Origin of the sequence: Szabonella alba (assembly GCF_016765775.1) — a bacterium.
Lineage (GTDB): Bacteria > Pseudomonadota > Alphaproteobacteria > Rhodobacterales > Rhodobacteraceae > Szabonella > Szabonella alba.
Genome location: NZ_JAESVN010000001.1, coordinates 399,485 through 512,161 on the forward strand (window position 1 = coordinate 399,485; position 112,677 = coordinate 512,161).

A 112,677-nucleotide genomic window follows, 5' to 3' on the forward strand; every position below is an offset into this window, starting at 1 on the left:
GCCGCCTGCTGAACGCAAAAGGGGATGAACGTGAAACTGATCATCGCAGCAATCAAACCGTTCAAGCTGGAGGAGGTGCGCGAGGCGCTCACTTCTATCGGCGTGCGCGGCATGATGGTGACCGAAATCAAAGGGTTCGGTTCGCAGTCCGGCCATACGGAAATCTATCGCGGGGCGGAATATGCCGTGAATTTCGTGCCGAAGGTCCGGCTGGAAATCGTGGTGACCGACAGCCTTGCCGATCAGGTCGTCGCAACCATCGCGACCACCGCCAAGACCGACAAGATCGGTGACGGCAAGATCTTCGTGCTGGATGTGGCGCAGGCCGTGCGGGTGCGCACCGGCGAAATCAACGATGATGCGCTTTGATCGCGCTGGGGAAGGGGAAACCGTGAAAATGTCGAACTGGAAAAACCTGACGGGGCTTGCGGTCTTGACCGCCGCTCTGGCCTTTCCGGCCCATGCGCAGGAGGTGGCAGAAACCGCCGAGGCCGCCGAAGCGGCGGTCGCCGTGGCCGTGCCGACCGATATGGCCTTCATCATGAACTCGCTGATCATGCTGATCGGCGGCTTCCTTGTGTTCTGGATGGCGGCGGGCTTTGCCATGCTTGAGGCTGGTCTGGTCCGCTCCAAGAATGTGACCATGCAGCTTCTGAAGAACGTCTCGCTGTTCTCGCTGGCCTGCTTTGCCTATTACCTGATCGGCTACAACGTCATGTATCCGGGCGACAGCTGGATCATCGAGGGCGTGTTCGGATCCATCGGCACCGCGGTGCTTGAGGCCGTGGGCATCGGTGCCGACGGGGCGGATGATTACAGCTATGCCTCGACCAGTTCGGATTTCTTCTTCCAGGTCATGTTCTGCGCCGCCACCGCCTCGATCGTTTCGGGGGCACTGGCCGAGCGTATCAAGCTCTGGCCTTTCCTTGTCTTCACGGTGGTGCTGACCGGGCTGATCTATCCGATTCAGGCCTCGTGGAAATGGGGCGGCGGCTTCCTTGATGGTGCGGGCTTCCTTGACTTCGCAGGCTCGACGGTCGTCCATTCGGTCGGTGGCTGGGCAGCCCTTGTCGGTGCCATCATCCTCGGGCCGCGTCTGGGCAAATACAAGGATGGCCGCGTCAATCCGATGCCGGGTTCCAGCCTGCCGCTGGCCACGCTGGGCATGTTCATCCTGTGGATGGGCTGGTTCGGCTTCAACGGCGCGTCGCAACTGGCGCTGTCCTCGGTGGGGGATGCTGCCGATGTTGGCCGGATCTTCGCCAATACCAATGCGGCAGCGGTCGGGGGTGTGATCGCGACGCTGATCCTGACGCAGATGATCTACAAGAAGGCCGATCTGACCATGGTGCTGAATGGCGCGCTGGCCGGTCTGGTTTCGATCACCGCAGAACCGTTGACCCCTTCGCTGGGTGTAGCCACCCTGATCGGGGCCGTGGGCGGCGTGATTGTTGTCTTCTCGGTGCCGCTGCTGGACAAGTTCAAGATCGACGATGTCGTGGGCGCCATTCCGGTCCACCTGTTTGCCGGGATCTGGGGCACGATTGCGGTGGTGCTGACCAACAGCGACGCGAATATCGGCACGCAGCTTTATTCGATCATCGTGGTCGGTCTCTTTGTCTGCGTCACCTCTGCCGTTGTCTGGTTCATCCTCAAGGCCACCATGGGCCTGCGTGTGGATCAGGAGGCCGAGGTGAACGGCCTCGACAAGGCCGAACTGGGGATGGAAGCCTATCCCGAATTCAAGGTCTGAGGCGCAAGCCCCTGAAACAGATCGGCCCGGGCGGTGACGCCCGGGCCTTTCCTTTTGGAGCGACACCCTGAGGGCGCGCAGGCGTGGCCGTTCAGACCCCGATCAGACCCCGGTCGCGACAATCGCCCGGGCCAGCACGGGCACCGTCGCCGCATTCAGACCCGCAATGTTCAGCCGCGAATCGCCGACCATGTAGATGCCGTGATCGCGGCGCATGGCCTCAACCTGTTCGGGGCTCGCGCCAAGGCGCGAGAACATGCCCCGGTGATGCGCGATGAAATCGAAGCGGTCGGAATTGGTCAGGCGGCGCAACTCGTCCGCCAGTTGCCGCCGCAGGCCCAGCATCGACAGCCGCACCTCTTCCAGTTCCGCCTGCCAGTCGGCGCGCAGGGCCTCATCCGTCAGGATCATCGTCACCAGACGCGCGCCATGATCGGGCGGAAAGCTGTAATTTTGCCGGTTCAGGAAGGCCAGATTGCCCTGCAGCACCGGTTGCTTCGCGGCCCCGGACGCGATGGCCAGCAAAAGTCCGGCCCGTTCCCGGTAGATGCCGAAATTCTTGGAACAGGAGGCCGCGATCAGAACCTCGGGCAGGCGCGCCGCAATCAGCCGCGTGCCCGCCGCATCCGCCTCAAGCCCGTCGCCAAAGCCCTGATAGGCAATGTCGATAAAGGGCAGCGCGTTCTTGCGGATCAGCAAATCAGCAACCGCGCCCCATTGCGCAAGGGTCAGGTTTGCGCCTGTCGGGTTGTGGCAGCAGCCATGCAGCAGCACGACATCGCCCTCGGCCACGGCCTCCAGATCCGCCAGCATCGCGTCGAAATCCACGCCGCGCGTTGCCGCGTCGAAATAGCGGTATTCGGCCATTTCGATGCCCAGAAAGCGGATGATGGACGGGTGGTTCGGCCATGTCGGGTTCGACAGCCAGATCTTCGCCCCGGGCCGTGCCAGCCGGATCAGTTCCAGCGCCTGCCGGATCGCGCCGGTGCCGCCCGGCGTCGCGATGGCGGCAATCCGCCCGGTCTCCACCGTATCCCCAAGGATCAGACCGGACAGCGCCGCCGCATAGGCCGGATCGCCCGCCAATGTGGTATAGGTCTTGCTGTCCTCAACCTCCCACAACCGCTTTTCAGCGGCCTTGATGGCCCGCATGACCGGCGTCAGGCCGGTCGCATCCTTGTAGACGCCCACACCAAGGTCGATCTTGTCGCGGCGCGGATCCTCCTTGAAGGCCTGAATCAGGGCAAGGATCTTGTCGGCGGGCTGTGGTTTCAGGGCGTCGAACATCAGGGAACTCCGATACGTTCAGAAAAGGGGCGGGGACGGGCGGACCGGTGCCGCGGTCACGCGGCGGGGCCGGTCTCGACCTTCAGATCCTCATACATGCCCCATTCGGCCCAGGATCCGTCATAGAGCGCGTGGTTCCTGTGGCCGATCCGTTCCAGCGCCAGCGACAGGACCGCCGCTGTGACCCCCGACCCGCAGGTCGTGATCGCCGGGCGGGTCAGGTCCACCCCCGCCGCCTCGAACGCGGCGCGCAGATCGGCGGGCGGCTTCATCGTGCCATCGTCCTGCAGCAATGTGCCGAAGGGCAGGTTGCGCGATCCGGGAATATGGCCCGCGCGCAGGCCCGGGCGCGGCTCGAGCGCGTCGCCCCGGAACCGGGCGGCGGCGCGGGCGTCGATGATTTCGGCCTCACGCAGTTTCGCGGCATGGGCCACCTGCGTCACATCCTTCACCAGATGGTTCTGACGGCTGATGGTGATATGCCGATCGCGCAGCACCGGGGGCATATCCTCAATCTCGCGGCCCTCGGCGCGCCATTTCGGCAGGCCGCCATCCAGCACCGCCACATCGGTCTTGCCCATCAGGCGGAAGGTCCACCAGACGCGGGCGGCCGAAAACAGCCCCGCCCCGTCATAGATCACCACCTGATGCCCGTCGCCCACGCCCATGGCCCGCAGGCGCGAGATGAATTTCTCGGGCGGGGGGGCCATATGCGGCAGGCCGGACCGCTGATCCGAAATATCCTCGATATCGAAGAACCGCGCGCCGGGGATATGCCCCTGGGCGTATTCCGCCTTCGCATCGCGCTTCTGGTCAGGCAAATACCACGAGGCATCCAGCACCCGCAGATCGGGATCCTTCAGATGGGCGGCAAGCCAGTCAGTCGAAACCAGTGTTTTCGGGTCATCGGCGGGCGATGGGGTCATGACGGGCCTCCCTTGGCATCCCGGCCCCGGATAGCCCGTCAGGCCGTCCCAATCAAGCACAGCCAGTGTCCTTCACCTGTTTCGAAATATCCTCGGGGGTGAATTGGCCGCAAGGCCAAGAGGGGGCAGACAGCCCCCTTTCGCCGTCACGTCAGGAATTCTGCTTCAGAAGCCGCGCCTTCTGCCGGTTCCAGTCGCGTTTCGCCGAGGTTTCGCGCTTGTCGGCCAGTTTCTTGCCCTTGGCGATCCCTATCTTCAGCTTCACGATGCCCCGGTCGTTGAAATACATCCGGATCGGCACCAGCGTCATGCCTTCACGCGCCGTCGCATTCCACAGCCGCGCCAGTTCCCGCCGTGACACCAGCAGCTTGCGCCGCCGCCGTTCCTCATGCCCCCAGGTCTTGGCCTGCAGATAGGGGGCGATATAGCCGTTGATCAGCCATAATTCGCCATTCTCGACCGAGGCATAGCTTTCCCCGATATTGGATCCGCCCTGTCGCAGGCTTTTCACCTCGGACCCGAAAAGGATGATGCCCACCTCGAGATCATCCTCGATGGCGTAATCGAACCGCGCCCGGCGGTTTTCGGCGATAAGTTTGCTGTTGGGATCTGATTTCGGTACCATGACCGGCCCGAGATAAGCGCAGGCTGGCCCTCTGTCCAGTGGCCGCAGTGCAAAGCGTCAGGCAGCAGGGACGTGGCGTCATACGGGGTGGCAGGCATTGAACATGGTTCATGTCTGTGGAAAATATTTTGAACGACGTTCATAGCAAGGAGGCTGCCATGCCCGATCTCGTCAATACCGAAGATCTGGTCCGCGAAGGTGTGCTGAGCGCGGAACAGGCCCGGATCATCGCCGCGCGGTCGCGCAGCGCTATGGTCGCGCTGGGGGTCAATGCCTTGCTTTGCGCGGGCGTCCTTGCGGCGGCGCTGGGCTTTGTCTTCTGGCTGGCCGATCCCGTTGCGGTCGCGGTGCTGGGCGGGCTGTTTCTTGCACTGGGTGCCATGCTGCTGCTGCGCGGGACATCTGCGATGCCGATGATCGGTAATGCGGCGGCGTTGATCGGGGCGGTGATGCTGGGCGCGGGATCGGCGGTCGAGATTCTGGACAAGCTGCCACAGGTCGCAGGCGGCTGGGCGCTATTCGTGATGGGGGCGGTGCCGGGGCTTGCGGCCGCATGGGCGCTGCGGCGCGGACCCCCGGCCGCACGGTTCCTTGCGGGTGCGGTACTGCTGATCGCGCTCGCGCTGCATCTGCTGGGGCTGTCGCGCGCGATTGACAGTCTGGGCCTGCAGGTCCTGACCCTGCCGCTGGCAAGCCTTTATGCGGCGGTCCTGCTGGTTCTGGCGGGACTTGCAACCAATCTGCGGCCAGTGACGGCGCTGGCGATCCTGCCCTTCGCGCAGATGCTCAGTGGCGCGGCGCCCTATTGGTCGGAGATCTATGCGCTTTACTCGCCCGAACCGACGCTGACGATCCTGCAGATGGGGCTGTTGCTGGTGGCCAGTCTCTGGGCGGCCCGACACTGGTCCGAATCCCGCGACGGGCGCGTGGCGCGTCATGCGGGTCTCCTTGGCATCATGGCCTTCGTCGTGGGCAACCTGTCCTTCCTGATCGGCGCGCTGACGGGCGATGTTGTGGGGGACAGCTGGGCCGGGATAGGTCATGGCCGGTTCATCAGACCCGATGGCAGCCATGACTGGGAGGCCGCAGACGCCGCGCGCCGCGCCTATGCCGCAACGGCCCTGACGATTCCCGACTGGGTTTTCGCGCTGGTCTGGACGGCACTTCTGGCGGCAGGGGCGATCTGGACGGCGCATCGCGCGCAGCGGGGGCTGTTCAACACCATACTGACCTTTGCCGTGATCCATGGTGTCACCCAGACTTTTGACAGTTTCGGCGATCACCCGCTGGCCTATGTCATCGGTGGTCTGGCAGTGATCCCGCTGGCCTGGGGTGTCTGGCGGCTGAACCTCTGGTTCGAGGCGCGCACGCCCGCCTGATCGCGCCCGGCCTTGAAAAGCTGCCCGTAAGGCGGCATTGCAAGGGCATGAGCATGTTCCGGTCCCATATGGAGGCAGCGCTGGCCGAGGCGCGGGCCGCCGCCCTGCGCGGTGAGGTTCCGGTGGGCGCGGTCGTCGTGTCCCCCGCAGGCCGGATCATCGCCCGCGCGGGCAACCGCACGCGGGAACTGAGCGACCCCACCGCCCATGCCGAGATGCTGGCCATTCGCGCGGCTTGCAGCGCCCTTGGGACCGAACGTCTGGGCGGGCATGATCTTTACGTCACGCTGGAACCCTGTCCGATGTGCGCAGGCGCCATTTCGGCGGCCCGGATCGCGCGGCTCTACTATGGCGCGGCAGATCCGAAATCGGGCGGGGTGGCACAGGGCGCACGGGTGTTTTCACATCTGCAATGCCACCATGTGCCGGAAATCTATGACGGCATCGCGGCGGGCGCGGCCGGTGACCTGCTGACCACTTTCTTCGCCGGTCGGCGCTGAAGCATTCATCCAGCCCTTCCTCCTGCCGCCAATAGCCGCGCCGGAGGCATCCCGGCGCAGTTCTGGCCTTGTCAGAGGGCAATTGCCTCCATCACCTGCGGCTCGATGACCTGCACGCCGGGCAGGCCCGTGATCAGATCATCCGCCGATTGCGCAAGGATCGGGAATGTCCGGTAATGGCAGGGGATCACGGTCTTGAAGTCAAAAAACTTCCGCGCCGCAAAGGCCGCGCGCTTCATGTCCATCGTATAATGGCCCCCGGCACAGAGGATGCCGATATCGGGCTGGTGATATTCCGCCATCCAGCCCATATCGGCCATGATGTCGGTATCGCCCGAGACATAGATCACATGGCCCTCGCCCGCGATCATGAACCCGGCCTCGGACCCTGCGGGGATCAGACCCTTTGAGGTGAAATCGACGCTGGCGGAATGGGTGGCGTTGACCATCGTGACCGCAGCCCCGCCCAGATCAAGCGTGCCGCCCTTGCCAAACCCCATGGTCTTGACCCGGTCCTGCGCGCCCAGCCACTCGGAAAGCTCATGGATACAGGCAATCGGGATGTCCTTGTCCCGTGCGATTTCCGCCGCATCCCCTGCATGGTCGCCATGGCCATGGGTCAGCAGGATATGGGTCGCGCCCGCCAATGCCTCATCCCGCCGTCCGGCGGGAAAGACCGGATTGCCGGTCAGCCATGGATCCACCAGCAGCACGGCCTGTTCGATCTCGATCCGGAATCCGGAATGGCCCAGCCAGATGATCTTCATGATGTCTCTCCTCTATGCGGAACGGGGTCTGCGCCGTCGAAATTCCCGGCAGCGGGCGCTGGCAGGGGATCCGGCAACCCCGCCACGGCGGCGGCCAGATCCGCCTTGCAGCGGGCGATGATGAAATCGACGAACAGCCGGATCTTGGGGTCGCGCAGGCGGCGATGCTGCGTCAGGCAGGTCAGTTGCGTGGGCTGCGGCGGGGTCGCGACGGCCACGGGCAGAAGCCGCCCCTCGCGCAGATGCTGCGCCACCTCGAACAGCGGTTTCAGAACGATGCCGCGCCCGTCCAGCGCCCAGCCGGTCAGCACATCGCCGTCATCCGATTCGAACGGTCCCGCAATCTCGTATCGGCGCGGGCCGTCCTCGGTCTGCAGCGTCCACTGGAACTCCTTGGCGCCGGGAAAGCGCAGGTTCAGGCAGTCATGCTTGTCTGCCAGCAAGGCCGCGCCATCAAGGGGCATCCCGCGCCGTTCGATATAGGCGGGCGCCGCGCAGAGCACGCGCGGGCAATCGGCGACCAGCCGCATTTTCAGCGTCGAATCCTCCAGCGTGCCCAGATGGAAGGCCACATCCAGCCCTTCGGCGGTCATGTCCACATGCCGGTCCGACAGGCGCAGGCGCAGGTCTATCTGCGGATAGATATCCTTGAAGGCAGGCAGATGCGGCCCGATGAAGCGCCGCCCGACCCCCAGCGGCGCCGCGACAAAGATCGTGCCGCGCGGGTTCTGGGTGACATCCATCACCGCCGCCTCGGCCTCTTCGATCGTGTCCAGCACCTTGCGCGCGCCGTCATAAAAGATGCGACCATTCTCGGTCGGTTGCAGGCTGCGCGTTGTGCGGTTGAACAGCCGCACGCCCAGATGTTTTTCTAGTTCCGAAATCCGGGATGACGCGACCGCCGCCGAAACCCGCTGATCGCGGGCTGCCGCACTCATGCTGCCCAGTTCATAGACACGGACGAACATTTTCAGCGTCTGCACATAGGACATGGGTTTTACCCCCTCGGGATCGGGTGATTATACGGCACGGCTTGAAAGTGATCTGCTATTTGTCGAATTAACAGAAAGGTGCGCCCCGGTATAGCCTTGCATATCGGCAGGATCACGAAAGGAAAGCGGATGGAACAGGCGTTGCACTGGGCGGTGCTCTGGGACTGGGTCGAGGTCGCGGTGCGCTGGGTCCATGTGATCACGGCAATCGCCTGGATCGGCTCGTCCTTCTATTTCATCGCGCTGGATCTGGGCCTGCACCGGGACCGCAACCTTGCCTCGGGCGCAGATGGGGAGGAATGGCAGGTCCATGGCGGCGGTTTCTACCATATCCAGAAATATCTGGTCGCCCCCGCCTCGATGCCCGATCACCTTGTCTGGTTCAAATGGGAAAGCTACGCCACATGGCTGTCGGGTTTTGCCATGCTGATCCTTGTCTATTACCTCGGGGCCGAGCTCTATCTGGTCGATCCCACTGTGGCCGATCTGGCGATCTGGCAGGCGGTGGCGATCTCGCTCGGCTCACTCGCCTTTGGCTGGATCGCCTATGACACGATTTGCAAGACGCGGTTCGGCGATGACAATACCCGGCTGATGATCCTGCTTTACATCCTGCTGGTCGCGATGAGCTGGGGCTATACACAAGTCTTTTCGGGCCGGGCGGCACTGCTGCATCTGGGGGCCTTCACCGCCACGATCATGTCGGCCAATGTGTTCTTCACCATCATGCCCAATCAACGCATCGTGGTGGCGGATCTGAAGGCGGGGCGGAAGCCCGATCCGAAATACGGCAAGATCGCCAAGCAGCGCAGCACGCATAACAATTACCTGACCCTGCCGGTGCTGTTTCTGATGTTGTCGAACCATTACCCGCTGGTCTTTGCCTCGCAATACAACTGGCTGATCGCGGCGCTGGTCTTCCTGATGGGGGTGACGATCCGGCATTATTTCAACACCACTCATGCCCGCCAGGGCAACCCGACCTGGACCTGGGCCGCGACGGCAATCCTGTTCCTGATCATCGCATGGCTGTCGACCGTGCCCCGGCCCGAGGATGCCGCCGCCCGGGCCGATCTGTCGGGGGAGGCGCTGCGCTATGCCAGTGCCGAAGGCTTCGATCAGGTCAGCGATATCGTGATGGGCCGCTGTTCCATGTGCCACGCGGCCGAACCGGTCTGGGAGGGGATGCACTGGCCGCCCAAAGGTGTGGTGCTGGAAACCCCCGAACAGATCGCGACCGAGGCGCGGCGGATCTATCTGCAATCGGGGCTCAGCCATGCCATGCCGCCCGGCAACCTGAGCTATATGGAACCGCAGGAACGCGCGGCCATCGTGCGCTGGTTCACGCAGGCAGCTGAAAAAGGTTGATCCTGCGGACGGCCAATAGGCGCGGGCAAGGGGCCGTCAATCCGGGGCAGGCCCGGTTCGGCTGCTGCCCTGCTGCTTGAAGCGGCGCGCAATCCCCGCTAGGGCAGCGCCATCCCCCTTGCAGGCAGGATCATGACCCGCAACCGCGCCACCGCCATCGGTTTTACCGCCGTCCTGATGTGGGCGCTGCTGGCGCTGTTCACCGTGGGTTCGGCGCCTGTGCCGCCCTTCCTGCTGACGGCGCTTTGTTTCGGCATCGGCGGCGGGCTGGCGCTGATCTGGCTGCTGGCGGGGCGGGGGTTGTCAGTGCTGCGCGATGTGCCGCCGGGTGTCTATCTGTTCGGCACGGCGGGGCTGTTCGGCTATCACTTCCTGTATTTCAGTGCCCTGCGCATGGCCCCCGCGGCCGAGGCGGGGCTGATTGCCTATCTCTGGCCGCTGTTCATTGTTCTGTTCTCGGGCCTGCTGCCCGGAGAACGGCTGCGGGCGCTGCATCTTCTGGGGGCGGGGCTGGCCTTTGCGGGGGCGGCGCTGATCGTGCTGCGCGGCGGGGCCTCGTTTTCCCCGGCGGCATTGCCGGGTTATGGCCTTGCCTTTCTCTGTGCGCTGACATGGTCAACCTATTCGGTCGTCTCGCGCCGCTTTGGTGCGGTCCCGACCGAGGCGGTGACGGTATTCTGTCTCGCCACGGCGCTGCTCTCGGCTCTTGCGCATCTGGCGCTTGAGCAGACTGTCTGGCCCGCGGGTCCAATCGGCTGGCTGTCGGTTCTGGGGCTGGGGCTGGGGCCGGTGGGGGCCGCGTTTTTCACTTGGGATATCGGCATGAAAAGAGGCGACATCCAGTTGCTGGGTGTCGCCTCTTATGCCGCGCCGCTGTTATCGACGCTGGTTCTGGTTCTGGCCGGGATCGCACAGGCGACGCCGGTCCTGTTGCTGGCCGCGATGCTGATTGCAGGCGGCGCCCTGCTTGCAGCGCGGGCGCGTTAGCGGCCTGTTGCGGTCATCCCAGCCCGGGTCGGCCTCAGTCCGGCCCGGGGGGTGCGGCCTATTGCGCCAGCCGGGTGATTTCTTCCTTGAGGCGCAGCTTCTGCTTTTTCATTTCGGCGATCTTCAACGCGTCGGTCGCAGGGCTCCTTTGGGCCTGTTCCACCTGATCTGAGAGGGTTTCGTGCTTACGGCGCAGTTCCTGCAAGTGCGAAGCAACGGTCATTCATATCCTCCTATAACCTGGTTACGTAACAACAGTGCAACACGAAATCCGAGTCGTGTCACCTGAAACCGGATCATGGCGGCGGCTGATTGCACAGGCTTATCCGAAAAGCCGCGACAATCCGCCGGCATGGCGGAACACGGCATCGGCCTCGGGGGTGTGGTGCTCGCGGTCGCCGGGATGACAGTCGTGCTCATGGATCACGAAGGGCGCGAGCAGCCGCAGCGCCGCGCGCCCCCCCTTGCGGGCCCGGATCACCACACGGCCCGCCTCGCGCCCCCGGCGCGCGGCAAGGGGCAGGATCGCCACTGAACCCATCTTCGGGCCAAGCGCCGTCAGCCCCTCGCCCAGCCGGTCGGCCCGCAGGATCATCGTCAGCCAGCCACCCGGCCGCACCCGCCGCAAGGCGGCCCCGGTCCAGTCGGCAAGGCCCAGTTCCTCGCGCAGGGCGCGGTCTCGGCCCGGATCGCGGGCGGGGGTGCCATGGGCCGGGTAATAGGGCGGGTTGGTCATCACATGGTCGAAATCGCGGCGCAGGTCCAAAGGCATCGCCGCGATTGAACCCTCGACGATCTCACAGTCCAGCCCCGCCCGCGCGGCGTTGCGCCGGGCCAGATCGGCATAGGGGGGCTGCAGTTCCAGCCCCGCGAGCCGCAGCCCCGGCACCCGCAGGCCCAGACACAGCATCGCCGCCCCCGCGCCGCATCCCAGATCCAGCACGCTTTGCCCAGCCTGCGCATCGCAGCAGGCCGCCAGCAGGACCGGATCGGTTGCCGCACGGTAACCGTCGCGCGGTTGCCACAACCGCAGACGCCCCCCCAGAAAGGCGTCATCGGTCAGCTCGGCCGCAGCAAACATCTAGCGCCCCGTGGGAATGTCGTTATCTACCAGCACGGCATTGGCCATGAAATGGTCCTGATCGCGCACCATCAGGCGGCGCGGAATGGCCGATGTGCCGCCATGCAGCGCGCTCATATGCAGGTCGAGATCGAAAACCTCGATCCCCTCACCCTGCAAAAGGGCGGTCGCAAAGGCGATGACCGTCGGGTCCGTGCTGCGCAAAAGCTCTTTCATCCCTTTGCACATAGTGCCAGTCAGGCTATCTGTCGAGAAGGCAGAAGGCGGGAAGACAGAAAGACATCGGGGGCGGAAGTGTTGGACAAGGCAGAGGGCGGCGCAGAGGGCAGGGCAGCGGCGAATACCGGGGACAAGCCACAGGATCGCCTTGCTGCGCGACTTTCGCAGGACATGGCGGCGGTCAATGCGCTGATCCGGACGCGCATGGCCTCGGAACATGCGCCGCGCATCCCCGAGGTCACCGCCCATCTGGTCGAGGCCGGGGGCAAGCGCCTGCGCCCGCTGCTGACACTGGCCGCCGCGCGTGCCTGCGGCTATGCGGGCGCGTTTCACGTCCATCTCGCGGCCACGGTGGAATTCATCCATACCGCAACCCTTCTGCACGACGATGTGGTGGATGAAAGCACGCGCCGGCGCGGGCGGCCGACGGCGAACCTGCTTTGGGACAACAAATCCTCGGTTCTGGTCGGGGATTACCTGTTTTCCCGCAGTTTTCAGCTGATGGTCGAGACCGGCAATCTGCGGGTTCTGGACATTCTGGCCAATGCCTCGGCCACCATTGCCGAGGGGGAGGTGCTGCAACTGACCGCAGCGCAGGATCTGGCCACGACCGAGGCGATCTATCTGCAGGTCGTGCGTGGCAAGACGGCGGCGCTGTTTTCGGCGGCAACCGAGGTTGGGGGCGTCATTGCCGGGGCGCCTGAAGATCACGTCCGCGCACTGCACACCTATGGCGATGCCCTTGGGATCGCCTTCCAGATCGTCGACGACCTGCTGGATTATACCGGCAGCGCCGAGGTGATCGGCAAGAATCCCGGCGATGATTTCCGCGAACGCAAGCTGACCCTGCCGGTCATCAAGGCGGTGGCGCTGGCCGATGCTGCCGAACGTGCCTTCTGGCAGCGCACCATTGAAAAGGGGCGGCAGGAAGAGGGCGATCTTGAGACCGCGATGGACATCATGGCACGGCACGGCACGCTTGCCGCCGCACGGCAAGATGCGCTGGACTGGGCGGCGCAGGCGCGCGCCGCGCTGGAGGTTCTGCCCGAAAGCGATCTGCGCATGATGCTGCAGGACCTTTCCGATTACGTCGTGTCGCGCATCAACTGACCCGGACCCTTAGCTTGCAGGACCCGCCATGGTGAACCCGATCTTTGCCGCCGCCGGAACCTCGATCTTCGAGACCATTTCAAGGCTGGCGATTGAAACCGGCGCGATCAATCTGGGGCAGGGCTTCCCCGAGGGGATGGAGCCGCCCGAACTGGTCGAGGCGGCCATTGCCGCGTTGCGCGACGGCCCGCATCAATATCCGCCGATGCTGGGCCTTCCGGCGCTGCGGCAGGCGGTGGCGCAGAATGCCGCGCGCTTTCTGGGGGTCGATTGCGACTGGACGCAGGAGGTTCTGGTCACATCCGGCGCGACCGAGGCACTGGCCGATAGTTTTCTGGCGCTGATCGAGCCGGGGGATGAGGTCATCATTCTGGAACCGGCCTATGATGCCTATTCCCCGCTGATCCGCCGTGCGGGCGGGGTGCCGGTGCCGGTGCAGATGCTGCCCCCCCAGTGGCAGGTCCCGACCGAGGCGCTTGCGGCAGCGGTGACAGGGCGCACACGGATGATCGTGATCAACAACCCGATGAACCCCATCGGCCGCGTCTTTGACGATGCGGAACTGGCCTTTCTCGCCGATCTAGCGATCTCGCATGATCTGACCGTCGTGGCCGATGAGGTTTACGAACATCTGGTCTTTGACGACCGGCCCTTCCTGTCGCTGCTGGCGGTGCCGGGGCTGCGCGAACGGGTGGTTCATATCGGATCGGCGGGCAAGACCTTTTCGGTCACCGGTTGGAAGGTCGGTTATATCATCGCGGCGCCCGCGCTGATGGCCCCCATCGCCCGGGCGCATCAGTTTGTGACCTTCACCACGCCCCCCGCGCTGCAGGCGGCGGTGGCGATGGGGCTGGCCCTGCCGGATGCCTATTTCAACGGCCTGCGGCGTGACCTGCAGGCGCGGCGCGATCTGCTGGTCCAAGGGCTGCAAGGCGCGGGCTTTGCGGTCGATCCGGCCGATGCGACCTATTTCGTCATCACCGATGTCTCGGACCTGCAGGCGCACGACGGCTGCGGACCGGCGGATTTCGATTTCTGCCTGCGCCTGACGCGGGAGGCGGGGGTGGCGGCGGTGCCGATCTCCAGCTTTTACGGCAATCGCGACGTGACCTCGCATATCCGGTTCTGCTTTGCCAAGCGGACCGAAACATTGCAGGACGCCATCGGGCGGCTGGCGGACTGGCGCAAGGGCGCGTTGCGGGCCTGACGCAACCCGGGTTCAGGGCAGGGCGGCGGGAACGGCCGCCGCCCCGGGCACCAGCGCGCGGGAATGGTCGGGCAATACCGCATCGTCAAAGAAATCCGGATGCGCCGCCGCGATGCTGGGCAGGGCGATCAGGATCTCCCGCAGATGGCGCCGCATGGCGCGGGCCGCGCCCTCGCCATCATGCGCGGCAAGGCAGGTCAGGATGTCCTCATGCTGATGGATCAGCACATTCAGCGGTGACGCATCGGGCAGCGACAAAAGCCGCACGCGGTCAGTCTGAAACCGTGCGGTTTCAACGATGCGATGCGCGAATTCGTTCTGCACGATATCGGCCAACTCGCGGTGGAACGCCTCGTCGAAACTGTTGAATTCGGCGTAATCCCCGGCATCCGAGGCGGCGCGCTGCCCCGCGATCAGTTCCCCCAGACAGCGCAGGTTGGCGGGCGTGGCCAGTGCTGCGGCATGGCGCGCAATATCGGATTCGATGGCTTCGCGCACGAAACGGGCATTCACCACCTCACGCACAGAGATTTTCATTACATAGGTGCCCCGGCTGGGCCGGATCTCGACCAGCCCTGCCTCGGACAGTTTGATGAAGGCCTCGCGCACGGGTTGGCGTGAGATGCCGTATTGCGCTGCGATCTCTTTTTCCGACAGCGCCGATCCCGGCGGCAGGCGCAGTTCCGCAATCGCACGGCGCAGCTGGGCAACCAGTTGCGGTGCGATGGGATCGGTCATGCGTAGGGCGGGTTGCATCCGCGCTCTCCTGTCAATGCGATTCGGACTTGTCAAGTTGCCCTTGAGGTGAAACATACCGGTATGGTGGTAGGGAGCAAGCGGGAGGCTTGACCCCGGCGCCAGAGAAAGATCGGAATTGGGAGGTTCCACTGATGACTTTGCATAAGGTTCCGGCGTTTGGCCGCCGGTCTTTTCTGGCCACGGGCGCTGCCGCCCTTGCAATGCCCGCCCTTGCCACACGCGGGCTGGCGCAACAGACCTTCACCTGCCGCATCGCCCATACCGAGGGGATCGGAACGCCGATCACTAATGCGTTCGATGCCTGGACCGCGATGCTGAACGAACGGTCGGGCGGGCGGATCGAGGCACAGCATTTCCCCGCCGCACAGCTTGGCGGGTTGGCCGAGGCGCTGGAAGGCAGCCGGATCGGCACGATTCAGGCCACGACCGCCGGACCCGACAGCGAAGAGGCGATTGCGCCCGAAATCGCGGCCCTCGGCGGTGCGCCGGGTTTCATCTACAAGAACGAGGCGCATGTCGATGCGGTCCTGCAGGGCGATCTGGGCAAGAAAGCCTCAGAGATCGCGCGCGAGAAGACCGGGGTGGAATTCGTTGCATATGGCGAAACCGGTTTCCGCCATATCCTTGCCAAGCGTCCGGTGCATTCGCTGGCTGAACTTGCAGGCCTGAAGATCCGCGTGCCGCAACTGCGTATCTGGGTCGATTTCTGGACCCTGCTGGGGGCTGCCCCGACGCCGCTGCCCTATAGCGAGCAGTATTCGGCGCTGTCGACCGGGATCATCGACGCCATCGATTCGGATGTCTTCTCGATCGAAGGCTTCCGTTTCCATGAACAGGCCAAGCATCTGACGATGACGGGCCACTGGTTCCTGCCCAAGGCGGTGCGCGTCAATGCCGCTTGGCTGGACAGCCTGCCCGAGGATCTGCAGGATGTTGTGCGGTCTTCGGCGCAGGAGGCGTTCGAGGAACAGCGCCGCGTCAACCGCGCGCTGGCCGATCAGACGCTGGAGACGCTGAAGACCAACGGGGTAGAGGTTTTTGTGCTTCCGGCAGACGAACTCGCGCAGATGGAGACGGCAACCGCGCCGCTGTTCGATCAGTTCGGTTCGGTCAGCCCCGAGACCGCCGAGATGATCGCCGCCATCCGCGCACTTGGCTAAGTCAGACGGCATGGAACCCAGGAACCCTTCAGACGCCGTTCCGGCGGCGTCTGGTCCCGCAGCGGTCGCCGGCCTTCGCCGGGCCGCCGATCTGGGGCTGGAGCTTGCCGCGACCGCGATGATTCTTGTTGCGGTCGGGGTGGCCTGCCTGCAGGTCGTCATGCGCTATGTCTTCAGCGCCGCCCTGCCATGGCCCGAAGAAGTGGCGACATGGGCCTTCACCTGGGCGGTGATGCTGGGCATGGCGCTGGCCACGGGGCGCGGCGCGCATATCGCCATCGACGTTCTGCCGCGCCTTTTGCCCGAACGGGCAGGGGCGGTGCTGCAATTCCTGACCGCCTCGGTCATGGCGACGGCCAGCGTGGTGCTGCTGGTGCATGGCATGGACTATGTGCAGCGCGCGATCTCGGCCTCACCTGCCTTGCAGATGCCGATGAAATACCTGTTTCTGGCGGTGCCGGTCGGGGCTGCGTTCAATCTTTTCTTTCTGTTCTGGCCGGATGGCCGGCGCGGTTTCCTGCAAGGCGCGGGGATCGTGGCCTGCGGGGTTCTGTTCTATCTGGCCACCCGCAACGGCGCGGGGTTCCTTTACAGTGAGGCCAGCGGCCCGATGGTGCTGGTCGGTGTCGGGCTCGTGGGCATCATGATCGGCGTGCCGGTTGCTTTCGCGCTGATGCTGGCCTCGTTCACGGCCTTTGCCTCGGCCAACCCGATCCTTCTGGTGACCATCGCGCAGAATATGGGCGCCTCGCTGAATTCCTTCACCTTGCTGGCGATTCCCTTTTTCATCATGGCGGCAGCGGTGATGAACGCGGGCGGCATCACCCCGCGTCTGGTCGATCTGGCGATGATGATGGTGGGCCATCTGCGCGGCGGGCTGGCGCAGGCCAATGTGGTGACCAACACGATGCTGGCCGGGGTTTCGGGATCCTCGACCGCCGATGCCTCGACCATTGCCAAGCTTCTGGTGCCGGAAATGGCGCGGCGCGGCTATGACCGTCCTTTCGCCGCCGCCCTGACGGCTGCGGGATCGACGCTGGCAAATCTCATTCCGCCCAGTCTGGGGTTGATCATCTATGCCGCCCTTGCCTCGGTCTCGGTCGGCGCGCTGTTCGTGGCGACGCTGGTGCCGGGGTTGATGATGGCGGCGGTGCTGATGTTCGTCGTGTGGCTGCTGTCGCGCCGCCGGGGCTATGGCGGTGATATGCCCAAGGCATCCGGGGCCGCGCGTCTGCGCGCGCTGCTGCTGGCGATTCCGGCGCTGATCCTGCCGGTGATCATCGTGGGGGGCGTGCGTTTCGGCGTATTCACCGCGACCGAGGCCGGGGCCATCGCGATGATCTATGCGCTGTTCTGCGGCACCTTTCTTTATCGCAAGCTGACCGGCCGCAATCTGCTCGAGGCCGTGCGCGATGCGGTGATGGATACGGTTGTCATCGTCATCATCATTGCGGCGGCGGCGCCATTTGCATGGGTTCTGGCCTTTGAACAGGTGCCCCAGAAAATCGCGGCGGGGCTGGCGGTACTGGTGGAGCGGCCATGGCTTCTGATGCTGGCGGTCAATGTCTTTCTGCTGATCGTCGGATTGTTCATGGAGATGATCGCGGCGCTCGTCATCCTTGTGCCAATCCTTGTGCCGCTGATGGTTCTGGCGGGCTATGATCCGGTGACCTTCGGCCTTGTCATCGTGATGAACCTTGTGATCGGTGCGCTGACCCCGCCGCTGGGGGTGCTGATCTTCACCACGGCCCGGGCGGGTGGGGCGGATCAGGTGGCGACCTTCCGCGCGGTGCTGCCGTTCCTGCTGGCCATGATCTGCGTGCTGCTGCTGGTTGCCTTCGTTCCTGCGCTGACGCAACTGCCGCTGCGCTGGCTGGGCCCCTGAGCGGAACGAATTGAAAGGAAAACGAAGATGACACGAACCCGCATCGCGATCGTCGGCCTTGGCATGGCCGTGACGCCCCATGCGAAAGGTCTGGTTGATCTGGCCGACCGGGTGGAGGTGCTGCATGCCTTCGCCCCGTCGCCGGACCGGCGGGCAGAGTTTGCCGCCCGTTTCCCCTTTCCGGTCTGCGACAGTCTGGACACCATCCTTGCCGATGACCGGGTTGAGGCCGTGGCCGTGTTCAGCCCCGCCAATACCCATGCCGAGATCGGGCTGGCCTGCGCGCGGGCAGGCAAGCATGTGCTAATGGAAAAGCCGCTGGAGATCAGCACCGCCCGGGCTGAGGCGCTGGTGGAGGGATGCCGCGCTGCCGGGGTGCGGATGGGCGTCGTGCTGCAGCATCGCTTCCGCCCTGCCGGGATGCGCGCGGCCGAAATCCTGCGTTCGGGTGCGCTTGGGAGGATTGCGGGCTGTTCCACGACGATCCGTCTTTGGCGGCCGCAATCCTATTATGATGAACCGGGCCGGGGCAGCTTTGCCCGTGACGGGGGCGGGGTGCTGATCTCGCAAGGCATTCATACGCTGGATCTGATGCTGTCGCTGGCCGGTCCGGTGGAACGGGTCAGCGGCTTTGCCGTCACCACGCCGGTCCACCGGATGGAAACCGAGGATATGGTCTGCGCCGCCGCGCGCTTTGCCAATGGCGCCATCGGCACGATTGACGCCACAACCGCCGCCTTTCCCGGCTTTCATGAGGAAATCATGATCACCGGCGAAAAGGGCACGCTGGCCCTGCGCGGCGGCGAATTGCTGGTGCAGCTTCAGGATGGCGGGGTTGAGCGGATCGAGGTCGATACCGGGGCAGGCGGAACCGGGGCCGATCCGATGGCCTTTCCGCATGATTTCCACCGTGCGGTGATGGCCGATTTCATCGAGGCGGTCCGGACGGGCCGCGACCCGGCGGTGACGGGGGAGGAGGCGCTGCGCGTCCACCGCCTGATCGACGCGCTGATCGAGACAGGCCGCACGGGCGCGGCGGTTGAGGTGCGGCAATGAGCGTGCGTTTTGCGGCCATCGGGCTGGATCACCGGCATATCTATCACATGGTGGGCGAATGTCTGGCCGCAGGCGCCGTCTGTGTGGGCTATTGCCCCGAAACCAGCGACCCGCGCGTGCTGGAGGGGTTCCGCGAACGCTTTCCCGATCTGCCGCAACGCCCGCGTGAGGCGCTGTTCGACGATCCGGATGTGCAGGTCGTGCTTTGTGCCGCGATCCCCGCCGACCGGCCTGCTATCGCGATCCGCGCCATGCGGGCAGGCATGGATGTGATGCTGGACAAGCCCGGGGCGGTGTCGCTGGCGCAGGTGGATGACATGGCGCAGGTGGCGGCGGAAACCGGGCGGATCCTGTCGATCTGCTTTTCGGAACGGTTTGTGGTGCGTGCCTGTGAACTGGCGGCGAAACTGGTGGCCGACGGGGCCATCGGGCGGGTGATCCAGACCACCGGGCTGGGCCCCCATCGGCTGAACCGGGCGATCCGGCCCGAATGGTTCTTCCGGCCCGATACCTTTGGCGGAATCCTGACCGATATCGCCAGCCATCAGATCGACCAGTTCCTGTTCTTCACCGGAGCGGACAATGCCCGGATTGTCGCGGCAGCGGTGGCGAACCGCAATCTGCCGGATGTGCCGGAGTTTCAGGATTACGGCGATATCCTGCTGGACAGCGGGGCGGCGCGCGGTTTCGTGCGGGTGGACTGGTTCACGCCGGACGGGTTGCCGACATGGGGGGACGGGCGATTGTTCCTGACCGGGACGAAGGGCAGTATCGAGCTGCGCAAATATGTCGATATCGCGGGGCGGCCGGGGGCGGATCATCTGTTTCTGACCGATGCCAAGGGCACCCGCCATATCGACGCAAGCGGTGAACCCCTCAGCTATTTCACCCGCTTTCTGGCCGATATCCGCGACCGCAGCGCAACCGCAATGCCCGAGGGTCATGCTTTGACCGTCACCCGGTTGGCCATCGAGGCGCAGGCCATGGCGAACGGCGCGCGCAATACCTGATCGCATTGCACCGACATTGCATGGTTTGCAATTAACAAATCCTGCGCTGGCAACAGTTTGCAAATTTGACTGATTCTGCTTCCGATCCGGCGCGGACAGGGCTAACTTCCCCGAATTCCAGTGGAGGGTCGCCCCGTGAAAGATATCCTGCAAGAGCTTGAATCGCGTCGCGCCACTGCGCGTCAGGGCGGCGGAGAGCGCCGGGTTGCCGCGCAGCATGCCAAGGGCAAGCTGACCGCGCGGGAACGGATCGAGCTTTTGCTGGATGAGGGATCATTCGAGGAATTCGACATGTTCGTGCGCCACCGCTGCACCGATTTCGGGATGGAGGCGGACCGCCCCGCGGGCGATGGCGTGGTGACGGGCTGGGGCACGGTCAATGGCCGCATGGTCTATGTCTTTTCGCAGGATTTCACCGTCTTCGGCGGGTCGCTGTCCGAAACTCATGCGCAGAAGATCTGCAAGATCATGGATATGGCGATGCAGAACGGCGCGCCGGTCATCGGGATCAATGATTCGGGCGGTGCGCGGATTCAGGAGGGCGTGGCCTCGCTTGCGGGCTATGCCGAAGTGTTCCAGCGCAATGTCCTTGCCTCGGGCGTGGTGCCGCAGATCAGCCTTGTGATGGGGCCCTGCGCCGGGGGCGCGGTCTATTCCCCCGCGATGACTGATTTCATCTTCATGGTGAAGGATTCGTCTTACATGTTCGTGACCGGCCCCGATGTGGTCAGGACCGTCACCAATGAGATCGTGACCGCTGAGGAACTGGGGGGCGCCGCGACCCATACGAAAAAATCCTCGGTCGCCGATGGTGCCTATGAAAATGATGTCGAGGCGCTGGCCGAAACGCGGCGGCTGATCGACTTTCTGCCGCTGAACAACCGCCAGAAGGCGCCCGTGCGGCCATTTTTTGATGATCCGGCGCGGCTGGAGCCCAGCCTTGATACGTTGATCCCGGACAATCCGAACCAGCCCTATGACATGAAGGAGCTGATCCTCAAACTGGCCGATGAGGGTGATTTCTTCGAGATCCAGCGCGATTTCGCCGCCAATATCATCACCGGATTCATCCGGCTGGAAGGGCAAAGCGTCGGCGTTGTCGCCAATCAGCCGATGGTTCTGGCGGGATGTCTGGATATTGACAGCAGCCGCAAGGCGGCCCGTTTCGTACGCTTTTGCGATGCGTTCGAAATCCCGATCCTGACGCTGGTCGATGTGCCGGGGTTTCTGCCGGGCACGTCGCAGGAATTCGGTGGCGTCATCAAGCATGGGGCGAAACTGCTGTTCGCCTATGGTGAGGCAACAGTGCCCAAGGTCACGGTCATCACCCGCAAGGCCTATGGCGGGGCCTATGACGTGATGGCCTCGAAACATCTGCGGGGCGACTTCAACTATGCCTGGCCCACGGCCGAGATCGCGGTGATGGGCGCGAAGGGCGCGACCGAAATCCTGTATCGCAGCGAGTTGGGCGACAAGGACAAGATCGCCGCCCGCACCCGCGATTATGAGGACCGCTTTGCCAATCCCTTCGTCGCGGCCGAGCGCGGTTTCATTGATGAGGTCATCATGCCGCATTCCACCCGCCGTCGCATCTCTCGCGCCTTCGCCGGACTTCGCAACAAGAAGCTGTCCAATCCATGGAAGAAGCACGATAACATTCCGCTGTGATCCATATGTGTAGGAGTGGTTGATGGTTCTGAAATTCAATCTGGCGGCCGAGGCCGCGGATCCCGCCGTCGCGGGGCTGGACCTTGGTGTCCTGAGCCGGGAAGACCTGGCAAATCTTGTGCTGCAGCGATCCGAGATTCTGTTCGACGCGCCAGAGCCGGGCAAGATTATCCGGGCCTGGGAGGCGGGTGACAATGGCCCGATGGAGCGGGAAATAGATCGTCTGGGTGAAGCCCTGGCGCGGCGGGCGGCCGGGGTGATCCATGCCGAATACCGCGCCCTGCGCCCTGTGCTGCAATCGATGAAACCGACGCGCCTTGCCGATATCGGCTGCGGATATGCGTTTTTCGACCTGTTCGCAGCGCGTGATCTGGGGGTGGAGATAGTGCTGATCGATCTCGAATCGAATGAGCGTCGGCATTTCGGGTTTCAAGAGGAGGGCGCGGCCTATTCCAGCCTTGCCAAGGCACGCGCTCTGCTTGAGGCGAACGGGATCGCGCCCGGGCATATCACTACGATCAACCCGAGGGATGTGGCGCCCGAGACCATCGCGCCGGTGGATCTGGCAGTCTCGTTCCTGTCCTGTGGTTTCCACTACCCGGTCGACAGCTACCTGCCATTTCTGGACAAGGCGCTGATGCCGGGGGGGGCGGCGATTTTCGACCTTCGGGGGCGCACAGCGGGGGGCCAGTCCGCGAAACTTGCCCCCTTTGGGTCCTTGTCTGATCTGGACTCACCGCCGAAGGCGCGGCGGGTGCTGCTGCGTAAGGAGGCCGGATGACCGGTGAGGCCGCAAAGCCCGCGATTGAAGGCGACGCCCCGATCCTGCTGCCCTCAGGGCAGCAGGTGACCTTTCTGGATGCAATCTGGAATGAACCCGGCCCCGGGGGGCTGACCACCCGTTTCCGGTTCCTTGCGCCGGACATCGGCACCGGCGGCACCGTCGGGTTCGATCTGGCGGTGGAGGATATGGCCTATCTGTGCGAAAGCTATGCCCTGCCGCGCGTTGCTGACAACATTCCGCCGCCGCAGCAGATCATCATCACGCTGTTCGACAGGCCGGTGGCCTTTGGTGAGGCCGCGCCCGAGGCCACGCAGTATTTTGAGGCTTACCGCATCGAGGACGGCCTCTGCATCTGGGAGATCTATTGATGCGACCACCAAATCTTGCCGTCGCGCCCGTCACTTGGGGGGGGGCTGATGTAGGCCTGCCACAGAAGACCAACTTGACGAATGCCCAGTGTCATTCCTCTGCGCGCCGCGCTATTGTCCCCCAAGGCCGAACCCAAGCGGCCTTCACCTCGTATCGGGGGCGTCCGGCGGAAGCATTTTCCGGGCCTTCCCCCCAAGAAATTAGGAGTAGAGGATGTCAAAGAGCACCAAAGCCGTTCTGGGCCTGTGCATGGTTGCCTTCGTGGCCGCATGCGCGCCCAAGCAGGAAGAAGTCGTTTATGTCGAGCAGCCGGTCACGACCGAGCCGACCTATACCGGCAAATACAAGTAAGATTGAGGGGCGGGCCCGCGGCCCTGGCGCAGCACCCGCCCCCTTTTTCCACATCCTGCCCGCCCTTCGGCCAGCAGCGATATCCCGCCCCGGGCGCAGAATCCGCGCAGGGGGTGCATGATGATAAAGCATCGTGGCTTTCCGGGGCGGCTGCCCGGAACCGATTTCCAGTTTGTCATCCGCCGCGCCAACAAGCAGGGCGCAACCAAGATTGTCCGCCGCGAACGCTATCGCGACCGGTCGGCCGCGGACCGGGCCGCCGATGAGGGCTTTCTGCGCGCGCTGTGGGAACAGTTCGGTGAAGATCCGTTTGAACGCGGCAATCTGGATGCCGGGCGCCTTTCCTGGCTGATCGGTCGAGAGGTGGTTGCCGCCTCTGACCCGTTCGACCCCGCAAGCTATGACCAGTTGTTCCGGGTGGACCGCGCCCGGGCCGAGGCGGCCTTTCCCGCGATCTTCGCCCCTGACCCCGAGCCGATGGGCTGGGAGGATGACTGGGCCGATGACGATGACGAGGAGCGCGGCTAGGCATGTTCCCGCGCATCGCCCGTTCGGAATGGCAATCTCTTGCGCAGGGCGCGGGCAGGCGGAATTTTCGCTTTGCAAGCGGCGCCGGGGAACCGGATGATAAGGCGGACGTTGTTCAGCGCATCGTCGTTCCGACTTGCGATGACATGAGTTACCCTTCCCCGATCTGCCGGCCTGGGGATTTTTCCATCAGGCCGGCTTTTTTCGGGTTCGGATGCGAGGCGCATCCGGTCGGGGGAAGGCTGGTCGCCGCCGGAACGGTGCGGTGTGATGACAAGTTCGTGGGTAAGGTCTTTGCGGAATTTTTTCTCTGTTCCGTCGTTGGGGATAGAGTAGACTCCGACGCAACTACAACAAACGCAAGAGGCAAGGCAGCATGCGCATTCAATCCATCCTTTTCGCAACCGTGGCGGCACTGTCGCTTTCGGCCTGTGTCCAGAACGACCCCTATGGTCAGAACCGGGGCATCCAGAACAACGCGGCGGCCCGCACTGTCGGCGGTGCCGTTGCCGGTGCCGTCATCGCCGATGTCACGGGCGGCAGCCGCACCCAAGGCGCGCTTATCGGCGCGGTCGCGGGCGGCGCTTCCTGCGCCATTCCGGGTACGGCGGGCTGCTACTGACCCTTCCTGTCTGATCGGCCGCTGCGCGACCGATCGCGCAACCGGTCCTGTCATTTCTGTTGCATGGACCATCCGGGCCTTCCGCCCGGGTGGTCCTTTGCGTTTCTGTACCCGTCCCATCCAGAAGGCCCAGCCATGTTCAAGAAGATCCTGATCGCGAACCGGGGCGAAATCGCCTGCCGTGTCATCAAGACCGCCCGCAAGCTGGGCATTGCCACCGTGGCCGTCTATTCCGATGCCGACCGCAATGCGCTGCATGTGCAGATGGCCGATGAGGCCGTCCATATCGGCCCGGCCCCGGCGAACCAGTCCTATATCGTGATCGACCGGATCATGGAGGCGGTGCGCGCAACCGGGGCCGAGGCGGTGCATCCGGGCTATGGCTTTCTGTCCGAAAACATGAATTTCGCGGCGGCACTGGAAAAGGCAGGCGTCGCCTTCATCGGTCCGCCCAGCCCGGCGATCGAGGCGATGGGGGACAAGATCACCTCGAAAAAGCTGGCGCAGGAGGCGGGGGTCTCGACGGTGCCGGGCTATATGGGCCTGATCGCCGATGCCGATGAGGCGGTGAGGATCAGCGGCGAAATCGGTTATCCGGTGATGATCAAGGCCAGCGCCGGGGGCGGCGGCAAGGGCATGCGCATCGCCTGGAGTGAGGGCGAGGTGAAGGAAGGCTTCGAATCCTCGAAGAACGAGGCCGCCAGCAGTTTCGGCGATGACCGGATTTTCATCGAGAAATTCGTGACGCAACCCCGCCATATCGAAATTCAGGTTCTGGCCGACAGCCATGGCAATTGCGTCTATCTGCATGAACGCGAATGCTCGATCCAGCGCCGCAATCAGAAGGTCATCGAAGAGGCCCCCAGCCCGTTCCTGGATGAGGCCACCCGCAAGGCTATGGGCGAACAGGCCTGCGCGCTGGCCCGTGCCGTGGGCTATACCAGCGCGGGGACGGTGGAATTCATCGTCGATGGCGACCGCAATTTCTATTTCCTTGAAATGAACACCCGGCTGCAGGTGGAACATCCCGTCACCGAGCTGATCACTGGGGTGGACCTTGTGGAACAGATGATCCGCGTTGCGGCAGGTGAAAAACTGCCCTTCGCGCAAGAGGATCTGAAGATCAACGGATGGGCGATGGAAAGCCGCCTTTATGCCGAGGATCCTTACCGCAATTTCCTGCCCTCCATCGGGCGGCTGACCCGTTACCGCCCGCCGGTCGAGGGCCCGACGCCGCGCGGCGGCATCGTGCGCAACGATACCGGCGTCTATGAGGGCGGCGAGATCTCCATGTATTACGATCCGATGATCGCCAAGCTGTGCACCTGGGGCCGCGACCGCGCGCAGGCGATCGAGGAAATGCGCCTTGCCCTTGATACGTTCGAGGTGGAGGGCATCGGCCATAACCTGCCCTTCTGTTCGGCGGTGATGGATCATCCGCGTTTCGCCTCGGGCAACATCACGACCGCATTCATCGCCGAGGAATATGAGGGCGGTTTCACCGGGGCAGAACTCGACGACGATCTGATCGGACGGGTCGCGGCGGCGGCGGCGGCGATGAACCGCGTCGCCGAGATCCGCCGCGCCCGTATTTCCGGTCGGATGGACAATCACGAACGCCATGTCGGGGAAAACTGGGTGGTCAGCCTGCAGGGGCAAAGCCTGCCGGTTACAATCGCCGCGGACCGTGCGGGATCAACCGTGACCTTTGAGGATGGCAAGGCGCTGAGGGTTGAAAGTGACTGGACACCGGGCCAGCCGCTGGCCCGCCTGACCGTCGCGGGCAATCCGCTAGTGATGAAGGTCGGCAAGATACCCTCGGGCTTCCGGCTCCGGCTGCGGGGCGCCGATCTGAAGGTCCATGTCCGCACCCCGCGTCAGGCCGAACTCGCCGCGCTGATGCCCGAAAAACTGCCGCCCGACACGTCGAAATTCCTGCTGTGCCCGATGCCGGGGCTGGTGGTGAAAATCAACGTCACCGAGGGCGAGGAGGTCCATGAAGGGCAGGCGCTGGCCACGGTCGAGGCGATGAAGATGGAAAACATCCTGCGGGCTGAACGGCGTGGTGTCGTGAAAAAGATCAGCGCCGCGGCGGGGGCGAGCCTGAAGGTGGATGAAATTATCATGGAGTTCGAATAGGATGCGCCCGCAGCCGGGCGCTATTCCAGCGGGCGCCGCTGTCCGCTCTGCCGCCTCAGCGCCCGCTTGGAAACCGTTCCTGCATTTCCTGCCGGGCGATGGGGAATTTGTCGATGGCGCGGGTGATCTCGCGCACATCCCAGGGCAGGGGCTTGCGCAGCGTCGTGATGCCGTCCTTGTCCATCATCACAAGGCTGAACCCGCGCGGGCGGAACTTGCGGCGAAAGGCCGACAGGGCCGCAGGATCGGTATCGGTGATGACCACGACATCGCGTTCGATCAGCGCGCCGGGGTTTTCGCGCAGCAGTTCCATCTGGCGCAGGAAGGACGGATCGGCAGGCGTGTCTGCAAAGACCAGCACCGGGCGCTTGACCCAGTGGAATTCCTCGGGCGTCAGATCCCCGGCCTCAAGAAAGATATCCTGTTCCATTGCCTCTGCCATGGCGGCAAGCGGAATGAAACACAGCAGAAGAAGTCGGCAGATCAGGGTCATGGGTCCTCCATTCCTTTCCATATAGGACGACCTGCGCCGGAACCAAAGCGTGAAGGTGGCCTAATCTTCTGCCGCATGCCGCTTTCACCTTGGTGCAAATACCTCGGGGGGGGCACCGCGCGGCAACAGGCGGGGCGGGGGTCAGCGCCCCCCTGCCGGACGGCCCGGCCTGTTCATCCCCGTTCCGACCTACCCTGTCCCGATCTGCCCCGTCCCGCCTTGCAAGGAGCCCGCCCATGACCGATCCGCTTTCCCTCTGGCGCAGCCTTGCCGAAAAGGAACTCAAGGGCCTCGATCCCGACAGTCTGGGCTGGGACACACTGGAAGGCATCCGCGTCAAGCCGCTTTATACCAGCGCCGATACGGCGGATCTGCCGCATATGGGCGGCGTCCCGGGTGCGGCCCCCTTCACGCGCGGCGTGAAGGCCACGATGTATGCCGGCCGCCCCTGGACAATCCGGCAATATGCGGGCTTTTCCACGGCCGAGGAGTCCAACGCCTTTTACCGCAAGGCACTGGCCGCCGGGCAACAGGGCGTGTCCGTCGCCTTCGATCTGGCCACCCATCGCGGCTATGACAGTGACCATCCGCGGGTTGAGGGCGATGTCGGCAAGGCGGGCGTTGCCATCGATTCCGTCGAGGATATGAAGATCCTGTTTGACGGCATCCCGCTGGACAAGGTGTCCGTCTCGATGACGATGAATGGCGCGGTGATCCCGATCCTTGCGAATTTCATCGTCACCGGAGAGGAGCAGGGCCATCCCCGGTCGGTCCTGTCGGGCACGATCCAGAATGACATCCTCAAGGAATTCATGGTCCGCAACACCTATGTCTATCCGCCCGAACCCTCGATGCGGATCATTGCGGATATCATCGAGTATACCGCTGCCGAGATGCCGAAGTTCAATTCCATCTCGATCTCCGGCTATCACATGCAGGAGGCAGGCGCGAACCTTGTGCAGGAACTGGCCTTCACGCTGGCCGACGGGCGCGAATATGTCCGCGCCGCGATTGCGCGCGGCATGGATGTGGACGCCTTTGCCGGGCGGCTTTCGTTCTTCTTTGCCATCGGGATGAATTTCTTCATGGAGGCGGCCAAGCTGCGCGCGGCGCGTCTTTTGTGGCATCGCATCATGTCGGAATTTGAACCGAAAAAACCCGGTTCCCTGATGCTGCGCACCCATTGCCAGACTTCGGGTGTCAGCTTGCAGGAACAGGACCCCTATAACAACGTGATCCGCACCGCTTACGAGGCGATGGCGGCGGCATTGGGGGGCACGCAGTCCTTGCACACCAATGCGCTGGATGAGGCGATTGCCCTGCCGACCGAATTTTCCGCCCGTATCGCGCGCAACACGCAACTGATCCTGCAGGAAGAAACCGGCATCACCAATGTCGTCGACCCGCTAGCAGGCAGCTATTACGTCGAAAGCCTGACGGCGGAACTGGCCGAAAAGGCCTGGGCGCTGATCGAGGAGGTCGAGGCATTGGGCGGCATGACCAAGGCCGTGGCCAGTGGAATGCCGAAACTGCGCATCGAGGAAACCGCCGCCCGACGTCAGGCAATGATCGACCGGGGGCAGGAGGTGATCGTCGGCGTCAACAAATACCGCAAGGACAAGGAAGACCCGATCGACATTCTGGAGATCGACAATGTGAAGGTGCGTGACGGCCAGATCGCCCGTCTTGCGGCCATGCGCGCCAGCCGCAATCAGGCGGCCTGCGATGCCGCCTTGCTTGAACTTGGGCGGCGCACGGTTGAAGGCGGCAATCTGCTTGAGGCAGCGGTCGAATGTGCCCGGGCGCGCGCCAGTCTGGGCGAAATCTCATTGGCGATGGAGGGCACATTCGGTCGCCACAGGGCAGAGGTGAAAACATTGGCAGGGGTTTATGGCGCCGCCTATGAGGGCGATGAGGGGTTCGCGGCCATCCAGCGCGATGTCGAGGCCTTCGCCGAGGAGGAGGGCCGCCGCCCGCGCATGCTGGTCGTCAAGATGGGGCAGGACGGCCATGACCGGGGGGCCAAGGTGATCGCCACCGCCTTTGCCGATATCGGCTTCGATGTCGATGTCGGCCCCCTGTTCCAGACCCCGGAAGAGGCCGCGCAGGATGCCATCGACAATGATGTGCATGTGATCGGCATTTCCAGTCAGGCCGCCGGGCACAAGACACTGGCCCCCAAGCTGATCGCGGCGCTGAAGGCGGCGGGGGCCGGGGATATCCTCGTGATCTGCGGCGGCGTGATCCCGCAGCAGGATTACGCCTTTCTTTACGATCACGGGGTGAAGGCGATCTTCGGCCCCGGCACCAATATTCCCGATGCCGCCCGCGATATCCTGCGCCTGATCCGCGCCGCGCGCGGCTGACCACAGGGATGGGGGCCGGAACGGTCCGGCCCCGCTTTCCTTCGGCTCAGGCAGGCTCCTCCGCGCGGCGTTTCATCATCGTGACAAAGGCAGGGCGCGCCTGACAGCGCGCCAGCCATGCAGAGCTCAGCGGGAAGGGGGCCAGCAACGGCGCATGGCTTTGCCCATAGCGCAGGCATTCGGCCAGCATCAGATCGGCCACGGTGAAGCGCCCGCCCAGCAACCAGTCGCGCCCCTTCAGATGCGTCTCCAGCCGTGTCAGCGGGCGTTCCAGCGCCGCAACAGCCGCCGCCATCCGGGCCGCGCCCTCGGGCGTTTCCGCCTCGCCGCGCGCAAGGGTGAACATCAGATCCAGCCCCGGATTTTCCAGTGCCGTGGCCCCGAACAGCATCCATTGATCAGTCTCGGCCGCCTCGATCGCGTCCTTCGGGGCCAGCGCCCCGCCATGATTGCGCGCGATATGCAGCGTGATTGCCAGCGATTCCGTCAGCACCATCCCACCGTCTTCCATCACCGGGATCGTGCCTTGCGGGTTCAGCCTGCGAAACGCCGCCGTCGCGGTATGGGCGGGCGCATCCGCCGCCATCGGATCGGCCAGCCGATAGGCCTGCATCACCGGCACATGGGTGAAGGGCAGGCCCAGTTCTTCCAGCAGCCAGAGGGGGCGCGTCGCGCGTGAGCGGTAGACGCCATGGATCGTCAGCATGTCGGGGATACTCCTATTTCCGGTTCGCGCCAGATTACTGCGCTGGTGCCGCGCCGCAAGATGGCCGTTCCGCCGCCCCCGTGGTCACGATGCGGCGAGGCCGGGCCGGAAATCGCCAATGGCGCCCCCGCCCACCCTTCCGGCGGCGGCGGCAAGCCGCTAAGCTTGACCCTGGCCGGTTTCGAGGCCCCGGTTGCGACGGAGATGACATGCGTTTCTTCCAAATGGTTCTGGTTCTGGCTTTGTCTCTGGTTCCGCGGATCGGGGCGGCGCATCCGCATATCTTCATCGACACCGAGATCGAGGTGATCTTCGATGCCGAAGGCCGGGCCGAGGCGGTGCGGGTCAGCTGGATCTATGACGATTTCTTCTCGCTTCTGATGATCGAGGACCGGGGGCTGGACAGCGATGGTGACGGCCAGTTGACCGAGGCTGAACAGACCGCATTGCAGGGCTTCGACATGGCCTGGGATGCCGATTACGAGGGCGATCTGTTCGTGCTGCTGAACGAACAGCGCCTTGCCCTTGGCCGCCCGACCGATTTCACCGCCCATTATGACGGGGCGCAGATCACCTCGACCCATCTGCGCCGCTTTGAAACTGCGGTGCCCCCGGCGCAGGCCCCGCTGATCCTGCAGGTCTATGACCCGGGTTATTACACCGCCTATACGATCACCGGACAGCCGGTGCTGACCGATCCCCCCGCAGGCTGCAGCGCGCAGGTCTATGAACCGGATCGCGATGCCGCCAATGAACAGCTTGAAGCGATGCTGAAGGAGTATTCGGCGCAGCAGGATCTGGAAATGGATTTTCCCGCCGTGGGCGCGGCCTATGCCGATGAGGTGCGGGTGACATGCCCCGGGGCCTGATCCTGACCGGCGTTCTGGTGCTGGCGGCGCTTCTGGTTTTCTGGGGCCTTGGCGGCATGGACCGCCTGTCGGACTGGGCCGCCGCAGGCCAGCGTGATGCCCAGAATGCACTGGCGGGCGCCTTGCGCCGCCTGCGCGCCGGAGAGGCGGGGGCCTTTGCCGCGCTGATCGGACTGGCCTTTGCTTACGGCGTCTTCCACGCGGCGGGGCCGGGCCATGGCAAGGTGCTGATCGGCGGTTACGGCATGGCCGCGCGGGTGCGCCTTGGCCCGCTGATCGCCATCGCGCTGGCCTCCAGCCTTGCGCAGGCGACGACGGCGGTGGTGCTGGTCTATGCCGGGGTGCTGGTTCTGAACCTGACCCGTGAAACCATGGTCGGCGTGACCGAGGATATCTTCGCGCCGGTCAGCTATGCCGCGATCGGGCTGATCGGTGTCTGGCTGGCCTGGCGCGGCGCGCGCAGGCTCTGGCGGCAATCGCCGGGGCAGGGTGCCACGCGCGCTGCCGCCGCCGCGCAGGCGCATCATCATGACCACCAGCATGACCATGGCCCGGATCACCACCATGACGGGCACCATCATGCCCACAGCCATCACCACCATCATGACGAGGCCTGCGGCTGCGGCCATCGCCATGGCCCGACGATGGATGAAATCGCCGAAGTCCGAGGTTTTCGCGACGCGCTGATGCTGATCGCAGGCGTGGCGATCCGGCCCTGCACAGGGGCGCTGTTCCTGTTGATCCTGACATGGCGCATGGGCATTGACGCGGTGGGTATCGCGGGCGCCTATGCGATGGGGCTGGGCACGGCGACAATCACGATTGCGGTGGCCGTTCTGGCCGTCTGGGCGCGCGAGGGCACGATCCTTGCGCTGTCCGAGGGCCGCATGGCCCGCGCCCTGCCGCTGATCGAATTCGGGGCCGGGCTGGCCGTGGCGCTGATTTCGTTCCAGATGATGCGCGCAGCCCTTTGACAACCTGCGCCGGGTCCCCTGCTTTCATCTGTTCCTAAATATCCTCGGAGGGGGAGTCCCGGAACGGGACGGGGGAGGCAGACAGCCTCCCCCTTCGCAGTCTCAGACCAGACGGCCTCAGACCAGACGGCTTGCCTCGACCGCCGCGCGGACGAAATCGGCAAACAGCGGATGCGGCGCAAAGGGTTTCGATTTCAGTTCAGGATGGAACTGCACGCCGATGAACCAGGGGTGATCGGCGATTTCCACGATCTCGGGCAGGCGGCCATCAGGGCTCATGCCCGAAAAGATCAGGCCGCATTGCTCCAGTTGCGCGCGATAGCGGGTATCCACCTCATAGCGGTGGCGATGGCGTTCTTCGATCTCGGTCGCGCCGTAAACCCCGGCCACTTTCGACCCCGGTTTCAGCGTGGCGGTATAGGACCCCAGCCGCATCGTGCCGCCCTTGTCATCGGTCAGCTTGCGCTCGACCATGTGATTGCCCTGAACCCATTCCTTCAGGTGATAGATCACCGGGGTAAAGCGTTTCGCCCCGGCCTCATGGTCGAATTCCTCGGACCCGGCATCATCCACTCCCGCCAGATGACGCGCGCTTTCGATCACGGCCATCTGCATGCCCAGACAGATGCCCAGATAGGGCACCTTGCGGGTGCGGGCGAATTCCACGGCCTTGATCTTGCCTTCGGTCCCGCGCTCGCCAAAGCCGCCGGGCACAAGGATCGCATGGAAGCGCTGCAGATGGGGGGCAGGGTCCTCACGCTCAAAGAGTTCCGCATCCACCCATTCGACCCGTACGCGGGTGCGGTTGGCCATGCCGCCATGGGTCAGCGCCTCGGCAATGGATTTATAGGCATCTTCCAACTGGGTATATTTGCCGACGATGGCGACGCGCACCTCACCCTCGGCATTGACCTTGCGGTCCATCACATCGGTCCAGCGGTCAAGGTTGGGCTTGGGCGCGGGTGAGATGCCGAACGCGTCCAGAACCGCCTGATCCAGCCCCTCAGCGTGATAGGCCAGCGGCGCCTCATAGATGGTTTTCAGGTCATAGGCGGGGATCACATGCTCTTTGCGGACATTGCAGAACAGCGCGATCTTTTCGCGCTCCCGGTCGGGGATCGGATGTTCCGACCGGCAGACCAGCACATCCGGCGCAAGGCCGATGCTTTGCAGTTCCTTGACGCTGTGCTGGGTCGGCTTGGTCTTCAGCTCACCGCTGGCGGCCAGATAGGGCAGCAGGGTCAGATGCATCAGGATCGACTGGCCGCGCGGGCGTTCATGGATGAACTGGCGGATCGCCTCGAAAAACGGCAGGCCCTCGATATCGCCCACCGTGCCGCCGATCTCGCACAGCATGAAATCAACCTCTGATTCCCCGATCCGCAGGAAATCCTTGATCTCGTTGGTGACATGCGGAACGACCTGAATTGTCTTGCCCAGATAATCGCCCCGGCGTTCCTTCTCCAGCACATTGGTATAGATGCGGCCCGAGGAAATGCTGTCGGTCTTGCGGGCGGGCACACCGGTGAAGCGTTCGTAATGGCCAAGGTCCAGATCGGTTTCCGCGCCGTCATCGGTGACGAAGACCTCACCATGTTCGAAAGGCGACATCGTGCCGGGATCGACATTCAGATAGGGGTCCAGCTTGCGCAGCCGCACCGAATATCCCCGCGCCTGCAACAGCGCACCGAGGGCCGCTGAGGCCAGCCCTTTGCCCAGAGAGGAGACCACCCCGCCGGTGATGAAGATATAGCGTGCCATGGGGTCTCCCGTGCGGTTTTGAAAACGGCGATTCGAGCGGTCAGAATCGCCTCATCACGGGAGTCGAGACATAACCGGTATTGCGGCGCTCCGCAACCGGACCGCTAGATGATGTTTTGGACTCGGGATTGGCCCACAAAGGATTGCAGGCGGTGAAAAACCGGCCTTGCGGATCAGTTGCCTGCCGGTGCGGGGGCTGGTGCCGGATCATCCGCGCGCGGCGGGGTCAGCGGCGCCGAGGAGGAGGCGGGCGGCAGCAGATCCGAGCCCAGCGGCGTTTCGGCCGGGGCCGAGGACGGCGCGGGCAGCGAACCGCCGAACTGATCGACCACCGAGGTTCCGGTCGCACCGCGTGCGGCAAGGATCGTCAACGTCAGCGAGGTGATGATGAAGGCAATGGCAAGTGCCCATGTCACCTTGGTCATTGCCGTTGCGGCGCCCCGGGCCGACATCGACCCGCCACCACCGCCGCCAATGCCAAGGCCGCCGCCCTCCGACCGCTGCACCAGCACCACGCCGATCAGGGCGAGGGCAAGGATCAGGTGGATGGTGAGAACGACATTTTCCATCAGCGCGGCTTTCGGGTCAGGTTTGCCGCTATCTAGGCGCTCGGGCCGCCGGGGGCAAGTGCAAAGGGGGCAGGAGCAGGCCGAAGGACCGGGGCAGCGGGCAAAATCCGGAGGCCAGAGCGATCCGGCCAGCCGGTGCTGTCCCGGTCCCTGCGGTCAGCGCATGTTCTTGACGAGTTCTTTCGCCATGTCGTTCTGCGCCTTCATCATCTTGGACAGCATGTCGCTGATTTGCTTCTGATCATTCATCTTGGCCGTCGCCTTCATGATCTTTTCTGCCAGCTTTTCATTTTCTTTCATACGCTTGGCTAACTCTTCAATGTCTTTCTTCACGTCTTTGTCAAGTTCGACCTTGGGCGCCATCGTCCACTCCCTGAAAATGTTGCAAGTATCAGCGCCGGCAGTCTAGCATGAAGCGGGTCCCTGCCATAGCGTTCCATGGCACGCGGCAGGGGCGTTGCCACGCGTTGGGGAACACCGTGCTGCCATGCGGCGGCCTTGCGATGCCGGGGCGGATCTGTGCCAGCATACCACGTCCTGATCGGCTGCGACGCGAATCCGGGTTTCGCCGCGCGCGCCGGACCGCTATAGGACAGTCGGTTTCAAACCGAGGAGAACGGGCATGGCCAATGTGGTTGTCGTGGGCGCGCAATGGGGCGATGAGGGCAAGGGCAAGATCGTCGACTGGCTGTCCGAACGCGCCGATGTGATCGCGCGCTTTCAGGGCGGGCACAATGCGGGCCATACGCTGGTGATCGAGGGCAAGGTCTACAAGCTCAGCCTGCTGCCCTCGGGCATCGTGCGGGGCGGCAAGCTCAGCGTGATCGGCAATGGCGTCGTGCTGGATCCCTGGCATCTGGTGTCCGAGATCGCCAAGCTGCGCGATCAGGGGGTCGAGATTTCGCCGGATAACCTGCTGATCGCCGAAAACACGTCCCTGATCCTGCCGGTGCATGGTGAATTGGACCGCGCGCGCGAGGCGCAGAATTCGGTGGCCAAGATCGGCACCACCGGTCGCGGTATCGGCCCGGCCTATGAGGACAAGGTGGGGCGCCGCGCGATCCGCGTGGCCGATCTGGCGGATGAGGCAACGCTGGATCTGCGCATCGGGCGGCTGCTGACGCATCACAACGCGCTGCGGGCGGGTCTGGGGCTTGATCCGGTCGATGCTGTGCGGCTGAAATCCGACCTGATGGCGATTGCGCCGCAGGTGCTGCCCTATGCCGCCCCGGTCTGGAAAGTGCTGACCGAGGCGCGGCGTGCGGGCAAGCGCATCCTGTTCGAAGGCGCGCAGGGCGCCCTGCTGGATGTCGATTTCGGCACCTATCCCTATGTCACCTCATCCAACACACTGGCCGGGCAGGCCGCCACCGGCACCGGGCTGGGGCCGACCGCGATTGATTTCGTTCTGGGCATCGTCAAGGCCTATACGACCCGGGTGGGCGAAGGTCCGTTTCCGGCCGAACTGCATGATGCCGATGGCGAAAGGCTTGGCACGCGCGGCCATGAATTCGGCACGGTGACGGGGCGCAAGCGGCGCTGCGGCTGGTTTGACGCGGTGCTGGTGCGCCAGACCTGCGCGACCTCGGGCGTCACCGGTATCGCGCTGACGAAACTGGACGTTCTGGACGGGTTCGAGACGCTGAAGATCTGTGTCGGCTATGATCTTGACGGCAAGCGGCTGGATTACCTGCCGACGGCCGCCGAGGCGCAGGCCCGCTGCACGCCGATCTATGAAGAACTGGAAGGCTGGAGCGAGTCGACCGAAGGCGCGCGGTCCTGGGCCGACCTTCCCGGTGCTGCGGTCAAATATGTGCGCCGGATCGAGGAACTGATCCAATGCCCGGTTGCCCTGCTGTCGACCTCACCCGAGCGTGACGACACGATCCTCGTCACCGATCCTTTCTCGGACTGATCCCCCGGACTGATTCCCTCGACGGAGGCAAGGCGCATGGCACTCAGCTACAAGGCAAGACGGCGCTGGTCCCTGATCATCCTGCTGGTGGGCTTGCCGCTTTATATCGTGGTAGCGGTCACGCTGGTCAATCTGCTGGACCGCCCCCCGATCTGGGCGGAATTCCTGATCTATGTGGGATTGGGCTTTCTGTGGATGCTGCCCTTCAAATATGTGTTTCGCGGGGTCGGGCAGGCCGATCCCGATGCGGAGCCGGATGCAGGGCAGAAACCAAAGGAAAAGGCCGGGAACTGATCCCGGCCTTTAGCATTTCGCGGATCCCGCATCGCCTGCGGGGCAGGCGGATCACTCTGCGCTGTCCCCTTCGATCAGCTTGCGGCCCTCGGCCAGTGCCGGCGCATCGGCGTTCAGCGCGAATTGACCGCGGCCGACCTTTTCGATCCGGCCTTCCCGCAGCAGCACACCGAACACGCTCAGCATGTCCTCGCGCCGATCGGCCAGTTCGGGGCGCAGTTGCGTGACATGCCGCACGATATGCGGGCGCGTCATGCTGTCCTGTCCTTCGGCGCAATGGGCATAGGCGGCGGCGGCCTCCAGCAGTTCGGGCAGGCTGATCGCCCCCAGACCTTCGGCAAAACCGGCGAAATCCAGTTGCGGATCGAAGATCGTGCCGATTTCCGCACCGGACAGGGCCTGTTCCTCGTCCTCCTCGAAATCCTCCTTGGCCATCTGCATGGCAAGATTGCCCGCGCCCATCACACGATGTGGGCGCATCGGTGTCACCATGGGGGCGGCTGACGTGTCCTCGGCGGCGGGCCGGGATGCAGGCCGGTCGATGCGCTGCTCCGAGACCAGAACCAGCGGCGCGGGACGTTCAACAGGCGGGGCGACCGGCTGATCGCCAGGCTGTGCGGCGCGCGGGCGCATTGCCCGTTCAAGATCGGTGCGATAGGGGCTGATCCGGGATTCGTCGCTGGGGCGTCTGGTGTCCAGACCGGCCTTGCGATCCGCCACCGTGGTGGCAACCGCCGCCTTCAGATGAGCGATGGCCGAAAGGCGGCGGCGGTTCTCGGGTCCGTCCAGTTCGGTATTCGTCTGGTCGATCAGCCGCTTGACCGAGGCATCCTCATCCTGTGCTGCATCCGGGCGGGGGCGGCGCGGCATCACCGGGCGGCGGGGCTGCACCGGGGCCTGTGCGGCGCTTTCATCGCCGGCCAGCGGTTCGGCCGGTGCCGGGCTGTCGGCAACCGGCGGCAGCGCATCGGGCCGGGTCGGGGCATCGGGCCGGGCCGGGGCATCGACACGGCGGATGCGGATGACGCGCGCGCGCGCCCGCTTGGCCCGGGCCATCAGGCTTGCGGCATCCTGCGGGGCGTCGCCCGTTCCGGCATTGTCCGTGTCGGTACCGTCTCCATCTGCGTGATCGGTGCCTGCGGTATCCGGGGCCGCTTCGGCCTCGGTTGCGCGATGATCCGCTGCTTCGGTACGGGCAGTGGCCGGGGGCAGGGCGGCGGACAGATCCGCCACCGGTTCCGGCGTGTCGTCCGGTGTGGTCGTGATCTCCCCGGTTGCCTGCAGCAGCTTGGCATCGGGAGTGGCGCCATCAAGATCCTGCTCTGCCGTCTCTGCCCCGGCTGTCGCCGCGTCTTCAGCCGGTTCCATTGCGATGGTCAGCGGATCCTCGCCCTGATCGGTCGCGAAATCCTCGCCGAAGGAGGTTGGCACAAGCGCGGCTTCGGGCAGGCCGGATCCGACATCGGCGGGGCCAGCGGTCAGGTCTGCGACCAGATCGCTGTCGGCCTCCGCCTTATCCTTGATAGCGCCATCCGCCGCCTGCGCTGCGGCATCTTCCGGAGCGGGGGGGGGGCTGTCCGGGGTGTCGGTCAGGAACTGTGCCAGCAGCGCCGCCTCTTCGGCCGCGTCACTGTCAGCCTCGTCGTTGTCGGCCTCCGCCCCGGCAGAGGTCGGCAGCGACAAGGCGGGGGCGGTTGCCGGGGCGTTCTTGGCCCCGGTCGTCTCTGCGCCGTCATCGGCATCAATGGCGGCCATTCGTTCGATTTCCGCTGCGGCTTCGGCGGCCAGCCTGTCCGCCTTGGCCTGCGCTTCGGCAACCCGCGCCTTCTCGGCGGCAAGCCGTTCCGCCTCGGCCTGTTCAGTCGCGAGGCGCTCGGCTTCGGCTTTCTCGGCGGCAAGGCGGCCAGCCTCGGCCTGTTCAGCCGCGACGCGTTCCGCTTCCGCCTTCTCGGCAGCAAGGCGTTCGGCTTCAGCCTGTTCAGCCGCGATGCGTTCAGCTTCCGCCTTTTCAGCGGCAAGACGTTCTGCCTCGGCCTGTTCCGCTGCGATGCGTTCGGCTTCGGCCTTCACGGTGGCAAGGCGGTCAGCCTCATCCGGTCCGTCACTTGCGGCGGTTTCGGCTTCCTCGATCTCGGCGGCGGCCAGCATCGCGGCAAGGTTTTGCGGCGGTCGCGTGGTTTCGCCCGAGGCGCGCGACACAGTTACGGCCTGACGCAGGCGTTGCAGTTTGGCGGCCACGCTGTCGCTGACCGCCCCCGCCTGCGTGGCCGTGGGCCCTGCTTCCGTCTGCTGTCCCTGCGGCGTGGCCGGTGCGGGGTCGGCCTTCTGCCTTGCGGCAAGACTGGCCATCGGGGCAACCATCGAATCGTCTGGCGCTTGCGGCGGGGCGGGGCGGGGCGCCGGGGTGCTGCCTGCGGCCTGACCCTCAGCGCCTGCGCGCAGCACGACACCGTTTTCCTCAACCCGGGCCTCGACGCGGCGCTGCACCTCACGTTCCGCGATCCGGTGCAGCATCGCGGCATCGGGCTGCGGCGGTTCGGCCCCGAAATACCGGTCATCCGCTGCCAGATCCCGGAAATATTCCGCAATCGCCTTCATCGTGTTGAACGGATCGTCGAACCCTTCCAGAGTGCAGGAAAAGGTGCCGTAGGAAACCGTCAGGATCTTGCTCGCTCCGACCATCGGATACTCGCTTTCTATGAACATGTGCCGAGATATCGCCTCGATGCCTGTTCAATTCCGTGGACAGATAGAGGTAATTTGAAGGATTGATTGTGTCCAGCGTGACGGATTGTGCCTTAATTGGAAAACAGTATCACCATGATTCTTCCGATTGTTGAGGTCACCGGCGGGGCCACCCTGCTGGCGGGCGGTCCGGTGCGGCGCGGTGATCTGCAGGCGGGGCTGGCGCTGGCGCCCGATCTGGTCGCTGTCGATGGCGGCGCCGATCACGCGCTGCGCCTGGGCCACGAACCCCGGGCCGTCATCGGCGATATGGATTCGATCTCGGATGCGGCGCGGCAGCGGCTGGCGGGGCGGATCCATGTGATTGCCGAACAGGACAGCACCGATTTCGAAAAGGCGCTGTCACGGATCCGGGCGCGATTCGTGCTGGCGCTTGGCTGTCTGGGCGGGCGGGTCGATCATGAACTGGCGGTCTTTTCGGCGCTAGTTCAGCAGCAGGAGGCGCCGCCCTGCCTGCTGGTGGGCGCGCAGGATGTGGTCTTTGCCGCCCCTGCCGGACGCCCGATCCGGCTGCCTCTGCGTTCGGGGGACCGGGTCAGCCTGTTCCCCATGGCGCCGGTCACCGGCCTGTCCGAAGGGCTGCGCTGGCCGATCCGGGGGCTGGATCTGCGCCCGGATGGTCGGGTGGGAACCTCGAACGCAGCGACGGGTCCGGTTCATCTGCGTTTTGATGCGGCCGGAATGCTGGTGATCCTGCCGCGCAACCGGTTGAAAGCGGCGTTCAGCGCGTTGGTGTCGGGGGACTGACACGCGCGCGCATGCTGACCCGTTCACGGTGGATGACGTAAAGCCCCGAGGCGGAAATCACGATGATCCCGGCCCATGTCATCAGGTTGGGGAAATCCCCGAAAATCGCATAGCCAAGCGCCACGGCCATCACGATCTCCAGATAATGCAGCGGGGCCAGCGTTGCTGAAGGCGCGAATTTCAGCGCATAGGTCATGCACATATGGCTGATCGAGGCCCAGAAACCGACACCGAGCAGCCAGAGCCATTCAAGGCCAACCGGATCGGTCCAGCCGATGCTGGCAATGGGGCCCCCATCCAGCAGCCAGATCAGCGGCAGGATCATGACCGACCCGGCCACGGCGGTGTGCAACTGCATCGCGACCGGATGCATCCCGCGCGACATCGACCGCGTGATCAGCATGTAGAAGGCAAAGGCAAAGGCCGTGCCCAGCGGAAAGACCGCGACCCAGCCAAAGGCCGCAATCGAGGGCTGGATCACCAGAAGGGCGCCGCCGAACCCCACGGCCGAGGCCGCAATCCGGCGCGGCCCGACCTCATCGCCGAAGAGGATCGAGCCGAGGATCAGCAGGATGAACGGCTCGACAAAGGCGATGGCCAGCGCATCGGCAATCGGCATCACCGTCACGGCGGCGACAAAGCAATAGGTCGAGACGATCAGGAAGATCGCGCGCAGCACGACCAGCCCGGCCATGCGCGGGGACATGCCCCAGCCAAGCCCCATCCACCAGATGACAGGCAGCATCAGCACGGCCTGCACGACAAAACGCGCCGCGACGATCTGGCCAACCGGCAGGGTCTGCGCCGCCAGTTTCGACGAGACATCCAGAAGCGGCGCCAGCGCGCAAAAGGCAATCATCAGCGCCACACCCGGAAGGATGCGGTCGGTCGAGGGCATAAGGGCGGGCGCGCTTGTCATGACAAAATCCGTAGCCGCGCCGCCATGCCGGGTCCAGCCCGGATTTACTCTGATGAAAGATTTTCGCATCTGGTCCGGAGGCAAGCCGTCCCGCGCCCGCCTTTGCCCAGTCGTCCGGTGCTTTGCCCCGGGCTTCGCGACATTGCAGAGCGGGCAGGGTCCGACTAGGGTCTTCCCGGTCTAATGAAAGGTGCCCATGCTGATCCTGCCCGCCCAGAGACTTGTCGTGCTGGAGGTCCCCAAGACCGGCTCGCTTGCGCTGCGCGCGATGCTGGAGCCGTTCTCGGCCGAGGCTGACCTGGCCCCCAAGGCCCCGCGCCATATCCGGGCCGAGGCCTTTGACCAGCGGTTCCGCACCGATGTCGAAGCGGCGCTTGGCGGGCCGGTGGAACTTGTGGCCGTGTTGCGCGAACCGCTGCGCCGCCTGCAAAGCTGGTATCGCTATCGCCGCCGCGAACAGGTTTCCGATTCGACGGTCAGCACCCGGGCGGTCAGCTTCAACGATTTCGTCACCGAATATCTGGCCCCGAAGCGGCCTGACCGGGCAAGGCTGGGGCGGCAGGACCGTTTCGTCGGCTGGGACGGCGCGCGCGCGCTGGTCGATCACCTGTTCGATTATCGCCGCACCGATCTTCTGGTCGATTTCCTCTCACAGCGCATGGCGCAGCCCCTGCGCATGCCGCTGCGCAATATCAGCCCCGATGATGACATGGCCGATTACACGCTTGACGAAGCGGTGCTGACGCGGCTTTTGAAGCGCAACAGCGCCGAATTCGCGCTGTATTCGGCGGTGCGTGAGGCGGGCCATATGCGGTCGGCACCCGGGGAGCCGGAAAGTTCCGGGACGGCTCAGCCCCCGGATGCGGGGCGCGTGCCGTAAAGGCGATGCGCCTCGGCCACGCGCTCGGCCTCGCTGCGGTCGGGGAAATGCCGATAGCTGGGGGCGAGGATCGGAACGGCGCGCTGCACTTTCACCGACAGAAGATGCCGCACCGGATAGGCGCTGCCCGCCATGCGCAGCACTTCGGCGCCAAGATCGGCAAAGTGCGGCTCCCCGGGGGCGATCACCTCGGCCTGGCCAGTCAGTTTCCAGCCGCGCTGACGGAAAATGTCGATCAGGCTGACGCAGACCTTCGGGTTCTGGCGGATGTTGCGCAGGCTGCCGGCCGAGGCGATTTCGGCGATCATCACCCGGTCGGCGCCATGGGGGGCGAAAATCTCCTTGGGGCTGACACTGGGCTGGCCATCGGCATCCACCGTGGCCAGCCAGCACAGCACCGCCTGCGCCATATCGGCGCGGATCTCATCCGTCAGCATCTCACCCCCTCTGCGCGCCGCTCAGCAATTCGGTACATTGACGGCAAGGCCGCCAAGGCTGGTTTCCTTGTATTTCTCGTTCATGTCGCGGCCGGTCTGGCGCATGGTCTCGATACAGGCATCAAGGCTGACCAGGTGCTGCCCGTCACCGCGAAGCGCCAGCGAGGCCGCCGAAACCGCCTTGATCGCGCCCAGTCCGTTGCGCTCGATGCAAGGCACCTGCACCAGACCCTTAACCGGGTCGCAGGTCATGCCCAGATGATGTTCCAGCGCGATCTCGGCGGCGTTTTCCACCTGTTCGGGCGTACCGCCCAGCACCGCCGCCAGCCCCGCCGCCGCCATGGCCGCCGCCGAACCGACCTCGGCCTGACAGCCGCATTCCGCGCCCGAAATACTGGCATTGTGCTTGCACAGCCCCCCGATTGCGGCGGCGGTCAGCAGAAATTCCCCGACGCGGGCCTGTGAGGCCCCGGGCACATGGTCCAGCCAGTAGCGGATCACCGCAGGCACCACCCCCGCCGCGCCATTGGTGGGCGCGGTCACGACCTGTCCGCCTGCAGCGTTTTCCTCGTTCACAGCCATGGCATAAAGGCTCATCCAGTCATTGATGACATGGGGAGGCGTCATGTTCAGGCCCCGCTCGGCCATCAGCTTTTCGTGGATGCCTTTGGCGCGCCTGCGCACCTTCAGCCCGCCGGGCAGGATGCCGCTGCCTTCCATCCCCCGCGAAATGCAACCGTTCATCACCTCCCAGATCCGGGCAATGCCCTTGTCCAACTCGGCGGCGCTGCGGAATTTCAGCTCATTGGCGCGTTTCATCGCGGCGATGGACAGGCCCGAGGCGCGCGCCATCTCCAGCATCGCGGCGGCGCTGTCGAACGGATGGGGCACGGCGGCGGGGGCGGATTTGCGCGCCTCGGTCGAGGCGGCAAGGTCCTTGTCGGTCAGCACGAAGCCGCCCCCGATGGAATAATAGGTTTCCTCAAGGATCACATCGCCCTGCGCATCGGTGGCGCGCAGGACCATGCCATTGGCATGACCGGGCAGGTTGGGGCCATAGTCGAAAACCAGATCGGTCGCCGGATCGAAGGCCAGCGGCCCGATCCCCGGGGCGTCGATGGATTTGGTTGCGCGGATCGCAGCAAGGGCGGCCTCGGCGGCCTCGGGGTCATAGGTCGCGGGGGAAAACCCTGCCAGACCCAGAATCGTGGCGCGGTCGGTGGCATGACCGACCCCGGTGAAGGCGAGCGAGCCATGCAGCGTCGCGCGCAGCCCCTGCGCCCGGAACGGCGAGTTGCGCAGCCGGTCCAGAAACATCCCCCCCGCGACCATCGGCCCCATCGTATGGCTGGAGGAGGGGCCAATCCCCACCTTGAACATGTCGAATACGGACAGAAACATCTGAACCTCAGGTTGCGCTGCCCTCGGGCGGGCAGGCGGGTTGCGGGGCGGAAAACGGGGTGTCGCCCAAGCCTTCGGCAAGGGCGGCGTCCCGGACAGCGGCACGCTGCTCGGTCCGGCGGCAAAGATCAAGCAGGGTCGGGAAGTCGGCAGCGTCGAACCAGCGCGTCTGACCGGCGGGATAAAGCACCGACCAACGCATCAGCGTACACAGATAGATCGTCAGCACCGAGGGGGCTGCAAAAAGCGCCGGATGATCGGCGCAGGCGCGCTCCATCAGGGCGAAATGCTGCAAGATCCGGGCCGAGGTGATGGCGTGATGACCGGCAATCGCCCCGGGCGGCACCTGCGTTTCGGGATAGAACAACTGCCGCAGATCGGCATGCAGGCTGTTGGACAGAAAGAACAGCCATTTCAGGAAATCGCCCCGGGCGGGGCTGTCCGGGGCGGGGCCCAGCCCGGCGGCAGGGTGGCGTTCCGCCAGCCACAGCAGGATGGCCCCGGTTTCAAAAATCGGGCCCTGCGGCGTTTCCAGCACCGGGATCCGCCCGGTCGGTGCCAGCGCGCGATAGGCGGGTTCCGTCTGCGCGCGCCGACGCCGGTCAACCAGCCGCGTCGTGAACGCCGCACCCGCCTCGGACAGCGCGATCCGCACGATCAGCGAGGCATTGTCGGGGGCGTAATGCAGGACATAGGCAGTGGTCATCGGCGTTCCCTTCCCGTGCAACCCCGCCAACCGGGGCCACACGGCAGCAGTGTCTCGCGCGCAGCAGAGCCCGGCGGGGCGCGGGATGCAAGCGGCGGAAGCGACCTTTCGCCACCGGCGGCGACGCGGGCGCGTTGCAGCAGGGCCGGGCAGGTGGGCTTTCCGTCCCTTCGCCGCATTCTGCGGCTAAGCCCCGAAGATCTTTCGGCCAGGGTGAGGGGGGCAGACTTTCATCTTTGCCCAAATACCTCCGCCGGAGGCAACCGCCGTCCGGGGCCGGGCGCGCGGGCCGGAAGGGAGAGGGCAGACGCAAAGGGCAGAGGCAAATTGCCCCCTCGCGCCCCGGCGGGGCTTTGCCTATAAACACCGGGCCTGCAGATGCGGGCAAGCCCGAAGCCCGACCGAAGTCTGCCCGAAGCCTGATTGCCGGAGATCCGCCATGCCTGCCGACCTGTCCCCCATCGACAAGGCCAAGTTCGTCGCCGCGAAACGCGCGGTCGACCTGATCGAGGACCGCATGACGGTCGGATTGGGGACCGGTTCGACCGCCGCCTGGATGGTGCGCTGTCTGGCCGAGCGGGTCCGCGAGGAGGGGCTTCGCGTGACGGGCGTGCCCACATCACGCCGCACGGCGGAACTGGCGCGGCAATTGGGTGTGCCGATCACGACCCTGGACGATGCGAAATGGCTGGACATGACCATAGACGGCGCGGATGAATTCGACCCGGCGCTGAACCTGATCAAGGGCGGCGGGGCGGCGCTTTTGCAGGAAAAGATCGTCGCCACCGCGTCCGACCAGATGGTGGTGATCGCCGATGCCGCCAAGGAAGTGACGCAGCTTGGCGCCTTTCCCTTGCCGGTGGAGGTGATCCCTTTCGGTTGGCAGACGACCAAGGCGCTGGTCGAGGAAATGCTGGTCGCGATGGATGTGATGAACCGCGATGTGACGCTGCGCATGAATGGCGAGGCGCCGCTGGTGACGGATGAGGCGAATTACATCCTTGATCTGCATCTGAAGCGGATCGGCAATCCGCGCCAGTTGGCCATGGTGCTGAACCAGATCCCGGGCGTGGTGGAGAACGGGCTGTTCATCGACATCTGCGATATCGTGGTGATCGGTCATGGCGACGGGCGGGTGGTTCTGCGCGACATCAATTCCGGTGAGACCGAGGACGGGCGGGTGGACTTCGCACCCACCGACAATATCTTCACCGATCTGGGAGACTGAGCCTTGGATTTCGACTTTGATCTTTTCGTGATCGGCGGCGGCTCGGGCGGGGTGCGCGCGGCGCGGATTGCGGCGGGAACCCATGGTGCGAAAGTGGCGCTGGCCGAGGAATACCGGATGGGCGGCACCTGTGTGATCCGGGGCTGCGTGCCGAAGAAACTGATGGTCTTCGCCTCGGGCTTTGCCGATCTGGCCGAAGATGCCCGCGCCTATGGCTGGGATGCACGGATCGGCGCCTTTGACTGGCGCGCCTTCCGGGGCAGGCTTGAGGCCGAGCTTGACCGGCTTGAGGCGGCCTATCGCTCTGGTCTGACCGGGGCAGGGGTCACGATCTATGATCAGCGCGCGGTGCTGGAGGATGCTCATTCCGTGCGGCTGGCCGACGGGCGTTTGATCCGCGCGCGACACATCCTGATTGCAAGCGGCGGGCGGCCTTTCGTGCCTGCCATCGAGGGGGCGGAACTTGCCGTGACCTCGAATGAGATCTTCCGGCTGGACAGCCTGCCCGAACGGGCGCTGATCGTCGGCGGCGGCTTCATCGCCTGCGAATTTGCCTGCATCCTTCAGGGGTTGGGGGTGCAGGTCAGCCTTTACTACCGGGGCGACCAGATTCTGCGCGGCTTTGATGCCGAGGCGCGTGACCATGTGGCATCGGCGATGCGGGACCGGGGCATCACGATCCGTTGCGAAACGGATGTGACGCGGCTGGACCGGGCGGGCCGCGCCATCCGCGCCACGGCGGCGGATGGTGGCGCGGCGGAATTCGATCTGGTGCTATATGCAACGGGCCGCCTGCCCAATACCGGCGATATGGGGCTGGAGGCAACCGGGGTCGGACTGGGCCGCAAGGGCGAGATCCTTGTTGATGACTTCAGCCAGACCGCCGTGCCCTCGGTCTTTGCCGTGGGCGATGTGACGGACCGGATCAACCTGACGCCGGTGGCGATCCGCGAAGGTCATGCCTTTGCCGATACAGTCTTTGGCGGTCAGCGCCGCCGCATGGATCACAGCCTGGTCGCCTCGGCGGTCTTCACCCAGCCCGAGCTTGGGGCGATCGGCCTGACCGAGGAAGAGGCTGCGGCCAGAGGTCCGATCGAGATCTATGCGACCGCGTTCCGGCCGATGCGGACGGCGTTTGCCGGGCGTCCGGACAAGGTGATGATGAAACTTGTCGTCTGCGCCGACAGCCGCAAGGTTCTGGGTTGTCACATCGTGGCGGAAAACGCAGGGGAGTTGATCCAGCTTGCGGCCATCGCGGTGACGATGGGAGCGACGAAAGAGGATTTCGACCGCACGGTTGCGGTGCATCCGACCATGGCCGAAGAACTGGTCACCCTGCGCAATCCCGTGCGGCGGATCGGTTAACGGCTTGAAAATCGGCTGGCGATGACCAGTTTGAACGCAAAGACTACAGGAAGGGAAACCCATGTCTGGAAACGGAGGCCCCTGGGGGGGCGGTGGTGGCGGCGGCGGCAATCGCGGCGATGACAATCGCGGCGGCGAGGATCGCCCCGGAAACGGCCGCAAGCCCGGCAGTGAAGGCCCCCAGATCCGCGAGATCGACGAGATCATGAAAAAGGGTCAGGAACAATTGCGCGTCCTGATGGGCGGGCGCGGTGGCCGTGGCCCGAACGGTCCGGGGGGCGGTGGCGCTCCGGGCGGGCGCGGACCGGGGCCGATGCTGACGAAACAGGGCATCGGACTGGGTGTTCTGGTGGCGCTGGGCCTTTGGTCCTTTGCGTCCTTTTACACCGTACGGCCCGAAGAGCGGGCGGTGGAACTGTTCCTGGGTGAATTCAGCGCGGTCGGCAATCCGGGTCTGAATTTCGCACCCTGGCCGGTGGTGACGGCGGAAATCGTGCAGGTCACGGGCGAACGCCAGACCGATATCGGAACCGGGCGCAGTGGCGCGATGGACAGCGGGCTGATGCTGACGCGCGACCAGAACATCGTCGATATCGAATTCCAGATCGTCTGGAACGTCTCGGATCCGGCGGCCTTTCTGTTCAATCTTGCCGATCCGTCGGACACGATCCGCGCGGTTGCGGAATCCGCGATGCGCGACATCATCGCGCGGTCGGAACTCGCACCGGTCCTGAACCGCGACCGAGGCCTGATCGCGTCAGATCTGTTGGCCGCGGTGCAGGGAACGCTGGACAGCTATGAGGCGGGGATCAATGTTGTCCGGGTCAACTTCGACAAGGCCGACCCCCCGCGTGAGGTGATCGACAGTTTCCGCGAGGTGCAGGCCGCACAGCAGGAACGCGACCGCCTTGAGAAAGAGGCCGACGCCTATGCCAACCGCGTCACTGCCGCCGCGCGCGGTGAATCCGCGCGGCTGCTGGAGGAATCCGAAGCCTATCGCGCGCAGGTCGTCAACAACGCCGAGGGTGAGGCAAGCCGCTTCCTGTCGGTCTATGAGGAATATGTGAAGGCACCCGATGTCACCCGCCGCCGCATGTATCTTGAGACGATGGAAACTGTGCTGGGCTCGATGAACAAGGTGATCCTTGACGGGGTTTCGGGCGAGGCCGGCAATGGTCAGGGCGTCGTGCCTTATCTGCCGCTCAATGAACTGACGCCGCGCCCCGGCGCATCCGCCACCGGAGGGACCAACTGATGAAAGCTGCAATGATCCTTCCCGCGATCGGTGTCGTCGCGGCTGTGGCCCTGTCATCGATGTTCATCGTGGACGAACGGGAAAAGGTGCTGGTGCTGCAATTCGGTCAGGTGAAGCAGATCAAGGAGGATCCGGGCCTTGGCTTCAAGATCCCCTTGATTCAGGAAGTCGTGCGCTATGACGGGCGGATTCTGGGCTTTCTGACCCAGCCTCTGGAGGTCACGCCGCTGGATGACCGCCGTCTTGTGGTCGATGCCTTTGCGCGCTGGCGTATCGTCGATCTGGTCAATTTCCGCGAATCCGTCGGGACCGAGGGCGTTCGCGCCGCGCAAGTCCGGCTTGAACGGATCCTGAATGCCGCGATCCGTGAGGTTCTGGGTTCCGTGCCGTCGAACCGGGTGCTGTCCGAGGACCGGACCAGCCTGATGAACCAGATCCGGGACCGGGCAAGGCGGGAATCCTCGGCGCTGGGGATCGAGGTGGTCGATGTGCGTCTGACGCGCACCGATCTTCCGGAACAGAACCTTGCCGCGACCTTTGCGCGGATGCGGGCGGAACGTGAACGCGAGGCTGCCGATGAGATCGCCCGCGGGAACGAGGCGGCGCAGCGCGTGCGGGCGACCGCAGACCGGACGGTGGTCGAACTGACCTCGGGCGCGCGGCGGGACGCCGAGGTGATCCGGGGTGAGGCCGATGCGCAACGAAACGGCATCTATGCCGAGGCGTTCGGGCGCGATCCCGAATTCTTCGCCTTCACGCGGTCGATGACCAGCTATGAGCGGGCGCTGCGCGGTGAGAATTCGTCGATCGTGATGCAGCCCGACAGCCAGTTCTTCGAATATCTGCGCAGCGACAGCGTCGCGCCGGCGCCGGGGCAGGTTGATCCGGGGCAAGGCGCGCCACAGGCCGCGACGCAGACCGCCCCTGTTGCCGAATAGGGGCACAGGGCCGCGATCCGATGCCGGGCCGGAACCGTTCGATCCGGCCCGATTGACCCGGAAGGGGCCGCCTGCATCTGATGCGGCGGCCCCTTTCCTGTTGCGGCCTGTCATGCAAGGATGGATCATCACATCCTGTTGAGACATCGCGACGGGCTTTGTATTGCATCGGATGCTTCCTAGATGAAGGATGCGCCATGCCGAGGCCGGTGGCCCCATGGCCCGCCCGGCCCGAGATTTGAAAAGGAGTTTCGAGTGCGTCCCAGAAGCAACTCTCACACCAACGGCGCGATGGCGATCCGTAAACCGGCCGCTGTCTCAGCCCTCAGCCGGGGTTTTCTGGCCCTTGTCCTCGGCCTTGCGCTTGCGCTGTCGCAGGTCATCGCTGCCGAAGCGCGCGGCGTGCCCGGCAGCTTTGCCGATCTGGCCGAGAATATCAGCCCCTCGGTCGTCAATATCACCACCTCCACCACCGTCGCTGCCAGCACCGGCGCCACGCCGCAGGTTCCCGAAGGATCTCCTTTCGAGGAGTTCTTCCGTGAATTCATGGACCGCAACGGTGGCGGCGAACAGGGCCGACCGCGCCGGTCCGAGGCGCTTGGCTCGGGCTTCGTGATTTCCGAGGACGGGTTCATCGTCACCAACAACCACGTCATCGAAAAAGCCGATGATATCGAGATCGAGTTCTTTTCGGGCAAGCGTCTGAACGCCACAGTCGTGGGCACCGATCCGAAGACCGATATCGCGCTTTTGAAGGTCGAAAGCGATGAGCCGCTGCCCTTCGTGCCCTTTGGCGACAGCGATCTGATGCGCGTCGGCGACTGGGTCATGGCGATGGGTAACCCGCTGGGACAGGGGTTTTCGGTCAGCGCGGGCATCGTTTCGGCCCGGGGCCGGGCGCTTTCGGGCACCTATGACGATTACATCCAGACCGATGCCGCCATCAACCGCGGCAACTCGGGAGGTCCGCTGTTCAACATGGACGGAGAGGTGATCGGCGTGAACACCGCGATCCTGTCGCCCACCGGCGGGTCCATCGGGATCGGCTTTTCCATGGCTTCGAATGTGGTCACCAAGGTTGTGGGCCAGTTGAAGGAATTCGGCGAAACCCGCCGCGGCTGGCTGGGCGTGCGCATTCAGGACGTCACCGCAGATGTTGCCGAGGCGATGGGGCTGGAGGATGCCAAAGGCGCGTTGATCACGGATGTGCCGGACGGTCCGGCCAAGGATGCGGGCATGCTTTCGGGCGATGTCATCACCAGCTTTGACGGCGCGCCGGTTGCCGACACGCGCGAACTTGTGCGCCGTGTCGCCGATGCACCGGTCGGTGAGGCCGTGCGCGTAATCGTGATGCGCGACGGCACTACGCAGACCCTGTCGGTCACACTGGGCCGCCGCGAAGAGGCCGAAGGAGAAGCGTTCCCCACCGATACCGCGCCCTCTGCCGAACCCCAATCGGCCGAATTGCTGGGGCTTAGTGTCCAGCCTCTGACCCCCGAACAGGCGGAACAGCTCGGGCTCCCGGACGATACCGAAGGTCTGGCCGTCACCAATGTCGATGAACTTTCCGAGGCTTACACAAAAGGGCTGCGCAGCGGCGATGTGATTACCGAAGCGGGCCAGCAGAAGGTCGTGCAGGTGAAGGATCTGCAGGACCGGATCGACGAGGCGCGCGATGCGGGCCGCAAGTCGCTTCTGCTGCTGATCCGTCGCGGGGGCGATCCGCGCTTTGTGGCGCTGGCCATCGAATAAGCGCGGGGTCGTCCGGGCTGTAGATTTCGCAACGGGCGCGGTCCTTCGGGTCGCGCCCGTTCTGCATTCCGTCCCCGTTTGGGGTCGGTCCCCGTTTTGCATTCCGTCAGGGTGTCAGCGCCCCAGATCCGCCGCTGAAATCCCGAGGGCCCGCGCCGTGGCAAGGGCCAGAACCGGGCTGTCCAGCCCAAGCGGCGCCTGATGGCGGCGCACCGCCCGGGCGGTGGCGGCATCCGCGACCCCTGTGACCGGGTCCAGATAGACCCCCCGCGCCTTCAGCGCGCGTTGCAGGGAGGCAATGAAATCGGGGGTCTGTTCTGACGGGCAGGGGGCGCGGAACCAGACCTCGCGGCGGTCTGACAGGATGCGCTGGCGCTGTTCGCTGCGAAAGACGGCGGGTTGCGTCACGCGGCCATCGGCGGCGCGGCGTTCGGGCTCGTCAAGGATCTGTTCCGTCACCGTCTCGATCACCGCAGGAACCGTGTCCGACGCCCAGCAGGCCCCGGCTGGCCCCTCGGGCGGGGTCGCATCCCGTCTGGGAACCAGTTCGGCAGCAAGATCGGGCGCACCGTCCCGCAGGGGGGCAGCAGACTGGCAGGCCGCCAGTGCAAGGATCAGCGGGATTGCAAGGAAACGGGTCATCGGATCGCCGGGTCTGGTATGAGGAAGGCGGGCCGAACAGGACTGGCTGACCCGGGGTTCAGCATAGCGCCAAACGCGGCCATGAAAAGTGGCGGTCTGTCCTGCGGGCCGTGAACCGCCGCATCCGGCCCGCTGCGCACCCGATTGCAGCACCTGTGCCACTGGCAAAGCGCCGCGAATTCGCCTATGTCCGAGGAAAGTGCAGGCAGCATCTGCCGGACGGAAATCGTGGGAAGAAGGACCGAAGGATGGCGAAGATCACCTATGTGGAACATGGCGGGCGGGAACATGTGGTCGAGGTCGCAACCGGCCTGACCGTGATGGAAGGTGCGCGCGATAACGGCATCCCGGGCATCGAGGCCGATTGCGGCGGGGCCTGTGCCTGTTCCACCTGCCATGTCTATGTTGATCCCGCCTGGGTGGATCGCCTGCCGCCGCGCGACGCGATGGAGGCTGATATGCTGGATTTCGCATGGCAGCCCGATCCGGTCCGGTCGCGCCTGACCTGCCAGTTGAAGATCAGCGACGCGCTGGACGGTCTGCGCGTCCAGATGCCTGAAAAACAGATCTGACGGCGCAACCGGGGCCCGTCGCCACGCGCCGGGAGCCTGCGAAGCGACAGGAGGCTGTGACCAATGCCCGACTATCTGAACACGCCCGAGGGGCGCCGGATCGCCTATCACCGGCTTGCGGCGACCGGGCCGGGTGCGGATTTGCCGGGCATCGTGTTTCTGGGCGGGTTCCGCTCGGACATGCAGGGGACCAAGGCGGTTTACCTTGAGGATCAGGCCCGCGCAGAGGGCCGTGCATTCCTGCGGTTCGACTATTCCGGCCATGGCCACAGTTCCGGCGATTTTGTCGAAGGGACGATCGGGGACTGGGCGCAGGATGCGATGCGCGCCCTTGCCGCGCTGACCGAGGGGCCGCAAATTCTGGTCGGGTCGTCGATGGGCGGCTGGATCGCGTTGCTGGTCGCCCGCGCCATGCCGGACCATGTGGCGGGGCTGGTGGGCATTGCCGCCGCGCCCGATTTCACGCAGGCGATGGAGGCCGAATTCACCGGGGACCAGCGGCAGGAAATGGCGCGGACAGGGCAGGTGGCCCGGCCTTCGGATTATTCGGACGAACCCTATCCCATCACCCGCCGCCTGATCGAGGACGGCCGCAGCCAGCAGGTTCTGGACCGGCCCTTGCGGCTGGATTGCCCGGTGCGGCTGTTGCAGGGCACAGCGGATACCGATGTGCCGCCTGCGGTCGCGCTGCGCCTGCTGGATCATCTGGAGGCAAATGATTGCCGCCTGACACTGGTCAAGGGCGCCGATCACCGCTTTTCCACGCCCGAATGCCTTGCGTTGATCGCCGGTGCGGTGGCTGAGGTCACGGCGGGCGCACCCGACAGGGACTGACCGCACCTGTCGGGTCATCCCGGCCCCTCAGCGCAGGCTGATAGTCGCGCCCTTGTTCAGCCGGCCACCACGCGCGGACTGCGCGACTTGGCCGGGGCGGCGGAATTGGCGTCGATGAAGTTCAGCACCAGCGGGCGGATGTTCAGCCGCCAGGACTTGCCCGCGAAGATGCCGTAATGGCCCGCGCCCGGCTCCAGATGCGAGGCTTTCTTTTCATCCGGCAGGTTGGTCAGCAGATCAAGCGCCGCCAGACACTGCCCCGGCGCGGAAATATCGTCATTCGCGCCTTCGACCACCTTCACCGCGACATTGGTGATCGCGCCGAAATCGACCGCCTTGCCCGCCACGGTAAAGCAGTTGCGCGCGATCTCGCGGTTCTTGAAGATCCGTTCCACGGTGGACAGATAAAATTCCGCGGTCATGTCCATCACGGCCAGATATTCGTCATAGAACCGGTTATGCGCGTCATGATCCGAGGATTCGCCCCGCGCCGCCCGCATGATCTGTTCGGAAAACGCCTTGGAATGGCGTTCGGCATTCATCGAGATGAAACTTTGCAACTGCAAAAGCCCCGGATAGACCAGCCGACCGGCCCCCTTGTATTTGAAGCCGACGCGCTGAATTGCCAGTTGTTCCAACTGGCCCATCGTGACGCGGCGGCCGAAATCGGTGACTTCGGTGGCGGCGGCATCGGGATCAACCGGGCCACCGATCAGCGTCATCGACCGGGGCTGCGCGGCAGGTTCCTCACCGGCCAGATACGCGACGGCGGCCAGCGTCAGCGGCACGGGCTGACAGACCGCGATCACATGGGTGTCGGGGCCCAGATGGCGCAGGAAATCCACCAGATAGAGCGTATAATCCTCGACATCGAACTTGCCGGCGGAAACCGGAATGTCGCGGGCATTGTGCCAGTCGGTCACATAGACATCGCAATCGGGCAGCAGGCTGGCCACGGTGGACCGCAGCAGCGTTGCGTAATGGCCTGACATGGGGGCCACCAGCATGACCTTGCGGGCCATCGGCGCGCGGCGGCGAACCTGAAACTGCACCAGATCGCCGAAGGGACGTTCGACCACCGGAACCGCATCGACCAGATGGTCCTGCCCCTGTGCGCCCGGGATCGACCGGATGCCCCAGTCGGGCTTGACGACCATGCGGCCAAAGGTGCGCTCGGTCACCTCACCCCAGGCCGCCATCAGCGGCAGGGCCGGATTCATCGACAGGGCAAAGGCGGGGTAGGACGCCATGGCCCGCGCGGTGGCACCCAACCATTCGTTGGTGTTGCGCGCACTTTCCATCATGTCATAGGTCGTCATATACTTCATGGCATCTCCTGGCCCGACGGGCGACGCTGCCAATCCGCCGCGTTGCGCCGATGCGGCGCCGCTGGGGACATGCTGCGTAGCAGCAAATATGCGGGGGAAAGATCGGGATGACAACCACGACCAAGGAAGAAGGTGAGCGTATTGCCCGCCTGAACGCCAATCTGGCCAAGATGGAGGAGTTGTCCCAACGTCTGACTGCGGCATTCGCACGTCGCAAAAACGCCGATCCTGCGCTGAGCGGCCCCAGTCAGGAGGTCTATATGAAGGCCACAGCCGCCTATGTTGCAGAAATGATGCAGAATCCGTCGAAAATACTGGAGCATCAGATCACCTACTGGGGAAAGAGCCTTAAACATTACGTCGATGCCCAGCACATTCTGCTTAAGGGAGAGCTGAAGGCCCCTGCGGACCCGACACCGCAGGACCGGCGATTCTCGAACCCGCTGTGGCAGACGCATCCGTTTTTCAACTATATCAAGCAGCAATACCTGCTGAATGCCGAGGCCGTGACCGGGGCAGTCGCGTCGCTGGACCATCTGGACCCGGCCGACCGGAAACGGGTCGAATATTTCTCGCGCCAGATCGTCGATCTGTTCTCCCCCACCAATTTTCTGGGCACCAATCCGGATGCGCTGGAAAAGGCGGTGGCGACGGATGGCGACAGTCTTGTGCGCGGGCTGGAAAATCTTGTGCGCGATATCGAAAGCAATGACGGCGACCTGATCGTGACGCTGGCCGACAAGGATGCGTTTCAGGTGGGTGAGAATATCGCGACCACGCCCGGAGAGGTCGTCTATCGCAACCGGATGATGGAACTGATCCAGTATTCGCCGACGACCGAAAAGGTGCATGAGATCCCGCTCATCATCTTTCCGCCATGGATCAACAAGTTCTACATCCTTGATCTGAAACCGCAGAACAGCCTGATCAAATGGATCGTCGATCAGGGCTTCACCCTGTTTGTCGTGTCCTGGGTCAACCCCGATCCGACCTATGCCGAGGTCGGGCTGGATGACTATATCCGGGACGGGTATCTCCGCGCCATGGCCGAGGTGCGCCGCATCTGCGGCACCAAGCAGGTCAATGCGGTCGGCTATTGCATCGCGGGCACCACCCTGTCGCTGACGCTGGCGCATCTGGAACGGGCCGGTGACAAGACCGTGAAATCGGCAACCTTCTTTACCACGCTGACCGATTTTTCGGATCCGGGTGAGGTTGGCGTCTTTCTGGATAATGATTTCGTGGACGGGATCGAACGGCAGGTCGCGGCGGATGGCGTTCTGGACAAGACCTTCATGGCGCGGACCTTCAGTTTTCTGCGCTCGAATGACCTGATCTATCAGCCCGCGATCAAAAGCTACATGATGGGTGAGGCGCCGCCTGCCTTCGATCTGCTGTACTGGAACGGCGACGGCACCAATCTGCCCGCGAAGATGGCCATCGAATATCTGCGGGGGCTATGTCAGGGCAACGGTCTTGCGCAGGGTGAATTTCCGGTCTTCGGTGAACCGGTCAGCCTTGGCCAGATCAAGCTGCCGGTCTGCGCCATCGCCTGCGAAACCGACCATATCGCGGCATGGAAGGGCAGCTATAACGGCATCCGGCAGATGGGTTCGAAGAACAAGACCTTCATCGTGTCGCAATCGGGCCATATCGCCGGGATCGTCAATCCGCCTTCGAAGGGGAAATACGGCCATTGGGTGAACCCCGCCCCGATGTCGACGCCCGAGGCGTTCATGGAGGGCGCCGAGTTCCACAAGGCAAGCTGGTGGCCGCGCTGGGGCGAATGGCTGGCGGGCCATTCCGGCAAGCAGGTCGCGGCGCGTGAACCGGGCGATTCGGACCATCCGCCGCTTGGCCCTGCGCCCGGGGCCTATGTGAAGGCCATTCCGGCCCTTCCGGCAAGCGATTGATGTGGCGATAGAATTCAGCGAGGCGCGCCAGAATTGTGCCTCGCTGCCGGTGGTTTATGCTGCGTTGCAGAAAATTCACTTGAAATGCTGCAGTGCAGCATCTATATTCGTTCCATAGCAAAACGCGTGACGCCCCACGCACCGCAATGGAGAGATGACATGACCAAGACCCCCGATATGACCAAGATGATGCAAGACATGATGGGTTCGTTCCCGATGGACAATGACGCAATGAAGAACGCGTTCAAAACCCAGGCTGCGATGGCCGAGAAACTGTCGAAAGTGGCAATCGAAGCCGCCGAGAAGTCGACCGAGATCACCTCGAAATGGGTGAAGGACACGCTGGCCAAGTCGGTTGATCTGACCAAGGCCAAGACCGATCCGGCCGATTACACCAAAGCCGCCACCGATTTCGCCTCGGTTTCGGCCGAGATGGCTGCCGAGAACATGGCTGCCTTCGCCGAAGTGGCCAAGAAAGTGCAGATGGAAACGGTTGAGTTGATGCTGGCCGCCGGCAAGGACCTTACCGAGGAAACCACCGCTGCCGTGAAGAAAGCCACCGCCGACACCACCGCCGCTGTGAAGAAAGCTTCTGCAGCTGCGAAGTAATCCTTCGGGATCGGCGCAGCACCGACCCATTTCCTCCCGGGCGGGTGACGCGCAAGGGGCGGGCGAAAGCCCGCCCTTTCTTTTTGGTTTTCACTGTCCTAGACTTTGCCGCAGTGCAACATGCCGCAGGGGGGCCCTATGGCCGAGGACAACAAGCCGCTTCTCATCAAGCGCTATGCGAGCCGCCGCCTCTACAATACCGAGACCTCGGATTATGTGACGCTTGAGGATATCGCGGGCTTCATCCGTTCGGGCCGCGAAGTCCAGATCATCGACCTGAAATCGGGCGATGACCTGACCCGGCAATATCTTTTGCAGATCGTCGCCGAACATGAGGCCAAGGGCGAAAGCGTCCTGCCGGTCGATGTGCTGAATGATCTTGTGCGCAGCTATGCCAGTGGCGTGCAAAGCGTAGTGCCGCAGTTTCTGGCGACATCGTTTGAAATGCTGCGCGAAAGTCAGTCCAAGATGATGGAAAACCTGACCAAGGTGCCGCATCCGATGGCCGCGATGCCGGGCTTTGAGGCGATGCGCAAGCAGCAGGAGGCGTTTCTCAAGTCCATGATGGGCAATATGCCCGGATGGCCCGGACCGCAGGGCGGCAAGGAGGCAGGCAGCGAGGGCGCGCCGGATCAGAAGGCCGAGGATGAACTGGCCCAGATCAAGGCCCAGCTTGCCGAATTGCAGAAGAAACTGTCAAAGCTCTGACGCTTGCGGGGTTTGCTGTGGAGACCGCCTGCCCAGCAGTTGCGGGCGAATTGACCCGGCATGGCGATAGGATCTGAGCGTGCAGGGGGGCGCTGCCCCCTCTTTGGCTGTGCCAAATTCACCCCCCGGGATATTTGGAGACAGAAAAAGCAGTGCAGAGGGCCACGGGCATTAGTGCTGGGCCCGGGCTGGAGTTGAAAAGGGCGTGTGCCGGTGATCGATTACGCGCCCTTGTTTTGTAATCCGCCCTTCGTCGCCCTCAGCGGCGGCGTGAGCGCACCATACCGACGATGTCGTAAACCTCTTCCAGCACCGGCCGGGCAATCGCATCGGCCCGGTCCGCCCCGTCACCCAGGATCCGGTCAATCTCGGCCGGATCGGCCATCAGGCGGTTCATCTCGGTGGTGATGGGCGACAGCACCGACACTGCCAGATCGGCCAGCGCGGGCTTGAACGTGCCGAATTGCGCGCCGCCATATTGCGCCAGAACCTCGGGCGCGGTGGTCCCGGAAAGGCCTGCATAGATATTCACCAGATTGCGCGCCTCGGGCCGGTCGGCCAGCCCCTCGACCGTGTCGGGCAGCGGTTCGGGATCGGTCTTGGCCTTGCGGAACTTCTTGGCAATCGTGTCGGCATCGTCGGTCAGGTTGATGCGGCTTTGATCCGACGGGTCGGATTTCGACATTTTCTTGGTGCCGTCGCGCAAGGACATCACCCGCGCCGCTGCCCCCTCGATCACCGGTTCGGCGACGGGAAAGAAGTTCACACCATAGTCATTGTTGAACTTGATCGCGATATCGCGGGTCAGTTCGATATGCTGCTTCTGATCCTCGCCCACCGGCACATGGGTTGCGCGATAGACAAGGATATCGGCCGCCATCAGTGCGGGATAGGCAAAGAGCCCCAGCGATTGCGCCTCGGCATTCTTGCCCGCCGTCTTGTCCTTCCACTGCGTCATGCGGCCCATCCAGCCCATGCGCGCGATGCAGTTGAAGATCCACGCGAGTTCGGCATGGGCGCCGACCTGGCTTTGGTTGAACAGGATCGACCGTTTCGGGTCGATGCCCGCGGCGATGAAGGCGGCTGCCGCCTCACGCGTCTGGTGGCGCAGGCGTTCGGGGTCCTGCCAGACGGTGATCGCATGCATGTCGACAAGGCAATAGATCGTCTCGATGCCCTGATCCTGTTTCTCGACGAACCGCTTGAGCGCACCAAGGTAATTCCCCAGCGTCAGCCCCCCCGAAGGCTGGATCCCCGAGAAGATCCGGGTCGGAAAGGTCACGGCGGCATCGGTCGGCGCGGACATGGGGGCAGACATGGGGGGAAACTCCGTCTGGAAACTGGCTGGTCCCTCGCTTACCTTCGGGGGAAAGGGGCGTCAATCGACAGCACCCGTGACAGCCGAGGCGCGGGACACCCGGGCCCCGCAACATTTGAGGATTGAGCATGACCACCGACCCCAATGCGGCGCCGCTGAACCCGCTGCCCGCAATTGTCTGGATCCTTGCGCTGCCGATCATCGCGATGGAGACGGTGCTGAACCTTGCCTCACGCGGGATCCTTGGCGGGGCCGAGGGCGTGGGCTGGCGGCTGCAGGCGATGGAACGCTTTGCCTTTTCGCCGGACCTCATGCGCGCGATGATTTCCCTGGGGGACTACCCGCCGCATCACCTGATGCGACTGGTCAGCTATCCGCTGGTCCATGGCAATCTGACCCATGCGATTTTCGTGATCGTCTTCCTGCTGGCCCTTGGCAAGATGGTGGGGGAGGTGTTCCGCTGGTGGGGCGTGGCGCTGGTGTTTTTTGGCGCCGCCCTTGTCGGGGCGCTGGCCTATACCGCGCTGCCCGGGGTTCAGGCGCCGCTGATTGGCGGCTATCCGGCGGTTTACGGGCTGATCGGGGCCTTTACATGGCTTTTGTGGATGCGCCTTGCGGGGACCGGATCCAGCCAGTACCGCGCCTTCAGCCTGATCGGGATGCTGATGGCGTGTCAGTTGTTGTTCGGGCTGATCTTCGGCGGCGGCCTGCATTGGGTGGCCGAGCTTGCGGGCTTTGGCGCAGGGTTCCTGCTGTCCTTCGTTGTCAGTCCCGGGGGCTGGGCAAGGATGCGTGCCCGGCTGCGCGAGCGCTGACCCCTGCGGGTGGATCAGCCCGCGCTGCCCCCGCGCCTTAGCGCAGACCGGAAATCCGACAGGCGGAAAGCGCCCAGAGCTGCGCCAAGGCCGAAATAGCTGACGATCCCGGTCAGGACCAAAGCCGCCAGCGCGGCATAGCGCCAGCCCGCCGCCCCAAGCGCAGGCGCCAGCAGCAGCGCCGCGCCCCAAAGGCACAGCCCCATCGCCACCGAGGCCAGCAGGATTCGCGGCGCGCGTTTGCGGAAGCGCTCATCCAGCGTGGCCGCCAGACCCATGGGGCGTGATCCTTGCCATAGCTGCCAGACCATCGCCCAGCCCGCGACGGTCGTGGCCAGCGCCGCCGCGATATAACCGATGATGGGGGCAAGGCCGATGGCGATCAGCGCGTTCAGCACCATGGCGACAAGGGCGTAATGGAAGGGGCGGCGCGTATCTTCCCGCGCGAAGAACAAGGGCTGCAGCACCTTTTGCAGCACGAAGGCGGGCAGCCCCAGCCCATAGACCGCCACCGCCAGCGCCGTGGCCGCACTGTCCTCGGGGCCAAAGCGGCCGCGTTCGAACAGGACCGAGACCAGTGGCAGCGGAATGATGATCAGCGCCACGGCGGCAGGCAGTGACAGGGCCAGCGCAAATTCCGCCGCGCGGGAAAAATTGGCCCGCCCGCCCTCGGTATCGCCCGCGCGCAGGCGGCGCGCGAGATCCGGCAGCAGCACCACACCGATGGCGATGGCCACCACGCCAAGTGGCAACTGATACAGCCGGTCGGCATTGAACAGCCAGGCCACCGCATTGTCGAAATAGCTGGCCACCTGTCGCCCGACCAGCAGGTTGACCTGCACCACGCCCCCCGCCAGCATTGCCGGGGCCGCGATCAGTGCAAGCCGACGCATTTCCGGCGTCAGCCGGGGCAGGCGCGGCGTGATGGTGAACCCGGCCCGCCGCGCCGCGATCCAGACCAGCAGCAGTTGCGCCGCCCCGGCCAGCGGCACCGTCCAGACCAGCGCATCGCCGGGCGGCCAGCCCATCCGGGGAGCCAGCAGAAGGGCAGCGATGAACATCAGATTCAGCAGGATCGGCGCGGCGGCGGCGGCGGTGAAGCGCCCGACCGAATTCAGAACCCCCGAACAAAGCGCCGCCAATGAGATGAACAGGATATAGGGAAAGGCAATGCGCCCGAAGGTGACGGAAAGATCGAACCGCGCATCCCCCTGAAAGCCCGAGGCCATTGCCAGCACGAGCCAGGGCATCGCGGCCATCGCGATCAAAGTCAGAACGATCAGCAGGCCGGCCAGCGCCGAGGCGGCATCGCGGGCAAAGCCCGTCGCATCGCCTCCCGCCTCGACCTTTTTGGCGAAAAGCGGGATGAAGGCCGTGTTGAACGCGCCTTCGGCAAAGAAACGACGGAACATGTTGGGCAGGGAAAAGGCGACAATGAAGGCCTGCGCCACCGGACCGGTGCCAAGGGTTGCCGCGATCATTATATCGCGCGCAAGGCCAAGGATGCGGCTGGCCAGCGTCCAGCCTCCCACGGTGACAAAGCCCCGGACCAGACGGATCGGTGTCACGCCCGCGCCCTTTCCACGCCTTCGGTGATCGCCTGACGCAGCTTGCGCTCCAGCGCCTCCTGTTTCGACTTTGCGTGCAGCTTCAGGCCGAACATGTCCTTGACGTAGAAGCTGTCCACCACCTGCGCGCCATAGGTCGCGATCACCGCCGAGGCGATATAGATATGGTTCGCGGCCAGCGTGCGGGTCAGGTCATACAGAAGACCGGGCCGGTCGCGCGTATCCACCTCGATGATCGTGTAGATTTCCGAACCTTCATTGTCGAAAGTGACATGGGTTGGAAAGCGGAATTCCCGTTCGCGTTTCTTGATCTTGTCGCGATCCTTCAGCGCCTCGCGGGCCACGACCTCACCGGCCAGCGTGCGCTCGATCATCTTGCGCAGGCGGGGCAGGCGGGCGGTCTCATAGGGGTGGCCTTCGCTGTCCTGCACCCAGAAAACGGCGGTGGCATAGCCGTCCTTGGATGTATAGGTGCGCGCATCGACGACATTCGCCCCGACCAGCGCCAGCGCGCCCGCCAGACGCGAAAAGATGCCCGGATGATCGGCCAGCGCAAAGGCCGCGCGGGTCGCATCGCGATCCGGCGCAGGGTGCAGGTCGATGCGGATCTCGTCATCCTTGATGCCGCGCAGAAGACCGGCAAAAACCTCCTGCGTTTCGGTCGAAAGACCCTGCCAATAGGGCGGGTAATGGCGCGCCAGTTCCACGCGCAGATCCTTGGCATCCCAGCCGGTCAGCTTTTCGCGCAACAGTTTGCGCGCCTCATCGGCGCGGTTCTCGCGGTTCAATGTCTCGAACCCGCCTTCCAGCGCGGTTGCCGTGTCGCGATAAAGCTGCCGCAGCAGCATGGCCTTCCAGTTGTTCCATGTGCCGGGGCCGACGCCCCGGATATCGCAGACCGTCAGCACCGTCAGCAGATCCAGCCGTTTCTTGGATTTCACCGCCTTGGCAAAATCGCGCACCGTGCGCGGATCGCTTAGATCGCGTTTCTGTGCCATGTCCGACATCAGAAGGTGATAGCGGACCAGCCATTCCACGGTCTCGGCATCCTCGGCATTCAGCCCCAGACGCGGTGCCACCCGGCGGGCGATCTGCGCACCAAGGATGGAATGATCCTCGGGCCGTCCTTTGCCGATATCGTGCAGCAGCAGCGCAAGATACAGAACCTTGCGATTGACCCCGTCCTTGAGGATCGACGAGGACAGCGGTAATTCCTCGATCAACTCCTCGCGCTCGATCTGCGCAAGGGTTGAGATGCATTGAATCGTATGCTCATCCACCGTGTAGTGGTGATAGACGTTGAACTGCATCATCGCGACGATGGGTTCGAATTCGGGGATGAAGGCGGACAGCACGCCCAGTTCGTTCATCCGCCGCAATGCGCGTTCCGGATTGCCATGTTTCAGCAAAAGATCGTGGAAGATCGAGATCGACTCACGATTGCTGCGCATCGCATCGTCGATCAGGTCCAGATTTGCCGTGATCTGGCGCATCGCGGCCGGATGGATCAGAAGGCCGGTGCGAAGGGCCTCGGCAAAGATGCGCAGGATGTTCAGGGGTTCGGCGCGGAAATCCTCGGCCTCGGCGAAATCGACACGACCCTGCACCAGCCGGAACCCGTGTTTCAGTGCCTTGCGGCGGCGGAAAAACCCGATCAGCGCCGGTTCGCTTTTGGCGTGGCGCGCCTCAAGCTGGGTCAGGAAAATCCGCGTCAACTCTCCCACGCGGGTGGCGTGGCGGAAGTAGTCCTGCATGAAATGTTCGACCGCGCGCCGCCCGGCCGTGTCGGAATATCCCATCCGCGCGGCCACCTCGACCTGCAGATCGAAGGTCAGCTGATCCATCGCCCGACCGGCGATGAAATGCAGATGGCAGCGGATGTCCCACAGGAAGTTCTCGGCCGTGGCGAAGGTCTCGTATTCGTCCTGCGTGAACAACCCGGCCTCGACCAGCCCCGAGGCCGATTGCACGCGGTGCAGGTATTTGCCGATCCAGTACAACGTCTGAAGATCGCGCAGCCCCCCCTTGCCCTCTTTGATATTGGGTTCCAGCACATAGCGCTGACCGCCCTGCCGCCGGTGGCGTTCGCTGCGCTCGGCCAGTTTCGCCTCGATGAATTCCGGCCCGCTTTTGCGGAAAAGATCGGACCAGAGCTTTTCGCGCAATTCCAGCGCCAGCGGTTCATGCCCGGCAATGAAACGGCGTTCCAGAAGGGCGGTGCGGATGGTGATGTCTTCCCGCGCAAGGCGGATGCAGTCCTTTACGGTGCGGGTGGCATGGCCGACCTTCAGCTTCAGATCCCACAGGATGTAAAGCATCGATTCAACGACAGATTCTGCCCAGGGCGTGACCTTCCAGGGCGTCAGGAACAACAGATCCACATCTGAATAGGGCGCCATCTCGGCCCGCCCGTAACCGCCCACGGCCACCACCGCGATGCGTTCACTTTCCGTCGGATTGGCCAGCGGATGCAGATGATCGCGCGCAATATCCAGCGCCAGCGTGACAATCCGGTCGGTCAGCCAGGCCATGGCGCGGATCAGATGCCGGGCCTTGCGCGGATGGGCAAGAAAAGCCGCCGCCAGCCGTTCATTGGCCCGTGCCCGTGCCTCGGTCAGATGCCGCACGGCGATACTCCGGGCGGCGCGTGTGTCGCCCGCAGCCTCGGCCTTGATCTCGGTTGCCATGGCGCGCAGCAGCGCCTCGGGATCAAGCATCGCCTCGGGCGGCAGCAACAGATCCGCCATTCCGACACCGGTCAGGTTCGGAAAGGGCAGTGGGCCCTTGTCGGCCAGGGGCAGGGGCTGGGCCGCGGATGGTGTCATGCTGTGCGGGTCCGGATCGAAGGGCGGACGGGCCGGGTCAGAACCCGGCGCCGCCAAAGCTGCGGGGCGCCGCGTCGATCACCACCATCTGGTTGTTACGGATCTGTGCCACGGCAAGGCCGCGCTCGTTGCTGCCATCGCCGCGCAGCCGGAAGATGCCGTTGACCCCGACAAAGCCCGAGCCTTGCGTCAGCGCGGAACCGGTCAGCGCATTGGACTGCCCGTTCTTGACCAGCGCGCCGATGGCCGCAATCCCGTCATAGGCCAGCCCCGAAATCGGATGCGGCGCTTCGCCGAAAGCGGCCTGATAGCGCGACTGATACTGCTGATAGAGTGCCGGATCGGGCAGCGCGAACCAGCCGCCCTGCGTGCCCGGCAGCGACAAAGTGGCCGCCGGAATGTCCCAGCGGGTCAGGCCGATGAACTGCGCCACGGACGTGTCGATGCGGTTGTCGCGCAGCATCTGCGTCAGCATCGGCAGCGCACCGGCGGTATCGGCGGTCATGAAGACCGCATCGGCCTCATTCGCGCGGATCTGGGCCGCAATCTGCGGCGCGGCCTGCACGATGCCGTTCTGCGAAAACTCATAGCCGACCGTTCCCACGACTGACCCGCCCGCATTGGCCACCCCGCGCTGGATCGCGGCGCGCCCGATCTCGCCTGCGGTGTTGCGGTCATGCACGACCATCACCCGGCGCTTGCCCTGCCGCGCCGCGTATGAGGCCAGCCGGTTCGCCGTGTTCTGGAAGGTCGGGCCGAGGACAAAGACATTGCCCCCCGCGATATCGGTATTGTTCGAGAAGCTCAGCACATTGATGCCGCGTCCGGCCAGCGCCACGCCCGCGGCATTGGCCTCTTGCGCAAAGACCGGCCCCAGCACGATCTTCGCGCCCTCATCGGCGGCGCGGATCGCCATGGCCTGCGCCTGACCGGGCTGGCCTGCGGTGTTGTAGACCCGCAGGTCGATGCGGACATTGCCCAGATCCGAGATGGCCAGACGCGCCGCATTCTGCAGCGAGCGGGCCAGCAGTTCATCGCTTGCCTGACCCGAGCCGGCCGGAACCAGCAGGGCGACGGGAATCGGCGCATTGGTGTCGATGGCCGGGCCGCGCGATGAGGCGACGGGCTGGCAGGCGGCCAGTGCGACCACCCCGAGTGCCACGGCAGCCCGCCCGATATGGCGGCGCAGGGTCTTGTGGGTACGGGTGAAAATGGACAACATCAAGGTTCCCTCGCGGCAGATCCGGTCATTTGGCGACAGCCTATGCGTTTCGGGGCGCGAAGTAAACTTTCGAAGGACCGTAAAGCCATGACCGCCGAGGACCATGCCGATCCCCGCCCTCAGGGCTTTCGCCCCGACCCGCGTCCGCTGGAACCGGGGCTGCATTTCGTCGCCACGCCCATCGGGGCCGCGCGGGATATCACCTTGCGCGCGCTGGATATTCTGGCCAAGGCCGATGTTCTGGCCGCCGAGGATACGCGCACGCTCCGCCATCTGATGGAGATCCATGGCATCGCCCTGGGCGCAAGGCGGATCATTGCCTATCACGACCATAACGGTGATCGGGTGCGCCCGCTGCTGCTGGCCCGGCTGGCCGAGGGCAAAAGTGTCGCCTATGCCTCCGAGGCGGGCACGCCGCTGGTGGCCGATCCCGGCTTTCCCCTTGCGCGGGAGGCGATTGCGGCAGGGCACACTCTGCGCGCCGCACCCGGCCCCTCGGCGCTGCTGGCGGCGCTGACCGTGGCGGGATTGCCGACGGACCAGTTCCATTTCTCAGGTTTTCTGCCCGCCACCCGCAGCGCCCGCCGCCGGGCCATTGCGGACTTGCGCGCGGTGCCCGGCACCATCGTTCTTTACGAATCACCGCGCCGGGTGCGCGCGCTGCTGGAGGATCTGGCCGAGGGTCTGGGGGCTGCGCGTGAGGCCGCCCTGTGCCGCGAGTTGACCAAACGCTTTGAGGAAACCCGGCGGGGCAGTCTGGCAGCCCTGATCGATGGGTTCGGCGAGGCCACGCCCAAGGGCGAATTCGTGGTTTTGGTCGCCCCGGCCACGGAGGCACCGGCGGAACCCGAGGATCTGGCCGCTGAAATTGCCCGGGCGCTGCCCGGGCGGCATGTGAAGGAGGTTGCGGCGGAACTGGCGCTGAAACATGGGCTGAATAAACGGGATGTTTACCAGTTGGCCCTAGAGGTGAGAAAGACCATGGAGGACGGATGATGGCCCAGACCCCAAATGCGATATCCGATTGCCGCCGGAACCGGGGGCGGGTGGCCTTTCATTCGGGCCACGCGGCCGAACAGGCGGTGGCCCGGCATTACGACCGGCAGGGCGCTCCGATTGCCGCCTTGCGCTGGCGTGGCAGCGCCGGAGAGATCGACCTTGTCGCACGGGAGGGACTTGCCGTGGTGTTCATCGAGGTCAAGAAGGCCGCAACCCATGCCGAGGCGGCTTATCGTCTGTCGCGGCGGCAGATGGACCGGATTTATGCGGCGGCTTCGGAGTTTCTGGCCGGTGAACCGGCAGGACAGATGACCGAAAGCCGTTTCGATGTTGCCCTTGTCGACGCGCAGGGCCGGGTCGAGATCATACAGGATGCATTCTGCGCCTGACGAATTCGGCATTCTTGCCGTGCATTTCGCTGTCGGGCCGGGCGCGGGATTATACGGGCGAATGACAGGGGCGGATTGCAAGCGCCCGACCCTTGCGGCAAAGAAGGGCTGCACAGGAAGGGAAAGCCCATGCGTCTCAAGGTTGCCTTGCAGATGGATCCTATCGGATCCGTAAATATCCATGCCGACAGCACGTTCCGCATCGCGATTGAGGCGCAGGAGCGGGGTCATTCGCTGTTTTTCTACACGCCTGACAAGCTGGCCTTCCGCGACGGGCGGGTGGTGGCGCGCGGATTTCCGATCACGCTGCGCCGCGTGGTCGGCGATCATGTCGACTATGGTGCGGAAACCGAGGTCGATCTGGCCGATTTCGACGTGGTCTGGCTGCGGCAGGATCCGCCTTTCGACATGGGCTATATCACCACTACCCATCTGCTGGAACTGATCCATCCGCGCACGCTGGTCGTCAATGACCCGTTCTGGGTGCGCAATTTTCCCGAGAAACTGCTGGTCCTGCGCTTTCCCGACCTGATTCCACCAACGATGATCGCACGGGATCTGGACACGATCCGCGCCTTCAAGGCCGAACATGGCGATGTCATCCTGAAACCGCTTTACGGCAATGGCGGCGCGGGGGTGTTCCGGCTGGACCCCAATGACCGCAACCTGTCCTCGCTGCACGAGCTGTTCACCGGCATGAGCCGTGAGCCGCTGATCGTGCAGAAATTCCTGCCTGCCGTCGCAAAAGGCGACAAGCGGGTGATTCTGGTCGATGGTGAAGTGGTTGGCGCCATCAACCGCGTGCCGCAGGAGGGCGAGACCCGGTCGAACATGCATGTCGGCGGGCGGGCCGAGAAGGTGGCGCTGACGGATCGCGACCGTGAAATCTGCGCCGCCATCGGCCCGACGCTGCGCGATCATGGCCAGATCTTTGTCGGCATCGATGTGATCGGCGATTACCTGACCGAGATCAACGTCACCTCGCCCACCGGCCTGCAGGAGATGGAACGATTCGACGGCACCAATGCCTCGGCGCTGATATGGGAGGCGATTGAGGCAAAGCGGCGGGGCTGATCCAGCCCGCGCCGGTTGCGTTTGAGGCATCGGACGCGGTCTTCAGCCCTGACCTGCCCGCCCGATGGCCAGCCGGAAGCTGACCGCCTCGGCGATATGGGGTTTGCGGATCGCGGGCGCGCCCTCCAGATCGGCAATCGTGCGCGCGACGCGCAGGATTCGGTGATAGCCGCGCGCTGTAAGGCCGAATCGTTCCGCCACCAGCGTAAGCAGCGCCCGCCCCTCGGCATCGGGGCTGGCGATCTCATCCAAAAGCGCGCCTTCGGCTTCGGAATTGACGCGCACCGGGGCATGGGCGGCAAAACGCGCTGACTGGATCTGCCGCGCTTTCGCGACCCGTTCGGCGATCTGCGCCGAGGGTTCGCCGCTGGCGGGCAGGTCAAGATCCTGAAAATCCACCGGCGGCACCTCGACCCGCAGATCGAACCGGTCCATCAGCGGACCCGAGATGCGGCCCAGATAATCCTCACCGCAGGCGGGAACGCGGGCGCAGGCGCGCGCAGCATCGGCCAGATAGCCGCATTTGCAGGGATTGGCCGCCGCGATCAGCAGAAAACGGCAGGGATAGCGGATATGGGCATTGGCCCGGGCAACGACCACCTCACCGGTCTCGATGGGCTGGCGCAGGGTTTCCAGCACGGTGCGGGGAAATTCGGGAAATTCATCCATGAACAGCACGCCATTATGCGCAAGGCTGATTTGGCCGGGCCGCGCGCCCCGGCCCCCGCCGACGATTGCCGCCATCGAGGCGGTATGATGCGGCTCACAAAACGGTCGCGCGCGCGAGATCCCGCCTTCGGTCAGCAATCCGGCGAGAGAATGGATCATCGAGGTTTCCAGTGCCTCGGGCGCCGAAAGCGGTGGCAGGATGCCCGGAAGCCGCGCGGCGAGCATGGATTTCCCCGATCCCGGGGCGCCGACCAACAGCAGGTGATGCCGCCCCGAGGCCGCGATTTCCAGCGCGCGCTTGGCCCGTTCCTGTCCTTTCACATCGCGCATGTCGCGTGCGAAAGGGGGCAGCGCGACCTCACCCGCCTCGGCGGGGGCAATCGGGGCCTGACCGGTGAAATGGCGCAGCACATCCGACAGCGTGGCCGCCCCCAGCACCTGCGTCGCCCCCACCCATGCCGCCTCTGCCCCGCAGGCGGCGGGGCAAAGCAGCGCGCGGTCGGATTCAGCAGCGGCAAGGGCGGCGGGCAGGGCGCCCGCAACCGGCATCAGCCGCCCGTCCAGCGACAATTCCCCAAGCGCCACGACAGAGGCCGCCGCATCACGCGGCAGCACATCCAGCGCGCAAAGCAGCGCCAGCGCGATGGGAAGGTCGAAATGCGAGCCTTCCTTGGGCAGGTCGGCAGGGGCCAGATTGACCGTGATCCGCTTGGCAGGCAGGGCAATCGACATCGCGGTCAGGGCCGCGCGCACCCTTTCGCGCGCTTCGCTGACCGCCTTGTCGGGCAGGCCCACGATGCTGAAGGCTGGAAGGCCCGCCGTGACCGCGCATTGCACCTCGACCTGCCGCGCCTCCACCCCTTCAAAGGCGACCGTAAAGGCGCTTGCGATCATTCCGGGGCCCTTGCCGCTTGTTCATCTTGGTTAATGAATAGCGGGTCAAAGGTTTACGCCCGGTAAATGGCCATGAAGGCGGGCCAGGCCTCGGGGTCGGCGGCGGTCTTGTCGCGGCAGAAGGCGTTGCAAAAGCCCCAGACGCGTCCGCCTGCTTCCAGAAAATGCGTGACCGGATCGCCGGAATAGGGGCAGGCGGCATTGACGGATGGGCCGCTTTCCACCGCGCGTGCAGGCAGCGGGGCGGCGGCGGGCCAGGGACGCTGTGGCCAGTCGCGCCGATAGAAGGGTTGGTCCGGCCCCTCAACCCGCCCCATCGCGCGCCAGCGCCGCAAGGCCGGATCGGCCAGATGCGCCGCGACATACTGCGCCGCCTGCGGTCCGACCGGCAGGTTATAGGTCGCAATACGCGTCGCGACCGGGGCAAAGAACACATCCGCTGCCGAATACTCGCCGCAAAGCCAGGGGCCGGGGGATCCGGTCTGTGCCCTTGCCCAGCCCCAGATCTGTTCCAGCCGCGCCAGATCGGCCAGCACGGGTTCAGGCGGGTCGCAACGCTCATAACTGCTGCGCAGGTTCATCGGGCAATGACTGCGCAGCGCGCCAAAGGCTGCATGCATTTCCGCCGCAAGCGCACGGGCCACGGCGCGGGCCTTTGCATCCTGCGGCCAGATCCCGGCCAAAGGGTGGCGCGAGGCCAGTTCCTCGGCAATGGCAAGGCTGTCGGGGATCACCGTGCCATCCTCAAGCCGCAGGGCAGGCACGCTGCGGGCGGGCGCGAAATCGCGCAGAAGGGCGGTGAAGTCATCGGAATAAAGCCGCACTCGGCGGGTGGTGACAGGGATGCCGAAGGCTTCGAACAAAAGCCAGCCGCGCAGGGACCAGCTGGAATAGCTGCGATCACCGATGGCGAGTTCATACATGATCCGTCCTTTCCGATGGGTCGGAGCCGGATTTAGCAGGGGCGGCGCGTCGGGGGAAATGACGCTTTGTGCGGGGGGTATCACGGAATGTGATTGATCCGCGCCGCAGCCCAACCCTGTGGGCCAAGGGTCAGCTCGGTCAGGGAAAGCGGGTCGATCCGATGGGCGAAGGCCTCATAGGGCGTGATGCCAAGGGCGCGCTGTACCTGCGTCAGGATCACCCCGAAATGGGCCACAAGAATCAGATCGCCCGCATGGGCCGTCAGCAGGCGGTCAACGCATGCATTGACGCGGGCACCGACCGCGTTCCAGCTATCGCCGCCCGGCGGGGCAATGTCGCCGGGCCGGTCCCAATAGGCCCGCAGATGGTCCTGATCGGCAATCTCGGCATGGTGCTGCATCTCCCAGTCGCCGAAATGAATCTCGCGCAGGGCGGGGTCGGGGGGCAGGCGGAGGCGGTTCCCGGCAATGGCATCGGCGGTGGTTACCGCGCGCTGCAGATCGGATGAGATGACGGGAACCTGCGGCAGGGCCGCCGACAGCCGGGCAAGGGCGGCAAGGTCGGACAGATCGGCGGGCAGGTCGGTCCAGCCCACCAGCGCGCGGGCATGGGTCGGCCCGTGGCGCAGCCAGAAAAGCCGTCTCATGCCGTTCCCGTCCCTGTCCCTGTCTCGGGGTCTTTCAGCCACAGCGGCAGGCCCGCGACCACCACCGCAACCCGCCCGGCCTGCGCCGCCAGCCGCTGGTTCAGCCGGCCCTGTTCATCGCGGAACTGCCGCGCCAGCGCGTTTTCCGGCACGATGGACCATCCCACCTCATTCGTGACGATGACGACCTCTGCCGGAGATTGTTTCAGCGCGTCCAGCAGGTGTCCGGTTTCCGCGCTCAGATCGCGCCCCGCCAGCAGGATATTCGTCAGCCACAGCGTCGCACAATCGAGCAGCACCGCCGAACCGGGGGCGACATCGCTCAGCGCGCCCGCCAGATCCAGCGGTGCCTCGATGGTCTGCCAGCCCCCTGCCGCGCGGTCGGCGCGATGGGCCGCGATGCGGGCGCGCATTTCGTCATCCCGGCCTTCGGCGGTGGCAATATAGACCTTCGGGCGGGCCATGGCCCGCACCAGACCCTCCGCAAAGCGTGATTTGCCCGAACGGGCCCCGCCTGTCACCACTGTCAGACGGTCCGGCGATCCCTGATGCGAAATATCTGCGTTCTGCATGGCCTCGAGTGATCCGTTCCCCGCCCCGATGCGTAGGACATAGCGAAAGGTCGGGCAAGCCGACAGGGGCAGCCTCACGGTGATCGGACCGGTAGGGGCCTGACCGGCAGGAGGGTAAAATGGCCTTCGACGGAACGAATGATCAGACCATGTCCCGCCGCGCGATGAAGGCGGAACTGCTGGATGCCGAGACCGAATTGCGGCTGGCCTATGCCTGGCGTGACCAGCGCGATGAGGCGGCGCTGCATCGCCTGATTACTGCGTATATGCGGCTCGCCATCTCGATGGCGGCCAAGTTCCGCCGTTATGGCGCGCCGATGAACGACCTGATTCAAGAGGCGAGCCTTGGCCTGATGAAGGCCGCCGACCGCTTTGATCCCGACCGGGGGGTGCGGTTTTCCACCTATGCGGTCTGGTGGATCAAGGCCTCGATTCAGGATTATGTCATGCGCAACTGGTCGATGGTGCGCACCGGATCGACCTCCAGTCAGAAATCGCTGTTCTTCAACCTGCGCCGGGTGCAGGCGCGGCTGGAACGCGAGGCCTCGGCGGCGGGTGAGGATCTGGACGGACATCAGCTGCGCGAAAGGATCGCATCGGAAATCGGTGTGCCGCTGGCGGATGTCGAGATGATGGAGGGCCGGCTTTCGGGGTCGGATTTTTCGTTGAATGCGACGCGGGCGGCTGGGGAAGAGGGCCGCGAATGGATCGAGACGCTGGAGGATGACTGCGCGCAGGCCGCCGAACAGGTCGAGGATGCCCATGATACCGATCTGCTGCGCGGCTGGCTGGTCGAGGCGATGGGGGCGCTGAACCCGCGCGAACGCTTCATCGTGACCGAACGCAAGCTGCGCGGTGAGGGACGGACGCTGGAAAGTCTGGGCGATGAACTGGGCCTGTCGAAAGAGCGCGTGCGCCAGCTTGAAGCCTCGGCCTTTGCCAAGATGCGCCGCAGCCTTGAAACCCAGTCGCGGGAAGTGCAACACTTTCTGGCATGATGCATGCCCGTTTCCCGCTTCACGCCCTTCTGTCCTGCGCTGTCCTGTGCCTGTCGCTGATCGGGTCGCTGGCCGGGCCGCAGGCGGGCATGGCCCAGCCCCGGGGCCAGATCGGCCCCGATGATCTGGCCACACTTCCGCCTGCTGATATCGTCATTCTGGGGGAGGTGCATGACAATCCCGCCCATCACCGCAATCAGGCCACCGCCGTCGCCGCGATTCGGCCCGCCGCACTGGTGTTTGAGATGTTCGGGCCGGATCAGGCCGCCCGTGCCACCGATGTGCCGCGCGATGATGCCGGGGCGATGGCGGCGGCCCTGGGCTGGGAGGGCGGTGGCTGGTCGGATTTCGCGCTTTATCATCCCATCCTTGCCGCTGCCCCCGGGGCCGCGATCTATGGGGCCGCCCTGCCGCGAGACATGGTGCGCCGTGCCATGACCGATGGCGCAGCGGCGGTCTTTGGCGATAATGCGGCAGTTTACGGGCTGGACCAGCCGCTGCCCCCCGATCTTCAGGCCGCGCGGGAGGCCGAACAGCAGGCCGCGCATTGCAATGCGCTGCCCGAGGCGATGCTGCCCGGCATGGTGGCCGCGCAGGCGCTGCGCGATGCCGCCTTTTCACGAACCGCCCTGACCGCGCTGGCCGAAACCGGCGGTCCGGTTGTGGTGATCGCGGGATCGGGTCATGCCGACCGCGACCGTGGGATGCCGGCTTTCCTGACCCGGGCCGCCCCCGATGTCACCCTGCTGTCACTGGGTCAGGTCGAGGCGCCCGCCGCCGCCCTGCAGCCCTATGATCTGTGGATCGTGACCGATGCCGCACCGCGTGACGACCCCTGCGCTGCCTTCCAGCCGCCCGCCGCCCCGCAGCAGGGCGGTTGAGTTCACCCCCGGCGCCCCGTAAAGCTGGGCAGAGGATTGTGCAGGGGGCAATGATGCTGGCAGGCAAGCGGGTACTTCTGATCCTTGGCGGCGGGATCGCGGCCTACAAGGGGCTGGATCTGATCCGCCGCCTGCGTGAACGCGGGGCTGCGGTGACGCCGGTCCTGACGCGTGCGGGGGCTGAATTTGTCACCCCGCTTTCCGTGGCCGCCCTTGCAGGCGCGCCCGTGCATCAGGATCTGTTCGACCTGACCGCCGAGGCGGAAATGGGGCATATCCAGTTGTCGCGCTCCGCCGATCTGCTGGTCGTGGCCCCGGCCACCGCCGATCTGATGGCAAAACTGGCGCAGGGGCGGGCGGATGATCTGGCCTCGACCCTGCTTCTGGCCACCGATACGCCGGTTCTGATCGCGCCTGCGATGAATGTGCGGATGTGGGACCACCCGGCGACGCAGCGCAATCTGGCGGTGATACGCGGGGACGGGGTGTCCGTTGTCGGCCCGAATGAGGGCGACATGGCCTGCGGCGAATACGGGCCGGGGCGCATGGCCGAACCGCTGGAGATCGCCGCCGCCATCGAGGCGCGGCTTGCGGCCATGGCCGGAGGGCGGCCCCTGCAGGGGCGGCATGTGCTGGTCACCTCGGGGCCGACGCATGAACCGATTGATCCGGTGCGCTATATCGCGAACCGGTCCTCGGGAGCCCAGGGCACGGCAATTGCGGCGGCGTTGCGCGATCTGGGGGCGAATGTCACCTTCATCACCGGCCCCGCCACGATGCCACCGCCCGCCGGTGTGACCGTGATTGCGGTTGAAACGGCGGCCCAGATGATGACCGCCGTGACTGCGGCCCTGCCCGCCGATGCCGCCGTGATGGCCGCTGCCGTGGCCGACTGGCATGTCGCCAATGCAGGCGCGCAGAAGATGAAGAAGGACGGATCGGGCCGTGCTCCGGCGTTGGACTTTGCCGAGAATCCGGACATTCTGGCTACCGTCTCCCGCGCGGCGGACCGGCCCCGTCTGGTCGTGGGTTTTGCCGCCGAGACGGAAAACGTGATCGACCATGCCAGCGCGAAACGGCTGCGCAAGGGCTGTGACTGGATCCTTGCCAATGATGTCAGCCCCGCGACCGGCATCATGGGCGGCAGTGAAAACGCCGTGACTTTGATCACCGCCGACGGGGCCGAGGACTGGCCGCGCATGGGCAAGGCCGAGGTGGCGCGCAGGCTTGCTGCGCGGATTGCGGAGGCGCTGACATGACCAGCTCCCTTCCTGTGCTGCGCGTCTTACATGAGGACTGGGCCGATCCCGGCCTGCCCTTGCCGCGCTATGAAACCGCAGGGGCAGCGGGCGCCGATATCCGCGCCAATCTTCCCGCCGATCTGCGCGAAAGCGGCATCACGCTGGCACCGATGGAACGGCGGATCTGCCCGACGGGCCTGCGCGTCGCGATCCCCGATGGCTATGAAATGCAGATCCGGCCCCGGTCGGGCCTCGCGCTGAAACATGGCATCACCCTGCCCAACACGCCCGGCACCATCGACAGCGATTATCGCGGGCCTCTGGGCGTGGCGCTGGTCAATCTGGGGGCGGAACCCTATGTCATCCATCATGGCGACCGGATCGCGCAGATGATCGTGGCCCCGGTCGTGCAGGTGCGGTTTCAGATCGTGACCGAACTGGATGAGACGGCGCGCGGGACGGGCGGTTTCGGCTCGACCGGCAGGGCATGAAGGCGCGACGCGGCGCGCAGGCGGGCAGGATGCGATGATCGGCCTTCTGGGGTTCGGGGTGATCTGGGCGCTGGCGCGCTGGCGGCCTGGGCTGGTGCCGGGGCTGCCGCTGGCGCTGATCTGGTGGGGGATGTTGCTGCTGGTCCATGCGCCGCTGATCGCCCAGCCCAATCCGGTGGCCGGGTTTCTGGGGGGTGATTTCCGCGCATGGCTGCTGTTCGGGGCGCTGCTGGCCTTGATTCTGGCCTATCGGCGCGGTCTGGCGGCACTGCACCGCCGTGCGGCGGGGGCAGCGGCGCAGGCCGGGACAGACAAAGCCCCGAGTGCAGTCAACGCCGTGCCCGCCTTCACCGCGCCCGCCTTCACCGCGACCGAGCTTGAGCGCTATTCCCGCCATATCATGCTGCGTGAGATTGGCGGAACCGGGCAGAAACGGCTGAAATCGGCGCGGGTGCTGGTCGTGGGGGCCGGGGGGCTGGGCAGTCCGGTCCTTTTGTATCTTGCGGCGGCGGGGGTGGGGCGCATCACGGTGATCGACCCGGACCGCGTGGAAAACTCAAACCTGCAGCGGCAGGTCATCCATCGCGATGACAGCCTTGGCCAGCCCAAGGTGCAATCTGCGGCTGACGCGATGCGCGCGCTCAACCCCTTTGTCGAAATCGTGACCCATATCGGCAGGCTGGATGAAGACAGCCGCGACCTGCTGGATGGGCAGGATCTGATCCTCGACGGAACCGACAATTTCGACACACGATACGGTGTGAACCGTTGGGCGGTAGCGGCGGGCAAGCCTTTGATTTCTGGCGCGATCACGCAATGGGAAGGGCAGATCGGCCTTTATGATCCGGCGCGCGGCGGGCCCTGTTACGAATGCGTCTTTCCAACCCGTCCCGCCCCGGGGCTGGTGCCGACCTGCGCCGAGGCCGGGGTGGCTGGACCGCTGCCCGGCGTTATCGGCGCGATGATGGCGCTGGAGGCGGTGAAACATCTGACCGGGGCGGGGCAGGGGCTGCGCGGGCGGCTGATGATCCATGACGCGCTTTATGCCGAGACGCGGATGATCGGCACCCGCCCGCGCGCCGACTGCCCTGTCTGTGCCGGGCGTGGGGTCGTTTAAAACCCCGTCAAGGGCAGGGCTGGACCTTACCGGGCAGGATGCCTAGCTTGCCGGGCAAAGGAGATTACCCATGACCAACCCGCTTTTGTCCTCTTGGGACGCGCCTTTCGGTCTGCCGCCCTTCGATCTGATCGAGGACGCGCATTTCGCTCCGGCCTTTGACGCCGCATTGGCCGAGGCCCGCACCCGCATCGCCGCGATTGCCGAAGATCCTGCCGCGCCGAATTTCGAAAACACCATTGCGGCGCTGGAGCAGGCATCGGGCCTTCTGGACCGGGTGGCCGGCGTTTTCTACAATGTCGCAGGCGCTGACAGCACCGAGACGCGCGAGGCGCTGCAACGCGATCTGGCCCCGAAGATGAGCGCCTATTCGTCCGAAATCACCGGCAATGCGGCGCTGTTCGCACGGATCGAAACCCTGTGGCAGGATCGTGCCGCGTTGGATCTGGATGCTGAACAGGCCCGGGTGCTGGAGCTTTACCACCGCATGTTTGTGCGCGCAGGCGCCCGCCTGACGGGGGATGAGGCCGCGCGGATGAAAGCGGTGAAATCGCGTCTGGCAACCCTTGGCACCAGCTTCAGCCAGAACCTGCTGGCCGAGGAACGCGGCTGGTTCATGGATGTGACTGAGGCGGATCTTGAAGGTCTGCCCGATTTCGTGACCGATGCCGCGCGTGCGGCCGGGGCGGAACGCGGGCGGCCCGGACCGGCCATCACGCTGAACCGGTCGCTGATCGTGCCTTTCCTGCAGTTTTCGCCGCGCCGCGACCTGCGCCAGCGCGCCTATGCGGCTTGGGTGGCCCGGGGTGAGAATGGCAATGACCACGACAACCGTGCCATTGCTGCCGAGATCCTTGCGCTGCGGGCCGAGCGGGCCACCCTGCTGGGCTATGCCGATTTCGCCAGTTACAAGCTGGAAACCGAAATGGCGGGCCATCCCGGCGCGGTGCGCGATTTGCTGATGCGGGTCTGGAAACCGGCCCGGGCGGCGGCGGGGGCGGATGCCGAAATCCTGACGGCGATGATGGCCTCCGAGGGCATCAACGGCCCGCTGGAGCCCTGGGACTGGCGCTACTATGCCGAAAAGCGCCGCAAGGCCGAGCATGATCTGGATGAGGCAGCGCTGAAACCCTATCTGGGGCTTGAGGCGATGCTGGGCGCGATGTTCGATTGCGCGACGCGGTTGTTCGGGCTGGAGTTTCGCCCGCTGGATCTTGCGCTGTATCACACGGATGCGCGGGCGTGGGAGGTGACCCGGCAGGGCCGTCATGTCGCGGTCTTCATCGGCGACTACTTTGCCCGCTCCTCGAAACGCTCGGGCGCATGGTGTTCGGCGATGCGCAGCCAGCGCAAACTGGGTGGCGATGTGCGTCCCGTCGTCGTCAATGTCTGCAATTTCGCCAAGGGCGATCCGGCACTGCTGTCCTGGGATGATGCCCGGACATTGTTCCATGAATTCGGCCATGCGCTGCATCAGATGCTGTCGGATGTGACCCATGAATTCATCTCGGGCACCTCGGTCGCACGCGATTTCGTCGAATTGCCCAGCCAGCTTTATGAACACTGGCTGTCGGTGCCGGAAGTGCTGGAACGCCATGCCCGCCACTGGAAGACGGGCGCGCCGATGCCTGCTGATTTGCGCGAACGCCTGCTGGCGGCGCAGACCTTCGATCAGGGCTTTTCCACGGTGGAATATCTGGCCTCGGCGCTGGTCGATCTGGGCTTTCATGAAGGTCCGGCCCCCGCCGATCCGATGGCGCGGCAGGCCGAAATTCTGGCCGCACTGGACATGCCGCGCGCGATCCGCATGCGCCATGCAACCCCGCATTTCGCGCATGTCTTTTCCGGCGACGGCTATTCTGCGGGATATTACAGCTATATGTGGTCCGAAGTCATGGATGCCGATGCCTTTGCCGCCTTTGAGGAGGCGGGTGACGTGTTTGACCCCGCGACAGCGGCGCGGCTGGAAAAATTCATCCTGTCGGCAGGCGGATCGCGTGAGGCGGATGCGCTTTACCGCGAATTCCGTGGACGGATGCCGGGGGTGGAGCCGCTGCTGAAAGGGCGCGGGCTGGTCGAACCGGCCTGAGACGGGGCTGCCCTGCATGCCGTGAGCGAAAAGTGGGGGCTGCCCCCCCGGTCGGTGCTGGCTGGATGCGACAGGCAAAGGCGGCTATAGCCCGGACGGAACGGGACATGCGGGAGGGCAGGCGATGCGCGCCGATCAGGATGAAGCGACAGGTGGGCCGAAGGAAGCGCAGGCACCGGGGGCGCAGGACCATGACGCCACAGAGCACGCTGTTTTCGGGCGCACCAGCGAAGGCGATCTGATCCTTGCACGGCTGATGCCCTCACCGGCGCGGCGCGTCATCGGGGCGGTCATCCTGTTTTCGCTGGGCCTGTTCGTTCTGTATCTGGCCCTGTGGCAGGCGCCCGAGGGGCTGCTGCTGCGGTTGTTCCTGCTGATCTTCGCGCTGTCGGTCCTGTTCGGTTGCCTCCGCCTCTGGCAGGCGACCGAGCGGGGGCTTGAACTGACGCCGCGCGAATTGCGGGAGACGGGCGGGCGGCGGCTTGCGTTGGTGGCGCAGATGCAGGACGCGTCACGCGGGGCCTTTGCCTTCAAGCCCTCAAACGGGTTCATGGTGCGGCTGGACGCCCCCGGTGCCACCGTCTGGGCACCGGGCCTGTGGTGGCGGTTGGGGCGGCGGCTGGGCGTCGGGGGCGTCACCTCGGCCAGTGAGGCGCGGTTCATGGCCGAACAGATCAACACGCTGATCGCGGCGCGGGCTCAATCCCGGACCGAACAGGATTAAACCGGCCCCTCGGCGCCGGGATCAGGAACAGGAATACCCCGTATGGCAGATCCGCGTGAGGAAACGCGGGCGCGTCACGATGAACTGTTCGATATCGGTCGGGCTGAGCCCGAAGCGCAGTGCCGGGATATAGGGTACTTCCGTCTCAACCAGAATTGCGCTGTCGCCATCCGCCATTTCGGGCAGGGCCCCGGTCAGTTCGGCAATCGTGCCGGTGGTCAGCGCGGGCTTGCCGGGCATGTCGCTGTTCGACCAGATCACCTCATACCGGTTTCTGTTTTCGCTCCACCGGTAGGAGGTGATGCGCATGGTGGCATCCTGGTCGTCATCCAGCAGATAGGCCAGGGTGCTGCGCATCCCGTTCAGATAGGCGTTGTTCACCGAACCCTGCTGGCGTGAGATCAGGTCCGAAATCGTATAGGAGGCCTTTTGCACCGTATTGATCGTGCGATAGACATCCCAATAGGCGAACAGCGCCGCATGGGCCCAGATCAGCACGGGAAGGACGATCACCGCTTCCAGCGTGACGCTGCCCCGGTCATCCCGGGCGAAACGGCGAAACGGATGGCGAAGGCGTGTCAGCATGCGCGCTCTCATCTGGGTTCGTTCACGAAGGCAGAGCTTGCAACAAGCCCGTAAGCGCCGCCCGAATCCTTGGGCAGGCGAAGGCCGATGCCGGTGGTCGGAAACATCGCATCCTGCGCCACGCAGACGCGGACCAGCATGATCTGATGCGGCTGTCCGGGGTTGAAATTGTTGGGCGGGTTGATCTCTTCCTCACGGTTGACGCAGCCCGTCCGCGTATTCGGGAAGGCCCATGTGACCGTGCTGACCGGCTGCATCTCGACATGGATATTGGTCATGCAATCCTTCAGGATCACGCTGCCCCGGCAGACCTCGGACTTGATGAGATCGGCATCGGGATTGGTGAACTGACCCAGCCGCAATTCGCGCATCGTCATATCCAGGGATCGTTCCAGCATGATGAAACGCGTCATCAGCAAGCCCGCCTCGAAGGCCGACATGAAGATCAGCAGCAGAACCGGAAGCACCAGCACGAATTCCAGCGAGGCGACGCCCCGGCGGTCGCGCCAGATCCGGCGGCGCAGCATTGCCGCCAGCCGTCGCAACCCGCGTGATGGCCCGGTTCGGGGCGCGGGAGGCGTGGGGTCGGAAAGCATGGTCATTGGGTCAGCCTCAGCTGGCTGATATTATTGGCAATTGCGCGGAAGGCGGTGCGAAGCTCAAGCCCCTCGACATCGAAGAAATGGCTTTCCGAGGTGGAACAGTTGCGGATCTGATTGGCGCCGTTTGACGATTCCAGTTCAAAGGCGATGCCATAGATGATGATGCCGTTGTTCTTGGCCAGATTGCAGACATCCTGCAGACGATTGTCCATCGTGTTGGTCGGGGTCTGTGACCGGAACCTGTTGAGCCAGATCGTATACTGGTTGGTGCCTGTCGCGCGTGCATAAAGCTGCCATGCGACCCATTGAACAGGATAATCCTGCCAGACCTCTGGCCAACTCAGACGGGTGGCCGATCCGCCTCCGGTGTTCCACGGACTGCTGCGCCATTCGTCGCGATGCGGCACCCAGTATTGATTGTAACCGGGGGGACGGACAGACAGATGCCCGTCGCCGCGACTGCGCCATATGTCCGAATTTCCGCTGCGATAAGTGTCGTTCAGCGCCTCGAAGGCGAAATGTTCGCCATCGGTCATCAGCACGATCACTTTCATCGCGTCCTCGGCCGAGAAATCCAGCGGCCGCCCGTCAAATTCATCGGGCACGATGTTGCGGTTGCGCAGATTGGTCACCATCTGACGCGAGTTCGGGGACAGAAGGTTCAGGCCCCATTTGAGCCCCAGATCAATCGATGTCGCGCCGACCGCGACCAGATTGTTGATGTAGCCGGTAAGCTGGCCGACATCATTCTGCAGCGGCCGGATGATATTCGCCGCAATCGGCTGGCACCAGACATTCAGGAAATTGCCATTGCCTTGGGTAAAGCTCGGGCTGGACCGCCAGCGGTTATCGCGTGTCGTTGCGGTGAAACTGTCGAAGAACCCGGCCTGCGGAAAGGCCGTGTTCGTCGGGATATGATGCGAATTATAGGTCCATTGCGGCAAGTCGAGGCAATGGCTGTTGGGATAGTTGTGCTGGTGGCTGACGGTATATTGATCCATCAGATCCGGCCCCAGATTGACCTGCCCGTTATAGGGCACCAGCGAGATCGAGATGCGGTCCTCGATATCGTTTTCCAGCACGGTCTCGACGAATTCGGTGGCCGCATCCTTGAGGTTCTGGAATTTCTGCGGATTGGAGGATTGGTTCGGGTAAAGCACCATCGACCGCGAAACATCCAGCACCATGGACACCTCGACATTGGTGATGCGCTGTTCGGCCTCGGATCCCGCAACCGCCTGCAGATTGTCGATGCCCACCAGATGCATCAGGAAGGTCGGCACATCGGCCGAGGCCCGCGCGCGCACCTGACGGAAGTTCAGCCCCTCGGGTGCCTCGACCTCGTCCAGATACTGCTCCATCCCGGCCTTGGTGAAGTAGTCGTTCACCACGTCCTCGGCGTCCAGCCGCTGGGTCATGCTGGCGGCGGCCAGAACCGACCGGTCCAGCGTCTGCTGCATCTTGGTGCGCTGCTGTTCGAACCGCATCAGATCGACGGCCACGCCGCCCATCATGCACATCAGCAGAAAGAGGAACATCGTGAAGATCAGCAGCACGCCATCCTCGTCGCGGGAAAAGCGGCGCAGCGACTGGCTCAGGGACTGGCGCAGGGATCGCATGACATGGCGATACATCGCCCGGCATCCCGACGTCATCGCGACCGCAACTGGGGAAAGCGCCCCCCTGTCCTTGCCTTGCAGCATCATTCCCCGTTCCTCACACAGTCTCTGGCCTGCCCTGATCCGATGCCCTGTCGCACCGGTCGCCCAAAGGCGGCCAAACCCACTTACCCAAGGGTGATATGTCCTGATTTATCTGGCGGAATTAAGGCAAATCGGCAGGTTTTGGCTGAAGAACCGGAAAGGCCGGAAACGACCAGCGATGGTGATCGGGTATTGTTCGCAAAGCCGGAACAGGCGCATCCGTCCAGTGGTGATGCAGGGGGCTGCGGCGGCGCGGAACCTCAGGGCGGCTTCAGGCCGGAAAAGGTCCGATTCGGCCTTCCCGTCGCCGCCTGCTGTGCCGCAGGCCTCGGTCCTGGGGCGCCGTTCGCGACAGTTCCTGTCGCAAGGGGGCTAGGAAATCCGCGAGCCGCGTTGGATAGTGCGCAGCATCGGAACGGCGGATCGTGTCGGAGGGGTGATGCAGTATTCAGGGTTCAGGGTCATTGCCGAAGGCCTGTTCGGCAATCGCGGCTGGAAACCCGCATGGCGCGACCCCACACCGAAACCGGCCTATGATGCCATCATCATCGGGGGCGGCGGGCATGGGCTGTCCACCGCCTATTACCTTGCCAAGAACCACGGCCTGACCAATATCGCGGTGCTGGAAAAGGGCTGGATCGGTTCAGGCAATATCGGGCGCAACACGACCATCGTGCGGGCAAACTACTTCCTGCCGGGCAATTCGGAATTCTATTCCCATTCGCTGAAGCTCTGGGAAGGGCTGGAGGCGGATCTGAACTACAACGTGATGCACAGCCAGCGCGGGCTGATCAACCTGTTCCATTCCGACGGGCAGCGCGACGCTTTCGCGCGGCGCGGCAATGCGATGGTCAATCAGGGCGATGATGCGGAACTTCTGGACCGCGAGGGCGTGCGCGCGCATCTGCCCTATCTGGATTTCGAACAGACCCGTTTCCCGATCTATGGCGGGCTCTTGCATCGTCGCGGCGGCACCGCCCGTCATGATGCGGTGGCCTGGGGCTATGCACGGGCCGCTGACCGGCGCGGCGTGGATCTGATCCAGAATTGTGAGGTGACGGGGATTGATATCGAGAATGGCCGCGTCACCGGTGTGCAGACCACACGCGGCGCGATCCGTGCGAAAAAGGTGGGCATCGTCGTTGCGGGCCGCTCCAGTCAGGTCGCGGCCATGGCCGGGCTGCGCCTGCCGATTGAAAGCCATATCCTGCAGGCCTTCGTGACCGAGGGGCTGAAACCCGTGATCGACCATGTCATCAGCTTCGGTATGGGCCATTTCTATATCAGCCAGTCCGACAAGGGTGGCCTTGTCTTCGGCGGCGATCTGGATTTCTACGCCTCTTACGCCGCGCGCGGCAATCTGCCCATGGTCGAACATGTGATGGAGGCGGGCATGACGCTGATGCCGATGATCGGGCGGGCGAAACTGCTGCGGTCCTGGGGGGGCATCATGGATATGTCGCCCGATGGTTCACCGATCATCGACAAGACGCCGGTGGACGGGCTTTATCTCGATTGCGGCTGGAATTACGGCGGGTTCAAGGCGGTCCCGGCCTCGGGCTGGACGATGGCGCATCTGATGGCGACCGATCAGCCACATGAGGTCGCGCGCCGCTTCCGGCTGAACCGTTTCGCCACCGGCCATCTTCTGGATGAAGAAGGCACCGGCAGCCAGCACAACCTGCATTGATGCCATGACCCGATCCGCATTCATCTTGGCCGAAATACCTCGGGGTGAGGCCTGCAAGGGCCGAGGGGCAGCGCCCCTTTCCCCGCCCAAGCACAAGGAGCGCGCCCCATGCGCCTGACCTGCCCGCTTTGCGGCCCGCGCGACCGGCGTGAATTCTACTATTACGGCGCTGCCGATTATCTGAACCGCCCGGCGGGGGGGGATCCGGCCGAATGGGATGCCTATCTGCATCTGCGCGACAACCCGGCGGGCCAGACGCGGGATCTTTGGTATCATGAAACCGGCTGTGCGCAGTGGTTGCTGGTCACGCGCGACACCGTCACCCATTCGATTTCCGATGTGGCACTGGTGGCGGCGGGCGGAGCCTCCGGCGGAGGTATTGCGGCCAAGGTGAAACCGGAGGGCAGCGCATGAGAATCGCGGGCAAGGGTCTGATCGACCGCAACCGGGCGCTGCGCTTCCGCTTTGACGGGCGCGATTACGCCGGCCATCCCGGCGATACGCTGGCCTCGGCGCTGCTGGCCAATGGCGTGCGGCTGGTCGGGCGCAGTTTCAAATATCATCGGCCGCGCGGCATCTGGTCAGCGGGGTCGGAAGAACCCAATGCGCTGGTCGAGATCATCGAGGACCGCCAGCAGACCCCGAATGTCCGCGCCACGATGCAGGAGCTGTTCGAGGGGCTGGAGGCGAAAAGTCAGAACCGCTGGCCCAGCCTGAAACATGATCTGCTGGCGGTGAACGATCTTGCAGCCCCGTTCCTGAGCGCGGGATTTTACTACAAGACCTTCATGTGGCCGCGCGCCTTCTGGGAACGGCTTTATGAACCGGTGATCCGCCGCGCGGCGGGTCTGGGCAGCCTGTCGGGCCAGCATGATGAGGGGCATTTTGAAAAGGCCCATGCCTTTTGCGACCTGCTGGTGATCGGGGCAGGGCCTGCGGGTCTGATGGCGGCGCTGACGGCAGGGCGCGCGGGGGCAAAGGTGATCCTTGCCGATGAAGGGGCGGCGATGGGCGGACAACTTTTGTCCGATGCGCGGCCCATCGACGGTAAGCCGGCGGCGGATTGGGTGGCGGATGTTCTGGCGGAACTGGCCAGCCTGCCCAATATCCGCCTGATGCCGCGCACCACGGTCACCGGGGCCTATGACCACGGCACCTATGGCGCGCTGGAACGGGTGGGGCTGCATCTGCCCGACCAGCCCAACCTGCCGCGCGAATGTTTCTGGCGCATCGTCGCGAAGGCGGCAGTGCTGACCACGGGGGCGACCGAACGCGGCATCGCCTTTGCCGACAATGACCGTCCCGGCATCATGGCAGCCTCGGCAGTGCGCAGCTATCTGAACCGCTATGGCGTTGCGGCGGGCGCGCGCGTCGCGCTTTTCGCCAGCAATGACGATGCCCGCCGCACCGCGCGCGATCTGATGGCTGCAGGCGTCACGGTTGCCGCGATCATCGACCCGCGCCCCGATGCCTCGGTGCTGGAGGACTGTCCGGTGCTGACCGGTGCCACCGTGACCGGCACGCGCGGACGCCATGGATTGCGCGAGATCACCGTCGCCCATGCCGGGGGCGAAAGCCGGATCGAGGCCGATTGTCTTGCGGTTTCCGGCGGCTGGAACCCGGCGCTGCATCTGACCTGCCATATGAATGGCCGCCCGGTCTGGGATGCGGGGCTTGCGGCCTTCCTGCCCTCGCCGGGGGCGGTGACGGGGCTTCATCCGGCAGGGGCGGTGGCGGGACGCTATGACACGCTGGCCTGTCTGTCTGACGGGGCCGAAACCGCGCGCCTGATACTGGCGGAGCTCGGCATCAAGGCCGTTCTGCCGGATCTGCCCGCCGCCGAGGATGCGCCCCATGCCCATGCGCCGCTCTGGTCCGTTCCGGGCAAGCGGCGGGCATGGCTGGACCTTGCCAATGACGTGACGGTCAAGGATGTCGCGCTTTCCGCACAGGAGGGCTTCCGCTCGGTCGAGCATATGAAACGCTACACGACGCAAGGCATGGCGCCCGATCAGGGCCGGAATTCCAATGTCGCAGCCCTTGCGGTGCTGGCCGATTTGACCGGGCGCGGCATCCCGGAAACGGGCACCACCACCTTCCGCCCGCCCTATTCGCCGGTCTCCATCGCAGCCCTTGGCGCGGGGGGGCGGGGCGCGGGCTTTGCGCCGCAACGCTTCCTGACTTCGCATTCGGCATCGGTTGAACGGGCCGCCCCGATGATCGAGGCGGGGCTGTGGTATCGCCCTTCCTACTTCCCGAAACCGGGGGAAAGCACATGGCGCGAATCCTGCGACCGTGAGGTGCAGATGGTGCGCAACACGGTCGGGGTCTGCGATGTCTCGACCCTTGGCAAGATCGACCTGCAAGGGGCTGATGCCGCGCGTTTTCTGGATTTCGTCTACACCAATACCTTTTCAACCCTGCCGGTGGGCAAGGTCCGCTATGGGCTGATGCTGCGTGAGGACGGGCAGGTGCTGGATGACGGCACCACGGCGCGGCTGGGGGAAAACCATTTCCTGATGACCACGACCACGGCGGCGGCGGGGCTGGTGATGCGGCATCTCGATTTCCTGCATCAGGCCTTCTGCGCGCATTGGGATCTGCGGTTCATTTCCGTGACCGAAAACTGGGCGCAATTCGCCGTGGCGGGGCCGCAGGCGCGGCGGCTTCTGGACAGTCTGCTGGATGCGCCAGTGGATCTTCCCTTCATGGGCTGCGGTGCGGTCTCGGTTGCGGGTGTTGCGGCACGGCTGTTCCGCATCTCGTTTTCCGGTGAACAGGGTTATGAAATCGCCGTGCCTGCCCGCTATGGCGAGGCGCTGTTCCGCGATCTGGTGGCCCGGGCCGAAACGCTGGGCGGCGGGCCGTACGGGATGGAGGCGCTGAATGTGCTGCGCATCGAAAAGGGCTTCATCACCCATGCCGAGATCCATGGCCGCGTGACCGCTTTCGACATCGGTGCAGAGCGCATGATCAGCGCGAAAAAGGATTGCGTCGGCAAGGCGGCGGCGCTGCGTCCGGGACTTCTGGGGCCGGAGCGGGAACAGATGGTCGGGCTGCGCCCGGTCAATGATGCGCCGATCACGGCAGGCGCGCATCTATTCACCCCGGGGGATGAGGTGGGCCGGGTCAACGATCAGGGCTATGTCACCTCGGTCGGCTATTCGCCGACGATGGGCGGCTGGCTGGGCATTGGGTTTCTGAAGAATGGCCGCGCGCGGCATGGTGAAATGGTGCGCCTTGTCGATCATCTGCGTGGGATCGACCTTTTGTGCACGGTGGCGGACCCGGTTTTCCACGATCCGCAGGGGGAAAAGCTGCGTGGCTGATCTTATCGCGAAATCGCCTCTCGACGGGGCAAGCATCACGATCGGCGCGCTGACGCTGGCCGAATTTGACGCAGGAAGAATCACCTCGGTGGCCCCCCTTCAGGGGCAGGAGGCGGCGCTGGCCAAGGCCTTTGCACCGCTGGGGCTGGCCTTCCCCGCGCCGAACCGGGTCAGCACCGGCAAGGATGCGCGGCTGGTCTGGACCTCGCGCGGGCAGGCCTTTCTGTTCGGGGCCGCGCCTGCGGGACTGGAGGCCCATGCCGCGCTGACCGATCAAAGCGATGGCTGGGCCACGCTGCGCCTGACCGGCGCAGGGGCGGCTGCGGCGCTGATGCGGCTGGTGCCGCTGGATCTTGAGGCGATGGCGGTGGAAGAGGCCGCGCGCGCCCCCCTGGGCCATATGCAATCCATCCTGATCCGAGTTGAAGACGGGTTCGAGATCCTCGTTTTCCGGTCGATGGCACGCACCCTGTGGCATGAAGTCGAGACCGCGATGAAATCGCTGGCCGCGCGGGCGCAGATCTGATGCTGACCAAAACCGATCTGACAGAGACCGATCTGGCCGAAATCCGCGCCTTCCGCCATGACCTGCACCGCCACCCCGAGGTGTCAGGCGCCGAGAGCAAGACGGCTGCGCGGGTGCTGGCCCATCTGGCCCCGACCCGGCCCGACCATGTGCTGACCGGCCTTGGTGGGCATGGGGTTGCGCTGGCCTATGACATGGCCGCCCCCGGGCCGACCGTGATGATCCGGGCCGAGCTTGACGCCCTGCCGATCACCGAATTGTCGGAGGCGCCCCATGCCTCCAGCTTGCCCGGCACGGGGCATCTTTGTGGGCATGACGGGCATATGGCGATCCTTGCCGCGACCGCGCGCCTGATCCGCCGCCACCCACCTGCGCGGGGGCGCGTTCTGCTGCTGTTCCAGCCTGCCGAGGAAACCGGCGCGGGGGCGGCGGCGGTGCTGGCCGATCTTGCCTTTGGCGGGGTGGCGCCTGACTGGGCCTTGTCGCTGCACAACATGCCGGGCCTGCCACGCGGCGCGGCGCTTTTGGCAGAGGGGCCCGCGAATTGTGCTTCGATGGGGTTGCGGCTGAGCTTTGGCGGCAAGACCGCCCATGCCGCACAGCCCGAAACCGGGTTGTCGCCCGCGACCGCCCTTGCCCGGCTGATCCCTGCGCTGACCGCCCTTGGCCCGGGGGGTGCCATGGGGCCGGATTTCCGTCTGGTCACGATCACCCATGCAAGGCTGGGCGAACCCGCCTTTGGCATCGCCCCCGGTGAGGCAGAGCTTTGGGCGACCCTGCGCAGCCGCGATGACGGGCCCATGGCGGCCCTGCTGGCCGAGGCGACGGCGCTTGCCCAAGCGGCGGCAGAGGCGGACGGTCTGACGCTGGAGATCTCGCATCACGATGTCTTTGCGGCCTGCGCCAACCATCCGCAGGCCACCGCCGTTCTGGAAGGGGCGGCACAGGCGACGGGGCTTGCCTTGCGGACCGATGGCCTGCCCTTCCGCGCCTCCGAGGATTTCGGGCGTTTCGCAGCACTTTGCCCCTCGGCCATGCTGTTTCTGGGCGCGGGCGAAGGTCACCCGGCCCTGCACAATCCCGATTACGACTTTCCCGATGCGCTGATCGCCGAAGGGGCGGCGCTGTTCGATCATGCGATCCGCCAGATTCTTGATTGATCCTGTCGCCTTGGCTTAAATACCGGGGCGGGGATGCGGGGGCGCGAAGCCCCCGCTTGCGTTGCGGCCACTGGACGAAACCCCTGCAAGGACCGATATAGGAAGGCATGAGCCTTCCACCCGGTTTCCTTGATGAACTACGCACCCGCATCTCGCTGTCGCAGGTGGTCGGGCGCAAAGTTACATGGGATATGCGCAAATCCAATCAGGGCAAGGGCGACTGGTGGGCGCCCTGTCCGTTCCATCAAGAAAAATCCGCGTCTTTCCATGTGGATGACCGTAAGGGATTTTATTACTGCTTTGGCTGTCACGCCAAGGGCGATGCGCTGACCTTCCTGCGCGAATCGGAAAACCTGTCCTTCATGGAATCGGTCGAGACATTGGCGCGCGAGGCCGGGATGACCATGCCCGCCCGTGATCCGGTTGCCGCACAAAAGGCCGACCGGCGCAGCCAGCTGGCCGAAGTGATGGAGGACGGGCTGCAGCATTACCGGATGCAGCTTTCGACCGTTACCGCCCGCACTGCGCGCGACTATCTGGACCGGCGCGGCCTTGATGCGGGCGCGCAGGAGCGCTGGCAGATCGGCTGGGCGCCGGACCAGCGGCAGGCGCTGTTCACCGCCCTGCAGCAAAAGGGGCACAGCCCCGATCTGATCGTGGCCTCGGGGCTTTGTGCCAAGGCCGATGACGGTTCGATCTATGACCGGTTCCGGGGGCGCATCATCTTTCCGATCCGCGACGGGCGGGGCCGCGCGATCAGCCTTGGCGGGCGTTCGCTGGATCCGAATGCGCGGGCGAAATACCTCAACGGTCCGGAAACCGAGCTGTTCGACAAGGGTCGCAATCTGTTCAATCTGGCCCGCGCGCGGGAGGCGGCAGGCAAGGGCCAGACGCTGATCGTGGCCGAGGGCTATATGGATGTGATCGCGCTGTCCGAGGCGGGGTTCGGCGCGACGGTGGCCCCGCTGGGCACTGCTGTCACCGAGGAACAGCTGCGGCTGATCTGGCGCATCCATGATGAACCGGTGATCGCGCTGGACGGTGATGCGGCGGGGATCCGCGCGGCGCTGCGCGTGGTCGATCTGGCGCTGCCGCTGCTGGAGGCGGGCAAGGGGCTGCGTTTCGCGGTGCTTCCGGCGGGGCTGGACCCCGATGACCTGATCCGGGCCGAGGGGGCTGCGGCCATGCAGGCCGTGATCGAGGCGGCGCAACCCATGGTCACCCTGCTGTGGCAGCGCGAGACCGAGGGCCGGGTCTTTGACAGTCCCGAACGGCGGGCATCGCTGGACAAATCCCTGCGCGCGGTGCTGATGCGGATTCAGGACCCGTCGCTGCGCAGTCATTACGGCGAGGAGATGAAACGCCTGCGGCGCGGGATCTTCGGGCAAAGTTTCGGGCAGGGCTTCGCGCAGGGCGGCGGCTTCGGGCAGGGCGGGGCTGCGGCGCAGGGCGGTCGTGGCTTCCGGCCCGGGCGGGGCAACTGGCAGGGCGGCGGGAAATGGTCGCCCCCCGCGATCCCCAGTCCGACGACCCGCAGTTCGGTGCTCGCCTCGAACCTGTCCGAGGAACGGGTGCTGGAGCAGATCGTGCTGGCCACGCTGCTGACCCATGGCGGGCTGGTCTCGGAATTCGAACCGGCATTGGACCGGCTGCGCTTTTCCGATCTGGGGGAGGAGGCGCTGAAACTGGCCATGCTGCGCCATGACGGTGAGGCGGATGGCCTGCGCGCCGCGCTGCAATCCATGCATGGCCCGGTGCTTGAAAATCTCCTTAACCAGAACCATGTGATGTCGGCACCTCCGGTTCTGAAGTCGGAGGATACCCTGTTCGCGCGCATGTGCCTTGCCGCCGATCTGGCAAAACTCGTTGCGGCGGTTGCGGCGCGCCGGGAGATCGAGGAAGCAGCCGAAGATCTGGAAGGCCTTGCCGATGAGGGTGTCACATGGCGGCTTGCCAGAACCAATGAGGCGCGCTTTGCCGCGCAGCGTGGCCCGCAGGAAGACCGCCGGTCCGGCCTTGTCGCCGAGAACGGCGTCGAGATGGACCGGGATGAGCTTGAGGAGGCCCGCAGCCTGTGGGACCGCATAAATTTCACCAAGGGAAAGCCGCGAGGATGATCCGAAATCAGGGGCCTGTCGCGGCCCGAAACCGCAGCAATGCCTGCCTGAATGCCGCATCCGCCCCTGAAAATCGACGCGGATGCCTTACACCCGCTGCGATTCGCGTTATTGATTCGGTTGCAGCAGTACTGATTCGGCCTGCAGCCCGCGTCCCTACCCATCCGAGGAGCATCCATGGCGATCAAGGATAACGACGACAACAAGACCGAAGAGGCCGAAGCCGATACCTCGCTCGACATGAGCCAGGCCGCGGTCAAGAAGATGATCGCCGACGCGCGGGAGCGTGGCTACATCACCTATGACCAGCTCAATACCGTGCTTCCCCCCGATCAGGTGTCGTCCGACCAGATCGAGGACGTGATGTCGATGCTCTCCGAGATGGGCATCCAGGTCACCGAGGAAGAAGAGATGGAGGACAGCGGCACCTCCGCAGGCGAGTTGGTGGAAACCGGCGGCGGCTCGCGTGAGATTGCCGTGTCCGGCACGACCAGTGAGACGCTGGACCGCACCGATGATCCGGTGCGCATGTATCTGCGTGAAATGGGGTCGGTCGAACTTCTGTCCCGCGAAGGCGAGATCGCGATTGCGAAACGCATCGAGGCGGGCCGCAACACGATGATTGCCGGGCTGTGTGAAAGCCCGCTGACCTTTCAGGCGATCACGATCTGGCGCGACGAACTTCTGAACGAGGATATCCTGCTGCGCGATGTGATCGACCTCGAGGCGACCTTCGGGCGCAATCTCGATGGCGACGGCGATGACGAGTTGGTGGGCGAGGGGATCGCGGGCGTCGATGTCTCGACATCTTCCGCCGCCCAGGGGCCGCGCCGCGCGGCCAGCAACGAGCCCGAGCTGGATGCCGATGGCAACCCGATCTCGCGCGCCGATGATGACGACGAGGACGACGAGGCGTCGAACATGTCGCTGGCCGCGATGGAGGCCGCGCTGAAGCCCCGCGTTCTGGAAACGCTGGAGGTGATCGCGCGCGACTATGCCACGCTGGCGGGGATGCAGGATCTGCGGATGTCGGCGACGATGAACCGCGCCGACCGCTTTTCCACGGTCGAGGAAGCCGCCTATCAGAAACTGCGTTCGGAAATCGTGCTGCTGGTCAATGAACTGCATCTGCACAACAACCGGATTGAGGCGCTGATCGATCAGCTTTACGGCATCAACCGCCGGATCATGGCGATCAATTCGGGCATGGTGAAGCTGGCCGATCAGGCCCGTATCAACCGTCGCGAATTCATCGACGAATATCAGGGCTATGAACTGGACCCGACATGGTGCGACCGGATGACGGCCAAGGATGGTCGCGGCTGGCAGTCGCTGATGGAGAAAAGCCGCGAGAAGGTCGAGGAACTGCGCGATGAGATGGCGCAGGTCGGCCAATATGTCGGCGTCGATATCTCGGAATTCCGCCGGATCGTGAATCAGGTCCAGAAGGGCGAGAAAGAGGCCCGGCAGGCCAAGAAGGAGATGGTCGAGGCCAACCTGCGTCTGGTGATCTCGATTGCCAAGAAATACACGAACCGGGGCCTGCAGTTCCTTGACCTTATTCAGGAAGGCAATATCGGCCTGATGAAGGCCGTGGACAAGTTCGAGTATCGCCGGGGCTACAAGTTCTCGACCTATGCGACATGGTGGATCCGTCAGGCGATCACGCGCAGTATTGCCGATCAGGCCCGCACGATCCGTATTCCGGTCCATATGATCGAAACGATCAACAAGCTGGTCCGCACGGGCCGGCAGATGCTGCATGAGATCGGCCGCGAACCGACGCCGGAAGAACTGGCCGAAAAGCTGCAGATGCCGCTGGAAAAGGTCCGCAAGGTGATGAAAATCGCCAAGGAGCCGATCAGCCTTGAAACGCCCATCGGCGACGAGGAAGACAGCCAGCTTGGCGATTTCATCGAGGACAAGAATGCCGTCCTGCCACTGGACAGTGCCATTCAGGAAAACCTGAAGGAAACCACGACCCGGGTTCTGGCATCCCTTACCCCGCGTGAGGAACGTGTGCTGCGGATGCGCTTTGGCATCGGCATGAACACCGACCACACGCTGGAAGAGGTGGGCCAGCAGTTCAGCGTCACGCGCGAACGGATCCGCCAGATCGAGGCGAAAGCCCTGCGCAAGCTGAAGCATCCCAGCCGGAGCCGGAAACTGCGCAGCTTCCTCGATCAGTGATGCAGGGCATCACGACCGCAGAAACGGAAAGGCGCCCCTCGGGGCGCTTTTTCTTTGGGGCCGGGGCAGGGGATCAGCGCAGGACCGGCCCCGCCGCCACCCACCAGTCGCGATGTTCGGCCCCGATGGCCTGTGCAGCCGCCTGTGCAGGGGCGGGCTGGCCGAACAGCGCAAAACAGGTGGCGCCCGATCCTGACATCCGCACCAGCAGCGCATCGGGACAGGCAGAAAGCCGGTCCAGCACCGCGCCGATCCCCGGGGCGATGGCCAGCGCCGGGGCCTCAAGGTCATTGCGCTGCGCGGTCAGCCAGCGGGCCAGTGCCGCCGCATCGGGCCAGTCGGGCAGCGTCGCGGGCATGGGGGGATTGTCGCGCCGCGCCAGCGCGCGAAAGACCGCAGGGGTTGGCAGGGTGATGCGGGGATTGACCAGCAGCAGATGCGCAGGCGGCAGGGGCGGCACGGGGTCAAGCCTTTCGCCGATACCGCGCATCCGGGCGGGCCGTCCGGCCAGACAGACCGGCAGATCAGCACCAAGCGCCAGAATGGTGTCCGCGTCCGGCCCGGTCGCGCCGGTCATGCGGCGCAGCAGACGGATCGTCGCCGCCGCATCGGCCGAGCCGCCCCCGATGCCCGAGGCGGGGGGAAGATGTTTTTCCAGCGTGATCGCGGCAGTTTGCGCGGTGGCCCGCGCCGCGCGCAGAACCAGATTGTCGGCCCCCTCGGGCACCTGATCGGCAAAAGGTCCAGTCAGGCGCAGTGACAGGCCCGGGGCCTTTTCGGCCCGCAGCCGGTCCCCGATGCCGCAGAACACCACCAGACTGTCCAGCATGTGATAGCCATTGGCCCGCCGCCCCGTCACATGCAGCGCAAGATTGATCTTGGCCGGTGCGAATTCAGCTGCGAATTCCGGTGCAATTTCAGGCGAGACTTCAGTTTCCGGCGTCGGCATTGACCGGTCTCAGCGGATCGGCGCCTTCCTCTTGCAACACCGCATCAAGGCCGATCTCCAGCTTGCGGCGGATCCGGGTCGCGTCCTTTTCCTCGGGGTCGAAGGACAGCGCGCGGCGCCATTGAAACCGCGCTTCCATCTGCCGTCCGACCGCCCAATAGACATCGCCCAGATGATCGGTCACGACCGGATCGACCGGTTCCAGCAGGCTGGCGCGTTCCATCGGCTCGACCGCTTCTTCATAACGGCCCAGCACGAACAGACCCCATGCCAGACTGTCGACGATATAGCCGCTGTCCGGGCTGGCCGCGACGGCCTCTTCGATCATGCGCATGGCCTCGTCGATATTCTCGCGCCGGTCGAGAAAGGAATAGCCCAGATAGTTCAGAACCTGCGGCTGCCCGGGATTGAGGGCCAGCGCGCGGCGGAAATCGGCCTCGGCCCGCGGCCAGAGATCCTGCCGTTCCAGCGTGATCGCGCGGCTGTAGAACACCGCCCAATAGGGTTCGGGAACGGGTTCCTCAACCAGATCCAGCGCGGCGGTATAGGCCTCGGTCGCCTCGGGCCAGCGTTCGGCACGGCGCAGCGTGTCGCCCAGCGACAGGTGGATGGTGAAGACATCGGGATAGCGCGCGGCAAGATCGCGCAGCACCCCGATGGCCCCATCGGTATCCCCCGCTCCGCCAAGCGCGCGGGCGCGTCCGATCTCGGCCGGAATATGGGCGGCATCTTCGGTGCCGATCCCGGCATAAACCTCGGTCGCCAGATCGAACTGGCTTTGGTTTTCCAGCATCCCGGCGGTCATCAGTACGGCATCACCGTGATCGGGGCGCAGCCATGCGGCGATGCGGCTGTAAAGCAGCGTATAGGCGTCCGAGGCCTCGCCGTTCAGCGCGACGCCCAGGGTGAAGAACACCTCGGCCATGCCCTCGGTCGCGTTGCGCGCGACATCATAGGGGATCGTTTCCCCGCTTTCGATCCGCGCCAGCAATTCGGCGCTGGACGGATCGGATTCGGCGGCAAAGGAGTCGCGCAGAACCGTCGCGGCCTCGTCATTGCGTTCCAACTGGCTCAGGATCTGGATATGGGCCAGCGCGCCACGCCGCACCACGCGCACCGGGCCGCTATCCGAGCCGGAAAAGATACGCTCGGCAGCCTCGTAATTGCCGATGGAGGCCAGCGCCAGCGCCTTGTGGTAAAGGCCGAACACCTCAAGCCCCGGGGTGGCGACCAGTTCATCAAAGGCGGCCAGCGCCTCGGTCACCCGGCCCGCGCCCAGTTCCGCCCAGCCGGTCAGCAGCACATCCATCAGCCGCCCGACGCTGCGCCCGGCGGCAAGATCGGCCAGCATCGGTTCGAATTCGCCGCGCTGCGCCTGATCGCCGATCAGCGCCATCCAGGCCGCCTGCGATTTCCCGCCCGCGTCATCCAGGCGGCGTGCAAGCTCAATCGCGGTTTCGATCCGGCCGATGCCGATCTGCGCCACAACCGCGCCTTCCATCAGGTAAAGATTTTCGGGATCCGCCGCCAGCGCCTGACCGAACCAATGCGCGGCCTCGCGGAAATCATCCTGCATCCCGGCGGTGCGGGCGGCAAGATAGGCCCCGAAATCCTGCGCCGGGGCCGGGCCGGTCAGGGCGGCAAAAGACAGCATCAGGGCGGCAAGTCGGATCTTGAAGGGTCGGATCAATTCTCGGCTCTCCCTCTGGTGCCAGTCATGCGGCGCAGGCCGGTATGCAGGGCCGGCAGCAATCCGGCACCGGATCGCTGCGCGACAACCCTAGGCCCGCCCGGCACGCAAGGCAATGCGCGTGCGGGCGCAGGCCGCCCCCGCGCCCGCCCACATGCACAAATCTGCGTTACATATTGGGATAATTCGGCCCGTCGCCGCCCTGCGGCACCGTCCAGTGGATGTTCTGGCTTGGATCCTTGATATCGCAGGTCTTGCAATGGACGCAGTTCTGGAAGTTGATGACAAAGCGCGGCTCCTTGCCCTCCTCGGCCACGACCTCATAAACGCCCGCCGGGCAATAGCGCTGCGCCGGCTCGGCGAATTGCGGCAGGTTCACCGCGATCGGCACCGACGGGTCCTTGAGCTTGAGATGCGCGGGCTGGCTTTCCTCATGGTTGGTGAAGGAAAAGGCCACATTGGTAAGACGGTCGAAGGACAGCACGCCATCGGGTTTGGGATAGGCGATTGGTGCGAAATCGGCGGCCTTGCCGGTCGCTGCGGCATCGGATTTGCCATGTTTCCGGGTGCCGAACAGCGACAGGCCGAGAAGGTTGTTCGTCCACATATCGAACCCGCCCAGCACCAGAGACGGGAAAAGCCCCCATTTCGACCAGAAGGGTTTCACATTCCGAACCTTTTTCAGGTCCTGGCCGATCGCGCCGCCGCGCACCTCGGTCTCGTAATCGGTCAGTTCATCCCCGGCCCGGCCAGCATGGATCGCGGCATGGGCGGCCTCGGCTGCGGCCTTGCCTGACAGCATGGCATTGTGATTGCCCTTGATGCGCGGCACGTTGACCATGCCGACCGAACAGCCCAGAAGCGCCACGCCGGGGGCGACCATCTTCGGCATCGACTGCCAGCCGCCCTCGGAAATCGCCCGCGCGCCGTAAGCCACGCGTTTGCCGCCCTTGAGCAGTTCGGCCACCATCGGATGATGCTTGAAGCGCTGGAACTCCATATAGGGGTAAAGATGCGGGTTTTCGTAGTTCAGATGGACCACGAAACCGACATAGACCTGATTGTTTTCAAGATGGTAGATGAAGCTGCCGCCGCCTGCATTCCCGCCCAGCGGCCAGCCCATCGTATGGGTCACGCTGCCCTGACGGTGCTTGGCGGGGTCGATCTCCCAGATTTCCTTCATGCCCAGCCCGTATTTCTGTGGGCATTTCCCGGCAGACAGGTCGTATTTCGCGATGACTTCTTTTGCCAGTGATCCGCGCACACCTTCGGACAGGAAGACATATTTGCCCAGAAGTTCCATGCCGGGTTCATACTGGGGGCCGGGCGTGCCATCGGCGGCCAGACCCATTTCACCCGCCACGACGCCCGCCACGCGGTCGCCGTCATAGACCAGCGCGGAACAGGCCATGCCCGGGAAGATCTCGACCCCCAGCGCCTCGGCCTGTTCGGCCATCCAGCGGCAGACATTGCCCATCGAGACGATATAATTGCCGTGATTGTTCATCAGGGGCGGCATCGGCAAGTTCGGGATGCGCAGTTGCCCGGCAGGACCGAGCAGGTAGAAATTATCCTCGGTCACCGGGGTGTGGATCGGCGCGCCGCGGTCGCGCCAGTCGGGGATCAGCGCATCTAGCCCCGAAGGGTCCAGCACCGCGCCGGACAGGATATGCGCCCCCACCTCGGAGCCTTTTTCCAGCAGAACGACGGACAGGTCGGGATCAAGCTGTTTCAACCGGATCGCCGCCGACAGGCCCGCAGGCCCTGCGCCGACGATGACGACATCATATTCCATCTGCTCGCGCGTCACCTGACCGGACATGGCTTCCCCCTGACTGCTGGCTTTTCCGCTTTCCTGCCGGGTTTGCCCGAACCTCTCCCTGCGGTCAATCGTGACGTCCCGGCGCGATGCCGCAATGCGGCGTCAAATTTCCGGCAGGGGTGGGGGACCGTGCGGGCGGACCCGCCGCTTCCGGCACTTCCTTGCCACGGGCATCGCCAAGCCTGTTGCAATTGCCGGATTGGTGGTGTTGGGTAACGGAAAGGGAACCTCTGAAGGGTCATGGCCGGTCGGCTGTGGCTCTCTTGTTTTTGAGTGAAGGCCGATGGAAAAAATACCGATGACCCGCGCCGGAAATGTGGCACTGGACGGGGAACTCAAGCAGCTTAAATCGGTCGAGCGGCCGGAGGTGATCCGGGCAATCGCCGAGGCGCGCGAACATGGCGACCTGTCGGAAAATGCCGAATACCATGCCGCGCGGGAAAAGCAGAGCTTTATCGAGGGCCGCATCAAGGAGCTTGAGGCGATCCTGTCGCTGGCCGAGGTGATCGACCCCGCCAAACTGTCCGGTCCGGTGAAATTCGGTGCGACCATCACGCTGGTCGATGAGGACACCGATGAACAGCGCACCTATCAGATCGTCGGTGAACCTGAGGCCGATCTGGAAAAGGGGCTTTTGAACATCAAAAGCCCGCTGGCCCGTGCATTGATCGGCAAGGACGAAGGCGACAGCGTCGAGGTCAAGACCCCCGGTGGCGACCGCAGCTATGAGATTCTGTCGATCCGATACGTCTGATCCGTCCGGGCAGAGAGCGGGCCAGGCAGAGAGCGGGCCGGGCAGGTGGCGGGCAGGTCAGGTGGCGGGCCGGCGACAGCGGGCAGGGACAGGTGACCCGGGATGAGTGACGCAAAGGACAGCACGACGCCGATCGGCGTGACACCGACGCCCCCGGCGGCCGATGGTCGCCCCCTGTCCGAGATTGTTGCACTGCTGCTGGCTCTGGTCTGGGCCGGGGCGGTGGCGATGCAATTCGCGCTGGCCTCGGAAAGCGTGCTGACGGGGCCGCTCTCGATTCTGATGACCCTGCTGGTCGTCTTCCTGCCCCTGGCGCTGATTTGGGGCATCGTCTCAACCGCCCGGACGATCCGCGCGCTGCGGGATGAGGCTGCGCGCCTGCAGGTCACGGTTGATGCGATGCGCCATGCCTATGTCATCGGGCAGCAGACGGGCACCGCGAAACCCTCGGTCGAACGCAAGATCGAGGAAATCGCGGCAGCCCAGAAAAAGACCGAAAGCCAGCTTGCGATGTTCACCTCGCGCCGCGACACGGCGCTGAGCGTTCCTTCGGCGGATCGCAAGGCGGCGCTGTCGGTGCCGGTGGCCAATTCTGCCGATGAACAGCCCGCTTTGGCGCTTGGCACCCCGGCCGAGGATCTGCGCGCGCCGCTTTCGGTGGCCGATTTCGTGCGCGCCCTGCATTTTCCCGAAAGCCCCGATGACAAGGCGGGATTCCGCGCGCTGCGTCTGGCGCTGGAGGATCGCAAATCCTCACGCCTGATCCGCGCGGCGCAGGATGTGCTGACCCTTCTCAGTCAGGAGGGCATCTATATGGATGACCTCAAGCCCGAACGCTGCCGCCCCGAGATCTGGCGCCGGTTTGCCGCCGGTGAACGGGGCCGCGCGATTGCGGGGCTGGGTGGGGTGCGGGACCGGTCCAGCCTTGCGCTGACCGCCGCGCGGATGCGTGAGGACCCGGTTTTCCGCGACGCGGCCCATCACTTCCTGCGCAGTTTCGACCGCACCTTTGCCGAGTTCGAGACCAATGCATCGGATGCCGAACTCGCCGATCTGACCGAAACCCGCACTGCGCGGGCCTTCATGCTGTTCGGTCGGGTGACGGGGATATTCGACTGACCGCACGCATCGGCGGTCAGGGCCAGCGGTCATCATCCCCCAGCGGGCGCACCATCGCCAGACTGGCCTGAAAGCCGAAGGCATGACCGATCAGCCCCGCCCGGTCATGCCGCAACACGACAAATCCCAGCCGTTCATAAAGCGCCCTTGCGCGGCGGTTGGCGTCGATCACATCCAGCCGGATTGATCCATAACCCCGCGCGCGCCCTTCGGCAAAGACCGCCCGCATCAGGGCCGTGCCGATGCCCTGTCCGCGTGCGGGCCGTGCAACGCAGATCCCGTCCAGCAGGAATCGGCGGTTTTCCACCTCGCGCTGCAGATGGTTCAGCAGCGCGCCACGCCATAATCCACCCCATCGGCCATAGACCGCGCGCAGATCGGCGGCACTGCCGCCCGCAAAGGACCCCTCGGGCGATTTGAACCCGGCAAGGCCCAGCAGGCGGCCCGCATCATCCATGGCGTGAAAACAGTGGTCTGGCCGGATCGTGCGCGCCAGAAAGGCCAGCGCCTGATCCTCGGGGCCCAGAACGGCCCCCAGCTTGCCCCCGAAGGCGTCCCAGTAGATCTGCGCCGCCTCGGGGATCCGCGCCTTGGGCAGACCCCGCAGGATGGCGGCGCGCATCGGAACTTATTCCAGCCGGGGATCGCCCGCCTGCACCAGCAGGACACCATGATTGTCGTTGGTGTCATTGTCGGTATAGGTCTTTGAGCGCACGCCCGGGATCTGGCCGAAATCGGTCATCAGGCGGTCCGGGAACCACGAGGATCCAAGGTGTTCAAACCCGGGCAAGCCGCGCAGCACCGATGAGGTCGCGACCGTGCATTGCGCCTTGGGCACCGCGCCATAGGCCATGACCCGCTGCAGCGCCAGTTCCGCGACTTCGGGCGAGACCTCGATCACCTGTTCGACCACGTCATAGGTCTCGCGCGCATGGTAATCGATGTAGAAATCGACCATCAGCGGGGTCATGCCGAAATGCACGTCATTGCGTTCGGGCAGGCGTGGATGGTGCCATGTTCCGGCGGGATCGAACATCACACGCTGCGATCCGTTGATCATCAGCGCCGAATGGGCGCCGCTGCCGTCGCGGGTGGTCAGAACAGTGTAAAGCGTGATGGTCGCGGGGCCGGGATGGACATAGCGCGCAGCGGCGACATCCGTATCCGGGGCCCATTTCGGTTCGGCGGCCCCGCAGGCCCCGAGGATCAGAAGTGCCGCAAGGCACAGGAAGACGCGACGCATCGGATATCCTTGAAAATGGCTTGCAGCAGTCTGGCGCTTGGGGCCCGGTCCGGCGCAGGGTCCGGTCCGGCACCCCGCAAGGGCCGGAAAGGCGCGATCAGGCGTTCACAAGCGCCATGAAGACCAGAATGCCGATCGAGATGCCCGCACCCCATGTCGTCATGCGGACAAACCCGGCAAAGGTCTTTTCCTGAACGGAAATATCCATCGTGCCATGTTCATGTTCGGCTGCGTGCCCATGGTCATGCCCGTGATCATGCTTGTGGTCGGCCATCTGGTTCATCCCCTGTTCAGGTCGGTTTCCTGCGCTTTAGCCGATTCATCCCGGGCTGTCACGCAGGATGCGCGGCGGCGCGGCGTCATGTCCCGCCGGTTTTTCCGCCTTTGGCGGGATTTTTGTCGGCGGGCGGCTTTTCGGCGGGTGGCTTGGTGTCTGAACCGGCTTTGCCGCGTCCACGACGCACGGTCTGGGGGCGATCTGCGCCCTTCATCTCGGTCACAAGGCGGAACCCGATGCGGCGGGCGGGCTTTTCCTCGGGGCTTTCCTTGGCCACGGCAATCAGGGCGACATTCAACTGGGTCACATGCTGGATGACCTGCATCCGCTGTCCGCCCTGATTGCGCCCGTAAAAGGTGATGATATCGGGGTCGAAATGCCCGATTCCCTCGATCCGCAGCACGCCGGCCTCGTTTCCGGCATAGCCCATGGCGATTTCCTGATCGCGGTCCAGCTGTTCCTCAAAGTTCTTGAGATAAAGGATCAGGCGTTGATAGGCCCATTCGGCGGGGCTTTTCTGGCTGACGGGACGATCCGCCAGAACCTCGGGCAAGGGCTGTTCCTCGACCGTTTCAGGCGCCTCCGGGTCGCAATGCACGACGCGGGCCAGCGGCAGGGCCGTGCGCTCATGGGCTTCGGCAAGGGTTGCGATTTCATCGGTCATTGCGGTCCACCTGTCCGGGTCCAGCGCCATGCGCCATCGGCGCCCATGGTCCGCGCGATCTGCCCCAGATGCAAGAGGTGGTTGAGATGGGCCACGGCCTCAACCAGCGCCAGACCATAGGCATCGCCCTCGATCTGCCGCCCGAAAATCGGGATGAAACAGTCGCTTGCGCGGCGCGGTTCGGTCAGATGATCCAGCAGGCGGGCCAGCGCGCCCTCGTGATTCTCGATCATCTGGCGCAGGCGCAGGGGCAGGCCGGTGAAGGGCAATTTATGGCCCGGAAGCACCAGTTGACCGGGCTGCGCATGGGGCAGGAAGGCGCGGCAACTCTGCAGCCATTCGGCCAGCGGATCGGCCAGCGGTTCGGTCGGATAGACGCCGATATTGGCCGAGATCGAGGGCAAGAGCTGATCGCCGCCAATCACCAGCGGGCCGCCCATCTGCCACAGGGTCGCCTGTTCGGGCGCATGGCCGTCGCCGGTGCGCACCAGCCAGTCCCGCCCACCAAGGCGCAGCTGGTCACCCTGCCGGATGCGGGTGAATCCGGGCGGAAGCGGGGCCACCACATCGGCAAAATTGAAGGGGCGTTCGTTTCGGCGCTTTTCCAGCAGCGCCGGGTCCATTCCCGCGCCCTGCCAGAACGCGATCTGCTCCGGTGAAGGGCGGTCCTGTTCGTCCAGCACCAGCATCCGCGCATAGATCCATGCCGTCCGCGTGGTCAGAAGCTCTGCCCCTTTCGACTGAAACCAGCCTGCAAGACCGATATGGTCGGGGTGGTGATGGGTGACCAGCACCCGCGCGATGGGCCGCCCCGCCAGCGGCCCGGCCAGCAGGCTTTCCCAGACCGCGCGGGATTTACGGCTGTCAAAGCCGGTATCGACCAGCGTCCAGCCGTCGGGATCGTCCAGCGCGAAGACATTCACATGATCCAGCGCCATCGGCAAAGGCAGCCGCATCCACAGCACACCTTCCGCAACTTCAATCGCTGTTCCGGTGTCGGGCGGGCTGTCCCAGGGATATCTGATCCTGCCCGTCCGGTCCTGTTTCACGCCGCCAGATCCCCGTCGCTGAGCGCGTAAAGACCCGATGCCCCCTCGCGCATCTGCTGGATAAGCCCGCCATGGGCCGGAAGCAACCGTTTCACCGCGATCCGGGCCAGCCGGGTGCGGGGGCCGTCCTCGCCTTCGGCCATCGCGGCCTTCAGGTGACAATGCGCCCCCAGAACCAGCGCGAAGGCGCGCAAGTAAGGCACCGCCCCGGCAAAACGGTCGTTCATCTCCTGCGCGACCAGCCATTCGGTCGCCTCGCGCAGCGATTCGGCGGCATTCCAGACGGCGGTGGCCATATTGGGATAGGCGCCGCGCACCGAATGGGCGTTCTGTTCTACCTCTTCGATCAGGCGGAACGCCGCCTCACCGCCATCCATCATCTTGCGGCCCACCAGATCCATCGCCTGAATGCCGTTCGTGCCCTCATAGATCGCGGTGACGCGCACATCGCGCAAATATTGCGCCGCGCCGGTCTCCTCGATGAAGCCCATACCGCCATGCACCTGCAGGCCAAGGCTGGCGACCTCGATGCCGGTATCGGTGCCGAAGGCCTTGGCAATCGGCGTCAGCAGCGCCGCGCGGGCCTTCCATTCCGCCGATCCGGTCGCATTGCCCATGTCGATGGCAACCGCACAGGCCAAGGCGATGGCGCGGGCGGCAAAGGTCTGGGCCTTCATCTCGGCCAGCATGCGGCGCACATCGGCATGGGCCGCGATGGTTTCGGCCCCCGGCACCGGGGTCTTGCCCTGACGGCGCTCCATCGCATGGGCCAAAGCGTGCTGATAGGCCCCTTCGGCCACGGAAATGCCCTGCACCCCGACGCCAAGGCGGGCATTGTTCATCATGGTGAACATGGCCGCCATGCCCTTGTGCGGCTCGCCGACCAGCCAGCCTGTCGCCCCGTCATATTGCATCACCGCGGTGGGCGATCCGTGCAGGCCCATCTTGTGTTCAAGGCTGACCACGGCAAGGCTGTTGCGCGCGCCGGGATTGCCGTCGGCATCGGGCAGGAATTTCGGCACCATGAACAGGCTGATCCCCTTGGTGCCGGGTGCCCCGTCGGGCAGGCGGGCCAGCACCAGATGGCAAATATTGGCGGTGAAGTCGTTATCGGCCCATGAGATATAGATTTTCTGCCCGGTTATCGCATAGCTGCCATCGCCCTTGGGCTCGGCCTTGGTGCGCAGCGCGCCCACGTCCGACCCGGCCTGCGGTTCGGTCAGGTTCATCGTGCCGCACCATTCGCCCGAAACCAGTTTCGGGATATAAAGCGCCTTCATCTCATCGCTGGCATGATGTTCCAGCGCCTCGATCTGGCCTTGTGTCATCAGCGGGTTCAGTTGCAGCGACAGGCAGGCCGAGCCCATCATCTCATTCACCGCACTGGTCACGGTCATCGGCAGGCCCATGCCGCCGAATTCGGGATCGGCGGCGATGGAGACCCAGCCGCCTTCGACAATCGCGCGGTACCCTTCGGCAAATCCGGGGGAGGTGCGCACCACCCCGTTTTCCAGCCGCGCCGGATGCTGATCGCCCGGGCGCTGCAAGGGGGCCAGCACGGTTTCACACAGCTTTCCCGCCTCGGCCAGCACCGCCTCGACCGTATCCGCCGTCGCCTCGGCAAAGCGGTCAGTGGCGGTCACCTGATCGAAGCCCACGACATGATCGAGGATATAGCGAAAATCGCCGAGGGGCGCGCGGTAGGGCATGGGGGTCTCCTCTCCCGTTCAGGTGCGCTTGCTGCCGCACTTGGCAATCGGCAGGCGCGGCCTTAAGAGCCGTGTTGCGACCAAGAGTAACCCAAGGGCATTCCCCTTCAAGGCCAACGCTGCGTCACGACATGACCGAGACCCCGACCCTTTCCCCCGATGCCGAAGGGATCGCCCGCGCGGCGGGCCTGTTGTGCGATGGCGGTCTGGTCGCCTTTCCGACCGAAACCGTTTACGGGCTGGGGGGCGATGCGCGCGACGACCGGGCGGTGGCGCGGATCTTCGAGGCCAAGGGCAGGCCGCATTTCAACCCGCTGATCGTGCATCTGCCCGACCTTGCGGCGGTGGAACGGATCGCGCTGCTGGATGACCGCGCGCGCGCCGTGGCGGAACGGTTCTGGCCGGGGCCGCTGACGCTGGTGCTGCCGCTGCGGCCCGATGCGGGGATTTCACCTTTGGTGACGGCAGGGCTGAATTCGGTGGCGGTCCGTGTTCCCGTCCATCCGGTTGCGCAGGCGCTGCTGCGGGATTTCGGCGGACCGCTGGCCGCGCCCTCGGCCAATCCGTCGGGCCGCGTCTCACCGACCCGGGCCGCCCATGTGCTGGAGGGGCTGGCAGGGCGCATCGCGGCGGTGGTCGATGGCGGTGCCTGCGCCGTGGGGGTGGAAAGCACGATTCTGGGGCTTGTGGACACGCCGGTCCTGCTGCGTCCGGGCGGTGTCCCGGTCGAGGCGCTGGAGGCGTTGCTGGGACCGATTGCCAGCGGGGGGGATGCGGCGAAACCTTCCTCCCCCGGACAGCTTCTGTCGCATTACGCGCCCGAGGCGCCGGTGCGTCTGAACGTCACCGCACCCGAGGCGGGAATGCTGTTCGTCGGTTTCGGCCCGGGGGCAGGGCAGGGCGCGGGGGGCCTGAGCCTGTCGCCCTTGGGCGATCTGGTCGAGGCGGCGGCGGCGCTGTTCCATCTGCTGCGGCAGGCCGATGCGCTGGCGGCGGGCCGGGTGATCGGCTTTGCCCCGGTCCCCGAGACGGGGCTGGGCCGCGCGATCAATGACCGGCTGCGCCGCGCCGCAGCCCCGCGCGGCTGAGACAGATACACCGGCGCGGGCAGGGGACTGCTGTCGGTCAGTCGTCGTGATCGACACGCATCACGATCTTGCCGATATGGCCCGGGCTTTCGATCCGTCGATGCGCCTGGGGGGCGTCCTGCAGCGTGAAATCGCTGTCCATCACCGGGCGCAGCGCGCCCCGCGCAATCATCGGCCAGACATGGGTTTCAAGCTCGGTCGCCAGTCGCGCCTTGGCCAGATCCGATTGCGGGCGCAGGGTCGATCCGGTGATCGTCAGCCGCCGCGTCATCACTTCGGCAAAGTTCAGCTCGACCTTCGATCCGGTCAGAAAGGCGATCTGCACCAGTCGCCCGTCATCGGCCAGCGCCTTGATATTGCGCGGCAGATAGCTGCCACCGACCATGTCGAGGATCAGATCCGCGCCGTCTGCCGCGCGCATCCGGGCCGCGAAATCCTCATCCTTGTAATTGATCGCGACCTCGGCCCCCAGCGACAGGCAGGTTTCGCATTTTTCATCCGAACCGGCGGTGGCAAAGACCCGCGCGCCAAGTGCCCGCGCGATCTGGATGGCGGTCGTGCCGATGCCCGAGGTGCCGCCATGGACCAGAAACCGTTCTCCCCCTTTCAGACTGCCACGCTGCACCACATTGGTCCAGACCGTGAAACAGGTCTCGGGCAGGCAGGCCGCCTCACGCAGGGTCAGGCCCTCGGGGACCGGCAGGGCGTGATCGGCCCGGGTCAGCGCATATTGCGCATAGCCGCCGCCGGGCAGCAGCGCGCAGACCGCATCGCCCGGCCTCCAGCGCGTGACCCCCGGCCCCACTGCCGCGACATGGCCCGCGCATTCCAGCCCCGGCAGGGCCGAGGCATTGGCGGGCGGATTGTAAAGCCCCGCCCGCTGCAGCGCATCGGGGCGGTTCACCCCGGCCCATGCGACGCGGATCACGATCTGGCCATGGCCGGGCACCGGCACTGGCACGGTGATCGGGCGCAGCACCTCGGGCCCGCCGGGCTGGGCGATTTCCATGGCCTGCATCGCTTCGGGGAGGGAGGCTGTCATAATGGGGTTCTTCCTTCATTCCTGCGGGGGGCCAGTAATTGCGGGGCCTGTTCTTCCGGTGCCGGATCAGCGCCAGCGTCCGGGCAGGGCCTCTGCCGGGTCTTTCTCAGCGGGGTGGGGGGCTACGGGATCGGCTTCGCGCGCTCCGGGCCGGTTGCGCATTATTCGCGCCAGCGGATTGTCGCGCAGCCCCGCCTTGAATTTTTCGATCCGCATGACATCGGCGATGCGGCGGTCGATGAATTCGGCGGTCGCGGCCTGTCCGGCGCTGCCATCGCCCAGCCAGTAGAGTACGGTTGCCCCATAGACCGCCGAAAGCGCCGCGCGTTTCGAATACCAGTTCAGATCGCGGGATGTGTCGCCAAGCGCATGCCAGATCGCATCGGCCGTGCCCCAGAGCGCGCGCGCCCCTTCGCCCGCATGATGCGGCAGGGCAAACAGCGTCATCCCGCGCCGCACCGTCTCGGGGTCGTCGATCACCTCAAGCCTTGTGCGGATCGCAAAGGCGACCTTTTCACTGTAGCGCATACCGGTCAGGTCGGCGGCCTCCATCCGTTCGGCCATGCGCGCATCGCCCGCCCGGTGAAAGGCCAGCGCCAGATCAAGCCCGCCCCGTGGGTAAAGGGCGCGGGCCAGTGCCTCGGGCTGACCCGATTCTGTGATGGCCGCGCGAAATGTGGCCTCGGACCAGCCGTCAAAGGCCACATGGGGCAGGGCGGCCTCAAGGATCGCGGCCCCGGCCCGTGCCATTCCGTCCTGTTCCTGCGTCCCTGAATCCTGCATTCTGATCCTCCTTGCCGTGCCCCGAACCTGCCGCGAACCTGCCCCGCATCTGCGCTGCATCCGCCGCCTGCGCGGGTGGACAGGTCTTTTGCAGTTTGATATAGGCCGCGAGCCTGCACAATCGTGCAAATTCAACTTAGGAAGGTGGTGACAACCACATGCAGGTCAGCGTTCGTGACAATAACGTCGAACAGGCCCTCCGCGCCCTGAAGAAAAAACTTCAGCGTGAAGGCGTGTTTCGCGAAATGAAGCTCAAGCAACATTTCGAGAAGCCCTCCGTCAAGAGAGCCCGGGAGCAAGCCGAAGCTATCCGCCGTGCGCGCAAACTCGCGCGCAAGAAGGCGCAACGCGAAGGCGCGCTTTAAGGTCGCAAGACGTGATGCGATGCTGGGACGGGCGACCGTCCTGACGATCAACCCCCGATGCCGCAGGGCGCCGGGGGTTTTTCATTGCGCGCCGGCCGGGGGGCGTCGGAAGGCTGCCCCGACCTGCACGGGTTTTGGCAGGAGGGGGCGCTGCCCCCTCTTTGGCTTTGCCAAATTCACCCCCGGGATATTTTGGGACAGAAAAAGGAGAGCGGCCCGGAGCCTTGTGCGGCCGCCCGGTGTCCGGGCGGGCCTTTGATTGTGGGGGGGCTTTTGGTTGTCTTGTCGCAGGAAGCGTGTAAAACGGCGCTTTCCATCCTGACGAAAGGTCGCCGATGTCCGCCAGCATGATGTCCACCGTTCTGAAGCCCATGCATCGCGAGGGCTGGAAATTTGTGCCGGTCTTCGGCGCGGTCACGGTGCTGCTGTTTCTGCTGTGGCAACCCTTGGGCTGGATCGGGGTCGGACTGACGCTCTGGTGTTATTATTTCTTCCGCGATCCGAAGCGGGTGACGCCGCTGCGTGAGGGGCTGGTGATTTCACCTGCCGACGGGGTGATATCGCTGATCGAACCGGCCGCACCGCCGCCCGAACTGGGCATGGGGGCCGAACCGCTGACGCGGGTTTCGGTGTTCATGAATGTGTTCAACTGCCATGTGAACCGGGCGCCGGTGCCCGGACGGATCACGAAAATCGCCTATCGTCCGGGCAAGTTTCTCAATGCCTCGCTGGACAAGGCCAGCGTCGACAATGAACGCAATGCGCTGGTCCTGCGGATGGAGGACGGGCGCGATGTCGCCGTGGTGCAGATCGCCGGTCTGGTCGCGCGGCGCATCCTGTGCGAGGTGCCCGAGGGCGCGGTGCTGCAGACCGGGGACCGGTTCGGCATGATCCGTTTCGGATCGCGGGTCGATGTCTATCTGCCGCAGGGGGTGGAGCCGCTGGTCTGTCTGGGCCAGACCATGGTGGCGGGCGAAACCGTGCTGGCCGATCTGACCTCGGGTGAGCCGCGCCGCACGGGGCGGGAGCGCTGAGCGATGGCCGAGCGCAAGCGCGAGACCCTCAGCCTTGTGATGCTTCTGCCCAATATGGTCACGATCCTTGGGCTGTGCGCGGGGCTGACGTCGATCCGTTTCGTGCTGGTGGGGCGCTATGACATTGCGGCGATGCTACTGGTCTTTGCGGCGCTGATCGACGGGCTGGACGGGCTGCTGGCGCGGCGGCTGAACGCTGCAAGTTCGATCGGGGGCGAATTGGACAGCCTGTCGGATTTCGTCAATTTCGGCGTGGCCCCGGCGATTCTGGTCTTTCAGTTTGCCCTTGCCCGCGATTTTGCGACCGGCTGGATGTTCGTGCTGATCTATGCCTGCTGCTGTTGCCTGCGGCTGGCGCGGTTCAACGTCACGCGGGATGTACCGCTGCCGGTGGGGGCCAAGCCCTTCTTTCTGGGGGTTCCGGCCCCGGGCGGGGCGATGCTGGCGCTTTTGCCGCTGTTCCTGACGCAATACGGCGTGGTCGATGCGCGCCAGCATCCGTTTCTCTACGGGCTGTGGATGGCGCTTGTCGCATGGCTGATGATCTCGAAAGTGCCGACGCCCTCATCGAAATCGCTGCGCATTCCGCGCGACAAGTCGGTGCTGGTCCTTCTGGGTGCTGCCGTAATCGTCGGGCTGATGGTGACGCGCTTCTGGCTCTTGCTGTCGCTTCTGGATATCGCCTATGCGGCGTTGATCCTTTACGCGGTTCTGAACCATGTCCGACGCCGCCTCAGACGGCAATCGCGGTCGTCCTGACCACGGTGCGCAGCGCGAAGGAGGACTGCATCTGCGCCACGCCGGGCAGGCGCGACAGATATTGCCGGTGAATGCGGGAGTAATCCTCGGAATCGCGGGCGATGATCTTCAGCAGATAATCCGCCGCCCCCGCCATCAGATGACATTCCAGCAGGTCGGGCAGGCGCGCGACCTCACGCTCGAAAGCGTCCATCAGCTCTTCGGTCTGGCCTTGCAGGGTGATCTCGACGAACACAGTCGTCGGCCTGCCCATACGCCGCGCGTCCAGAAGCGCCACATAGCCCGAGATGAAACCGTCCTGTTCCAGACGCTGCACCCGTCTGTGGCAGGCAGAGGGTGAAAGGTTCACGCGTTCGGAAAGTTCGGCGTTTGTGACGCGCCCTTCGCGCTGAAGTGCGGTCAGGATGCGGCGGTCTGTTGCGTCAAGCTCGGGTTCCAGGGGTAATCCTTTCGTCAACTGGCACTTCTACAGAACAATCTTCGTCAAACGCAGAATGACGCGCCCGAGAATTCAAAGCAATCCCTCTTGATGCGCGCAAGGATGGAAGGAGAAGCACAACAGGGAGAAACAAAATGCTGATCGGTTGTCCCAAAGAGATCAAGCCACAGGAATTCCGGGTCGGCATGACGCCCGATGCTGCGCATGAGGCCGTGGCCCATGGCCACAAGGTGCTGATCGAGACCGCAGCCGGGCTTGGCGCGGGATTTACCGATGACGATTACCGCGCGGCGGGTGCCGCCATTGCGGAAACGGCCGAACAGGTCTTTGCCGAGGCGGAAATGGTGGTGAAGGTGAAGGAACCGCAGGCCGTAGAACGCAAGCGCCTGCGCGCCGGTCAGGTGCTGTTCACCTATCTGCATCTGGCCCCCGATCCCGACCAGACGCGTGATCTGCTGGACAGCGGCGTGACGGCAATCGCCTATGAGACCGTGACCGACCGTCAGGGCGGGCTGCCGCTGCTGGCCCCGATGTCCGAGGTGGCGGGCCGTCTTGCGCCGCAGGTCGGGGCATGGACGCTGCAAAAGGCCAATGGCGGGCGCGGGGTTCTGATGGGCGGCGTGCCCGGCGTGGGGCCCGCACGGGTGCTGGTCATCGGCGGCGGGGTCGTGGGCACCCATGCCGCCCGGATCGCCGCCGGAATGGGCGCGGAGGTAACCGTGCTGGACCGTTCGCTGATCCGGCTGCGCTATCTTGATGATGTGTTCGGCGGACAGTTCAGGACCGGCTATGCCACGGCGGGCCGCACCGCCGATCTGGCGCGCGAGGCGGATATGATCATCGGCGCGGTGCTGATCCCCGGCGCGGCGGCGCCCAAGCTGATTTCCCGCGCGCAGCTCGCCGATCTGAAACCCGGCGCGGCGCTGGTCGATGTCGCCATTGATCAGGGCGGTTGTTTCGAGACCTCCCGCGCCACCACGCATGAGGATCCGGTCTATGACGTGGATGGCATCATGCATTACTGCGTGGCCAATATGCCGGGGGCGGTGGCGCGCACCTCGACGCTGGCACTGGGCAATGCGACGCTGCCCTTCCTGCTGGCGCTGGCCGACAAGGGCTGGCGGCAGGCCTGCGCTGATGACCCGCATCTGCTGGCGGGCCTCAACACCCATGCGGGCAAGCTGACCTATGCCGCGGTGGGGGAGGCGCTGGGCCTGCCCGTGCAGGACCCGCAAGAGGCGCTGCGCGCCGCCTGAACGAAAAACGCCCGCCGGACCGTTCCGGCGGGTGGATTTCAGGGCCGGTTCCGGTGGATCAGCTCTTGGCCGCCAGCAGGTCGCGGATCTGGGTCAGCAGTTCCTCTTGCGTCGGGCCCGAGGGCGCAGAGGGCACGGCCTGATCTTTCTTCACGGCCGAATCCTTGATGCGGTTCACGAATTTGACCAGCATGAAGACCACGAAGGCGATGATCAGGAAGTTGATACAGGCGGTGATGAAGGCGCCATAGGCAAAGACGGCGGCCCCGGATTCGCGCGCGGTTTCCAGCCCGACATTGTCAGGCACGGTGCCGCTCATCACGACATACATGTTGGTGAAGTCGATCCCGCCGAGGATCAGACCGATGATCGGGTTGATCAGATCGCCGACCAGTGAACTGACGATCGCAGTGAAGGCGGCACCGATGATGATGCCGACCGCCAGATCCATCACATTGCCCTTGGCGATGAAGGCCTTGAATTCCTGAAGCATGGTCTCTGTCCCTTGCTATGCCTTTTCCGGCTCTTTGCGTGTTGTGACATGCCGCAGGCCCCAGTGGCGGGTGCGGCGCTTTCGATGCGCGCAATATGGCATGGAATCGCGCAACCGACAGGGGAAAATCTTTGGCGCAGACGCACCGAAACTGCCGCGATGCAATCAGCGCAGCGCGTTCAGCCCGGCATCGGGCAGGGTGCAGTCCCGCCGCACATCACGCCCGCAGTCGCGCGGCTCAAGGTCGCGGGTCAGGCAGATGCGCACCTCCTGAACCAACCCTGCGCGGCAGGTCACCGTGACCATGTCGCGGGTCAGCCGGGGATCGGCCTCAAGAAAGGCATCCTCGATCACGCGGGCGGGCAGCTCCAGATCCTGCGTGACCTTGGAAAACACCTCGGGCATCCGAACGGCATCAAACGCGTCGCGCGACAGGGCGAAATAATCCTGCGGGGGCAACCCGCTGCAGCGGCCATGTTTTTTCCACTGATACCAGGCCAGCCCGCCGCTGCCCATGATATCGGCCATGGCGGCACTTTCGCGGCGGGACGGGTCACGCTGGCCCGTGCGGCACCATTCCGGCCAGCCGGTTTCGTGCTGCGGCCAGAGCCCGTGCAGGGTGAATCCCAGATCGCGGCCCGGAAGGCACTGGTCCTCGCCACGCGCGTCACCCTCCAGCGCGCACCAGTTGGATGACCAACTGAGTGCCATCACATAATAGTCGAAATCCCCCGCCCGGTCCGGTTGCGCTGCTACCGGACCTGCCAAAAGCGTGACAATCCCTGCCACTACCGCAAATAGACGCATTTTCTCTTTCCTCCGGCCCGTTCAGCCATTATATGCAGCCCGGACTTCCCCGAAAACGAGAAGACGCGAGGCCCTGCCCGCAGCCGTTTTCCCGGCATGGGGAGGAATTGTAAAGGAGTGTCCCGATGTCGAAACCCCTGATGTCCAAGGCGACCGCCGTCTGGCTGGTGGACAACACGACCCTGACCTTCCAGCAGGTCGCGGATTTCTGCGGAATGCATGAACTGGAAGTGCAGGGCATCGCCGATGGCGACGTGGCGACCGGGGTCAAGGGCTTCGATCCCGTGGCCAACAACCAGCTTGAAGCGATCGAGATCGAGCGCGGTCAGGCCAATCCGTCCTATCGGCTGAAGCTGAAATACAACGCGGCCGCCGTGGGTGAGGAAAAACGCCGCGGCCCGCGTTACACCCCGCTGTCCAAGCGGCAGGACCGCCCGGCGGCAATCCTGTGGCTGGTGAAGTTCCACCCCGAACTGACCGATGGTCAGGTGGGCAAGCTGGTCGGCACCACCAAGCCCA

108 protein-coding genes (1 of these 108 running past the window's edge) are annotated in these 112,677 nt (G+C 64.8%); 62 read left to right on the forward strand and 46 right to left on the reverse strand.

The window, feature by feature from the left end:
• Window positions 1-30: 30 nt before the first annotated feature.
• Together JL811_RS01835 and JL811_RS01840 are read left to right on the forward strand one after the other, a co-directional pair.
• Window positions 31-369, forward strand: a complete 339-nt coding sequence (locus tag JL811_RS01835; protein ID WP_202686592.1) for a P-II family nitrogen regulator — start codon at window positions 31-33, stop codon at window positions 367-369.
• A gap of 28 nt (window positions 370-397) precedes the next feature.
• Window positions 398-1,753: an ammonium transporter gene (locus JL811_RS01840; protein WP_202686594.1), complete on the forward strand. Its 1,356-nt coding sequence runs from the start codon at window positions 398-400 to the stop codon at window positions 1,751-1,753.
• A 102-nt stretch (window positions 1,754-1,855) separates the two neighbouring features.
• Here JL811_RS01840 and JL811_RS01845 read toward each other — a convergent pair whose 3' ends face one another.
• The 3 genes from JL811_RS01845 to smpB all read right to left on the reverse strand — a co-directional run bounded on the left by JL811_RS01845 (window position 1,856) and on the right by smpB (window position 4,591).
• Window positions 1,856-3,040 carry an amino acid aminotransferase gene (locus JL811_RS01845; RefSeq protein WP_202686596.1) on the reverse strand — a complete coding sequence of 395 codons (1,185 nt, stop codon included), beginning with the start codon at window positions 3,038-3,040 and terminating at the stop codon, window positions 1,856-1,858.
• Between the two features lie 56 nt (window positions 3,041-3,096).
• A complete protein-coding gene (gene sseA, locus JL811_RS01850) occupies window positions 3,097-3,966 on the reverse strand; it encodes a 3-mercaptopyruvate sulfurtransferase (protein ID WP_202686598.1) in 870 nt (289 codons plus the stop codon).
• Window positions 3,967-4,117: 151 nt separating this feature from the next.
• Window positions 4,118-4,591, reverse strand: a complete 474-nt coding sequence (gene smpB, locus JL811_RS01855; RefSeq protein ID WP_202686600.1) for an SsrA-binding protein SmpB — start codon at window positions 4,589-4,591, stop codon at window positions 4,118-4,120.
• A gap of 158 nt (window positions 4,592-4,749) precedes the next feature.
• Between smpB and JL811_RS01860 the strand changes: the two genes are divergently transcribed.
• Complete coding sequence (locus tag JL811_RS01860; protein WP_202686602.1) at window positions 4,750-5,970, forward strand: hypothetical protein; 1,221 nt, start codon at window positions 4,750-4,752, stop codon at window positions 5,968-5,970.
• A 53-nt stretch (window positions 5,971-6,023) separates the two neighbouring features.
• Entirely contained in the window at window positions 6,024-6,470 is a 447-nt protein-coding gene (locus JL811_RS01865; protein ID WP_237684727.1) for a nucleoside deaminase, read from the forward strand.
• Window positions 6,471-6,541: 71 nt separating this feature from the next.
• Here JL811_RS01865 and JL811_RS01870 read toward each other — a convergent pair whose 3' ends face one another.
• Entirely contained in the window at window positions 6,542-7,237 is a 696-nt protein-coding gene (locus JL811_RS01870; RefSeq protein WP_202686604.1) for a metal-dependent hydrolase, read from the reverse strand.
• On the reverse strand, window positions 7,234-8,229 hold the full coding sequence (locus JL811_RS01875; protein WP_202686606.1) for a LysR family transcriptional regulator: 996 nt from the start codon (window positions 8,227-8,229) through the stop codon (window positions 7,234-7,236). The genes JL811_RS01870 and JL811_RS01875 overlap by 4 nt, the downstream gene beginning before the upstream one ends.
• A 129-nt stretch (window positions 8,230-8,358) precedes the next feature.
• Between JL811_RS01875 and JL811_RS01880 the strand changes: the two genes are divergently transcribed.
• Window positions 8,359-9,597: a urate hydroxylase PuuD gene (locus JL811_RS01880; protein ID WP_202686608.1), complete on the forward strand. Its 1,239-nt coding sequence runs from the start codon at window positions 8,359-8,361 to the stop codon at window positions 9,595-9,597.
• 132 nt (window positions 9,598-9,729) lie between these two features.
• Window positions 9,730-10,584, forward strand: coding sequence for an aromatic amino acid exporter YddG (gene yddG, locus JL811_RS01885; RefSeq protein ID WP_202686610.1), 855 nt, complete (start codon window positions 9,730-9,732; stop codon window positions 10,582-10,584).
• Between the two features lie 58 nt (window positions 10,585-10,642).
• Here the strand turns inward: yddG and JL811_RS01890 are convergent, their stop codons facing one another.
• From JL811_RS01890 to JL811_RS01900, 3 genes are all read right to left on the reverse strand, one after another.
• Entirely contained in the window at window positions 10,643-10,807 is a 165-nt protein-coding gene (locus JL811_RS01890; RefSeq protein WP_202686612.1) for a YdcH family protein, read from the reverse strand.
• Window positions 10,808-10,906: 99 nt separating this feature from the next.
• The gene (locus JL811_RS01895) at window positions 10,907-11,665 is read right to left on the reverse strand and encodes a tRNA1(Val) (adenine(37)-N6)-methyltransferase (RefSeq protein WP_202686614.1); all 759 of its coding nucleotides are present in this window, start codon (window positions 11,663-11,665) and stop codon (window positions 10,907-10,909) included.
• Entirely contained in the window at window positions 11,666-11,881 is a 216-nt protein-coding gene (locus JL811_RS01900; protein ID WP_202686616.1) for a putative signal transducing protein, read from the reverse strand.
• Between the two features lie 174 nt (window positions 11,882-12,055).
• Here JL811_RS01900 and JL811_RS01905 point away from each other — a divergent pair, with 174 nt between their 5' ends.
• Together JL811_RS01905 and JL811_RS01910 are read left to right on the forward strand one after the other, a co-directional pair.
• Window positions 12,056-12,994 carry a polyprenyl synthetase family protein gene (locus JL811_RS01905; RefSeq protein ID WP_202687161.1) on the forward strand — a complete coding sequence of 313 codons (939 nt, stop codon included), beginning with the start codon at window positions 12,056-12,058 and terminating at the stop codon, window positions 12,992-12,994.
• Between the two features lie 28 nt (window positions 12,995-13,022).
• Window positions 13,023-14,201 carry an aminotransferase gene (locus JL811_RS01910; RefSeq protein ID WP_202686618.1) on the forward strand — a complete coding sequence of 393 codons (1,179 nt, stop codon included), beginning with the start codon at window positions 13,023-13,025 and terminating at the stop codon, window positions 14,199-14,201.
• Between the two features lie 12 nt (window positions 14,202-14,213).
• On the opposite strand, the gene JL811_RS01915 is transcribed toward JL811_RS01910, so the two are convergent.
• The gene (locus tag JL811_RS01915) at window positions 14,214-14,957 is read right to left on the reverse strand and encodes a GntR family transcriptional regulator (protein ID WP_202686620.1); all 744 of its coding nucleotides are present in this window, start codon (window positions 14,955-14,957) and stop codon (window positions 14,214-14,216) included.
• Between the two features lie 134 nt (window positions 14,958-15,091).
• Between JL811_RS01915 and JL811_RS01920 the strand changes: the two genes are divergently transcribed.
• From JL811_RS01920 to JL811_RS01970, 11 genes are all read left to right on the forward strand, one after another.
• Complete coding sequence (locus tag JL811_RS01920) at window positions 15,092-16,120, forward strand: TRAP transporter substrate-binding protein (protein ID WP_202686622.1); 1,029 nt, start codon at window positions 15,092-15,094, stop codon at window positions 16,118-16,120.
• 10 nt (window positions 16,121-16,130) lie between these two features.
• Window positions 16,131-18,005, forward strand: a complete 1,875-nt coding sequence (locus JL811_RS01925) for a TRAP transporter large permease (protein ID WP_202686624.1) — start codon at window positions 16,131-16,133, stop codon at window positions 18,003-18,005.
• Window positions 18,006-18,032: 27 nt separating this feature from the next.
• Window positions 18,033-19,061, forward strand: a complete 1,029-nt coding sequence (locus tag JL811_RS01930; protein ID WP_202686626.1) for a Gfo/Idh/MocA family protein — start codon at window positions 18,033-18,035, stop codon at window positions 19,059-19,061.
• Window positions 19,058-20,071 carry a Gfo/Idh/MocA family protein gene (locus JL811_RS01935; protein WP_202686628.1) on the forward strand — a complete coding sequence of 338 codons (1,014 nt, stop codon included), beginning with the start codon at window positions 19,058-19,060 and terminating at the stop codon, window positions 20,069-20,071. Before JL811_RS01930 ends, JL811_RS01935 begins: the two co-directional genes overlap by 4 nt.
• A 135-nt stretch (window positions 20,072-20,206) precedes the next feature.
• Window positions 20,207-21,739, forward strand: coding sequence for a carboxyl transferase domain-containing protein (locus tag JL811_RS01940; RefSeq protein ID WP_202686630.1), 1,533 nt, complete (start codon window positions 20,207-20,209; stop codon window positions 21,737-21,739).
• A 22-nt stretch (window positions 21,740-21,761) separates the two neighbouring features.
• A complete protein-coding gene (locus tag JL811_RS01945; RefSeq protein ID WP_202686632.1) occupies window positions 21,762-22,520 on the forward strand; it encodes a class I SAM-dependent methyltransferase in 759 nt (252 codons plus the stop codon).
• Window positions 22,517-22,891 (forward strand): DUF6497 family protein, encoded by a 375-nt coding sequence (locus JL811_RS01950; protein WP_202686634.1) that lies wholly within the window; start codon window positions 22,517-22,519, stop codon window positions 22,889-22,891. Before JL811_RS01945 ends, JL811_RS01950 begins: the two co-directional genes overlap by 4 nt.
• 214 nt (window positions 22,892-23,105) lie before the next feature.
• Window positions 23,106-23,243, forward strand: coding sequence for a hypothetical protein (locus JL811_RS01955; RefSeq protein WP_202686636.1), 138 nt, complete (start codon window positions 23,106-23,108; stop codon window positions 23,241-23,243).
• A gap of 120 nt (window positions 23,244-23,363) precedes the next feature.
• The gene (locus JL811_RS01960; protein WP_202687162.1) at window positions 23,364-23,771 is read left to right on the forward strand and encodes a hypothetical protein; all 408 of its coding nucleotides are present in this window, start codon (window positions 23,364-23,366) and stop codon (window positions 23,769-23,771) included.
• A gap of 376 nt (window positions 23,772-24,147) precedes the next feature.
• The gene (locus JL811_RS01965; RefSeq protein WP_202686639.1) at window positions 24,148-24,393 is read left to right on the forward strand and encodes a hypothetical protein; all 246 of its coding nucleotides are present in this window, start codon (window positions 24,148-24,150) and stop codon (window positions 24,391-24,393) included.
• Between the two features lie 135 nt (window positions 24,394-24,528).
• Window positions 24,529-26,532: an acetyl-CoA carboxylase biotin carboxylase subunit gene (locus tag JL811_RS01970; protein ID WP_202686640.1), complete on the forward strand. Its 2,004-nt coding sequence runs from the start codon at window positions 24,529-24,531 to the stop codon at window positions 26,530-26,532.
• A 55-nt stretch (window positions 26,533-26,587) separates the two neighbouring features.
• On the opposite strand, the gene JL811_RS01975 is transcribed toward JL811_RS01970, so the two are convergent.
• Entirely contained in the window at window positions 26,588-27,025 is a 438-nt protein-coding gene (locus JL811_RS01975; protein WP_202686641.1) for a DUF4174 domain-containing protein, read from the reverse strand.
• 236 nt (window positions 27,026-27,261) lie between these two features.
• Here JL811_RS01975 and scpA point away from each other — a divergent pair, with 236 nt between their 5' ends.
• A complete protein-coding gene (scpA, locus tag JL811_RS01980) occupies window positions 27,262-29,391 on the forward strand; it encodes a methylmalonyl-CoA mutase (RefSeq protein WP_202686642.1) in 2,130 nt (709 codons plus the stop codon).
• 46 nt (window positions 29,392-29,437) lie between these two features.
• Here scpA and JL811_RS01985 read toward each other — a convergent pair whose 3' ends face one another.
• Complete coding sequence (locus JL811_RS01985) at window positions 29,438-30,097, reverse strand: glutathione S-transferase family protein (protein WP_202686643.1); 660 nt, start codon at window positions 30,095-30,097, stop codon at window positions 29,438-29,440.
• A gap of 209 nt (window positions 30,098-30,306) precedes the next feature.
• Here JL811_RS01985 and JL811_RS01990 point away from each other — a divergent pair, with 209 nt between their 5' ends.
• Both JL811_RS01990 and JL811_RS01995 read left to right on the forward strand, forming a co-directional pair.
• The gene (locus tag JL811_RS01990; protein WP_202686644.1) at window positions 30,307-30,966 is read left to right on the forward strand and encodes a DUF1007 family protein; all 660 of its coding nucleotides are present in this window, start codon (window positions 30,307-30,309) and stop codon (window positions 30,964-30,966) included.
• Window positions 30,951-31,940 (forward strand): nickel/cobalt transporter, encoded by a 990-nt coding sequence (locus JL811_RS01995; protein WP_202686645.1) that lies wholly within the window; start codon window positions 30,951-30,953, stop codon window positions 31,938-31,940. The genes JL811_RS01990 and JL811_RS01995 overlap by 16 nt, the downstream gene beginning before the upstream one ends.
• Before the next feature lie 117 nt (window positions 31,941-32,057).
• Here JL811_RS01995 and JL811_RS02000 read toward each other — a convergent pair whose 3' ends face one another.
• The 3 genes from JL811_RS02000 to JL811_RS02010 all read right to left on the reverse strand — a co-directional run bounded on the left by JL811_RS02000 (window position 32,058) and on the right by JL811_RS02010 (window position 34,633).
• Window positions 32,058-33,701: a CTP synthase gene (locus JL811_RS02000; protein WP_202686646.1), complete on the reverse strand. Its 1,644-nt coding sequence runs from the start codon at window positions 33,699-33,701 to the stop codon at window positions 32,058-32,060.
• A gap of 173 nt (window positions 33,702-33,874) precedes the next feature.
• Window positions 33,875-34,270 carry a preprotein translocase subunit SecG gene (secG, locus tag JL811_RS02005; RefSeq protein WP_202686647.1) on the reverse strand — a complete coding sequence of 132 codons (396 nt, stop codon included), beginning with the start codon at window positions 34,268-34,270 and terminating at the stop codon, window positions 33,875-33,877.
• A gap of 156 nt (window positions 34,271-34,426) precedes the next feature.
• Window positions 34,427-34,633, reverse strand: a complete 207-nt coding sequence (locus JL811_RS02010) for a hypothetical protein (RefSeq protein WP_202686648.1) — start codon at window positions 34,631-34,633, stop codon at window positions 34,427-34,429.
• 259 nt (window positions 34,634-34,892) lie between these two features.
• On the opposite strand from JL811_RS02010, the gene JL811_RS02015 reads away from it, so the two are divergent.
• Together JL811_RS02015 and JL811_RS02020 are read left to right on the forward strand one after the other, a co-directional pair.
• Window positions 34,893-36,185, forward strand: coding sequence for an adenylosuccinate synthase (locus tag JL811_RS02015; protein ID WP_202686649.1), 1,293 nt, complete (start codon window positions 34,893-34,895; stop codon window positions 36,183-36,185).
• A 36-nt stretch (window positions 36,186-36,221) separates the two neighbouring features.
• Window positions 36,222-36,479, forward strand: coding sequence for a DUF2842 domain-containing protein (locus JL811_RS02020; protein WP_202686650.1), 258 nt, complete (start codon window positions 36,222-36,224; stop codon window positions 36,477-36,479).
• 51 nt (window positions 36,480-36,530) lie between these two features.
• On the opposite strand, the gene JL811_RS02025 is transcribed toward JL811_RS02020, so the two are convergent.
• Window positions 36,531-39,161 carry a hypothetical protein gene (locus tag JL811_RS02025; protein WP_202686651.1) on the reverse strand — a complete coding sequence of 877 codons (2,631 nt, stop codon included), beginning with the start codon at window positions 39,159-39,161 and terminating at the stop codon, window positions 36,531-36,533.
• A 138-nt stretch (window positions 39,162-39,299) separates the two neighbouring features.
• Between JL811_RS02025 and JL811_RS02030 the strand changes: the two genes are divergently transcribed.
• Window positions 39,300-39,971 carry a thiamine diphosphokinase gene (locus JL811_RS02030; RefSeq protein ID WP_202686652.1) on the forward strand — a complete coding sequence of 224 codons (672 nt, stop codon included), beginning with the start codon at window positions 39,300-39,302 and terminating at the stop codon, window positions 39,969-39,971.
• On the opposite strand, the gene JL811_RS02035 is transcribed toward JL811_RS02030, so the two are convergent.
• Complete coding sequence (locus JL811_RS02035; protein WP_202686653.1) at window positions 39,946-40,890, reverse strand: DMT family transporter; 945 nt, start codon at window positions 40,888-40,890, stop codon at window positions 39,946-39,948. The two genes, JL811_RS02030 and JL811_RS02035, sit on opposite strands and share 26 nt — an antisense overlap.
• 196 nt (window positions 40,891-41,086) lie before the next feature.
• On the opposite strand from JL811_RS02035, the gene JL811_RS02040 reads away from it, so the two are divergent.
• A complete protein-coding gene (locus JL811_RS02040) occupies window positions 41,087-41,770 on the forward strand; it encodes a gamma-glutamyl kinase (protein WP_202686654.1) in 684 nt (227 codons plus the stop codon).
• Here the strand turns inward: JL811_RS02040 and JL811_RS02045 are convergent.
• Genes JL811_RS02045 through JL811_RS02055 form a run of 3 tightly spaced genes read right to left on the reverse strand, consistent with a single transcriptional unit; the run spans window position 41,740 to window position 44,314 of the window.
• The gene (locus JL811_RS02045; protein WP_202686655.1) at window positions 41,740-42,207 is read right to left on the reverse strand and encodes a pyridoxamine 5'-phosphate oxidase family protein; all 468 of its coding nucleotides are present in this window, start codon (window positions 42,205-42,207) and stop codon (window positions 41,740-41,742) included. The genes JL811_RS02040 and JL811_RS02045 overlap by 31 nt on opposite strands.
• Before the next feature lie 21 nt (window positions 42,208-42,228).
• Entirely contained in the window at window positions 42,229-43,608 is a 1,380-nt protein-coding gene (locus JL811_RS02050) for an L-serine ammonia-lyase (protein WP_202686656.1), read from the reverse strand.
• A 7-nt stretch (window positions 43,609-43,615) separates the two neighbouring features.
• Window positions 43,616-44,314 carry a glutathione S-transferase family protein gene (locus JL811_RS02055; RefSeq protein ID WP_202686657.1) on the reverse strand — a complete coding sequence of 233 codons (699 nt, stop codon included), beginning with the start codon at window positions 44,312-44,314 and terminating at the stop codon, window positions 43,616-43,618.
• A gap of 439 nt (window positions 44,315-44,753) precedes the next feature.
• Here JL811_RS02055 and rpiA point away from each other — a divergent pair, with 439 nt between their 5' ends.
• From rpiA to JL811_RS02080, 5 genes are all read left to right on the forward strand, one after another.
• On the forward strand, window positions 44,754-45,542 hold the full coding sequence (gene rpiA, locus JL811_RS02060; RefSeq protein ID WP_202686658.1) for a ribose-5-phosphate isomerase RpiA: 789 nt from the start codon (window positions 44,754-44,756) through the stop codon (window positions 45,540-45,542).
• A gap of 3 nt (window positions 45,543-45,545) precedes the next feature.
• Window positions 45,546-46,907 (forward strand): glutathione-disulfide reductase, encoded by a 1,362-nt coding sequence (gene gorA, locus JL811_RS02065; protein WP_202686659.1) that lies wholly within the window; start codon window positions 45,546-45,548, stop codon window positions 46,905-46,907.
• 61 nt (window positions 46,908-46,968) lie between these two features.
• The gene (gene hflK, locus JL811_RS02070; protein WP_202686660.1) at window positions 46,969-48,162 is read left to right on the forward strand and encodes an FtsH protease activity modulator HflK; all 1,194 of its coding nucleotides are present in this window, start codon (window positions 46,969-46,971) and stop codon (window positions 48,160-48,162) included.
• Window positions 48,162-49,100 carry a protease modulator HflC gene (hflC, locus tag JL811_RS02075; RefSeq protein WP_420496756.1) on the forward strand — a complete coding sequence of 313 codons (939 nt, stop codon included), beginning with the start codon at window positions 48,162-48,164 and terminating at the stop codon, window positions 49,098-49,100. Before hflK ends, hflC begins: the two co-directional genes overlap by 1 nt.
• A gap of 291 nt (window positions 49,101-49,391) precedes the next feature.
• On the forward strand, window positions 49,392-50,852 hold the full coding sequence (locus JL811_RS02080; RefSeq protein ID WP_202687164.1) for a DegQ family serine endoprotease: 1,461 nt from the start codon (window positions 49,392-49,394) through the stop codon (window positions 50,850-50,852).
• Between the two features lie 114 nt (window positions 50,853-50,966).
• Here the strand turns inward: JL811_RS02080 and JL811_RS02085 are convergent, their stop codons facing one another.
• A complete protein-coding gene (locus JL811_RS02085) occupies window positions 50,967-51,494 on the reverse strand; it encodes a peptidoglycan-binding domain-containing protein (RefSeq protein WP_202686661.1) in 528 nt (175 codons plus the stop codon).
• Window positions 51,495-51,742: 248 nt separating this feature from the next.
• Between JL811_RS02085 and JL811_RS02090 the strand changes: the two genes are divergently transcribed.
• Both JL811_RS02090 and JL811_RS02095 read left to right on the forward strand, forming a co-directional pair.
• Window positions 51,743-52,066: a 2Fe-2S iron-sulfur cluster-binding protein gene (locus JL811_RS02090; RefSeq protein WP_202686662.1), complete on the forward strand. Its 324-nt coding sequence runs from the start codon at window positions 51,743-51,745 to the stop codon at window positions 52,064-52,066.
• Window positions 52,067-52,129: 63 nt separating this feature from the next.
• Window positions 52,130-52,900 carry an alpha/beta hydrolase gene (locus JL811_RS02095; RefSeq protein WP_202686663.1) on the forward strand — a complete coding sequence of 257 codons (771 nt, stop codon included), beginning with the start codon at window positions 52,130-52,132 and terminating at the stop codon, window positions 52,898-52,900.
• 56 nt (window positions 52,901-52,956) lie between these two features.
• Here the strand turns inward: JL811_RS02095 and phaZ are convergent, their stop codons facing one another.
• Window positions 52,957-54,228, reverse strand: coding sequence for a polyhydroxyalkanoate depolymerase (phaZ, locus tag JL811_RS02100; protein WP_202686664.1), 1,272 nt, complete (start codon window positions 54,226-54,228; stop codon window positions 52,957-52,959).
• Between the two features lie 107 nt (window positions 54,229-54,335).
• Between phaZ and phaC the strand changes: the two genes are divergently transcribed.
• The 3 genes from phaC to phaR all read left to right on the forward strand — a co-directional run bounded on the left by phaC (window position 54,336) and on the right by phaR (window position 57,458).
• Window positions 54,336-56,141, forward strand: coding sequence for a class I poly(R)-hydroxyalkanoic acid synthase (gene phaC / locus JL811_RS02105; RefSeq protein ID WP_202686665.1), 1,806 nt, complete (start codon window positions 54,336-54,338; stop codon window positions 56,139-56,141).
• Window positions 56,142-56,300: 159 nt separating this feature from the next.
• Complete coding sequence (locus JL811_RS02110) at window positions 56,301-56,750, forward strand: phasin family protein (protein ID WP_202686666.1); 450 nt, start codon at window positions 56,301-56,303, stop codon at window positions 56,748-56,750.
• Between the two features lie 138 nt (window positions 56,751-56,888).
• Window positions 56,889-57,458, forward strand: coding sequence for a polyhydroxyalkanoate synthesis repressor PhaR (gene phaR, locus JL811_RS02115; protein WP_202686667.1), 570 nt, complete (start codon window positions 56,889-56,891; stop codon window positions 57,456-57,458).
• 259 nt (window positions 57,459-57,717) lie between these two features.
• On the opposite strand, the gene trpS is transcribed toward phaR, so the two are convergent.
• Window positions 57,718-58,776, reverse strand: coding sequence for a tryptophan--tRNA ligase (gene trpS / locus JL811_RS02120; protein ID WP_237684728.1), 1,059 nt, complete (start codon window positions 58,774-58,776; stop codon window positions 57,718-57,720).
• A 128-nt stretch (window positions 58,777-58,904) separates the two neighbouring features.
• On the opposite strand from trpS, the gene JL811_RS02125 reads away from it, so the two are divergent.
• Complete coding sequence (locus JL811_RS02125; protein ID WP_202686668.1) at window positions 58,905-59,591, forward strand: rhomboid family intramembrane serine protease; 687 nt, start codon at window positions 58,905-58,907, stop codon at window positions 59,589-59,591.
• A 14-nt stretch (window positions 59,592-59,605) separates the two neighbouring features.
• Here JL811_RS02125 and murJ read toward each other — a convergent pair whose 3' ends face one another.
• From murJ to JL811_RS02140, 3 genes are read right to left on the reverse strand one after another with little or no spacing between them, the layout of a single operon-like run.
• Entirely contained in the window at window positions 59,606-61,159 is a 1,554-nt protein-coding gene (gene murJ, locus JL811_RS02130) for a murein biosynthesis integral membrane protein MurJ (protein ID WP_202686669.1), read from the reverse strand.
• Window positions 61,156-63,984 (reverse strand): [protein-PII] uridylyltransferase, encoded by a 2,829-nt coding sequence (locus tag JL811_RS02135; RefSeq protein WP_420496757.1) that lies wholly within the window; start codon window positions 63,982-63,984, stop codon window positions 61,156-61,158. The genes murJ and JL811_RS02135 overlap by 4 nt, the downstream gene beginning before the upstream one ends.
• Before the next feature lie 37 nt (window positions 63,985-64,021).
• Window positions 64,022-65,206, reverse strand: coding sequence for a penicillin-binding protein activator (locus JL811_RS02140; protein WP_202686670.1), 1,185 nt, complete (start codon window positions 65,204-65,206; stop codon window positions 64,022-64,024).
• A gap of 87 nt (window positions 65,207-65,293) precedes the next feature.
• Here JL811_RS02140 and rsmI point away from each other — a divergent pair, with 87 nt between their 5' ends.
• The 3 genes from rsmI to gshB all read left to right on the forward strand — a co-directional run bounded on the left by rsmI (window position 65,294) and on the right by gshB (window position 67,668).
• Window positions 65,294-66,202 (forward strand): 16S rRNA (cytidine(1402)-2'-O)-methyltransferase, encoded by a 909-nt coding sequence (gene rsmI, locus JL811_RS02145; protein ID WP_202686671.1) that lies wholly within the window; start codon window positions 65,294-65,296, stop codon window positions 66,200-66,202.
• On the forward strand, window positions 66,202-66,594 hold the full coding sequence (locus tag JL811_RS02150; RefSeq protein ID WP_202687167.1) for a YraN family protein: 393 nt from the start codon (window positions 66,202-66,204) through the stop codon (window positions 66,592-66,594). The genes rsmI and JL811_RS02150 overlap by 1 nt, the downstream gene beginning before the upstream one ends.
• Window positions 66,595-66,723: 129 nt before the next feature.
• Window positions 66,724-67,668 carry a glutathione synthase gene (gshB, locus tag JL811_RS02155; RefSeq protein WP_202686672.1) on the forward strand — a complete coding sequence of 315 codons (945 nt, stop codon included), beginning with the start codon at window positions 66,724-66,726 and terminating at the stop codon, window positions 67,666-67,668.
• Between the two features lie 42 nt (window positions 67,669-67,710).
• Here gshB and JL811_RS02160 read toward each other — a convergent pair whose 3' ends face one another.
• The 4 genes from JL811_RS02160 to cobU all read right to left on the reverse strand — a co-directional run bounded on the left by JL811_RS02160 (window position 67,711) and on the right by cobU (window position 71,373).
• On the reverse strand, window positions 67,711-69,231 hold the full coding sequence (locus JL811_RS02160) for a YifB family Mg chelatase-like AAA ATPase (protein WP_202686673.1): 1,521 nt from the start codon (window positions 69,229-69,231) through the stop codon (window positions 67,711-67,713).
• Window positions 69,232-69,284: 53 nt separating this feature from the next.
• Window positions 69,285-70,157 carry a glutathione S-transferase N-terminal domain-containing protein gene (locus JL811_RS02165; protein ID WP_202687168.1) on the reverse strand — a complete coding sequence of 291 codons (873 nt, stop codon included), beginning with the start codon at window positions 70,155-70,157 and terminating at the stop codon, window positions 69,285-69,287.
• Window positions 70,158-70,234: 77 nt separating this feature from the next.
• A complete protein-coding gene (locus tag JL811_RS02170) occupies window positions 70,235-70,801 on the reverse strand; it encodes a histidine phosphatase family protein (RefSeq protein ID WP_202686674.1) in 567 nt (188 codons plus the stop codon).
• Window positions 70,798-71,373 carry a bifunctional adenosylcobinamide kinase/adenosylcobinamide-phosphate guanylyltransferase gene (cobU, locus tag JL811_RS02175; RefSeq protein WP_202686675.1) on the reverse strand — a complete coding sequence of 192 codons (576 nt, stop codon included), beginning with the start codon at window positions 71,371-71,373 and terminating at the stop codon, window positions 70,798-70,800. Before cobU ends, JL811_RS02170 begins: the two co-directional genes overlap by 4 nt.
• Before the next feature lie 119 nt (window positions 71,374-71,492).
• On the opposite strand from cobU, the gene JL811_RS02180 reads away from it, so the two are divergent.
• The 7 genes from JL811_RS02180 to JL811_RS02210 all read left to right on the forward strand — a co-directional run bounded on the left by JL811_RS02180 (window position 71,493) and on the right by JL811_RS02210 (window position 78,914).
• On the forward strand, window positions 71,493-72,371 hold the full coding sequence (locus JL811_RS02180; RefSeq protein WP_202686676.1) for an RNA polymerase factor sigma-32: 879 nt from the start codon (window positions 71,493-71,495) through the stop codon (window positions 72,369-72,371).
• 89 nt (window positions 72,372-72,460) lie between these two features.
• Window positions 72,461-73,252, forward strand: coding sequence for a ChaN family lipoprotein (locus tag JL811_RS02185; RefSeq protein ID WP_237684780.1), 792 nt, complete (start codon window positions 72,461-72,463; stop codon window positions 73,250-73,252).
• 53 nt (window positions 73,253-73,305) lie between these two features.
• Window positions 73,306-74,511 (forward strand): bifunctional phosphopantothenoylcysteine decarboxylase/phosphopantothenate--cysteine ligase CoaBC, encoded by a 1,206-nt coding sequence (gene coaBC / locus JL811_RS02190; RefSeq protein ID WP_202687170.1) that lies wholly within the window; start codon window positions 73,306-73,308, stop codon window positions 74,509-74,511.
• Window positions 74,508-74,984: a dUTP diphosphatase gene (gene dut, locus JL811_RS02195; protein WP_202686677.1), complete on the forward strand. Its 477-nt coding sequence runs from the start codon at window positions 74,508-74,510 to the stop codon at window positions 74,982-74,984. The genes coaBC and dut overlap by 4 nt, the downstream gene beginning before the upstream one ends.
• A 34-nt stretch (window positions 74,985-75,018) precedes the next feature.
• Entirely contained in the window at window positions 75,019-76,101 is a 1,083-nt protein-coding gene (locus JL811_RS02200) for a HesA/MoeB/ThiF family protein (protein WP_202687171.1), read from the forward strand.
• A 70-nt stretch (window positions 76,102-76,171) separates the two neighbouring features.
• Window positions 76,172-78,190, forward strand: a complete 2,019-nt coding sequence (locus JL811_RS02205) for a M3 family metallopeptidase (protein WP_202686678.1) — start codon at window positions 76,172-76,174, stop codon at window positions 78,188-78,190.
• 124 nt (window positions 78,191-78,314) lie between these two features.
• On the forward strand, window positions 78,315-78,914 hold the full coding sequence (locus tag JL811_RS02210; RefSeq protein ID WP_202686679.1) for a hypothetical protein: 600 nt from the start codon (window positions 78,315-78,317) through the stop codon (window positions 78,912-78,914).
• A 21-nt stretch (window positions 78,915-78,935) separates the two neighbouring features.
• Here JL811_RS02210 and JL811_RS02215 read toward each other — a convergent pair whose 3' ends face one another.
• Genes JL811_RS02215 through JL811_RS02225 form a run of 3 tightly spaced genes read right to left on the reverse strand, consistent with a single transcriptional unit; the run spans window position 78,936 to window position 81,807 of the window.
• The gene (locus JL811_RS02215; protein ID WP_202686680.1) at window positions 78,936-79,499 is read right to left on the reverse strand and encodes a TadE/TadG family type IV pilus assembly protein; all 564 of its coding nucleotides are present in this window, start codon (window positions 79,497-79,499) and stop codon (window positions 78,936-78,938) included.
• Between the two features lie 8 nt (window positions 79,500-79,507).
• Window positions 79,508-80,101, reverse strand: a complete 594-nt coding sequence (locus tag JL811_RS02220) for a TadE/TadG family type IV pilus assembly protein (RefSeq protein WP_237684730.1) — start codon at window positions 80,099-80,101, stop codon at window positions 79,508-79,510.
• Window positions 80,098-81,807: a TadE/TadG family type IV pilus assembly protein gene (locus tag JL811_RS02225; protein WP_202686681.1), complete on the reverse strand. Its 1,710-nt coding sequence runs from the start codon at window positions 81,805-81,807 to the stop codon at window positions 80,098-80,100. The genes JL811_RS02220 and JL811_RS02225 overlap by 4 nt, the downstream gene beginning before the upstream one ends.
• A gap of 436 nt (window positions 81,808-82,243) precedes the next feature.
• Between JL811_RS02225 and JL811_RS02230 the strand changes: the two genes are divergently transcribed.
• From JL811_RS02230 to rpoD, 7 genes are all read left to right on the forward strand, one after another.
• Window positions 82,244-83,494 (forward strand): sarcosine oxidase subunit beta family protein, encoded by a 1,251-nt coding sequence (locus JL811_RS02230; protein ID WP_202686682.1) that lies wholly within the window; start codon window positions 82,244-82,246, stop codon window positions 83,492-83,494.
• Window positions 83,495-83,602: 108 nt separating this feature from the next.
• Window positions 83,603-83,908 (forward strand): sarcosine oxidase subunit delta, encoded by a 306-nt coding sequence (locus tag JL811_RS02235; protein ID WP_202686683.1) that lies wholly within the window; start codon window positions 83,603-83,605, stop codon window positions 83,906-83,908.
• The gene (locus JL811_RS02240; RefSeq protein ID WP_202686684.1) at window positions 83,905-86,823 is read left to right on the forward strand and encodes a sarcosine oxidase subunit alpha family protein; all 2,919 of its coding nucleotides are present in this window, start codon (window positions 83,905-83,907) and stop codon (window positions 86,821-86,823) included. Before JL811_RS02235 ends, JL811_RS02240 begins: the two co-directional genes overlap by 4 nt.
• On the forward strand, window positions 86,816-87,349 hold the full coding sequence (locus tag JL811_RS02245) for a sarcosine oxidase subunit gamma (protein ID WP_202686685.1): 534 nt from the start codon (window positions 86,816-86,818) through the stop codon (window positions 87,347-87,349). The genes JL811_RS02240 and JL811_RS02245 overlap by 8 nt, the downstream gene beginning before the upstream one ends.
• Window positions 87,349-88,509 carry an amidohydrolase gene (locus JL811_RS02250; protein ID WP_237684731.1) on the forward strand — a complete coding sequence of 387 codons (1,161 nt, stop codon included), beginning with the start codon at window positions 87,349-87,351 and terminating at the stop codon, window positions 88,507-88,509. The genes JL811_RS02245 and JL811_RS02250 overlap by 1 nt, the downstream gene beginning before the upstream one ends.
• 107 nt (window positions 88,510-88,616) lie before the next feature.
• Entirely contained in the window at window positions 88,617-90,626 is a 2,010-nt protein-coding gene (dnaG, locus tag JL811_RS02255; protein ID WP_202686686.1) for a DNA primase, read from the forward strand.
• Between the two features lie 177 nt (window positions 90,627-90,803).
• Window positions 90,804-92,816 (forward strand): RNA polymerase sigma factor RpoD, encoded by a 2,013-nt coding sequence (rpoD, locus tag JL811_RS02260; protein WP_202686687.1) that lies wholly within the window; start codon window positions 90,804-90,806, stop codon window positions 92,814-92,816.
• A gap of 73 nt (window positions 92,817-92,889) precedes the next feature.
• Here rpoD and JL811_RS02265 read toward each other — a convergent pair whose 3' ends face one another.
• The 3 genes from JL811_RS02265 to JL811_RS02275 all read right to left on the reverse strand — a co-directional run bounded on the left by JL811_RS02265 (window position 92,890) and on the right by JL811_RS02275 (window position 97,277).
• Complete coding sequence (locus JL811_RS02265; protein ID WP_202686688.1) at window positions 92,890-93,765, reverse strand: 4-(cytidine 5'-diphospho)-2-C-methyl-D-erythritol kinase; 876 nt, start codon at window positions 93,763-93,765, stop codon at window positions 92,890-92,892.
• Window positions 93,746-95,455, reverse strand: coding sequence for a tetratricopeptide repeat protein (locus tag JL811_RS02270; protein ID WP_237684732.1), 1,710 nt, complete (start codon window positions 95,453-95,455; stop codon window positions 93,746-93,748). The genes JL811_RS02265 and JL811_RS02270 overlap by 20 nt, the downstream gene beginning before the upstream one ends.
• A 169-nt stretch (window positions 95,456-95,624) precedes the next feature.
• Window positions 95,625-97,277, reverse strand: a complete 1,653-nt coding sequence (locus tag JL811_RS02275) for an electron transfer flavoprotein-ubiquinone oxidoreductase (protein ID WP_202686689.1) — start codon at window positions 97,275-97,277, stop codon at window positions 95,625-95,627.
• A gap of 283 nt (window positions 97,278-97,560) precedes the next feature.
• On the opposite strand from JL811_RS02275, the gene greA reads away from it, so the two are divergent.
• Window positions 97,561-98,031 carry a transcription elongation factor GreA gene (greA, locus tag JL811_RS02280; RefSeq protein ID WP_202686690.1) on the forward strand — a complete coding sequence of 157 codons (471 nt, stop codon included), beginning with the start codon at window positions 97,561-97,563 and terminating at the stop codon, window positions 98,029-98,031.
• Window positions 98,032-98,133: 102 nt separating this feature from the next.
• Window positions 98,134-99,150 carry a hypothetical protein gene (locus tag JL811_RS02285; RefSeq protein WP_202686691.1) on the forward strand — a complete coding sequence of 339 codons (1,017 nt, stop codon included), beginning with the start codon at window positions 98,134-98,136 and terminating at the stop codon, window positions 99,148-99,150.
• 16 nt (window positions 99,151-99,166) lie between these two features.
• Here JL811_RS02285 and JL811_RS02290 read toward each other — a convergent pair whose 3' ends face one another.
• The 6 genes from JL811_RS02290 to JL811_RS02315 all read right to left on the reverse strand — a co-directional run bounded on the left by JL811_RS02290 (window position 99,167) and on the right by JL811_RS02315 (window position 104,092).
• On the reverse strand, window positions 99,167-99,772 hold the full coding sequence (locus tag JL811_RS02290; RefSeq protein WP_202686692.1) for a GNAT family N-acetyltransferase: 606 nt from the start codon (window positions 99,770-99,772) through the stop codon (window positions 99,167-99,169).
• A 6-nt stretch (window positions 99,773-99,778) separates the two neighbouring features.
• Window positions 99,779-100,393 carry a hypothetical protein gene (locus JL811_RS02295; RefSeq protein WP_202686693.1) on the reverse strand — a complete coding sequence of 205 codons (615 nt, stop codon included), beginning with the start codon at window positions 100,391-100,393 and terminating at the stop codon, window positions 99,779-99,781.
• A 97-nt stretch (window positions 100,394-100,490) separates the two neighbouring features.
• Entirely contained in the window at window positions 100,491-100,667 is a 177-nt protein-coding gene (locus JL811_RS02300) for an aa3-type cytochrome c oxidase subunit IV (RefSeq protein WP_202686694.1), read from the reverse strand.
• Between the two features lie 85 nt (window positions 100,668-100,752).
• Window positions 100,753-101,334 carry a DUF6173 family protein gene (locus JL811_RS02305; protein ID WP_337924699.1) on the reverse strand — a complete coding sequence of 194 codons (582 nt, stop codon included), beginning with the start codon at window positions 101,332-101,334 and terminating at the stop codon, window positions 100,753-100,755.
• On the reverse strand, window positions 101,331-102,290 hold the full coding sequence (locus tag JL811_RS02310; RefSeq protein ID WP_202686695.1) for an MBL fold metallo-hydrolase: 960 nt from the start codon (window positions 102,288-102,290) through the stop codon (window positions 101,331-101,333). Before JL811_RS02310 ends, JL811_RS02305 begins: the two co-directional genes overlap by 4 nt.
• 89 nt (window positions 102,291-102,379) lie before the next feature.
• On the reverse strand, window positions 102,380-104,092 hold the full coding sequence (locus JL811_RS02315; RefSeq protein WP_202686696.1) for an acyl-CoA dehydrogenase: 1,713 nt from the start codon (window positions 104,090-104,092) through the stop codon (window positions 102,380-102,382).
• Between the two features lie 131 nt (window positions 104,093-104,223).
• Between JL811_RS02315 and JL811_RS02320 the strand changes: the two genes are divergently transcribed.
• Entirely contained in the window at window positions 104,224-105,180 is a 957-nt protein-coding gene (locus JL811_RS02320; RefSeq protein WP_202686697.1) for an L-threonylcarbamoyladenylate synthase, read from the forward strand.
• A 37-nt stretch (window positions 105,181-105,217) separates the two neighbouring features.
• On the opposite strand, the gene JL811_RS02325 is transcribed toward JL811_RS02320, so the two are convergent.
• The gene (locus JL811_RS02325; protein WP_237684733.1) at window positions 105,218-106,222 is read right to left on the reverse strand and encodes an NAD(P)H-quinone oxidoreductase; all 1,005 of its coding nucleotides are present in this window, start codon (window positions 106,220-106,222) and stop codon (window positions 105,218-105,220) included.
• A gap of 66 nt (window positions 106,223-106,288) precedes the next feature.
• Window positions 106,289-107,005, reverse strand: coding sequence for a COQ9 family protein (locus tag JL811_RS02330; protein ID WP_237684734.1), 717 nt, complete (start codon window positions 107,003-107,005; stop codon window positions 106,289-106,291).
• Window positions 107,006-107,163: 158 nt separating this feature from the next.
• On the opposite strand from JL811_RS02330, the gene rpsU reads away from it, so the two are divergent.
• From rpsU to pssA, 3 genes are all read left to right on the forward strand, one after another.
• Window positions 107,164-107,370 (forward strand): 30S ribosomal protein S21, encoded by a 207-nt coding sequence (gene rpsU / locus JL811_RS02335; RefSeq protein WP_202686698.1) that lies wholly within the window; start codon window positions 107,164-107,166, stop codon window positions 107,368-107,370.
• 335 nt (window positions 107,371-107,705) lie between these two features.
• Window positions 107,706-108,404, forward strand: a complete 699-nt coding sequence (locus JL811_RS02340) for a phosphatidylserine decarboxylase (protein ID WP_202686699.1) — start codon at window positions 107,706-107,708, stop codon at window positions 108,402-108,404.
• A 3-nt stretch (window positions 108,405-108,407) separates the two neighbouring features.
• Window positions 108,408-109,163: a CDP-diacylglycerol--serine O-phosphatidyltransferase gene (gene pssA, locus JL811_RS02345; RefSeq protein WP_202686700.1), complete on the forward strand. Its 756-nt coding sequence runs from the start codon at window positions 108,408-108,410 to the stop codon at window positions 109,161-109,163.
• On the opposite strand, the gene JL811_RS02350 is transcribed toward pssA, so the two are convergent.
• The gene (locus JL811_RS02350; protein WP_237684735.1) at window positions 109,138-109,620 is read right to left on the reverse strand and encodes an Lrp/AsnC family transcriptional regulator; all 483 of its coding nucleotides are present in this window, start codon (window positions 109,618-109,620) and stop codon (window positions 109,138-109,140) included. The two genes, pssA and JL811_RS02350, sit on opposite strands and share 26 nt — an antisense overlap.
• A gap of 116 nt (window positions 109,621-109,736) precedes the next feature.
• Between JL811_RS02350 and ald the strand changes: the two genes are divergently transcribed.
• On the forward strand, window positions 109,737-110,858 hold the full coding sequence (gene ald, locus JL811_RS02355; protein WP_202686701.1) for an alanine dehydrogenase: 1,122 nt from the start codon (window positions 109,737-109,739) through the stop codon (window positions 110,856-110,858).
• 58 nt (window positions 110,859-110,916) lie between these two features.
• Here the strand turns inward: ald and mscL are convergent, their stop codons facing one another.
• Entirely contained in the window at window positions 110,917-111,351 is a 435-nt protein-coding gene (mscL, locus tag JL811_RS02360; protein WP_202686702.1) for a large conductance mechanosensitive channel protein MscL, read from the reverse strand.
• A gap of 165 nt (window positions 111,352-111,516) precedes the next feature.
• Window positions 111,517-112,158, reverse strand: a complete 642-nt coding sequence (locus JL811_RS02365; protein WP_202686703.1) for a ribonuclease T2 family protein — start codon at window positions 112,156-112,158, stop codon at window positions 111,517-111,519.
• Window positions 112,159-112,283: 125 nt separating this feature from the next.
• On the opposite strand from JL811_RS02365, the gene JL811_RS02370 reads away from it, so the two are divergent.
• Window positions 112,284-112,677, forward strand: the 5' portion of a protein-coding gene (locus JL811_RS02370) for a DUF1013 domain-containing protein (protein ID WP_202686704.1). It continues 359 nt past the right edge of the window; the window shows 394 of its 753 coding nt (coding positions 1-394); its start codon is at window positions 112,284-112,286; the stop codon falls past the right edge of the window.

Coding starts and splice junctions, on each gene's coding strand:
- JL811_RS01840 (WP_202686594.1), top strand. CDS start 398: ATGTCGAACTGGAAAAACCTGACGGGGCTTGCGGTCTTGACCGCCGCT.
- JL811_RS01845 (WP_202686596.1), bottom strand. CDS start 3,040: ATGTTCGACGCCCTGAAACCACAGCCCGCCGACAAGATCCTTGCCCTG.
- sseA (WP_202686598.1), bottom strand. CDS start 3,966: ATGACCCCATCGCCCGCCGATGACCCGAAAACACTGGTTTCGACTGAC.
- smpB (WP_202686600.1), bottom strand. CDS start 4,591: ATGGTACCGAAATCAGATCCCAACAGCAAACTTATCGCCGAAAACCGC.
- JL811_RS01860 (WP_202686602.1), top strand. CDS start 4,750: ATGCCCGATCTCGTCAATACCGAAGATCTGGTCCGCGAAGGTGTGCTG.
- JL811_RS01865 (WP_237684727.1), top strand. CDS start 6,024: ATGTTCCGGTCCCATATGGAGGCAGCGCTGGCCGAGGCGCGGGCCGCC.
- JL811_RS01870 (WP_202686604.1), bottom strand. CDS start 7,237: ATGAAGATCATCTGGCTGGGCCATTCCGGATTCCGGATCGAGATCGAA.
- JL811_RS01875 (WP_202686606.1), bottom strand. CDS start 8,229: ATGTCCTATGTGCAGACGCTGAAAATGTTCGTCCGTGTCTATGAACTG.
- JL811_RS01880 (WP_202686608.1), top strand. CDS start 8,359: ATGGAACAGGCGTTGCACTGGGCGGTGCTCTGGGACTGGGTCGAGGTC.
- yddG (WP_202686610.1), top strand. CDS start 9,730: ATGACCCGCAACCGCGCCACCGCCATCGGTTTTACCGCCGTCCTGATG.
- JL811_RS01890 (WP_202686612.1), bottom strand. CDS start 10,807: ATGACCGTTGCTTCGCACTTGCAGGAACTGCGCCGTAAGCACGAAACC.
- JL811_RS01895 (WP_202686614.1), bottom strand. CDS start 11,665: ATGTTTGCTGCGGCCGAGCTGACCGATGACGCCTTTCTGGGGGGGCGT.
- JL811_RS01900 (WP_202686616.1), bottom strand. CDS start 11,881: ATGAAAGAGCTTTTGCGCAGCACGGACCCGACGGTCATCGCCTTTGCG.
- JL811_RS01905 (WP_202687161.1), top strand. CDS start 12,056: ATGGCGGCGGTCAATGCGCTGATCCGGACGCGCATGGCCTCGGAACAT.
- JL811_RS01910 (WP_202686618.1), top strand. CDS start 13,023: ATGGTGAACCCGATCTTTGCCGCCGCCGGAACCTCGATCTTCGAGACC.
- JL811_RS01915 (WP_202686620.1), bottom strand. CDS start 14,957: ATGCAACCCGCCCTACGCATGACCGATCCCATCGCACCGCAACTGGTT.
- JL811_RS01920 (WP_202686622.1), top strand. CDS start 15,092: ATGACTTTGCATAAGGTTCCGGCGTTTGGCCGCCGGTCTTTTCTGGCC.
- JL811_RS01925 (WP_202686624.1), top strand. CDS start 16,131: ATGGAACCCAGGAACCCTTCAGACGCCGTTCCGGCGGCGTCTGGTCCC.
- JL811_RS01930 (WP_202686626.1), top strand. CDS start 18,033: ATGACACGAACCCGCATCGCGATCGTCGGCCTTGGCATGGCCGTGACG.
- JL811_RS01935 (WP_202686628.1), top strand. CDS start 19,058: ATGAGCGTGCGTTTTGCGGCCATCGGGCTGGATCACCGGCATATCTAT.
- JL811_RS01945 (WP_202686632.1), top strand. CDS start 21,762: ATGGTTCTGAAATTCAATCTGGCGGCCGAGGCCGCGGATCCCGCCGTC.
- JL811_RS01950 (WP_202686634.1), top strand. CDS start 22,517: ATGACCGGTGAGGCCGCAAAGCCCGCGATTGAAGGCGACGCCCCGATC.
- JL811_RS01955 (WP_202686636.1), top strand. CDS start 23,106: ATGTCAAAGAGCACCAAAGCCGTTCTGGGCCTGTGCATGGTTGCCTTC.
- JL811_RS01960 (WP_202687162.1), top strand. CDS start 23,364: ATGATAAAGCATCGTGGCTTTCCGGGGCGGCTGCCCGGAACCGATTTC.
- JL811_RS01965 (WP_202686639.1), top strand. CDS start 24,148: ATGCGCATTCAATCCATCCTTTTCGCAACCGTGGCGGCACTGTCGCTT.
- JL811_RS01970 (WP_202686640.1), top strand. CDS start 24,529: ATGTTCAAGAAGATCCTGATCGCGAACCGGGGCGAAATCGCCTGCCGT.
- JL811_RS01975 (WP_202686641.1), bottom strand. CDS start 27,025: ATGACCCTGATCTGCCGACTTCTTCTGCTGTGTTTCATTCCGCTTGCC.
- scpA (WP_202686642.1), top strand. CDS start 27,262: ATGACCGATCCGCTTTCCCTCTGGCGCAGCCTTGCCGAAAAGGAACTC.
- JL811_RS01985 (WP_202686643.1), bottom strand. CDS start 30,097: ATGCTGACGATCCATGGCGTCTACCGCTCACGCGCGACGCGCCCCCTC.
- JL811_RS01990 (WP_202686644.1), top strand. CDS start 30,307: ATGCGTTTCTTCCAAATGGTTCTGGTTCTGGCTTTGTCTCTGGTTCCG.
- JL811_RS01995 (WP_202686645.1), top strand. CDS start 30,951: ATGCCCCGGGGCCTGATCCTGACCGGCGTTCTGGTGCTGGCGGCGCTT.
- JL811_RS02000 (WP_202686646.1), bottom strand. CDS start 33,701: ATGGCACGCTATATCTTCATCACCGGCGGGGTGGTCTCCTCTCTGGGC.
- secG (WP_202686647.1), bottom strand. CDS start 34,270: ATGGAAAATGTCGTTCTCACCATCCACCTGATCCTTGCCCTCGCCCTG.
- JL811_RS02010 (WP_202686648.1), bottom strand. CDS start 34,633: ATGGCGCCCAAGGTCGAACTTGACAAAGACGTGAAGAAAGACATTGAA.
- JL811_RS02015 (WP_202686649.1), top strand. CDS start 34,893: ATGGCCAATGTGGTTGTCGTGGGCGCGCAATGGGGCGATGAGGGCAAG.
- JL811_RS02020 (WP_202686650.1), top strand. CDS start 36,222: ATGGCACTCAGCTACAAGGCAAGACGGCGCTGGTCCCTGATCATCCTG.
- JL811_RS02025 (WP_202686651.1), bottom strand. CDS start 39,161: ATGGTCGGAGCGAGCAAGATCCTGACGGTTTCCTACGGCACCTTTTCC.
- JL811_RS02030 (WP_202686652.1), top strand. CDS start 39,300: ATGATTCTTCCGATTGTTGAGGTCACCGGCGGGGCCACCCTGCTGGCG.
- JL811_RS02035 (WP_202686653.1), bottom strand. CDS start 40,890: ATGACAAGCGCGCCCGCCCTTATGCCCTCGACCGACCGCATCCTTCCG.
- JL811_RS02040 (WP_202686654.1), top strand. CDS start 41,087: ATGCTGATCCTGCCCGCCCAGAGACTTGTCGTGCTGGAGGTCCCCAAG.
- JL811_RS02045 (WP_202686655.1), bottom strand. CDS start 42,207: ATGCTGACGGATGAGATCCGCGCCGATATGGCGCAGGCGGTGCTGTGC.
- JL811_RS02050 (WP_202686656.1), bottom strand. CDS start 43,608: ATGTTTCTGTCCGTATTCGACATGTTCAAGGTGGGGATTGGCCCCTCC.
- JL811_RS02055 (WP_202686657.1), bottom strand. CDS start 44,314: ATGACCACTGCCTATGTCCTGCATTACGCCCCCGACAATGCCTCGCTG.
- rpiA (WP_202686658.1), top strand. CDS start 44,754: ATGCCTGCCGACCTGTCCCCCATCGACAAGGCCAAGTTCGTCGCCGCG.
- hflK (WP_202686660.1), top strand. CDS start 46,969: ATGTCTGGAAACGGAGGCCCCTGGGGGGGCGGTGGTGGCGGCGGCGGC.
- hflC (WP_420496756.1), top strand. CDS start 48,162: ATGAAAGCTGCAATGATCCTTCCCGCGATCGGTGTCGTCGCGGCTGTG.
- JL811_RS02080 (WP_202687164.1), top strand. CDS start 49,392: ATGGCGATCCGTAAACCGGCCGCTGTCTCAGCCCTCAGCCGGGGTTTT.
- JL811_RS02085 (WP_202686661.1), bottom strand. CDS start 51,494: ATGACCCGTTTCCTTGCAATCCCGCTGATCCTTGCACTGGCGGCCTGC.
- JL811_RS02090 (WP_202686662.1), top strand. CDS start 51,743: ATGGCGAAGATCACCTATGTGGAACATGGCGGGCGGGAACATGTGGTC.
- JL811_RS02095 (WP_202686663.1), top strand. CDS start 52,130: ATGCCCGACTATCTGAACACGCCCGAGGGGCGCCGGATCGCCTATCAC.
- phaZ (WP_202686664.1), bottom strand. CDS start 54,228: ATGAAGTATATGACGACCTATGACATGATGGAAAGTGCGCGCAACACC.
- phaC (WP_202686665.1), top strand. CDS start 54,336: ATGACAACCACGACCAAGGAAGAAGGTGAGCGTATTGCCCGCCTGAAC.
- JL811_RS02110 (WP_202686666.1), top strand. CDS start 56,301: ATGACCAAGACCCCCGATATGACCAAGATGATGCAAGACATGATGGGT.
- phaR (WP_202686667.1), top strand. CDS start 56,889: ATGGCCGAGGACAACAAGCCGCTTCTCATCAAGCGCTATGCGAGCCGC.
- trpS (WP_237684728.1), bottom strand. CDS start 58,776: ATGTCTGCCCCCATGTCCGCGCCGACCGATGCCGCCGTGACCTTTCCG.
- JL811_RS02125 (WP_202686668.1), top strand. CDS start 58,905: ATGACCACCGACCCCAATGCGGCGCCGCTGAACCCGCTGCCCGCAATT.
- JL811_RS02135 (WP_420496757.1), bottom strand. CDS start 63,984: ATGACACCATCCGCGGCCCAGCCCCTGCCCCTGGCCGACAAGGGCCCA.
- JL811_RS02140 (WP_202686670.1), bottom strand. CDS start 65,206: ATGTTGTCCATTTTCACCCGTACCCACAAGACCCTGCGCCGCCATATC.
- rsmI (WP_202686671.1), top strand. CDS start 65,294: ATGACCGCCGAGGACCATGCCGATCCCCGCCCTCAGGGCTTTCGCCCC.
- JL811_RS02150 (WP_202687167.1), top strand. CDS start 66,202: ATGGCCCAGACCCCAAATGCGATATCCGATTGCCGCCGGAACCGGGGG.
- gshB (WP_202686672.1), top strand. CDS start 66,724: ATGCGTCTCAAGGTTGCCTTGCAGATGGATCCTATCGGATCCGTAAAT.
- JL811_RS02160 (WP_202686673.1), bottom strand. CDS start 69,231: ATGATCGCAAGCGCCTTTACGGTCGCCTTTGAAGGGGTGGAGGCGCGG.
- JL811_RS02170 (WP_202686674.1), bottom strand. CDS start 70,801: ATGAGACGGCTTTTCTGGCTGCGCCACGGGCCGACCCATGCCCGCGCG.
- cobU (WP_202686675.1), bottom strand. CDS start 71,373: ATGCAGAACGCAGATATTTCGCATCAGGGATCGCCGGACCGTCTGACA.
- JL811_RS02180 (WP_202686676.1), top strand. CDS start 71,493: ATGGCCTTCGACGGAACGAATGATCAGACCATGTCCCGCCGCGCGATG.
- JL811_RS02185 (WP_237684780.1), top strand. CDS start 72,461: ATGGCCCAGCCCCGGGGCCAGATCGGCCCCGATGATCTGGCCACACTT.
- coaBC (WP_202687170.1), top strand. CDS start 73,306: ATGCTGGCAGGCAAGCGGGTACTTCTGATCCTTGGCGGCGGGATCGCG.
- dut (WP_202686677.1), top strand. CDS start 74,508: ATGACCAGCTCCCTTCCTGTGCTGCGCGTCTTACATGAGGACTGGGCC.
- JL811_RS02200 (WP_202687171.1), top strand. CDS start 75,019: ATGATCGGCCTTCTGGGGTTCGGGGTGATCTGGGCGCTGGCGCGCTGG.
- JL811_RS02205 (WP_202686678.1), top strand. CDS start 76,172: ATGACCAACCCGCTTTTGTCCTCTTGGGACGCGCCTTTCGGTCTGCCG.
- JL811_RS02210 (WP_202686679.1), top strand. CDS start 78,315: ATGCGCGCCGATCAGGATGAAGCGACAGGTGGGCCGAAGGAAGCGCAG.
- JL811_RS02215 (WP_202686680.1), bottom strand. CDS start 79,499: ATGCTGACACGCCTTCGCCATCCGTTTCGCCGTTTCGCCCGGGATGAC.
- JL811_RS02220 (WP_237684730.1), bottom strand. CDS start 80,101: ATGACCATGCTTTCCGACCCCACGCCTCCCGCGCCCCGAACCGGGCCA.
- JL811_RS02225 (WP_202686681.1), bottom strand. CDS start 81,807: ATGATGCTGCAAGGCAAGGACAGGGGGGCGCTTTCCCCAGTTGCGGTC.
- JL811_RS02230 (WP_202686682.1), top strand. CDS start 82,244: ATGCAGTATTCAGGGTTCAGGGTCATTGCCGAAGGCCTGTTCGGCAAT.
- JL811_RS02235 (WP_202686683.1), top strand. CDS start 83,603: ATGCGCCTGACCTGCCCGCTTTGCGGCCCGCGCGACCGGCGTGAATTC.
- JL811_RS02240 (WP_202686684.1), top strand. CDS start 83,905: ATGAGAATCGCGGGCAAGGGTCTGATCGACCGCAACCGGGCGCTGCGC.
- JL811_RS02250 (WP_237684731.1), top strand. CDS start 87,349: ATGCTGACCAAAACCGATCTGACAGAGACCGATCTGGCCGAAATCCGC.
- dnaG (WP_202686686.1), top strand. CDS start 88,617: ATGAGCCTTCCACCCGGTTTCCTTGATGAACTACGCACCCGCATCTCG.
- rpoD (WP_202686687.1), top strand. CDS start 90,804: ATGGCGATCAAGGATAACGACGACAACAAGACCGAAGAGGCCGAAGCC.
- JL811_RS02265 (WP_202686688.1), bottom strand. CDS start 93,765: ATGCCGACGCCGGAAACTGAAGTCTCGCCTGAAATTGCACCGGAATTC.
- JL811_RS02275 (WP_202686689.1), bottom strand. CDS start 97,277: ATGTCCGGTCAGGTGACGCGCGAGCAGATGGAATATGATGTCGTCATC.
- greA (WP_202686690.1), top strand. CDS start 97,561: ATGGAAAAAATACCGATGACCCGCGCCGGAAATGTGGCACTGGACGGG.
- JL811_RS02285 (WP_202686691.1), top strand. CDS start 98,134: ATGAGTGACGCAAAGGACAGCACGACGCCGATCGGCGTGACACCGACG.
- JL811_RS02290 (WP_202686692.1), bottom strand. CDS start 99,772: ATGCGCGCCGCCATCCTGCGGGGTCTGCCCAAGGCGCGGATCCCCGAG.
- JL811_RS02295 (WP_202686693.1), bottom strand. CDS start 100,393: ATGCGTCGCGTCTTCCTGTGCCTTGCGGCACTTCTGATCCTCGGGGCC.
- JL811_RS02300 (WP_202686694.1), bottom strand. CDS start 100,667: ATGGCCGACCACAAGCATGATCACGGGCATGACCATGGGCACGCAGCC.
- JL811_RS02305 (WP_337924699.1), bottom strand. CDS start 101,334: ATGACCGATGAAATCGCAACCCTTGCCGAAGCCCATGAGCGCACGGCC.
- JL811_RS02310 (WP_202686695.1), bottom strand. CDS start 102,290: ATGCGGCTGCCTTTGCCGATGGCGCTGGATCATGTGAATGTCTTCGCG.
- JL811_RS02315 (WP_202686696.1), bottom strand. CDS start 104,092: ATGCCCTACCGCGCGCCCCTCGGCGATTTTCGCTATATCCTCGATCAT.
- JL811_RS02320 (WP_202686697.1), top strand. CDS start 104,224: ATGACCGAGACCCCGACCCTTTCCCCCGATGCCGAAGGGATCGCCCGC.
- JL811_RS02325 (WP_237684733.1), bottom strand. CDS start 106,222: ATGACAGCCTCCCTCCCCGAAGCGATGCAGGCCATGGAAATCGCCCAG.
- JL811_RS02330 (WP_237684734.1), bottom strand. CDS start 107,005: ATGCAGGATTCAGGGACGCAGGAACAGGACGGAATGGCACGGGCCGGG.
- rpsU (WP_202686698.1), top strand. CDS start 107,164: ATGCAGGTCAGCGTTCGTGACAATAACGTCGAACAGGCCCTCCGCGCC.
- JL811_RS02340 (WP_202686699.1), top strand. CDS start 107,706: ATGTCCGCCAGCATGATGTCCACCGTTCTGAAGCCCATGCATCGCGAG.
- pssA (WP_202686700.1), top strand. CDS start 108,408: ATGGCCGAGCGCAAGCGCGAGACCCTCAGCCTTGTGATGCTTCTGCCC.
- ald (WP_202686701.1), top strand. CDS start 109,737: ATGCTGATCGGTTGTCCCAAAGAGATCAAGCCACAGGAATTCCGGGTC.
- mscL (WP_202686702.1), bottom strand. CDS start 111,351: ATGCTTCAGGAATTCAAGGCCTTCATCGCCAAGGGCAATGTGATGGAT.
- JL811_RS02365 (WP_202686703.1), bottom strand. CDS start 112,158: ATGCGTCTATTTGCGGTAGTGGCAGGGATTGTCACGCTTTTGGCAGGT.